Origin of the sequence: Xanthobacter variabilis, assembly GCF_043831965.2 — a bacterium.
Classification (GTDB): domain Bacteria; phylum Pseudomonadota; class Alphaproteobacteria; order Rhizobiales; family Xanthobacteraceae; genus Xanthobacter.
Map to the genome: position 1 here is coordinate 3,288,623 of NZ_CM195533.1, position 109,851 is coordinate 3,398,473.

Here is a 109,851-nt window from a genome sequence, read left to right on the forward strand (position 1 = left end):
GGTCACGGTGCCATGGGCGGCCTCGGCCTCCACGGTCTTGCCATCGGGGGTCATGAGCACGGAGGTCATGAGGCCGAGCGAGCCGAAGCCCTGGGCCACGATGTCAGACTGCACGTCGCCGTCATAGTTCTTGCAGGCCCACACATAGCCGCCGGACCACTTGAGGGCCGAGGCCACCATGTCGTCGATGAGGCGATGCTCATAGGTGAGGCCACGCTTGGTGAACTCTTCCTTGAACTCGGCGTCGTAGATCTCCTGGAAGATATCCTTGAAGCGGCCGTCATAGGCCTTCAGGATGGTGTTCTTCGTGGAGAGATAGACCGGATAGTTGCGCATCAGGCCGTAGTTCAGCGATGCGCGGGCGAAGTCACGGATCGACTCGTCCACGTTGTACATGGACATGGCGACGCCGGCGCCCGGGAACTTGTAGACTTCCTTCTCGATCTTCGTGCCGTCTTCACCCACGAAGGAGATGGTCAGCGTGCCCTTGCCCGGCACCTTGAAGTCGGTCGCGCGATACTGGTCGCCGAACGCATGGCGGCCCACCACGATGGGCTGGGTCCAGCCGGGCACGAGGCGCGGCACGTTCTTGCAGATGATCGGCTCGCGGAAGATCACGCCGCCGAGGATGTTGCGGATGGTGCCGTTGGGCGACTTCCACATTTCCTTCAGGTTGAATTCCTTCACCCGGGCTTCGTCCGGGGTGATGGTGGCGCACTTGACGCCCACGCCGTGCTTCTTGATAGCGTTGGCCGCGTCGATGGTCACCTGGTCGTTGGTGGCGTCGCGGTTCTCGACAGACAGGTCGTAATACTCGAGGTCGATGTCGAGATAGGGGTGGATCAGCTTGTCCTTGATGTACTGCCAGATGATCCGGGTCATCTCGTCGCCGTCGAGTTCGACGACCGGATTAGCCACCTTGATCTTCGCCATGTGGACGACCTTTCGGGGGTGCTCTGCGCGTGGATGGAATTCGTCTCAGAAGTCGCCTCGGGGTCCTGGGTCCGGGTCCTCGTCTCGCGTATTCGCGCGCGGTTCGGGCCCGCCTGCCCTTTGGCAATCCTCCCAGGGCGCCGCTATAGCACCGGCGTGCCACCTAGCGAAAGCGCCAATGCCCCCGCCTTTCGCATGAATTGCATGACAATGTGTACAAACTCGATGCAGCCGGCCGCCCATGAAAATAACGCCGGCGGAGAAAGATAATGCCAGGTTCCGGAACGGACAGTACCAAGCCCTGGATCGCCGGTGGACCGGTGGTGATCCTGGTTGAGCCCCAGCTCGGCGAGAATATCGGCTCGGCCGCGCGCGCCATGGGCAATTTCGGCCTCGCCCGGCTGCGTATCGTCAACCCCCGCGAAGGCTGGCCCAATGAGAAGTCGCGGGTGTTCAGCGCCGGGGCCGATCGCATTCTGGAGGCAGCCGAGGTTTTCCCCGACCTGCGTTCCGCCCTCGTGGGGGTTCGCTATGCGTTTGCCGCCACGGCGCGCGAGCGCGGCATGGCGAAGCCCGTGATGGGCGCCGACGCCGCGGCGCAGGAAACCGCCCAGCACCTTTCCGCCGGAGAGGACGTGGCGCTGGTGTTCGGCCGCGAGCGCACCGGGCTCTATACGGAGGAGGTATCGCTATGCGATGCCATTCTCACGCTGCCGGTCAACCCCGCCTTCGCCTCCCTCAACCTTGCCACCTGCGTCGCCGTCGCGAGCTATGAATGGTTCAAGGTCGCCAGCGCGGGCGCCCTGCCCTTCGCCGCGCCGGACAAGTCGCCGCTGGCGGATAAGCAGGACCTTTTCGCTTTCTTCGATCACCTGGAAGGCGCGCTGGAAGAGGCGGGCTTCTTCCGTTCGCCAGAAAAGCGCCCCTCCACCACCCGGAACATCCGCAACATCTTTCATCGCCTCGGCCTCACCCGGCAGGATCTGGCGACGCTGCACGGGGCCGTCACCTCGCTGGTGGAGGGCCGCGCTGGACGCGAGGCGCGCAAGGCCGCCCACGAAGCCGCCGCCGCCGAACGGCGCGCCGAAAAGGGCAAAACCGCACCCAGCCCGACGGACGATTGAGGGTCCACGTCCACCACGCGGCGTCATCCACAGGCGATCTCGGGCGGCACCGGCGCCCCCCGCCGCGGCGGCGGCGAACGCGACAAGCCAGCAATGGCAGCGGTTTGCGCAGAGCAAGAGCGGGCCTCCGTCCCGCTCCGTCCACAGGAAGAGGCCAACGGCATGGCTGCTATGACGTTTTTTTGGCAGCCTGCCCTTTCCTTCCCGACAGGGGGTTGCTACATACGCCTCACCGAACGACGACGCCGCTGGCGAACGACTTCGGACTTGACGCGGGGTGGAGCAGCCCGGTAGCTCGTCAGGCTCATAACCTGAAGGTCGCAGGTTCAAATCCTGCCCCCGCAACCAAAGACAAAACCCTCCGTGCGATATTCGCCGGAGGGTTTTGTCGTTTATGGCCGTGCAGCGCTGGGTCGCCTGCGCTGTCGCGACCTCTTCGCGGTGAATCGCAGGGATTCCCCCATCTCCGCCGGGGCCAGATCCGCCATCGGAGCCGATCGCCAAAAATCCAAGCTGCCGCCTCGCACCCCTTGGCGTGTCACCGAGACTGCGTCGGCTCTCCATGTGAATCACCCAGAGTGCAAAATGTTCGTTCCCTGAAACCGTGTGCCAACATTGGCCATGCGGCGGTCTTGGGGGCACGGCAGAGGACTGTCCGCCGTGCCCCACCACAAGACAGCCATTACCCAGCTGCGCCACCTGGGGCGTGACCATGCCGCGTGGGGCTAGGTCTGCTGTAGATCCAGCAGCTTTTTGAGGAGGCGGGAAAGCAGCTCCTGCTCTTCCAGCGTCAGCCCTGCGACAATGGCGTGCTGGTTGGCCACATGCGCATCAACAGCCGTTTCGATCAGCGCAAGCCCATCCGCCGTGAGCGCGACAAGAGTCCCGCGTCGATCGGCCGGGTTGGGCTTGCGGGCCACCAAGCCGGCTTTCTCCAGCCGATCGATCCGGTTCGTCATGCTTCCGGACGAGATCATGGCAGCCTCGTAGAGCTCCGTCGGCGTCAGGGCGTAAGGGGAGCCGCTGCGCCGCAAGGTGGCCAGAACGTCGAATTCCCCCGGCTGCAGGCCGAACTCGGCAAATGCCGGATTAAGCCGGTCCCGCGACACCACCAGCGCCGCCTCGGCCAAACGCCCCAACAGAATCATCGGCCCAGTATCCAGGTCAGGTCGCTCTCGCGCCCATTGCTCTGCCGCGACCACAGCTCGGTCCATTACGCCACCTATCTTGACGTCAAGATATTATATCTTTACGTCAAGATATATGCGAAGCGCCGCCTTGCGGCAAGCGAGGTGGAGGATGCGAGTCATGTCCATATTTTCAGGCCGCTATCTATTCACGGCCGCGATCCTCCTGGTGGGCATCAATCTACGTCCGACCATGGCGGCGATCGGCCCGCTGCTCGACATCATTCAACGGGACACCGGGCTTTCCGACACCACCGCCAGCCTTCTCACCACCGTGCCCGTCGCGCTCATGGGTGCCTGCCTTCTCGCCTCAAGCCGCCTGAGGGCCTTTGTGGGGGAACGGTCCGGCATTGCGTTGGGTCTCATTCTCATCCTCCTGAGCGACTTGGCTCGCTGGGGAGTGCCAAGCGCGGGGATGCTGCTGCTGACGGCGGTGTTCAGCGGCATCGGCATCGCGATCGTGCAGGCCCTCCTGCCGATCGTCATTCGGCATCGCGCCGGCGGCCGGGCGGCCGGGCTGATGGGGGTCTATTCAACGGCGATCATGGGCGGAGCCTTCCTTTCGGGGACGGCGAGTCCCTGGATCGCGCAAGCCTATGGCTGGCCCGCGGCGCTGGGCATCTGGGCCCTTCCCGCGCTGGTCGGCGGGCTCGTCTGGTGGAGCGCGACGAGCGCCCCTGACGTGGTTCCGCGCCCTGTCCGGCACCACGCCTTCGCCCGGGTGCCCCGGGCCTGGCGATTGCTGGCCTTCTTCGGGCTGGGGACCGGCGCCTATACGCTTGTGCTCGCCTGGCTCCCGCCGTTCTACACGGGCCTTGGCTGGTCGGAGCAAGCCGCCGGCATGATGCTGGGCATTGTCACCCTCGCCGAAGTGATCGCCGGCCTGGGGGTCTCCTTCTGGGTCAGTCGCTCCGTTGACCGTCGCCCCCCCATATTCACCGCGATCGCGGCCCTGTTTTTCGGCCTGCTGGGCTTTGCGACTTCCCCGCTGCTTGTCGCCTGGCCATCGGCGCTCCTCGCGGGGCTGGGCATCGGTGCGCTATTTCCGCTTGGGCTGATCGTGGCGATGGACCATGGCGAAGGGGCAAGCGACGCCGGCGCAATCGCGGCCTTTGTCCAGGGAGGCGGCTATATGGTTGCCGCCGTCCTTCCGCTGGTCGCCGGGCTCCTGCGCCAGAGCCTGTCAGACCTCACGCCCGCGTGGTGGCTGATGGCCGCCCTGTGCGTGGTTCTGTGGGCCCTCGCCGCCCGCTTTCGTCCGGGCGAGCACATCACATTCCCGAAGTGACTGGAAGGAGACTTCACGTGGCCTATTACGACGTCCGGGGTCGGAGCAACTATTTCATGGAATTCGGGGAAGGCCGGCCGATTCTACTGTTGCACGGCATCAGCAATTCAGGCCGCGCCTGGGGACCGCAGATCCCGGCGCTTGTGGCGGCCGGCTATCGGGTCATCGTGCCAGACCATGCCGGCCACGGCGCATCCGCCCCTCTCTCCAGTCCGTTCGGGGTTACAGACATCACCGACGACACGCAGCAGCTTCTCGCCCACCTCGGCATCGACAGCCTCGACGTGGTCGGCCTGTCCCTTGGTGGCATGGTGGCCCTGGAGCTGGCACTGCGTGAACCGTCCAGAATTCAGCGGCTGGTCATCGCCAACAGCTTCGACAAGACCGCGACTCCGGAATTCGCCGCCATGGCCGAAGGCTGGGCCACCGCCTTCGAGCAGCCGCATGGTCCGATCACGCGCTTTGAACAGAACTGGCTCGTTTCGGTGTCGGCGGCGTTCCGCGCCTCGGCCGAGGGCCTGCGCACCTATCAGGTGTGGCATGGCATCGCGGCGACATCCGACGGCGCATCCCTCGCGCAGGTGGCGCGCGGCATCACAACCTTCGACGTCTCCAACCGCCTCGGCGAGCTTGCGATGCCCACGCTGTTCATCGCCGGTGGCCTCGACAGGATGTCTCCAGCCGATTTGAGCCGCCGCATAGCGGAGCAAACCCCGCGCAGCACGCTCTCCATCATCGAGGGGGCCGCGCACATCTCAAACGCCGACTCCGCGGACGAATTCACCGCCGTTTTGCTGGAGTTCCTGCAACCTGCAGCATTCGACCTCACCGCGGACGCCTGACGCCCGCAGCGACAATCCACCGGCTTTGCGGGTCCGCCATCGAGTCGTGCACGGCCGGTGAAAGGCGTGGGTCCGGGCCAGGAACCCGGGCTCAGCCGTGCCGTCGTGGGGGAGCGGTCCGAATGCCAAATACGCCCCACGCACCAGCGGCAACCATGAGCGCGAGGCCGGCGAAGGTCAGCAGCGTGGGCGGATAGCCCAGAACATCACGCCATTCGGGAACAATCAGGGCGGCGGTGTTGAAGTCGGCGCCGCTGCTGCGACAGAGGCTCGATGCCGCCTCGCTCGCCACCATCTCCTGCTCGATCCGGCCGACCAGCACCCGCGCCTCGCCGCTCTCGCCCGGCATCTCCTGCATATGCACAAGCAATGCGCGGAGCGCGCCGAGATAGGCGTGGAGACAGGTATTGAAGGGATTATCCTCATCGGTGAGGCTGCCCGGCACCAGCCCCCAGAAGCAATAGGTGCGCTGCAGGGCGGCGAAGTTCGCCAGCCGGCGGAACGTGGGGTCGGTGCGCTGCTGGCTTCCGGCGAGGGCCCGGATGGCGCCCGCATGACGCGCCACCACCGCCATCTCGCCATGGGTGAGGCTTGGGATGACCAGACCGTTCGCGGCGAGCGTGCCCGCATCGACGGCGCGATGCGCGCTCGCCCCATCAGGCCCAAGGCCCATGCAGACCAGCAGCAGAACCGCGCACGCACGGACGACCCAGCGTCGCCCGCGCGCGCCCTGCCCCATCACATCGCGCCCATCAGCGGGCGGCATAGGCCGAAGCGATCCGCCGCTCAGGCCGCAGGCTCGCCAGATAGCGCTCCGCCACAAAGCCAAAGCCGAGGCCCAGCCCTGCCCATAGAATGGCCTGCATGCCCAGCGAAGCAATGCGGAAGTCCCACAGCAGCAGGGCGGGAAACTGCTCCGGCACCTCATTCACGCCCGGCAGGGCGAGGTCAATGAGCACCACCAGGGCGGCATAGACCGCAACGCCCAGCAGCGATGCATTCCAGGCCCCCAGTCGCCAGCTGCGCCGCGCAACCGCCACCGCGACGGCCACTGCCGCCAGCGACAGGGCCAGCATGGTGAAGAAGAGCTGGGTGCGCGCGACGATCGTTTCCGGGCTGCCCACCGCCGGTGGCGTGGGCGGAAACTTCAGCCCCGGCACCAGGACGAGCGCCACGAAGCCCACGGCGGCGAGCAGGGCGGACGCCCCGCGCGGGCCCAGCGGCGTGAGCCGGCCATAGGAGAAGGAAAAGGCGAGCGAAAACAAACCGCCAAGCGCCGCCCCGAAGGTGACCACGCCGGTAAACAGGCCCAATCCGGCCTGCACGTCGCGGCTCACCAGCTCAGGCTCGGGCGCCTCGCCCTTGGCCTGGCTCGCAGCCTCTTCCAAAGCGATGGCGTGATCCACCGCGGGCTCGCCGAAAACCCGCGCGAATCCAAACGCGAGCAACCCCGCCACGGCACCGACGATCATGCCGCGGAGCAAGAGATTTCCGACCATGATGCGCCTCAGTGACAGGGGAAGCCGAGCAGATGGCGTCCGTCATGGACGAATTCATGGACGTAGGAGCCCGAGATCAACGAGGTTGCCCCCTCCTCCGCACCCACGAAATAGATGGCAAGGAGCAGGATCAGGCCCGCGAATACGGCCCAAGGCAGAATCTCCGCCACCGGAATCGGCGCGGGCCGGGCTACAGGCTTCAGGATAATGTCAGACATGGTGCACTCCCGGGATGGCGCGTCCCACTGGGCGGATATGGTCGTTTGGGATTAGGCCTGACTTCCGGATCCCGAAGGATCGCGGTTACAGTGGCGCGACCGTGCCGGACTCACACCGGCTTCCAATCCCGCAAACGACGCGCCAAGCTAGGCTTCGCAGTTGACGGCTGTCAACCGATGGCTTCGCCTGCGATGCCCGTTTTCCGGCGGAGGGCCCCTCGCTGCATCGCCTGACCCTGCTTTGCCACGGCCCGAGCACACCCGCTGTGCCCATGGCCTTTCCCATCGACGAGCCGCTGGACGCGGCGGCGCTGCCCGCCCTTTCCGTGCTGCGCGAGGGCCTGGGCCGCGTGGACCGCTGCCTTACCAGCCCCCTGCTGCGCGCGCGGCAGACGGCGGCGGCATTGGCGCAGGACGTCACGGTGGAGCCGGCTCTGCGCGAGCTCGACCTTGGGCAGTGGCGGGGCCGCGCTTTGCGGGACATTCACGACCGCGAACCGGAGGCCGCCGCCCTCTGGCTTTCGGCGCCGGACGCCGTTCCCCACGGGGGAGAATCCCGCGCTCAGCTGCAAGCGCGCGTCGGCGCCTGGCTCAACGCCCAGATGGCGGGGCGCGGGCACACCCTGTGCGTGACCCATGCCGCCGTGATCCGCGCCGCCGTGCTCCACACCCTCGGCTCACCGCCGGACGCCTTCTGGCGGCTGGATATCGAGCCCCTCAGCCGAACCGCGCTGCGCTGCGATGGGCGCCGCTGGGCCCTGCGCGGCCTCAACGCGCCACCCTCATAAAGGCCGCGCTTACAAACGAAATCGGAGCCGTTTCGCGGCACGGCGAAATGCTCTAGCAGAGGCGCTCCCCGCATGCGGCCCGCGCAGGCGGGGCTGCGGCTTTTCAGAGACGAAACATGCGCGATCACGGCGGCGATATGGATCGGGCGCAAGCCCAATATGGCGCGGGCGACTGGCTGGACCTTTCAACGGGTATCAACCCCTGCCCCTATCCCGTGCCGGCGCTGCCGCCCCACGCCTGGGCCGCCCTGCCCGCCGCGAGCGAGATCGCCGCGCTGGAGGCGGTGGCGCAGGCGGCGTACCGCACACGGGCACATGTGGTCGCCCTTTCGGGAGCGCAGGCCGCCATTCAGCTGATGCCGCGCCTGCTGCCACCCGGCCGGGCGCGGGTGCTCGGCCCCACCTACAACGAGCACGCCGCCGCGCTCGACACCATGGGCTGGTCGGTCGAGACCACCCGCGACATGGCGGCCCTGCCCGGGGCCGATCTTGCCGTCGTGGTGAACCCTAACAATCCCGACGGCCGCCGTCTTACGCCCGAGGCGCTTTCCGCCCTGGCCGGGCAGGTTTCGCTGCTGGTGGTGGATGAGAGCTTCGGCGATGCCGAGCCCGCGCTCTCGCTGCTGCCTGCGCTTGGACTGCGGACGGACAACGTGGTCGTGCTGCGCTCCTTCGGCAAATTCTATGGCCTGGCGGGTGTCCGGCTGGGCTTCGCGGTCACGGGCTCAGCCCTGGCGGCGCGGCTGCGGGGGCTGGCCGGCCCCTGGGCGGTGAATGGCCCGGCCATCGCCATCGGGCGCGCGGCGCTGGCCGATGCCGACTGGCGCGCGGACACCATCCGCCGCCTTGTCGCCGATGCGCGGCGCCTGGATGAGCTCGCGGCAGCCTGCGGCTGGCGGCTGGTGGGCGGAACCGAGCTGTTTCGCACCTATGAGACGGGGGACGCGGCGAGGGTCCGGGACCGGCTCGCCCGCGACCATATCTGGTCCCGCGCCTTTCCGTGGTCGCAGGGCTGGCTGCGGCTGGGGCTGGCGGGCACGGCGGCCGGCTGGCAGCGTCTCGAAGCCACCCTATCGCGCCTCTGAAAGCAGGCCCTCGACATCCAGGTGCTGTTCCAGATGCTCCGCCAGGGCATCCAGCGTCTGCTCCACGGAGGCTTCATAGCCAAGCGTGGAGTGGGCGCCCAACTCCGCCAGCATGGCGGCACGAAAGCGGTCGTCGCGGAACATGCCGTGCAGGTAGCTGCCCGCCACCAGCCCATCGGTGCTGACAGCGCCTTCCGGCGCGCCATCGACGAAGGCGAAGGGGCGGGCGCGATCTGTGCCCTCGGTGCGGCCGATATGGATCTCGTAGCCGTGGAATGCGGCGCCCGACGCGGCGTGCACCGCAGCCACCTCGGTCAGGCGCTTGTCGGGTGTCATCGCCGTTTCCACGTCCAGCAGCCCCAGGCCACGATCACAGCCCCCGGGCCCCTCGATCCCGTGCGGATCGTCAACCGTCCGGCCCAGCATCTGGTAGCCGCCGCAAATGCCGAGCACGCGCCCGCCCCGGCGGCGATGGGCCATGAGATCCACGTCCCATCCCTGCTGCCGCAGGAAAGCGAGGTCGCCGCGCGTGGACTTGGTGCCGGGGATGATGACGAGATCCGCGTCGCCGGGAATGGGCCGGCCGGGGCCGAGCAGCGTCAGGCGCACGCCCGGTTCCTGCGCCAGGGGGTCGAGGTCGTCGAAATTGGCGATCCTCGAGAGCACCAGGCAGACCACATGCACGCCTTCGGCGCGGCGGGGCGCGGCAAGGTCCAGCGCATCCTCCGCCGGCAGCTTCCACCCTTCCGCGAACCACGGGCACACGCCGAAGCCGCGCCAGCCGGTGCGGGCGCCGATCAAGGCATAGCCATCGTCGAACAGGCTCGGATCCCCGCGAAACTTGTTGATGATGAAGCCCTTCACCAGCGCCGCATCCTCCAGGTCCATCACCGCCTGCGTGCCGACGATCTGGGCGATCACGCCGCCCCGGTCGATGTCCCCGGCGAGCACCACCGGCGTCCCGGCCGCGCGGGCAAAGCCCATATTGGCGATGTCGCCCTTGCGCAGGTTCACTTCCGCCGGGCTGCCCGCGCCTTCCACGATGACGAGATCATGGGCGGCCTTCAGGCGCCCGAAGCTCTCCAGCACGGTTTCCAGCAGCTGCGGCTTCAGCTTGAAATATTCCCGAGCGCGGGCGGTCGCGAGGCGCTTGCCCTGGACGATGATCTGCGCCCCCACGTCACTCTCGGGCTTCAGCAGAACCGGGTTCATGTCCGTATGGGGAAGAAGGCCGCAGGCGCGCGCCTGCAGGGCCTGGGCCCGGCCGATCTCGCCCCCGTCCGCGGTCACCGCCGCATTGTTGGACATGTTCTGCGGCTTGAAGGGCGCGACGCTCAAGCCGCGCCGTCGGGCGGCGCGGCACAGGCCGGCCACCAGAAGGGACTTGCCGACATTGCTGCCGGTGCCCTGGATCATCACCGAGCGGCCCATTCGCCCCTCACACCGGATGGAAAAGAAGCGACAGGATGTAGCCCTTCGGCAGCAACAGCCCCGGCGGAACGTCCAACCCCTGGGCCAGGAGTTCCGGCAGGAGATGGGTGTGCGGCCCCTCGGGCGAGCGACCATCGGGCGGCGGAATGGGCGCATCCACCTCCGCCCGCACGCACGGAGCCTCCACCACCCGCACCGGGCTATGCGCGAGCACCAGCGGGGCGATGCCGGCGAGCACCAGGGGCCAGGGCGCACCGCACCGGGCGGCGACCTCGCCAGCGATGTCCGGCCCGCAGCGGATGGAAAAGCGCGCCGCGCGGCGCGCGAGGCCGATATCGAAACGCGCCCCGCCGGCGTCACGCGCCAGCAGCGAATCCCCATCGGGACCCAGCGCCGTCAGCTCGGCCGGGCCCGCCGGCCCCACCCGCCCGGCGGGCACCGCGAAGGCGAGAAGAGGCGCGTTTGCGCCGCGCGGGATTTCGAAAGCGGTGAGGTAGGGGGGCGCCTGCAGCCGCAGGGCCGCGCGGGGAGTGCGCAGGGTCAGGCTCTCCCCGTCACGCGCGGCCTCATAGGGCTCGTCCGGATCGCGCAGCACTTCCGCCACCGCCCCAAAAACGCCGGCGACGAAGGCGCCCTGAGCAGACGCGAAACGGTGCTCCACCTGATCAAGAAGCGCGCTTCCGCGCCATGGCAGGCGCCGCAGGGCGAGCCCCATCGCGGCGGCGCGCGCTGGCAGCTCCGCCCAGATGCGCTGGCGGGTGGCCTCGTCCGTGCCGCCCCAAATGGCGATCTCGTCTCGCGTCCGCGCGCAGCCCCGGCACTGGCCGCTCGCCTCATCCATGGCGCAGGCGCCGATGCAGGGGCTGGCCGGACGGGGCTTGTCCACCGCCATGTTCATCAGAACTCGATCCCCATCTGTGCCTTCACCCCGCTGCGGAAGGGATGCTTCACCAGCGTCATTTCCGTCACCAGATCGGCAATTTCGATCAGCTCCGGCCGGGCGTTGCGGCCGGTGAGGCAGACGTGAGTCATCTCCGGCTTCCGGGTCAGAAGAAAATCCACAACCTCGGCGATGTCCAGGTATTCATAGCGCAGGGCAATGTTGATCTCATCCAGGAGCACAAACCGGATTTGCGGGTCGAGGATCTGCTCCATGGCAACGCGCCACCCCGCCTGGGCGGCGGCCACGTCCCGGTCGCGATCCTGGGTTTCCCACGTAAAGCCCTCTCCAGACACGAAAAAACGACATTCCGCGCCGAATCGCTCGCGCAGCAGCGTCTTTTCACCGGTCTCGCGATCACCCTTGATGAACTGCACCACCGCGCAGGGCATGCCATGGGCGATGCAGCGCAGGACCATGCCGAATCCGGAAGATGACTTGCCCTTCCCCGCGCCTGTGTGAACGATAACCAAGCCTTTTTCCTCGGTCTTGGATTTCATCAGCTCATCACGCGCGGCCTTGACGGCTTTCATCTTGGCGTTGTGGCGAGCGGCGCGGTCATCCATGCCCGGCTCCTTCGTGCTTGACAGGGTTGGGCGTTCGGGCACATTTCCCCCGAAGCTGGTGTCTGTGTAAACAGATGAAAAGGGAATGCGCCAAGCCAAAAGGGCTCCAAAGCCCCGGCCCAAGCGCAGCCGCCCCCGCGACCGTGACCGGAGAAGGTCACCCACCGCCACTGGTCCTTGGGACCGGGAAGGCCGGGTGACCACCAGAGGGCCGAGATAGGCCCTGTCTGATATCCGCAAGCCGGGAGACCTGCCAGCTCCAACCGACGAAGCCGGCGGGGTGCACCGGTGTCGGGAGGGTGCGTGCGCGCGCCCACCCGCCTCAAGCTCCCCGCTGCCATCGCCATAGGGGATGCAGGCGCAATGCCGGCTCCCTCTGGCTCGCAGATCTGGGACGCAAGCGCGCCATGGCCACTCTCGAAAAGCTGCCGGTCACCGTCATCACGGGCTTTCTCGGCTCCGGCAAGACAACGCTCATCAGCCATCTCATGCGCAATCCGGGCGGCCGGCGCCTCGCGGTGGTGGTCAACGAGTTCGGCGACGTGGGCGTGGATGGCGAGATCCTCAAGGGCTGCGCCATTCCCGAGTGCCCGGCGGAAAACATCATCGAGCTCGCCAATGGCTGCATCTGCTGCACCGTCGCCGATGAGTTCATTCCCACCATCGAGGCGCTGATGGCCCTCGAGCCGCGGCCAGATCACATCCTCATCGAAACCAGCGGCCTCGCGCTGCCCAAGCCGCTGGTGAAGGCCTTCGACTGGCCCGACATCCGCTCGCGCATCACCGTCGATGGCGTGATTGCGCTCGCCGACGCGGAGGCGGTGGCCGCCGGCCGGTTCGCGCCCGACGTGGCGGCGGTGGACCGCCAGCGGCAGGCTGACGCCAGCATCGACCACGAAACGCCGCTCAGCGAGGTGTTCGAGGATCAGATCTCCTGCGCCGACATCGTCCTGCTCACCAAGGCGGACCTTGCGGGCGCGGAGGGCGTGGCCAAGGCCAAGGCGATCATCCATGCGGAAGCCCCGCGCGCCCTGCCCATCATCGAGGTGGTGGAGGGGGCGGTGGATCCGCGCGTGATCCTGGGCCTGGGCGCCGCGGCGGAGGACGACCTTGCCGCCCGCCCCAGCCACCACGACACCGCCGCCGACCACGACCATGACGATTTCGACAGCGTCGTCATCGACATTCCCGAGCTGGCCGATCCCGCGGAGCTGGTCTCGCGCCTCGCGGAGCTGGCGGACCGGCAGAACATCCTGCGGGTGAAGGGCTACGCGGCGGTGGCCGGCAAGCCCATGCGCCTGCTGGTGCAGGCCGTGGGCGCGCGGGTGCGCCACCAGTATGACCGGCCCTGGGCACCGGACGAGCCCCGCGCCGGGCGGCTGGTGGTGATCGCCGAGCATGACGACATCGACGCGGGCGCCATCCGCAGCGTCCTGGTGCCGTCCGCACGTGCCGCCGAATAGGCCATGCACGTCGTTTTCCGCGAAAGCCGGGGTCTGGAAGAGACCGAGACGCCCACCGACCTCGGCCAGAGCCCGGCGGATCTGGTGGTGCTGTCCTTCTCGGACTCCGATCTCGGGGCCTTCGCGGCCGGCTGGCACCGCGATGGTGGGGGCGGCATGCCGACCCTGCGGCTCGCCAACATCGCGGCCCTGCGCCATCCCCTCTCCGTCGACACTTATGTGGAGCGCACGCTCAGCGGCGCGCGGGGCATCCTGATCCGCCTCATCGGCGGCCAACCCTATTGGCCCTACGGCCTGAGCCAGATCGAGGCTCTCGCGCGCGCGAAGGGCATCGCGCTCGCCGTCTTGCCGGCCGATGGGCGGCCGGACGCGCGGCTCGATGCCATGTCCACCGTGCCGCCCTCGACCCTGAAGCGGCTAGCGGAGCTGTGCGATGCCGGCGGCGCGGTGGCGGCCCAGGCCGCCCTGGCGCAGCTGGCGCTCGCTGCCGGGCTCTATGCTCCGCCCGTGCCCGGCAGCAAGACGGTGCCGGACTTCGGCACCTGGACGCCAGAGAAGGGTGTGGAGCGCGACGACAAGCCACCCGCTCCCGAGGACGGGCCAGCGCCCATGCCGCTGGTGGTCGTGGTGTTCTACCGCGCCTATCTGGTGGCGGACGATCTGGCACCCGTGGAAGCACTCTTCGCGGCCCTGCGCGCGCGCGGCTTCCATGTGCTGGGCCTGTTCGCCCCCTCTCTGAAGGCGGAGAGGACGGGGGCGTGGCTGGAAGCGCGGCTGGCGGCGCTGCGCCCTGTCGCCATCGTCAACGCCACTGCATTTTCGGGGCGTGGCGCGGAGCGAGCCTCCCCCCTGGACGCGGCCGGCGTGCCGGTGTTCCAGGTGGCGCTGGCAACCTCGACCCGTGAGGCCTGGGAAGAGGCCGAGCGCGGCCTTTCGCCGGCGGACCTTGCCATGCATGTGGTGCTGCCGGAGGTGGATGGGCGGATCTTCGCCGGGGTCGCCTCCTTCAAGGCACCGGCGGCGCGTGACGCTGATCTTCAGTTCTCCCGACAGATCCACGCCCCCCATCCCGAGCGCATCGCCGCCATCGCCGATCGGGTAGCCGCCTGGCATCGGCTGGCGACACGGCCGGCGGCGGAACGGCGGCTGGGGCTGATGCTCTCCACCTATCCGGGCCGCGATTGGAACATGGCCCATGCCGTGGGCCTGGACGCGCTCGCCTCGGCCGAGGCAATCCTGGCCGACCTGTCGGCGGCGGGATACGAGGCGGAGCCTCAATCTCCCCTCGCCGCGCAATTCCGCGAAGAGCGCCTCCAATGGCCGATGGGGCACTACAAGGCCGCCCTGGCGGGCCTGCCGGCGCCCCTTCGCGCCGACCTTGCCGCGGCATGGGGGGCGCCGGAGGACGACCCCGACGCGACGCCGGAGGCCTTCACCTTCGCTGCCGTGCGGCGCGGGCGGGTGGTGGTCGCGCTCCAGCCGGAGCGGGGCCTCAAGGCGCAGCGGGACGGCGAGTATCACGACCTCGCCCGGGTGCCGCGCCATGCTTATGTCGCCTTCTATCTCTGGCTCCGCAATGAGGTGGACGCCCTGGTGCATATCGGCGCGCATGGCACGCTGGAATGGCTGCCGGGCAAGGCGGTCGCGCTCTCGCATACCTGCTGGCCCGAGGCGCTGATCGGCGATCTCCCGGTCATCTACCCCTTCATCGTCAACGACCCCGGCGAGGCCGCCCAGGCCAAGCGGCGCATCGGCGCGGTGACATTGGGCCATATTCCGCCGCCCCTGAAGACGGGCGGCGCGCCGACCCATTTCGCTCATCTGGAAGCCCTGCTGGACGAATTCTCAAATGCCGACGGGCTCGACCCCAAGCGGCGCGCCCGCCTTATCCGCGACATCCGGGACGAAGCCCGGGCCCTGGGGGTGGAAAGCGATCTCGGCATCGACGCGAGCCTCAGCGCCCACGAGGCGGTGACGCGCATCGACCGCTTCGTGTGCGACATCAAGGAGAGCCAGTTCGGCGCCGGCCTTCATGTGTGGGGCCGGGCGCCCGCCATGTCCGGCGCCTTTGATGGCAGGGCCTCGGCGGCGGCGGAACGCCAGTCCCTGCTCGATGCCCTCGATGGCCGGCGGATCGAGCCGGGGCCGTCGGGCTCCCCCTATCGCGGCCGGTCCGATGTGCTGCCCACGGGGCGCAATCTCTTCACCACGGATCCGCGCGCGGTGCCGACCCGCGCCGCTTATGCCCAGGGCGTGCAGCTCGCCGAGGAACTGGTGCGCCGCCACCTTCAGGACGAGGGCGACTGGCCGCGCGCCCTCATCGTCGATCTGTGGGGCTCGGCCACCATGCGCACGGCGGGCGAGGAATTCGCCATGGCGCTCGCGCTCATTGGCGTGCGGCCGGTGTGGGATATGGGGTCGGAGCGGGTGTCCCGGGTCGAGATCCTGCCCATCGCCGAGCTGGAACGCCCGCGCATGGATGTGACGCTGCGCATTTCCGGCCTGTTCCGCGACGTCTTCCCCACCCTGTCCGCCATGTTCCAGCAGGCCGTGCGCGCCCTGGCCGAGCGCGACGAGGAGCGCGAATGGAACCCCTATGTGGGCCGCGCGGAACCCCGGGTCTACGGTCCCGCCCCCGGCGCGTTCGGCCTCGGCATGGGGGAGGCGATGGAGGATTATTCGCAGGACGGTCGCCTTGCCGCCGGTGCCGCCTGGCTGGCGGCCAGCGCCTTCGCCCATGACGGCGCGAGCGCGCGCCGTGACGAGGCAGGGCTGCGGGAGCGCGTGGCGGCGGCCGACGCCTTCGTGCATCTCCAGGACCTGCCCGAAACCGACCTGCTGCTGGCCGAGGACTATGCGCGCCACGAAGCCGGCTTTGCCGCCGCGCGCGACCATGCCGGCGGCAAGGCGGTGCTTTACCACCTGGACAATACCGACCCGGCCCGCCCCCGGGCCCGCGCGCTGGCGGAAGAAATCGCGCGGGTGGTGCGCGCCCGCGCCGGCAATCCCGCCTGGATCGAGGGCATGCGCCGCCACGGCTTTCGCGGTGCCGCCGAGATTGCTGTGACGCTGGAGAACATGGCCGCGTTCGCGCACTTGGCGAGCGTCGTTCCGGCCCATCTGTTCGACCTCTATTGGGATGCGACCCTTGGCAATGCCGATGTCGCCGCTTTCCTGCAGGAGGCCAATCCGGCGGCGCTCGCGGCCATGCGCGCGCGCTTCGCCGCCCTCCACGCGGCGGGGCTGTGGACCACGCGGCGCAACGCCATCGCCGCCGCACTGGATGATGGGCGATGAGCGCGCCGGCCATCAAGGGATGGTGCCCCGGCGCCCATCGCCCCATGATGTCCGGTGACGGGCTCGTGGTGCGCGTGCGCCCGCCACGGGGCGAGCTGACGCCGGAACAGGCCCGTGGCCTTGCCCATCTCGCCACTACCCACGGGCACGGCATGCTGGAACTGACCAACCGCGCCAATGTGCAGGTGCGCGGCGTCCTGCCCGCCGCCCATGCCGCGCTGCGCGACGGGCTGGCCGCCCTGGGCCTGCTCGATGCGGATGGCGACGCGGAGAGCCATCGCAACATCGTGGTCAACCCTTTCCGGCCGCAGGCCATCGACGATCCCGAGACCCATTGCGCCGAAGGGCTGGCGCTGGGGCTGGCGGCGCCTGAATTCCAGCCCCTGCCGTCCAAGTTCGGCTTCATCGTCGATGCCGGCCCGCAGCGGCGGCTCGCGGAGGTGAGCGCAGATGTCCGCATCGAGTCCTCGGCATCCGGGCTGATGGTCCGCCTGGACGGCTGCGCACATGGCCGCAGGGTCGCGGACGCAGAGGCCGCTGTGCGGCTGGCGCTGGAAGCCGCGAGCTGGTTCATTACCTCCGGAGGCATCGCCGCCGATGGACGGGGGCGCATGCGCCGGCACCTGGCCGGAGGCGCGCCGCTGCCCCCCATGCTCACCGGTGATGCCGCGCCCAATGGGGATGCGGCCCGGCCTTTGCCGGGGCTGTGCGCGGAGGGGCTCAACATCGCGGCTGCCTTCGGCCAGTTCCGGGCGCAGGACTTCTGCCGTCTTGCGGACAGTGGCACGCGCGTCCTGCGCATCACCCCATACCGGATGATCCATCTGGCCGACCTTCGCGATGCCCGCCCTTTCAATGGCGACCTCATCGCGACGCCGGATGATCCCTTGCTCGGCGTCATCGCCTGCACCGGGGCGCCGGGCTGCCCCCAGGCCAGCGTGGAGACGCGTGCGCTCGCCCGCCGTCTCGCGCCGCGCCTGCCCCGGGGTGTCACCCTCCACGTTTCCGGCTGCGCGAAGGGCTGCGCCCTGCCCGGCCCGGCCGACCTGACCCTGGTGGGCCGGGATGGCGCCTTCGACCTTGTCACCCACGCCGCCCCCTGGGACGCGCCCGCGCGCCGCGCGATCGCTCCGGACCAGGTGCTCGCGGTCATCAGCGGGTAAAAGATGCCCTACGAATACGAAACCGACGGCGCGGCCATCTATGCGCGCTCCTTCTCCATTATCCGCGCGGAGGCGGACCTCGCGCGCTTCGCCCCCGACGAAGAGCAGGTGGCCGTGCGCATGATCCACGCCGCCGGCATGGTCGGCCTGGAAGCGCACATCCGCTTTTCGCCCGGCATGGTGGCGGCCGCGCGCGCGGCGCTGGAAGCCGGCGCCCCCATTTTCTGCGACGCCCGCATGGTGAGCGAGGGCATCACCCGCAAGCGGCTGCCGGTGGACAATGCGGTGATCTGCACCCTGCATGAGCCGGAGGTCGCAGCCCTCGCGGCGCGGCTCAAGACCACCCGTTCGGCGGCGGCGCTGGAGCTGTGGCGGCCACGGCTGGAAGGCGCGGTGGTGGCCATCGGCAACGCGCCCACCGCGCTGTTCCACCTGCTGGAGATGCTGGAAATGCCGGACTGCCCCCGCCCGGCGGCCATCATCGGCTGCCCCGTCGGCTTCGTCGGCGCGCAGGAATCGAAGGCCGCCCTGTGGGCCTCGGCCGCCGCCCCCTGCATGATCGTGGACGGGCGGCTTGGCGGCAGCGCCATCACCGTCGCCGCCATCAACGCCATTGCGAGCCGCGCCGAATGAGCATGGGCACCATCTATGGCGTGGGCCTCGGGCCCGGCGATCCGGAACTGATGAGCGTGAAGGCCGACCGGCTGGTGCGCCGGGCGGCGCATGTGGCCTATTTCCGCAAGAGCGGCCTTGCCGGGCGCGCGCGCGGGATCGTCACCGGCCTGCTGCGCGCGGATGCCCGCGAGCACCCCATGGACTATCCGCTGACGACGGAAATTCCAGTTTCCGACCCCCGCTACAACGCCGCCCTCTCCGCCTTCTACGCCACATCGAGCGCGCATCTGCGGGCGCTGGCGGAAAGCGGGGAAGACGTGATGGTGCTGTGCGAGGGCGACCCCTTTTTCTACGGCTCGTTCATGCATCTCCACATTCGCCTGCGCGGCCATGTCCCGGTGGAGGTGGTGCCCGCCATCACCGGCATGTCCGCCGCCTGGACGGCCACCGGGGCGCCGGTGACCTGGGGCGACGATGCCTTGACCGTGCTCGCCGGCACCCTGCCGGAAGCCGAGCTCGCCCGCCGGATGGCGGAGGCCGAGGCGCTGGTGGTGATGAAAATCGGGCGCAATCTCGGCCGCGTGCGCCGGGCGCTCGAAAGCAGCGGCAAGGCAGATGCGGCCTTCCTGGTGGAATATGCCAGCATGGCGGAGGAGCGCGTCATTCCCCTGCACGAGGTGAAGGGGGAGGCCGCGCCCTACTTCTCCATCATTATCGTCCACGGCCAGGGACGGCGGCCATGAGTGAGGTGGCCATCGTGAGCGCGGGCTGGCTCGCCATCGCCGGGCTCGGCCCGGGAGATGATCTGCTTGTGACGCCAGAGGTGACGGCGGCGCTGGAGCAGGCGACGGACGTGGTCGGCTACATCCCCTATGTGCGGCGCGTGGCGCCGCGCGTGGGGCTGAACCTGCACGAGAGCGACAATCGGGTGGAGATCGACCGCGCGCGCCACGCCCTGGCCCTCGCCGCGCAAGGGCGGCGTGTGGTGGTGGTGTCTTCCGGCGATCCCGGCGTGTTCGCCATGGCCTCGGCGGTGTTCGAGGCGGTGGAGCAGGGCGACCCCGGCTGGCGTGAGCTGGACATCCGCGTGCTGCCGGGGGTCACCGCCATGCTGGCCGCCGCCGCCCGCGTGGGCGCCCCCCTGGGGCACGATTTCTGCGCCATCAACCTGTCGGACAATCTCAAGCCCTGGAGCCTGGTCGCCCGCCGCCTCGCGCTGGCGGCGGAGGCCGATTTCGCCATGGCGCTCTACAATCCCCGCTCCAGGGCCCGGCCGGACGGCTTTGCCCAGGTGCTCAATCTCCTGCGGGCCTCATGCGCGCCGGAGCGCGTGCTGATCTTCGCCCGCGCCGTCTCGACACCAGAGGAGGCGATCCGCGTCGTTCCCCTGTCCGAGGCGCGGCCGGAGATGGCGGACATGCGCACGGTGGTGCTGGTGGGCTCCTCGCACACGCGCATCATCGCGCGGGCGGGCCGCCCCATCGTCTACACGCCAAGGTCGGTGTCCGCATGAACGACCCAGTCGAGCACCGCCTCAACGCTCCCCACCTCATGCCGCGCCAGTCCCTGGGGCCGGTCGATCATGATCACCGGCAGCCCCAGCGTGCGCGCCGCGGCGATCTTGGCATAGGCGCCCGTGCCACCGGAATTCTTGGAGACCACCAGGCGAATTCCATGCGCCTCCATCAACGCGCGGTCCGCCTCCGCCGTGAACGGACCGCGATCCACGATCACGTGGTGATTGGGGAACGGCATGGGAGCCTTGGGCGGCTCCACCAGCCGCAGCAGGTAGAAATGCTGGAGGTTGGGGGTGAATTCCGCCAGATGCATGCGCCCCACCGCCAGCATCACCCGGCATGGCTCCCGGTCCAGCGCCGCGACCGCGCCGGCGATATCCGGCACGCGGATCCAGCGATCGCCCTCCACCGGCACCCACGGCGGGCGAGTCAGCGCCACCAGGGGCACGCCGAGGGCGGTGCAGGCAGCCACGGCATGGGCGCTCATCTGCGCGGCGAAGGGATGGGTGGCGTCGATCACATGGGTGATGCCATGCTCGCGCACATAGGCCTTGAGCCCCTCCACCCCGCCGAACCCGCCGACGCGCTGTGGCAAGGGCTGGGCCGGCAGGCGCTCCACCCGCCCCGCGAACGAAACGGTGCCCGACATCCCCGCCGCCACCACGGCGCGGGCAAGGGCCGCCGCCTCGGTGGTTCCGGCCAGGATCAGGAGGTTGGGACGCATGCCTGAGACTCCGTGGCTCACCATCATCGGGGTGGGCGAAGATGGACTGGAAGGCCTGCCCCCCGCAAGCCGCGCCGCGCTCGCCTCGGCCGAGGTGGTGATGGGCGCCGCACGCCACCTGTCGCTTGCGCCCGGCCTTGGGGCGGAGCGCGTGGTGTGGCCGGTGCCGTTCGCCGATGGGCTGCCCCTGCTGCGCGGCTTCAGCGGCCGCCGGGTGGCCGTGCTGGCATCCGGCGACCCGTTCTGGTTCGGCCTCGGCAGCGTGATTGCGCGAGAGTTCCGCCCCGGGGAATGGCGCGCGCTGCCCGCCCCTTCCACCTTTTCCCTGGCCGCGGCGCGGCTGGGCTGGCCCCTGGAGCGCACCTCCTGCCTCGGCCTCCATGCGGCGCCGCTAACGCGGCTGCGGCCGCACCTGGCGCCCGGCGAGCGGCTCATCGTGCTGTTGCGCGATGGCGCGGCGGTGGCGGGGCTTGCGGCCTATCTTTGCGAACAGGGCTTCGGCACCAGCCGGCTCTGGGTGATGGAGGCCCTGGGCGGCCCGCGCGAACGGGTGCGCGAAGCCCGTGCGGATGGCGCACTTCCCCCCGATTGCGCCCATCCGGTCTGCATCGCGATGGAGATCGATGGCGCCGGCCGTGCGCTGCCCCGCGCCTCGGGGCTCGACGATTCCTTTTTCGCGCATGACGGGCAGATCACCAAGCGGCCGGTACGCGCGCTCGCCCTCTCCGCCCTGGCACCCCGGCCGGGGGAGCTGCTGTGGGACATTGGCGGCGGCTCCGGCTCCATCGCCATCGAATGGCTTCTCAGCCACCCGGCGACGCAGGCGGTGAGCATCGAGGCGCATGCCGAGCGCGCGGCCCGCATCCGCGCCAATGCGGAGCAGCTGGGTGTGGACCGGTTGCAGGTGGTGCAGGGGGTCGCCCCCGAGGCGCTGGAGCCCCTGCCCTCGCCCCAGGCCGTGTTCATCGGTGGCGGCCTGTCTGAAGCGCTGCTCGACGTGCTGGAGCAGCGCCTTGCGCCCGGTACCCGGCTCGTCGCCCATGCGGTGACGCTGGAGTCCGAGGCCGTGCTGGCCGCGGCGCAGGCGCGGCGCGGAGGAACGCTGCTGCGCATCGAGCTGGCCTCCGCCGGCCCCCTCGGCGAGCGGCGCGGCTGGAAGAGCGCCTATCCGGTGGTGCAGTGGAGCGGCACCCTATGATCCCGCCGGTTCAGCCACCGCCCCGCAGGGCAAGCAAGGGAGCGCGCCCATGACGGTGCATTTCATCGGCGCCGGCCCTGGCGCTCCGGACCTGCTCACCTTGCGCGGGCGCGACCTCATCGCCGCCAGCCCGGTGTGCCTCTATGCGGGCTCGCTGGTGCCGGAAGCGGTGCTGGCGCACTGCCCGCCGGGCGCGCGGATCGTCAATACCGCGCCGCTCGACCTCGACGCCATCACCGCCGAGATGACCCGCGCCCACGAGGCCGGACAAGACGTGGCGCGGCTGCATTCGGGCGATCTCTCCGTGTGGTCTGCCATGGGTGAGCAGATCCGGCGGCTCGAGGCCCTGGGCATTCCCTATACGGTCACCCCCGGCGTGCCATCCTTCGCTGCTGCTGCGGCGGCGCTGGGTGCCGAGCTGACCCTGCCGGGCCTCGCCCAATCGGTGGTGCTCACCCGCACGCCGGGGCGTGCATCGGCCATGCCGGCGGGGGAGAGCCTCGCCGCTTTCGGCGCCACGGGAGCGACCCTCGCCATTCACCTGTCGATCCAGAACCTCGCCCAGGTGGCGGCGGAGCTTTCTCCCCATTACGGGGCCGACTGCCCGGTGGCGGTGGTGTACCGCGCGAGCTGGCCCGACCAGAAGATCGTGCGGGCCACCCTCGCCACCATCACGACGGCGGTGGGCGAAGGCATCTCCCGCACCGCGCTGATCCTGGTGGGGCCGGCGCTGGGGGCCTCGGGTTTCAAGGAAAGCCGCCTCTACGCCGCCGACTACGACCGCCGCTATCGGCCCCAATCCGCCGACAGCGCCTGGGCGCGCTGGACCCCCGACGATGAGTGAGGACGCCCGCGCCCTTCCGCCGGGCCTTCTCGTCTCCGCCCCCGCCTCGGGCACCGGCAAGACGACGGTGATGCTCGGCCTCCTTCGCGCCTTGGTGGAGGACGGCCTTGCGGTCCAGCCCTTCAAGTCGGGACCGGACTATATCGACCCCGCCTTTCACCGCGCCGCCAGCGGCCGGGCCTCGTTCAACCTGGACAGCTGGGCCATGGGGCCAGCGCTGTTCGGCACCATCGCGGCGCAGGCGCGCGGGGCCGACATCTGCCTCGCCGAGGGATCGATGGGGCTTTACGATGCCGTCGCCACGCGCGGGCTGCTCGGTTTCGGCTCCAGCGCCGAGACGGCCCGGGCCATGGGGTGGCCGGTCATCCTGGTGCTGGATGTGGGCGGGCAGGCGCAATCGGCGGCCGCGACCGCCCTGGGCTTTGCCCGCTATGCGCCCGACCTGCCCTTCGCGGGCGTGATCCTGAACCGGGTGGCGAGCCCGCGCCATGAGCGCCTGATCCGGCTGGGCATGGAGCAAGCGGGCCTGCCCGTGCTCGGCGCCCTGCCCCGGCGCGGCGACCTCGCTTTGCCCGAGCGGCACCTGGGCCTGATCCAGGCCACCGAGCACCCCGACCTCGAAGCCGCCATCGCCCGCTACGCGGCCTTCCTGCGCGCCCATATCGACCTTGCGGCCATCAAGTGCGCGGCACGGGGGACAGCGAACGCGAAGGAGGGCGCGCTGCCCCCGCCTCCGGCGCAGCGCATCGCGCTGGGCTGGGATCAGGCCTTCTCGTTCACCTATCCCCACCTGCTGGAGGGGTGGCGCGCCGCGGGGGCCGAAATCCTGCCCTTCTCGCCCCTGGCGGACGAGCCGCCCGACCCGTCAGCGGATCTGGTCTGGCTGCCCGGCGGCTATCCGGAGCTCCATGCGGGCCCGCTCTCCGAGGCGCGACGCTTCATGGACGGGCTGCGCCGCCACGCCCAGACGCGGCCCGTCCATGGCGAGTGCGGCGGCTACATGGTTCTCGGCACGGCGCTGGTGGATGCGGAGGGCGCGCGACACCCCATGGCGGGTCTGCTGGGGCTCGTCACCTCCTACCAGACGCGCAAGCTCCATCTGGGCTACCGCCGGGCGCAGCTTCTGGCGCCGCTGCCCGGCCACCAGCCCGGCACAGCGTTGCGCGGGCATGAGTTTCACTATTCCACCATCCTGGAACAGCCCGACCCTCCGCTGGCGACCGTGCAGGATGCCGATGGCGGGCCGGTGCCTGAAACCGGCTCGCGGCGCGGGCTGGTGAGCGGCACTTTCTTTCATCTGATCGCACAGGAGCATCCGTGAGCGGCTTCGTCAGCTTTGTCGGCTCGGGGCCTGGCGACCCTGAGCTTCTCACCGTCAAGGCGGTGGACCGCCTGAAGCGCGCGGACGCGGTGCTGTTCGACGACCTGTCGGCCGGCCCCATCCTCTCGCTCGCCCGGCCGGGAGCGGACCTGGTGGGCGTGGGCAAGCGCGCCGGCCGCCCCTCCCCGCGCCAGGACCATGTGAGCCGCCTGCTCGTCGATTATGCCCGCGCCGGGGGCCGGGTGGTGCGGCTGAAATCCGGGGACGGCGGACTGTTCGGCCGGCTGGAGGAAGAGCTGCTGGCAGTGCGCGCCGCCGGCATCGCCTATGAGATCGTGCCCGGCATTCCCTCGCCCTGCGCGGCGGCAGCGGCCTGCGGCATCCCGCTCACCCGGCGCCTGACCGCCCGGCGCGTGCAATTCGTAACCGGACATGACGTGGAGGGCCGCCTGCCCTCGGACATCGACCTTGCCGCCCTGGCCGACCCCAGGGCCTGCACCGTCGTCTTCATGGGCCAGCGCACCTTTCCCGCTTTGGCCGCGGCACTGATGGCGCGCGGCCTTCCGGCCGATACCCCCGCCCTCCTGGCCGAGGCGGTGGGCACGCCCGAACAGGCCCTGCACCGCCTCACCGTCGCCGCGCTCGCCGCGCGTCTCGCCGATGCGGTCAGCAGCCGGCCGGCGCTGATCGTTTACGGCCCGCTGGCCGAGCTGGGGGTGGGCTTTGACTGACCTCTGGCTCATCGGCATCGGCACCGGCAACCCGGCCCACGTCACCCTCGAGGCGCGCCAGGCCCTGTGCGATGCCGCCCTGATCCTTCTGCCCCGCAAGGGCCCGGACAAGGCCGACCTCGCCCATCTGCGCCATACCATCCTCAGCCATTGCGGCAGCACCGCGCCGGTCGCGGAATTCGACATGCCGGTGCGGGACGACACCCTGCCCTATCAGGAGCGGGTGCGGCGCTGGCATGACGAGATCGCCACCATCTGGAGCCGGACCATCGCCGCGGCACGCCCCCAGGGGACCATCGCGCTGATGGTCTGGGGCGACCCCGGGCTTTACGACAGCACCTTGCGCATCGCCGAGCGGCTCAAGCCGCGCCCGCGCATCCGGGTCGTGCCCGGCATCTCTGCCCTTCAGTCCCTCACCGCCGCCCACGCCATCCCGTTCAACACGGTGAACGGCCCCGTCACGGTCACCACCGGCCGCCGCCTGCGCGACCATGGCTGGCCCGACGGCTCCGACACCATCGTGGTGATGCTCGACGGCGAATGCAGCTTCCAGACCCTCGACCCGGGCGGCCTGCACATCTGGTGGGGCGCCTTCCTCGGCATGCCGGAGCAGGTACTGGAATCCGGGCCCCTCGCCGAAACCGCCCCCCGCATCATCTCCACCCGCGCCACAGCCCGCGCCCAGCACGGCTGGATCATGGACACCTATCTGCTGCGGCGAACGGGATAACGACCGCAAAAGCCGTCATGGCTTTCCCCCGTGCGCAAGTGCGAGTCGGTGGACAGCGCCCGCGCAGAAGCACCCCAAGCCGGCAGTGTGGGCGGAGTGCATGGCTCTAAAGCCGCGTTGAGTTCTACTGGTGCGTTGACTGCAACGCGATTTTGCGCGCGACGGTCGGGAAACCCTGAAATCGGGCCCAAAGCGCCACGTCCCACCTTACCCCTGGCACTTAGCTTCAGGAGGCGCGCTTTCCGGAACTTGTTGCTTTTATTGGTGAGCCCGTCGGGATTCGAACCCGAGACCCCATGATTAAAAGTCACGTGCTCTACCGGCTGAGCTACGGGCTCACTCCCGGCAGTGGTTAGGCCGGGAGTGCCTCGGGGTCAAGGCCGACGGGGCACGCGCGTTCATTCCTGCTTCGCAGCCTGTGAACATCGCCTCGTGCGTTGACCCCGCGCGTTCGCATGCGCACCATGGCGCCTTAGCGTTTCGGGGCCAGGGATCCGCATGCCGCTCAACAACAGCATCGCTGCGCGCGTTGAAGACATCGTTCAATGGCGCAGGCACCTTCATCGCCATCCGGAGCTCGAATACGACCTGCCGGAAACCAGCCGCTTCGTCGCCGAAAAGCTCCGCGCCTTCGGCTGCGACGAGGTGGTGACGGGAATCGGCGGCACTGGCTTGGTGGCGGTCATCCGGGGCCAGAACGCGGGGGCTCGCACCATCGGCCTGCGCGCCGACATGGACGCCTTGCCGGTGTGGGAGGAAACGGGCGCGGAGCACGCCTCGCTCACGCCCGGCCGCATGCATGCCTGCGGCCATGATGGCCACACCGCCATGCTGCTGGGCGCCGCCCGCCAGCTGGCGGAAACCCGCACCTTCAGCGGCACCGCCATCTTGATCTTCCAGCCCGCGGAGGAGGCCGGCGCCGGCGCCAAGGCGATGATTGACGACGGTCTGTTCCAGCGCTTTCCCGTGGATGAGGTCTACAGCCTCCATAATCTGCCCGGCCTGCCCGTTGGCACCTTCGCGGTGCGCGAGGGGCCGATCATGGCATCCGCTGATCGCATCGAGATCGAGGTGCTGGGCAGCGGCGCCCATGCGGCGCGGCCCCATGAGGGGGTGGATGTGGTGCTGACCGGCGCCGCCATCGTCACCGCGCTGCAGCAGGTCAGCGCCCGCAATGTGGACCCGCAGAAGTCGGCGGTGGTGTCCATCTGCGTGTTCCAGGCGGGCGAGGTCGACAATGTGCTGCCGCCCTCCGCCCGCCTCATCGGCACGGCGCGCACGCTGGCCCCCGATGTCCGCGCCCGCGTGAAGGAGAGGGTGCGCGCCATCGCCGAAGGTGTGGCGGCGGCTCATGGCGCCACGGTGCGGGTGAATTTCCCGGAGGGCTACCCCGTCACCCGCAACCACCCCGCCCAGGCCGCCTTCGCGGCCGAGGTGGCGCGCGAGGTGTGTGGCGCGCACGCCGTAAACGCCGCGGCCGAGCCCATCATGGCGGCGGAGGACTTCGCCTACATGCTGGAGGAGAAGCCCGGCGCGTACCTGTTCATCGGCAATGGCCCTTCCCAGGGCCTGCACCACCCGGCCTATGACTTTGCCGATGAGGCCATTGCCTATGGTTCCTCATTCTGGGTGCGGCTGGTGGAGCGCGCCCTGCCCGCGTCGCCCGCGGCGACCTGAGGCGAGCGAAGTCGGCAAGCGATAGGGAGCCGCTCGAAGTCTGAGAGACTTCTCAGTTGTCCGACCCAGCATTGTACCAGCAAAGGACAGAACTCCCTGCCTTGCGGAAATAACGCATGCGCCTGCGGTCGACTTGGCTTATCGTTAACGTCGCGGAGGTTCAGCAACGCAGGGAGGGTCCCATGTCCACATTGTCCGCGCGCGAGGTCATTCGCACGGCTGCGATTACCACCATGCTCTGCGCTATGGGGATCAGCTGGATTCTTCAGTAACTCTTGTGCGTCGCACTATTGGCGCCGCACAAAAATCCTCCGACCCTGACGGCGATGACCTACATTCAAGCCTGACGGCCCTGTCGCCAGGGGGCGTGCGTTTATCGGCGCAGCTCCGGCGGCCCCTCCCCTTCACCCTGCCCCAGTCTGATGGATCGATTCAGCGCCATCCGGCCTGCTGCCACGCTCGCGTCTGGCCATCGATTTGCATCATCGCCGCGCGCGGAGAGGCGCCAAACCAGCAGATCGCCCGGCATCGGGCTGAGAAGCAAGGCGAAGGATCTGACTATGGCAGACTACAAGGTGACTGTGGACCAACTTCCCACCGGGAAGTGGGCGTGTTTCCTCCATGTGGATGGTCATGACGAGCCCATCAACCTGGGCCGCGAGTTCAAGAACGACGAACAGGCGGAAAACTGGCTGAACGTCTCTGAATCCGTGACCGCGATCGAGATGATGCTGCGCAAGGTCAAGAAATAAGGCCCTTCGGGTGGGCCCAGCGCCCACCCACCTTACCGGCCCCAAGGCGGCCAGGGCCAGCGGATTGGCTCGGCGCGCGGCAGGGGCGCTCCGGCAGGATCGGCCGAAGGTCAGCGGCCGGTCCTTTGTCGGAAACCTCGGCCGCGACCGTGTTGGATGTCGGACACCGGACGCGCGGGCCGCGGCCCCTCAGTCCGCGATTTCCGCCTGGATGGTCAGGATATCGTAGGCAGGTGCCTCGGGCGGATTGGCGTATCCCGTCACCACCTCGCGCACGGTGCTGTTGGCGTCCGCAAACCGGCGCGGCAGGTTGCCGATGTCCCCGCCATAGACATGGATGACGATGGCGGAGACCTCTCTCGAGCCGTTGCCAATGGCCACAGGCTCGCGGCCGAGTGCGGTCTCGACGCTGCCTTGCAGGAGCCGCCGGACGGCCCCCTCCCGCCCCATGCGCGTCACCTCGCCCCGCAGCACACCGCTGATCTCCCACACCCCATCCTCAAGGCAGGGCCAGGCTTGGCCGGGGGCGAGCACGGAGGCTGCCACGCAAAAGCGCTCCATGCCGTCGCGATAGAGCTCGAAGAGGCGCGGCTGCGCGCCGGCGGTGGCGAACGGCGCGGGCAACCACGCGTCGTCCGCCACGAGCCGCGCCATCAGATCGCGCCCGATGAACAGGATCTCGCGCGGGCTGTCCGCCAGCTCCACCATGGATTGAATGTCCCAGATGAAGCGCCGCAACGCCTCCGGCACCCGCATGCTCATGGTGAAATCCCTTCAGTGGGCGTGGTTGTGGTGATCGGCATCGGCGGCTGGAGGATGAGCCACATGGACCGTGAGGAAATCGCCGGCCGCCAGCACCCCCTCGTCATCCATCACGTGGCCGATGCCGCGCCGGCGCATGCTCTTCACAGGAACACCAGCCGCCTTCAGCCGCTCCTTAGTGGCGCTCATGACCGCGAAGGGGAGCTGATCGTCATCCTCGCCGTGGATCATCAGCACCGGGGGCGCAGAGCGCACCCCGGTGGGGGCGCCCTTGGGCAGCGCGCCGGCGAAGCTCACCACGGCCGCGATGCGCTTTTGCCGCTGCAGCGCCGCGCACAAGGCCACCATCGCCCCCTGCGAGAAGCCGACCAGGGCCAGATGGCTGTCGGGCAGGCGCCGTGCCGCCAGGGCCTCGTCCAGAAAATCGTTCAGCAGCGCGGCCGCCCGCGAAACGGCCTCGGGCGATGCTTGCGCAAGATCGCCCGCCTCGAACCAGCTGCGCCCCACCCCGCCGGGCCCTGACAAAGGCGCTTCCAGCGCCAGAAAATCCGCCTTCGGCATGGTGGGCGCCCAGTTGAGCGCCTGCTGGATGATGGCCGCCCCCTCGCTGCCCTCCCCGTGCAGCAGCACCACGAGGAACGCCGGCTTGCCGCATGACAAGGCCGCGATCTTCGGGCCCTCGACGATCCCGCTCATGGTTCTCCCCGTGGCACGGCCAGTCCCCCGGCTTTATGGGGGACCCCAGGCAACATCCTTGCCAGCGCCGCCGCGCGCGCCTCACTGGGGACAGGGCACCATCTTGTAGACGGCGTCAGCGAACGCCTTGATGCCGGTATTGATGCGCAAGGGGGAGGTCCATGTCTGGTAGGTGACAATGCCCCGGGTGATGGAGATCACCTTGTAGTTCTCCGGCCCCTTTGTTTTGTAGCACTTGCCGGGCTGGATATCCTCTTCCTTCAAGGGCATTGCAGGGCTCCTTCCATTGGTGGCGAAGCCCTTGCAATGGGCGTGCCTGCGCGGCCGGGTGCGCCCAATTGGCACCGCCGGCCACGCGGCAACGTCATTCCGCCGGAGCCTCGACACCCAGGATCTTCTCCAGCACACCGGCGGGATCCGGATCCTTCATGAGGGCCGAGCCGACCAGCATGGCCTTCGCCCCAAGCGCCCCCAGCCGCGTGCGCTCATCGGCCGTGGAGAGGCCACCTTCCGCCACCAGGAAGGCCTTGTCGGCCGGCACCAGTGGCAGCAACGCCTCGCAGGTGCCCGGTTTCAGCTCGAAGGTGTGGAGGTCGCGATTGGTGACACAGATGAAATCCGCGCCCGAGGCCAGGGCCAATTCCACTTCCGCGGGCGTGTGCACCTGCACCAGCGCGTCGAGGGCGATGGCCGCCGCACGCTCGCGGAAGGCGCCCAGCTTGTCGCCCAGCAGGGCCGCCGACAGAATGACCGCGTCCGCCCCCGCAAGGCGCGCCTCAAGGATCTGGTAGACATCGAAAATAATGTCCTGCGCCATCACCGGCAGGCCGACCGCGCCGCGCACGGTGGCAAGGTCCGAAGCTGAGCCGCGAAAAGTCTGCCGCTCCACCGCCACTGAAAGGGCACCGGCGCCCACCGCCTCGAAGTCTTCGGCGAGGTCCTTGTACGGCACCATCATGCGGAAGCCGGGGTCGAACGGCGAACCACCTTTCAATTCGGCAATGACCACCGGCGCGCCGGTTTCCTTGAATTTCGCGGCCAGCGCACCCTGGAAACCCAGGGTGAGCGGCATTTCGCCAATCTTGCCCTGCATCTGCCCCAGGGAGCGACGGGCCTTGGCCTTGGTGAGCTGATCCTTGCGCTGGAGGATAAAGGGCTTCAGGCGGCTGTTTTCCGGCAATGGCATGGATGAAACGTCCAGACAAAGGGAGGGTGGCGAGCCCCCGATGAAATGCTGCGCCGCGAGGAAGCGTCACAGATTTGCTGACGTTTGGCCACTCGCGCGCGCCGCCTGTTTTGCCCCAGAAGCCTTTTCAGCTCCGCCGGGACGGGGCATCATAGCCCTGTTTTCTTTGCATATTGGCGAGATTTTTCGAATGTTTACGCGCATCTGCAAGGCCGAGACCGTCCCCGAGGGCGGCATGCGGCTCGTCATCGCCGACAGCCAGCTCATCGTCCTCGCCTGGCCGGAGGACGGCGAGCTGAGGGCTTTTCAGGGCGTTTGCCCGCACAGCAACACGCCCCTTTCCGATGCGGAATTCGACGGGCGAGTGCTGACCTGCCCGCTGCACAATTGGACCTGGGACCTGAATTCCGGCGCGCCCGTCGACCCGCAGGAGAGTGCCCTGGCCGAATATCCGGTGAAGGTCGAGGACGGCATCGTCTACATCGATACCGAGGGGGTTTCGCCCCTGTTCGCCGCCCGCTGAGGCGCCCGCGCCTCGAGTTTGGGAGTAGCTGACGTGACTGAAGAGATCGCCGTTATCGTCGGGGCCGGCAAGGGCCTCAGCGCCGCTCTGGCACGCCGCCTGAAGCGCGAGGGCTTCAGGCTCGCTCTGGTGGCGCGCAACGTGGAGAAGCTCGCGCCCCTGGTGGAGGAGACGGACGCTCTCGCCATCGCTGGCGACGTCCAGAACGCCCAGGCCGTGGAGGCGGCCTTCGCCGCCGTGGATCGCAGCCTGGGCACGCCGAGCCTCGTCGTCTTCAACGCCGCTCAGCGCTATCGCGGGGCCATCGAGGAGCTCGATCCCGGCGACGTGCTCGATGCCTATGCGGTCGGTGCCTTCGGTGGCTTCCTCACGGCGCAGGCGGCGGCGCGGCGCATGCTGGCGAGCGGCTCCGGCTCCATCTTCTTCACCGGGGCCACGGCGAGCATCAAGGGGATGCCCCATTCCATTCCGTTCGCCATGCAGAAATTCGCGCTGCGTGGGCTCGCCCAGAGCCTGGCGCGGGAACTCGGTCCCCGGAACATACACGTGGCCCACTTCATCATCGATGGCGGCATCTCGTCGTCCTGGGCCACACCGGGCGAGCCCGGCCCCGCCGACAAGTGGCTGGCGCCCGAAGCCATCGCCGAAACCTACCTCGCCATCCACCGCCAGCATCGCTCCGCCTGGAGCTTCGAGGTGGACCTGCGCCCCTGGGTGGAGAAGTTCTGAGCTTCCGCCGAAAACGCCCCAAGGCGCCGCCGCAACCGGCGGCGCAGGAGGCGAGGAGCCTTCGGGCCCCGGATCCGGCGCCTGGGGCCGCGCGATCGTGCGGGGCCGGATCTCTTGCTATTTCACGATGAGCAGGAGCAATTGCTGGCCGGGCACTGAATCAAGCTCGGCCGCCGTCAGCTTGCCGTCCTTGTTGGCGTCAGCCGCGTTGAAGCGGGAGCGCACCAGGAGCAGCCACTCGTCCAGCTCCAGCGTCTGGTCCGCATCCTTATTTATGAGCGCCCAGTCTTCCGGCGTCAGGCGGCCCTTCGTCTCCGGGGCTTCCAGCGTGGTGTCGCCGTCTTTGTTGAGGGCGTTGAACATCTGCGTGCCGAGGTCGATCACCTCGACGATCTCCAAGGTGTCGTCGCCGTCCTTGTTGACCTTGGCGAGGGCATCCTTGCCCGACATGGCGGCGCAGGCCGAACCCGCCAGCGCAATCGCCATGATTGCGCCGAGCACCGCCCCAATACCCTGCTTCAGATTCGACATCACGTGTCTCCTTCCCGGAGTTTCCACCCGATGCGAAGTCTAGTCCCTTACGGAAGGGATGTCGCGGGGACGCCGCGACATCCTTGATGGCTTATGCCTTGTGCCTCACTGGGCCGCCTGGGCGGTGACCTCCAGGGGATCGAGGGCGACGTCCTGGGTCGCCGGCTCCAGCCCCAGAACGTGGCGGATGCGCTGGAGCATGGAGAGGGTCCGCGGGTCCATCTCATCCAGCGGGCCGGGCACGAACTGCACCACCTCGGCTGCCTTGAGCCGCTCTTCCGGAGTGCGCAGCAGCTCGGGCAGGGCCTCGATGGCGGCCTCGCGGGCATATTCCACGATCAGGCTCTGTTCGTGGATGATCTCCGCCTTGCGGGCCACCGGCAGCGAGTGGAACGGCTCGTCCTTCGTGAGCACCTTGGCGGAGCGCTCCAGGCGATCGCGACGCACATTGCCACGGGCATCGGCGAGCAGGATCAGCATGCGGATCACGGCTTCCACGAAGGTGCCGGAGTTCACATGCAGCAGCGCCGAACGCACTTCCGGCAGGCCCACCAGCTCTTCCTTGGTCTTGCGGGTCCGCTCGAAGTTATAGTTGCGGCCGAACCAGCGCATGTAAGGCGTGGCATAAATGGAATAGAAGGTCACTTCGTACCAGGCGTCGCGAATATCGCGGATCACGTCGATGGTCTGCTCGAACGCATCGGCGATCAGCCGTTCCGCCAGCACGAAGGGATTGTCCTTCTCCACCGGCTTGCGGCTCTCATTCACCACCTTGGTGATGGCTTCGAGCGGCAGCATGGCCGGATTGCGCGAGGACGCGACCGCGCGCTGAACCCGCAGCGGATGCAGCATGCGGCCGATCTCGGCGCTGGCGCGGGTCACGGAGGCCTGAACCAGCGGGCGCATGAACACGTCATAGAGCTCGCCCTGGAGCTCGGAGATGTGCTGCACGGCGGCGAACGGCACCTCGTCCTCGCGCCCGTCGGCGTAGCCGGGCAGCTCGCTCATCTTGCGCTCGGCGAACGACACCGTGAACTGGGCGTCCTGGCCCTCGCCCTGAATGTCGTCGATGGTCATCTCGTAGAGGCCGGGCTGAAGCGCCTCGATGGTCTTCAGCACGGAGGACATCTGCGCATGCTCGCGCTTGGCGATGGACGCCGAGACGAAGATGCCGAGATGGCCGACCTTGTCATGCACCATGTAGACGATGCGCTGACCGCGAATGCGGATCTCCGTCTCGTCCGCATAGGTGTCCATGATCCAGTTGATGGCCTGCTTCACCGGCGTGATGTTGTCGCCGTGGCTGGCGAACACAATGATCGGCGAGCGGATCTGCTTCACGTCCAGCACGCGGCCGTGCTCGAGGCGCGCCTCGTTGCGGGCCAGCTTGTTGCCCACGAAGAGCTGGCGCACGATCCAGCTGATTTCGGGCTCGTTGAGCAGGAAGAAGCCGCTCCACCAGCGTTCGAACTCCAGGAAGCGCCCGCGCTCGGTGTCCACCTTCTCGAACAGGTCGTAATATTTGCGGAACCAGGTCCGGCTGGGGTTCAGCATCTCGAAGTTCAGAACCAGCCACGCGCCGTCGAAGACGCCGTCGCCATAATCGGACCAGAACATGGGCTGGATCTGCCCGCCCAGCAGGCCGGCATTGTAGCGCATGGGGTTGGCACCCACGTCGCCGGACCAGGTCTCCACCGGCGCCCCGTTCAGAACCAGCGGGCCGGTAATGTCCGGATTGGCGGCACCGAGGATGAGGGTGGCCCAGCCGCCCTGGCAGTTGCCGATCACCACCGGCTTCGGCGCGTCGGGGTGCTGCTCCTGCACATAGCGCACGAAGGTGGCCTCGGCGCGCGAGACGTCGGCCAGCGTCTGGCCGGGCTCGGGATTGCGGCTGAAGCTGACGAAGTAGACCGGATGGCCGCCCTTCAGCGCCACGCCCACCTGGCTGTCGGACTTGAAGCCGCCGATGCCGGCGCCGTGTCCCGCGCGCGGATCGATGATCACATAGGGGCGCTTCCAGGGATAAACCTCGACCCCGGCGGGCGGCGTGATCTTCAGCAGCGCATAGTTGCACGGCCGCGGCAGGGTGCGGCCATCCATGGCCACTTCATAGTCGTAGATGAGCACCGGCGGGCAGCCGGCGGCTTCGTGCTCAAAGAAATTGTCGCCGCGCTGGCGCAGCGTGTCCATGGTGAGGACCATGCGCTGGGTGCGGTCGATGGCGTAGGCCTGCGCTTCCTTCACCCGATCGGAGAGCGAACGGCCGGTGCTGGTCACGGTGCCCACCAGAGCGGTGAGCTCGTTGAAGGTCTCCCGCAGGCGCTCGCCATGGGTGGCCGAGATGTTCATGAAGTGCCGGCCGGCAGCCTTCGAGGTGAGCTGGCTCATGGTGGAGAGCTCGGAGAGCTGGGCGGTCATGGCCAGCGCGCGCTGGCGCGCGGTCCAGGCGTTCCCGTCCGTCACCTTGGCGAAGAACGGGTTCGTGAACTTCGAGGCTGAAAGCTGAGCGTTCAAGCGGTCCTCCCCGCCGCATGGGCGGCGTGTTCCGGTTCGGCCGTTCTCCAGCCGGGGCCGCCGGAGAATACTGCACCGCACAATACTAGACACGGCCTGTTGCATAAAGATGGCAGTCGCGCTGTACCACCCCGCGCCTCGCGCAATGGTTGACGACATGTCGACGCCCGCGGCCCGCCGTGCGATAGGAATGGGAAACCTGAGGGAGGCGCCAGATGAACGACACCGTTTCCGCACGGCAAATCAAGGCCGCGCGCGCCATTCTCGGCTGGCGGCGCCAGGATCTGGCCTCCCGCGCCGGCATGAGCCCGGCCACCGTAAAAGTCGTGGAAACCGACGAGGACGCCCTGCCCGCCCTCGCCCCCACCCGCGCGCGGCTTGTGAAGGCGCTGGAGGCTGCGGGTATCAGCTTCCTGCTGGGCAGCGCGCCGGGCGTTCAGCTCATTCCGGCCGAAGAGGGCCTGCGGGCCGAGGACCTCAACGCCTCCAACGACGACTGACCGCGCGAGGCCCAGCGACGGTATAAGCGCCGCCAAAAGCGGGTGCCCTGCAGTCACGCCTGTGCTTTGCTGCGGCTCCATCACATCGGACGGACCCATGATTCTCCACAAAATCGCGGCGCGGCACTACATCGTGGTCGCCATCATCCTCATCGTGGCGGTGCTGGCCTATCTGGGCAGCTGGTCCTGAGCCTTCAGGCCTCGCCCACGCGGATCAAGGCGAAGCCGTCATAGCCCTTGGCCCCCACCGTCTGAATGGCGGTGGCGGTCAGCCTTCCGTCCGCCGCCACGTCATCCAGCAGGCGGCGCACGCCCTGGACCGCGGCGTCCGCGCTACCCTCCTGAACGACGGCGCCGTTGCGCACCACATTGTCGCAGATGATGATGCTGCCCGGCCGCGTCAGGCGCAGGGACCAGTGCAGATAGTCCGCATTACTGGGCTTGTCGGCGTCGATGAAGACGAGATCGAAAGGCCCCACCCCTTCAGCCTCCAGCTTCGGCAGGGTTTCCAAGGCGGGGGCGACGCGCAGGTCGATCTTGTCCGCAAGCCCCGCGCGCCTGAAATTGGCGGCGGCCACCTCCGCGTGGTGGGGCATGGCCTCCAGCGTCACCAGCTGTCCGTCGGCCGGCAGGGCGCGGGCGAGGAAGATGGTGCTGTAGCCGCCGAGGGTCCCGATTTCGAGAATGCGCCGCGCCCCCATCATCTGCGCGAACAGGTGCAGCATCTGGCCCTGGGTGGCGGAAACCGCGATGGCCGGCAGGCCGGCGGCCTCGCTCGCCTCCAGGGCCTGCCGCAGCACCGGATCATGGGGCAGCAGGCGATCCGCGAAATAGTCGTCCACTGCGCTCCACACGGCTGCATCCTGCCCGCTCATGGCCCGTCCTCCCGGCTTCAGTTTTCGTCGCTCTCACGCGCGGCGCGGATGGAAAGCACCGCATAGACCAGCACCAGCCCCAGCTCCACCAGGGTGAACAGCAGCAGCGGCGTCATGCCCGAGGGGGCCCAGGCGGCGAGCACCGCCTGCGTCAGGGTGGCGATCAGCCACAGCACGATGGCCCAGCCGGCGCGCAGCCACAGCCCCACTCCGGCGATGGGATCCACGATGGCCGCCCAGATCACGGCCCCCTGCGCCGCCATGGGTAGCTGCTCGAACCAGGAGGGCGTGCCCTCACCGACACCGACGATGACCACCCAGTGAATGACGCCCTCGACCAGCAGGAACACGGCCACCGCGCGCAGGAAGAGGAACAGCCGCCTCCGCCAGGGCGAAAGGCTCTCCAGATGCGCGCGGGCGCTGGCGTCGATGGGATCGTAATGGCTCATGCGCCGGGTGCCAGCAGCTCGAGTTCGTCGGGAATCGGGTCGAAATGCGCGGCGATGGCGGCCGGGTCGACCTGCGCGAGGGTTTCCGGCTTCCAACGCGGGGCATAGTCCCGGTCCACCAGCACGGCGCGCACGCCTTCATAGAAATCGTGGCCCGCGGCCACCCGCGTCACAACCCGGAACTCCGCCTGGAGACATTCGCCGAGATCCAGCGCGGGACCGCGCCGCATCTGCTCCATGGCGATGGACAGGCTGGTGGGCGACTTCGTGCGCATGTCCCTGGCGGTGGCCGCCGCGAAATCCGCGAACGGCCCGCCGGCCGCGCCCGCCACCTCCAGCGCAGCAAGGATCGCCTCGAGACTGCCGCGGGAGAACAGGTCGGCGATGATCTCGGCCCGGTCGGCGAAGGCGCTGGGGGCGGGCGCCGTCGTGTGGGCGGCAATGGCGGCGTCTACATCGCCGCCGGCGCACAGCGCCTCCTCCAGCGCCGGGAAGGCGGCGGAGGGGGCGAATGCGGTGGCCAGGCCGCAGGCACAGGCCTCGGGCGCGCGGATTCGCGTGCCCGTCAGCGCCAGGAACACACCGAACGCGCCGGGCAGGCGTGGCAGAACGTGGGTGCCGCCCACATCCGGAAACAGGCCGATATTCACCTCCGGCATGGCGAACAGATACCGCTCGCCCGCCACCCGGTGCGGGCCGTGGGCCGAGAGGCCGAAGCCGCCGCCCATGCAGATGCCGTCGATGAGCGACACGTAAGGCTTTGGAAAAGTGCCGATATAGTGGTTCAGCACATATTCCTCGCGCCAGAAATCCAGCGCCTCGGCGGTGTGGGCGGCCCGGCCGAGATCATAGAGCGTGCGCACGTCGCCGCCCGCGCAGAAGGCCTTCTCGCCCGTGGCCTTGATGATGACCCGGGTCACGGCCGGATCGTTCGCCCATTCGCGCAGCCGCGGCAGAATCTCGCGCACCATGGCAAGGTTGAGGGCGTTGAGCGCTTTTGGCCGATTGAGCGTGATGACCCCGGCCTCTCCCTTCCGCTCCAGGATGACTTCGGGTTCCGGCCGGATCTCCATGCGCGCCTCTCTGAGCAGCCGCCCGTTTGGATCGGGTAGCGTTATAGGGGTTTGGGAGGGTTAGACGCGGCGGCGGCCAGCGTCAACGGCGCGCGGGAGGCCGCCGCGCGCTCGTGAGACATCGGGCCGCGCCCCCCGTCTCGCCGCCCGGCGGCACGGCCGCTATAATACGAACGGCTCATGAACTTCACTCATGGGCCTCTGGTCCAGCCTGCGCGGCTTGCGCGAACCCACCCGGCACCGGTCGAAGACCGGCGGTGGATGGGATCGCCGCCGTTCCGCGGGCACCGACCGCCGAGGCGCTCCCCGCGCCGCAGCCAGACAAGAGTTGATCCATGGCCCCCACTTCGTCCCGCATCCATCCGGTTTCGGAACCCGCCCGCACGTCGCGGCTCGATCTGGTCCAGCGCCCCCGCCGCAACCGCAAGAGCGATTGGGCCCGTCGGCTGGTGCGTGAGTCGGCCCTCTCCGTCGACGACCTGATCTGGCCGATCTTCGTGATGGAGGGCAAAGCCACCCGCGCGCCCATCGCCTCCATGCCCGGCGTGGAGCGGCTGACGGTGGACGAGGCGGTGCGCGCCGCCGAGCGCGCGGCGAAGCTGAAGATCCCCGCCCTGGCGCTGTTTCCCTACATTGATCCCACCCTGCGGGATCCCGAGGGCAGCGAGGCGCTGAACGAGAACAATCTCGTGTGCCAGACCCTGCGCGCCATCAAGGCGGAGGTTCCCGAGATCGGCCTCATCACCGACGTGGCCCTCGACCCCTTCACCAGCCATGGCCATGACGGGCTTCTGGATGACGGGCGCATCCTCAATGACGAGACGGTGGACATCCTGGTGCGCCAGGCGCTGGTGCAGGCGGAAGCGGGCGCCGACGTGATCGCCCCCTCCGACATGATGGACGGCCGCGTGGGCGCCATCCGCGCCGGGCTTGACGAGGCCGGCTTCACCGATGTGCAGATCATGTCCTATGCGGCAAAGTATGCCTCGGCCTTCTACGGTCCGTTCCGCGACGCCATCGGCACCGCCAAGACCCTTTCCGGCGACAAGCGCACCTACCAGATGGACCCCGGCAATGGCCTGGAGGCCCTGCGCGAGGCGGCGCTGGACGTGGAGGAGGGCGCCGACATGCTGATGGTGAAGCCCGGCCTGCCCTATCTCGACATCGTGTGGCGGCTGAAGGAGGCCTTCGGCCTGCCCACCTTCGCCTATCAGGTGTCCGGCGAATACGCGATGATCGAAGGCGCCATCCGCAACGGCTGGGTGGATGGCGACCGCATCGTGCTGGAAGCGCTCATGGCCTTCAAGCGCGCCGGCGCGGACGGCATCCTCACCTATTTCGCCCCGCGCGTCGCCGAACGCCTCGCCGCCGGCTGAAGACACCGGTGGCCGCGCCCTTTCGCGATGGGCTGAGGCGCCATGGCGAGCCCCCTTACCGCGTCGCCGTGCTCCATGGTGGGCCCGGCGCCGCCGGTGAGGTCGCTCCTGTGGCGCACGCGCTGGCGGCGCGGGGCTATGGCGTGCTCGAGCCGGCTCAGAGCGCGCGGTCGGTCTCGGGCCAGGTCCGCGAACTGAAGGAGGTCCTGGAGCGGCACGGCAGCCCTCCGCTTGCCGTCATCGGCTGGTCCTGGGGGGCATGGCTCGCCTGCCTGCTGGCCGCCGATTCACCCACCCTCGTGTCCCGTGTGATCCTGGTGGGAAGCGGCCCGTTCACGCCCGAATACGCCGCCACCATTCTCCCCACGCGCCTGTCCCGCCTCACCGCGGCGGATGCCCGGTTCCTGAAGACCTGCCTTGAGAACAACGACATGGGCGGCCCTGCCAGCCAGGCCCGCATCATGGCGCTTCTCGCCGCCTGTGATACCTGGCGGGCGATCCCGCAGGCCGAGGCCGAAGCCGACTTCGACCCGGCCATCTATGAAAGCGTGTGGCCGCAGGCTGCCGAGCTTCGCCGATCAGGCGAATTGCTGCGGCTCACCGGTACCATCCGCTGCCCCATCGTCGCGATCCACGGCGATTACGATCCGCATCCGGCGGCGGGTGTGGAGCAGCCGCTGCGCGCCGTCGCGCGGGACTTCCGGTTCGTGCCGCTGCCACGGTGCGGCCACCGGCCGTGGGTGGAGCAGGAGGCGCGCGACATTTTCTACCGCGAGCTGGAGCGGGCCCTCACCGGCTGAAGTGGCCAGATCGCGGCAACTCCCATAATCTGACGCCCCAAGTGGCGGGAAGGAACGCTCATGCCCCAGTCTACGTCCCCGTCCCTCGCGCAGCCGGCCTCTCAGCCCGTCATGGCCGATCTGCCCGTGACCCTTGCCGACGTGGAAGCCGCCCGCCCGCTGCTCGCCGGTGCCGTTCTGCACACCCCGACCCTGCGCGCCCCCCGGCTCTCCGCCCTCACCGGCGCCGATGTGTGGGTGAAATACGAGAACTTTCAGGTCACCGCCTCCTTCAAGGAGCGCGGCGCGCTGGTGAAGCTCTCCCGCCTGTCGGCGGAGGAGGCGGCGCGGGGCGTCATCGCCATGTCGGCGGGCAATCACGCCCAGGCGGTGGCCTATCACGGGGCGCGCCTCGGCATCGCCACCACCATCGTGATGCCCGAAACCACCCCCCAGGTGAAGGTGAGCGCCACCGAGGCGTTCGGCGCCCATGTGGTGCTGTTCGGGGACACCGTGGCCGATGCCCAGGCGGAGGCCGAGCGCATCGCGCAGATGGAGGGGCGCGTCTTCGTCCACCCCTATGACGACCGCGACGTGATCGCCGGCCAGGGCTCCATCGCCCTGGAGATGATGGAGGACGGGCCCGCCTTCGACGCGGTGGTGGTTCCCATCGGCGGCGGCGGCATGATGGCGGGCATGGCGCTGGCGTTCGCCGGCCGCGCGCCGCAAACCGAGATCGTGGGCGTCGAGGCGGCCCTTTACCCCGCCATGTGGAGCGCCCTGACGGGGGTGGCGCGGCCCTGCGGCGGGCCCACGCTGGCCGAGGGCATCGCCGTGCGCAATGTGGGAGCGCTCACCTCGCAGATCATCCGCCGGCTGGTGCCCAATATCGTGTTGGTGGATGAAACCGCGCTGGAACGGGCGGTGAACGCCTTCCTGATGCACCAGAAGACCCTGGCGGAAGGCGCCGGCGCCGCCGGCCTGGCTGCCCTTCTCACCGAGCCGGAGCGCTTCCGGGGCAAGACCGTGGGGCTGGTGCTGTGCGGCGGCAATATCGACCCGCGCATGATCGCCGGCATCCTCATGCGCGAATTGGAGCGGGAAAGCCGCATCGTCTCCTTCCGCCTCACCATTCTGGATCGGCCGGGCATGCTCGGCATCATCTCCACGCTGCTCGGCAAGCTCGGGGCCAATATCCTCGAGGTGCACCACCGGCGCACCTTCCTGGACGTGCCGGCCAAGGGCACCCGGCTCGATTTGACCGTGGAGACCCGCGACCAGGCCCATGCCGAGCTGATCCAGAAGGCGCTGGAGGCGGAGGGCCTGCCGGTGCAGCGCCTGGGGGCCGGCGGCGCCGAGTGGTGAAGCCGCCTTCCCTTGCGCCGGGGGGCGATGCCCCCCACGTTCAAGGGTCATGACGCTCCGCCCCAAGCAAGCTCCGCCTCAAGCAAGCTCCGCCCCATGAGGGACACCAGATGACCAATACCGGCGATGCCTACCGCGATCCGTACCAAGGCGCGGCCGACGGGGTGAAGCCCCATGCCTTCGACCCGGTGACCCAGCCGGAATATTTCGAGGGCGTGCTCTCCCGCCGGCTCATCGCTTTCTGCGTGGATGTGGTGATGATTCTCGGCCCCATCGTCGGGCTCGCCATCTTCATCTTCGTGTTCGGCATCGTGACGCTGAGCCTGGGGTGGATGCTGTTTCCCCTGCTCGGCCCGGCATTCGTCATCTGGGCCATCGCCTACAACGCGATCACCCTGGGCTCGCCGGCCTCGGCGACCCTGGGCATGCGGCTGATGGATATCGAAATGCGGACCTGGTACGGCGCGCCCTGCTACTCGCTGCTGGGCGCGGTGCACGCGGTGCTGTTCTGGGTGTCGCTAAGCGCGCTCACGCCGCTGATCCTGGTGGTCGCCCTGTTCAACGACCGGCGCCGCCTGCTGCACGATTTCGCGGCCGGAACGGTGGTGGTGAACTCGGCCGCCCGCGCCAGCATGTTGCGGCGCTCCCAATGAAAATCCCGTTGCGGACCATTTCGCCTTTGACGTGCTGTCGCGCTCCAGCGATCCTGTAGTCTCCTGAGGATCAAGGACCGTGAGCGAGCACCCCCGTGATACGCCGCAATTCTATCTGACGGCGCCCGCCCCCTGCCCCTATCTGCCCGACCGGGAAGAGCGGAAGGTGTTCACGCACCTTGTGGGCGAGCGGGCGGCCACGCTCAACGACGTGCTCACCCAGGGCGGCTTCCGCCGCAGCCAGTCCATCGCCTACCGGCCTGCCTGCGAGGGGTGCCGGGCCTGCGTCTCCGTCCGCATCTGCGTCGACGATTTCGTTGAAACCAAGAGCCTGCGCCGGGTGCGTGCCGCCAATGCGGACCTTATCGGGGCGGTGCGGTCACCCTCTCCCACATCCGAGCAATACAGCCTTTTCCGCGCTTATGTGACCACCCGCCACGGCGATGGCGGCATGGCGGACATGAGCGTGCTCGACTACGCGATGATGGTGGAGGATACCCACGTCGACACCCGTCTCATCGAATATCGCAACCGCAATGTGGATTCGCGATTCCTGGGGCGCGGCACCGGAGACCTGATCGCGGTGGCGCTGACGGACATCCTCTCCGACGGGCTGTCCATGGTCTATTCCTTCTACAACCCGCAGGTGCCGCACCGCTCTCTCGGCACCTTCCTCATCCTCGACCACGTCGCGCGCGCCAGGGACATGGGCCTGCCTTACGTTTATCTGGGCTATTGGGTGCAGGGGTCGCACAAGATGGACTACAAGCGCCGGTTCCTGCCCCAGGAGCGCCTTTCGCCCCACGGCTGGGAGCGGGTGGACAAATAGGAGCGGAAGAGGACCCGGATGAGTTCCTTCTTCAACGTATTCGTCGCGGTCTATGCCGCGCTCTTTCCCATCGTCAATCCCCTCGGCAGCGCGCCCATTTTCCTCACCCTGGTTCAGCGCTGTTCCCCCGGCACGCGGGAGCTGGTGGCCCGCAAGGTCGCCCTGTTCGGCTTCCTGCTGCTGGTGGCCACCATGGTCGTGGGAGCAAAGGTTCTGCTCTTCTTCGGCGTGACGCTGCCGGTGCTGCGGGTGGCCGGCGGCCTGGTGGTGGCCTCCGTGGGCTGGCAGATGCTGCACTCGGACGACAAGCCCGCCAACAAGACCGATGGTAACACCCTCGACGACAGCGAGGCGCTGGACCAGGCCTTCTACCCCCTTACCCTGCCATTGACCGTCGGGCCGGGCGCCATCGCCACCACCATCGCCCTTTCCGCTGGTCCCGCCGCCATCGCGGCCAACGACCTTACGGACATCATGAGCGAGATCCTCGGCGCCCTGGCCGGGCTCTTCGCTATCTCCCTCACGGTCTATTTTTGCTTCCGCGAGGCGCCCACTATCGAGCGGGTTCTGGGGCACACGGGAACCAGCGTGCTGATTCGCCTGTTCGCATTCATCCTGCTTGCCATCGGCCTGCAGATCGTCTGGCTCGGCCTGCACGAGCTCATCAACGACATGCGCGCCATGCCGGCCTGAGTCGCGGCCATTCAGCGGACATGAAAAAGGGGGCCGCGAGGCCCCCTCATTCTTCCAGCGCCACCCACCGGCGCGCCCCTCCCGGAGGACGGGCGCGGGACGGGTCTCAGGACAGGGCCTTCAGCGCGGCCTTGCCGGCATAGCGCGCGGTGTCGCCCAGCTCCTGCTCGATGCGCAGCAGCTGGTTGTACTTGGCGGTGCGGTCCGCGCGGGCCAGCGAGCCGGTCTTGATCTGCCCGCAATTGGTGGCGACGGCCAGATCCGCGATGGTGGAATCCTCGGTCTCGCCGGAGCGGTGGGACATCACGGCGCGATAGGCATTGGTGTGCGCCAGCTCCACGGTGTCCAGCGTCTCGGTCAGCGAACCGATCTGGTTCACCTTCACCAGGATGGCATTGCCCACGCCCTGCTTGATGCCGCGCGACAGGCGCTCCACGTTGGTGACGAACAGGTCATCGCCCACCAGCTGGCACTTGGAGCCGATGGCGTCGGTGAGCAGCTTCCAGCCGGCCCAGTCATCCTCGGCCATGCCGTCCTCGATGGTGACGATGGGATAGCTGCCGACGAGCTCAGCCAGGTACTTCACCTGGGCTTCCACATCGCGCACCTTGCCCTCGCCCGCATAATTGTAGGCGCCGTCCTTGAAGAACTCGGTGGAGGCGCAGTCGAGGCCGAGATAGACGTCCTCACCCGGCTTGAAACCGGCGGTCTCAATGGCCTTGAGCACGAAATCCAAAGCCGCCTCGGCGGAAGCCAGGTTGGGGGCGAAGCCGCCCTCGTCGCCCACATTGGTGTTGTGGCCGGCGTCCTTCAGGCCCTTCTTCAGGGTGTGGAAGATCTCCGAGCCCCAGCGCAGGCCTTCGGAGAAGGATTCGGCGCCGGCCGGCAGGATCATGAATTCCTGGAAGTCGATGGGATTGTCCGCATGGGCGCCGCCATTGACGATGTTCATCATGGGCACCGGCAGGGTGCGGGCGTTCACGCCGCCCACATAGCGGTAGAGCGGCAGGTTGTTGGCCAGCGCGCCGGCCTTGGCCACCGCCAGCGACACGCCCAGAATGGCGTTGGCGCCCAGGCGGGCCTTGTTGGGGGTGCCGTCCAGGGCGATGAGGGTGGCGTCGATGTGCGCCTGATCCTCCACCTCGAAGCCGCCGATGGCATCATAAATCTCGCCATTGACCGCATCCACGGCGCGCAGGACGCCCTTGCCCAGGTAGCGCTCCTTGTCGCCGTCGCGCAGCTCCACGGCCTCATGGGCACCGGTGGAGGCCCCCGACGGCACTGCGGCGCGGCCGATGGAGCCGTCTTCCAGCACCACATCCACTTCGACCGTCGGATTGCCTCGGCTGTCCAGAATTTCGCGGCCGATGATGTCGACGATGGCGGTCATGAACGGTCCTTCCCTCATCTCGTGCGTGCGCCGGATGCCGGAAGGCGGCCCTGCCACCCCCACGTGAGCGTCCACGTGTCCGATCCGTCGCTGATCCCTCGCCCGTGGCATCTTCCGCTAGGTGCGGACCACGCGCCCCCGGGCGGGCCGCTTCTAGAGCATTTTTCATGCTCTTTGAATCGCGAAAACGCACCGCTGCCGCGCTTCCCCCTGCGGAGCGCGCAAAAGAAATGCGCGCCGGCCCGGCGCGGCGCCCGCCAAGGCGCTTGCGCATTCTTCGAGGCAATGGATAAGTGCTAGCTACAGATGCGGTTTTCGCGCCGGCGCGGCGCTCTGCGGGGGACGGACCGGTGACGCAGGACCAGACCGAAGATACCGTGAGTGGTGTGGATGACACATCTCAACTTTATGCAGACGGGCACCCTTATGACGAGGTGCGCTATCTCGAAGCAAAAATCATCCTGCAGGGGCTGCGCTTCACATCCGTCCAAAGTTTCTTCGACTTCGCCAAGATCGTGGCAAAGGTTGCCAAGCACCAGGGTATAGACTTCGATCCGCGCCCTGCCCGGGGACTTCGCCCGCAAATTCGCGAGGTGCTGTTCCTCGATACCCACGATTTCCGTCTCTACAATAACTCCTTCATCCTGCGCCGACGCGTCACCTACGAGGATGGCTTTCCCGTGGGCGACCCGGAAATCGTCTTCAAATACCGCCATCCAGACCGCGACAAGGCAGCCGCGCTGGATGTGCGGCCGCAGATCCAGGGCAGTTACCGCATCAAGTTCAAGGAAGAGACGCTGCCGCTCCGCAATCGGCTGGGTGGCGTGCGCTCCCTATTCTCGCACAATGTCGAGTTTCCCTTTCATCCTCGGGGGATCGGCGATCCGCTGAGTCCGGACACGCTGGCGCGGGTCTTTCCCGCCTTGCTACCGGTACTGGAAGACTGCGGCGAGCATGTGCAGCTGGTGAACCACACCGCAGTGGAAGAAGTGCTGCAACAGCTCGGCACGTTGGATTTCGGACGAGGCATGATCGCCCCCTGCAATGTCTCGGTGTGGCGCACACGCGGTGAGCAGCGGCAGCTGGTCGGCGAGTTCGCCTATCAGGTCCATTACGCCCATCAGAGCGACATGAGCCCGAAGGCCCTCCAGCGCAGCGATGCCTTCTTCCGCGCCCTGCAGGATGAGGCACGGGACTGGGTGCTGCTCGGCACCACCAAGACCGCCGCGGTCTACCGCCTGCAGGGCAATCCCCCGCAAAACCATGAATGAGCAGCCTGCGCCGCGGCCCGAAACGTTGCAGGTGAGCCTGCGCGAGATTTTCGTGGGCTTCCTCATCATCGGCGCCACCAGCTTCGGCGGCGGCGTCGTGGCCTATCTGCGTACCGGCCTGGTGGGGCGCCGCAAATGGATCGCCGACGAAACCTTCGTCGAACTCCTGTCCATCTGCCAGACCCTGCCGGGGCTCAACGCCTCCAACATGGCGATTTTGGTGGGAGACCGACTGCGCGGCACTGCCGGCGCGGCGGCGGCGCTGGTCGGCATCTGCCTGCCGGGCGGCCTGCTGATGTCAGTCGCGGCCGGCGCCTATGCGGCCTCGCAGCACTCCGAGGTGGGCATGCAGGCCGTGCTGCACGGGGTTTCGGCGGCGGCGGTGGGCCTCGTCTTCTCCGTCACCGTCCAGCTCGGCCGCAAGACGCTGGCGCGCTGGGCGGACTTCATCCTGGTGGCGCTGACCGTCATCGGCGTGAACGTGCTGCACCTCTCGGTCCTGCTGGTGCTGGTGCTGGCCGGCGCCGTCGCCATCTACTGGTACCGCCCCAGCCAGCTGGCGGCGGAAAAGATGCAAAGCGAGAAGACGCAGGAGCAGACAGGGTCATGAGCCAGCTTCCAGCCCTGATCGGCGTCTTTGCCTACCTCTCATTGCTCACGGTGGGCGGCGGCATGGCCGCGTTCCCGGAAATGAAGACCCTGGTGGTGGACACCTTCCACTGGATGACGGTGCCGCAGCTCGTCCACATTTACAGCGTGGGCCAGGTATCGCCCGGCCCGAACATGATGATGATCGCCGGCGTCGGCCAGTGGGTCGCGGGCCCGGTGGGCGCGCTGGCGGTGGTCGTGGCCTTCTTCCTTCCCACCGGCCTGTTCACCCTGTGGGTTGGTCGGTTGTGGAACCGGCTGGACCATTGGCCCTGGCGCGCCTCCATTCAGCGGGGTCTTGCGCCGGTTTCCATCGGCCTGCTCCTGGCCGGCTCCATCAGTATCGCCCGCAGCACCGTGACCGGGTGGGAAGGAGCCATGATCGCGCTGGGCGTGTTCGGCATCCTGCTGGCGACGCGGATGAACCCCATTCCCCTCATCGCCGCCTCCGGCGCCATCGGCTATTTCCTTTTCCGCTGAGGCGGCCGCCCGATGCGGTTGACCTTGGAGGCCGCCCGCGCAAACTGCGGCCCGCACCGGCCCAAAGCGCCCTGAGCCACGGCCGGTGCCGCGTGCCAGGACAAGGACCCACGACCCATGACCGACCGACCGCTACAGCTCGGCGCACATACGGACCTGCCCCCCTCGCCCGAGGCGGCGGTGCTCGACCGGGTGCCGAACCCCCATGCGGATACCGACTACGTGGCCCGCTTCACCTGCCCGGAGTTCACATCCCTGTGTCCGGTAACGGGGCAGCCGGACTTCGCCCACCTGGTCATCGACTATGTGCCGGACCAGTTTCTGCTCGAATCCAAGTCGCTGAAGCTGTACCTCGCCAGCTTCCGCAATCACGGCGCGTTCCACGAGGACTGCACGGTGTCCATCGGCAAGCGCGTGGCGAACCTTCTCTCGCCGCGCTTCCTGCGTATTGCCGGCTACTGGTACCCCCGCGGCGGTATTCCGATCGATGTTTTCTGGCAGACGGGAACCCTTCCCGCCGGAGCGTGGTTACCCGACACGGGGGTGGCATCCTATCGCGGACGCGGCTGAGTGCGGCGCAGGCGAGCAGCCTGTCTCACGCACAGGCCTCTCGCCCTCCGCGCAAAGGACGCTGCCAGGACACGCTGCCGCAGGAGGAATTGTGCATGCCGAAGCTCATCGTCACCAATGGCGACGCGGCTGTAGAGCGGCTCCAGGCGGCGCATATCGCCGGTCATCTCCTGCCGTGGCAGGACATGCTGCACGATGGCCCGGTGCCCAGCAGCGCCCTGCTGGACGAGGTTTCCGACACCCGCGCGGACTTCCTGTCCGCCGCCCTCGGCCTGCCTTTGGACAGCGTGCGCGCCGACTTCGCCCACCGTGATGCACAGCTCGATGTGCATTCCGCCTACACCGAGGTGGAGCTGTGGTTCGAGCACGACCTCTATGACCAGCTCCAGCTCATCCAGCTGCTGCATTATTTCTCCCATGAGCCGGAGCGCATGGGCCTCTTTCTGGTGCAGGCGAATCACTACATCGGGGTGATGGAGCCGGCCGAGCTGCAGGCGATGCAGCATCGCCGAATGCCGGTCACCGCCCTTCAGATCGAAACCGCGCGCGAGGCCTGGGACGCCTTCACCGCCCCAACCCCGACCGCGCTCGCCACCTTCGCGGCGAAGCCCCATGAGGCGTTGCCCTATCTGGTGTCCGCCTTGCGGCGGCTGCTGGCCGAGCTGCCGGCGCCACGCTCCGGCCTGTCCCTCACCGAGCAGCGGATTCTGGAAGAATTGGCTGACGGACCGCGCAAGGTCGCGCACCTGTTCGCCGCCGTTCATTCCATGGATGAGGCCCAGTTTCTGGCGGACCTGCCCTTCTTCCTGCGCCTCGATGGGCTGGCCTTCGCCCACGAGCCGCTGATCTCCGGCCTTCCGTTCCAGACCAGCGAGTGCGGCGCCCTCGCCTTTGCGCCGGGAGACGGCAGCCCGGCGGAGCGCAGCTACCGCGCCTATGCCTCCGCCGAGATCAGCTTGACCAAGGCGGGCGTGGCCGCCCTGAAGGGCCGCTTCGACCATGCGTGCGAAAACACGGTCGAGCGGGCCATGGGCGGCTTCCAGGTGATGCCCGGCGCCATGTGGCGCTATGACCGCGCGCGCGGCGAGCTCCTGGCTCCCAACTAGCTGGCCCCCAACCAGACCGCTTCAGTTCTTCATGGACGCGCGGAGGCACGCGGCCTCGCGCTTTCCCGCGCGTCCGTCACGCGAACCGGTTTCCACTTCGCCCGGGAAACGCTCCGGTGTGACCGCAGTGACAGGCCAAGGCGCCGCCGGGCCGCTCAGTGCGTGACCAGCTTCAGCCCCACGATCCCCAGCGCCACGAGGCCGATCGAGACCAGCCGTAGGATGTCGGCCGTTTCCGCGTAGAACATAATGCCCACAAGGGCCGTGCCGACCGTTCCGATGCCGGCCCACACCGCGTATGCGGTGCCCAGGGGGATGCCCCGCAGTGCCAGAGACAGCAGAAGCAGGCTCAGTGCGATCGCGCCGATGGTAAGAACACTCGGCCAAAACCGCGTGAAGCCTTCAGAATATTTGATGCCGACGGCCCAGGCGATTTCAGTGAAACCGGCCGCGAGCAGATACACCCATGCCATTGGGGAACACCAGGGAAGCGGGGTCGTCCCCGCCGCACGAGGGAGAACAGCGCGGCCGTCCGCGCTCGGCGGGGACCGCCTGTCCCCGCCCTTCTCCTTTACCCGATCGCGCCTTCACGACCAGAGGCCCAGCTGCAAAAAAATGCCGCACTATGCGCTTTTGTCGTCGGTGACCTCGAACACCAGCGTAGCACCCGCGGCGGACCGTGGCGGCACCACCACCACACCGGCAATGGATTCCTCCACCATGCGCCGCGCCGCGAGCGAGCGCCGCAGCTCTTCCGCGCCGGTCGTCGCGAATCGAACCGCAGCCACGCGCAGGCCCGGCCCCTTCGGCGCGGGCACGCCATAGCGCTCGGTGAACAGCGGCCGGCTCATCACGTCGATCTGCCCGCGCGGCGTCTGCGCCACGTACCAATCGTCCCGCGCGCGCAGGAGGGGCACATCGGTCAGAGTGTTCACGAAGGCTTGGTGCTCCACCGGCGTGTCGGCCACCAGCACCACCCCGCTCACCCCTGACACCATGTTTGAATGGCGCTGCAGGTCGACCGACCAGAAGTTCTCCGGGTGCGTCTGGGTGCAGGTGAAAGCCGCGAAATCCGGAGAGGCGGGCTCCTGCGCGAATGCGAGCCCGAAGCCGACATCCACCTCCTGCCCATCCGGCCGGCGCGCCTTCCGGGAGAACTCCACCGGCTCGAAGCCACCGAAGCCAGCCTGATCGAACAGGGCCTGCTCAGCGGCGGCATTAGTGCCTTCCAGGACCATCATGGACAAGCCTTCGCCACAGGTGGAAAGGAAGTTGGCATTGAAGGCGCCGAACGAGAAGTGACCGGGCTCGGCCGCCGGAATCTTGGCGGCATCGGTGATCTGCAACAGCTCGATGAAAAATCCAGGGGTCTGGACGATGCGGTTTTCAGTGCCCCACGGGTGCGCATTGCGCGACCCCACCGTGAAGCCCAGCAGGTCGTAGGTTTCGCCTGCTGCGTCGAGGTCACGGACGAGGTGAACCACGTGATCGAGGCCGCGTCGCATGGCATCTCCTTTGTTTCAAGGGTGTCCGGCCGGGGCGAAGCGCAGCGGAAGACCGGACTTTGAACGCAGTTTTGAATGCGTCGGGCCAAGGCCCTCGGCGGCCGCCAATATCATTCGCCCACGCACGCTTGGCATGCGTTGCCGGCACGGCCGGGAGACGGAAGGATCACGCAGAATGTAGATCCGCGGCGCAAAAGCGCCCCGCTCCTGCGGCGAGCTTAGCCGCAGGATGCCATGTTTGCGAATTGAAAATGTGGCGCGCAGCCGCAATGACGGCACCCTGATGCCACAATCAATGGCCCACGAAGCACGCGCCAGCCGCCCAAAACCCAAGCTCTGGAACGCGTCTCAGGCAGCTGCCGATCACACAAGCCGGCTCTGCTCCATCGCCGCGCCAATGAAGGACGCGAACAACGGGTGCGGTTCGAACGGGCGGGACTTCAACTCCGGATGGAATTGTACGCCGACAAACCACCGGTGATTCTGATGCTCGACAATCTCGGGCAGCAGCCCATCCGGAGACATGCCGGAGAATTTGAGCCCGTGCTGCTCGAGCCGTTCGCGATACGCGGTGTTCACCTCGTAGCGATGGCGATGGCGCTCGAAGATGTCGCTCTTGCCATAGATCGCCTCGGCCTTGCTGCCCGGCGCCAGATGGGCCGGATAGGCGCCAAGCCGCATGGTGCCGCCCAGATCGCCGGCCGCGCTACGGCGCTGCAGCTCATTGCCCTGCAGCCACTCGGTAAGCAGGCCCACCACCGGTTCAGACGTCGGGCCGAATTCGGTGGAATTGGCCTTCTCAATTCCCGCGAGATTGCGCGCAGCCTCGATCACCGCCATCTGCATGCCGAAGCAGATGCCGAGATAGGGCACCTGGCGTTCGCGCGCGAACTGAGCCGCGCGAATCTTGCCCTCAGCGCCGCGCTGGCCGAAGCCGCCGGGGACGAGAATGCCGTTCACATGCTCCAGGAAGGGCGTGGGATCCTCGCGCTCAAACGTCTCGCTCTCGATCCAGTCCAGGTTCACCTTGACCTGATGGGCGATGCCGCCATGGGCCAGCGCCTCGATCAGCGACTTATAGGCGTCCTTCAGCCCGGTGTACTTGCCGACGATGGCGATGGTCACTTCGCCCTCGGGGTTGCGCACGCGCTTCTCGATGTCAGTCCAGCGCTTGAGATTGGGCGCCGGCGCCGGCTCGATGTTGAAGGCCGCGAGCACTTCCTTGTCGAGGCCCTCGGCGTGATAGGCCGACGGGACCGCATAGATGTTGTCGGCGTCGCGCGCCTCGATCACCGCGCTCTCGCGCACATTGCAGAACAGCGAAAGCTTGCGGCGCTCCTCGCGCGGGATCTCGCGATCCGTGCGGCACAGCAGGATGTCCGGCTGAATGCCGATCGAACGCAGCTCCTTCACCGAATGTTGCGTGGGCTTGGTCTTCACCTCGCCGGCAGATGGGATGTAGGGCAGCAGCGTGAGATGAATGAAGATGGCATGGCCGCGGGGCAGCTCGTTCTTGAGCTGGCGGGTGGCCTCGAAAAAGGGCAGGCCCTCGATGTCGCCGACCGTGCCGCCGATCTCGACCAGCACGAAGTCAAAGCCCTCATTGCCCTCCAGGACGAAGTCTTTGATGGCGTTGGTGACGTGGGGAATGACCTGGATGGTGGCGCCCAGATAGTCGCCCCGGCGCTCCTTGGTCAGGATGTCCTGATAGATGCGGCCGGTGGTGATGTTGTCCTGCCTGCAGGCCGGGCGCCCGGTGAACCGTTCGTAATGACCAAGGTCGAGATCCGTCTCCGCGCCATCGTCGGTGACGAACACCTCACCGTGCTGGTACGGGCTCATGGTGCCCGGATCGACGTTGAGATAGGGGTCGAGCTTGCGCAGACGAACCGTGTAGCCGCGCGCCTGAAGCAGCGCGCCCAGGGCAGCGGAGGCGAGGCCCTTGCCCAGGGAAGACACGACGCCGCCGGTGATGAAGATATAGCGCGCCATGGGCCTTGACCTTACCTCGTGCAAACGCGATTCGGCGAGGGCGAAGCCGCATCCGGCCTCGCCTCGCCCGTGGAGAAGGAACGGCGCCGCGAAATGATCGCGGCGACACACTCACTGTGACTGCGGAACCTGCGGACCCGAAGGAGCCGTGGGGGCAGGCGTAGCCGGAGCTTCCTGCGCACCGCTACCCTGCGGGCGAATCTGATCAAGGATCGTCGCGCCACCGCTCTGCGGCGCGGCAGGCGCGCCCTGGCTCTGGCCAGCGGGCGCCAGGATGGAGCCGGGAGAACGCCCCCAGCCAGCCACGATGGTCAGCGCCAGCGACGTGATGAAGAACAGCACGGCCAGAATGGCAGTCGCGCGGGTCAGCACATTGGCAGTGCCGCGGGCGGTGAAAAAGCCACCGCCGCCGCCACCGCCGCCACCAATGCCGAGCCCGCCCCCCTCGGAGCGCTGGATCAGCACCACGCCGATAAGCGCAAGCACCACCAACAGGTGAATGACGATCAAAACCGTTTGCATGGAATCCATCATCTTCGCGCCGCAGCCGGAGGGCCGGGCACGCCAGTTGCGGGTCATCTACACGAAGCCGCCGCCGGATGGAAGGCCCGCCGGACACCCTATCGTGAGCTCCCCGCCTCACCGCGCACGCACACAGGCACCGCAAAATGCGCGGAACTGGCTAATTTTCACGCTGTGGAGCGGACTGGAGCTGTGGTAACGTGAGGCCATCAGAATCCCCACCGCCTTCCTATGCGGTCGACATGATGTCGGCACCGGTTTCCGAGCCCGCGCGCACATGATGAGCCTTGCGGGCTCCACGCCTCCGAGGAGGGGCGCATGGTGACGCTTGTTGACAGCTCCCTGAATCTTTTGTCCTCGCGCCCTGCGACGCAGGACCTGGGCTTGGCGGTAAATGGCGCCACCGCTGGAGCGGATGGGGGCCAGGCCGGCCAGATCGGCGCCGCCACCAGCCCTGCCTGGCTCCGCGGAACCAGCGTCGCGACCGACGCCTGGATCTCCAGCACCCATGCGACCGACACCGAATCGGACGTCAAAGGTGTGGGCGAATCGAAGCCGGCCGCCGATCTCGGCACCGCAACGGCCGCCTCCAGCATGCGCTCGAAAAAGCTCTCCATCGCCAGCGAGGACATGCTGATCGACGCGATCATCACCTTCAACCAGACCCTGCAGAAGCTCCCAGCCCTGCAGCAGCAGCTCCAGGGATTCCAGGCCAGCCTGGGCGCGGCGACCGACGATCGGATGGTCACCTATCTCAATCAGATGATCGCCTCGACCATCAGCGCCATCAGCCAGGCCAACGCCGTGGTGGCCAACGGCCCGGGCGCGATTGAGGATGGGCTGGCGGAAATCAAGCGCTCGCGCGGGGTGACCGGCACCATTTACACGCGCAACCCCGACGGCTCATTCAGCTTCGGCCAGTTCTCCATCCATGTGCGGGTTCCCAACGGAGCCAAGATGGTGAGCTGGAGCCACGACGGCAGCGGAACCGCAGTGAAGAACGTCTACGGCGAAAACGGCACTCAGAGCACCGAGGTGAAGCTGGCCTGACGCCCGCGGGCCCCGCTTCACCCCACTGCCAGCATCAACGCGGCGGCAGCAGCGATGAGCCACACGGCGCCTCCAATCTCCCTCCAGCGACCGGCGATGGCCTTCACGCCCACATAGGTGATGAAGCCCAGCCCGATGCCGGTGGCGATGGAGAAGGTGAAGACGATGCCCAGCGCGGTTACGGCCGCGGGCAGCGCCTCCGTCGCATCCTCCCACCGGATGTCCCGAACCTCGCCGAGCATGGAGCACGCCACATAGAGCAGCGCCGGTGCGGTGGCGAAGGCCGGCACCGCCAGCGCCAGCGGCGAGAACAGCAGGCAGAGCAGGAACAGCCCCGCCACCACCACGGCCGCGAGGCCCGTTCGCCCGCCGGCGGCGATGCCGGACGCGCTTTCAATGTAGGACACGGTCGGCGACGTACCGAGCAGGCTGCTCACCAGCGCTCCGCCAGAATCGGCCAGCAGCACTTGGCGCAGGCGCGGCACCGTGCCGTCGGCGCGCATCAGGCCGGCGCGATGCAGGGTCGCGATGAGGGTGCCCATGTTGTCCAGCAGGTCCACCAGGAAGAAGGCGAACACGACCGAGGCGATGCCCACACTCAGTGCGCCCGCCACATCGAGCTGAAGCAAAGTGGGCAGGAGCGAGGGCGGCGGCGCCACTACGCCCGTGAACGTCACCAGACCCAGGGGAACGCCCGCCAGGGTCACAGCCCCGATGGCGATCAGAATCGCCCCCGGCACCCGCCGCGCCGCAAGACCCGCCATCAGAACGAACCCGACACAGGCGAGCAGGGTGGACGCGGTGCCAAGCGACCCCAGCGCCAAAAGCGTGGCTGGCTTCGCCACCACCACCCCCATGCCGTGCAGCCCCAGCAGGCCGAGGAACAGGCCGATACCGGCCCCAATGCCCAGCTTAAGAGAGAGCGGAATGGAATTCACCAGCCACTCGCGCAGGCGCAACACGCTCACCAGCAGGAACAGGCATCCGGAAAGGAACACCGCCCCGAGCGCCGTCTGCCAGGGCACGCCCATGGCCCCCACCACGGTGAAGGCGAAATAGGCATTGATGCCCATGCCGGGCGCGAGAGCGATGGGGTAGTTGGCCACCAGCCCCATGGCGAGGCTGCCGAGCGCCGCGGCAAGGCACGTGGCCACGAAAGCCGCGCCCTGGTCGATGCCCGCGGCGGCCAGAATCTGCGGATTCACCACAATGATGTAGCTCATGGTGAGGAAGGTGGTGACCCCCGCCCCCACCTCCACAGGCACGGAAGTTCCGTTTTCCCCGAGCCTGAAAATGCGATCCAGCACGGCGCCCATGGCGGTCCTCCCCCTGTGGAGAAAGCTAAGCCATTTTACCGCCCGAACGATACCGCCTCACGCGGGCAAAACGCTCAGGCGCCCGACCTGACACCGCCGCGCGCGAGCCATAGCCGGCGGCACCGTCACTCGATCTTTTCGTCGGGATAGACGCCGAAGAGCTGGGACTGCTGCACATAGCCGTCGAAGCCCTCGCCCGTCAGCCGGCAGAACTTGCCATCGCATTTCTTCACATTGCCCAGCACGCCGGGCTCCAGGCGGGCCACCACCCGGGCGTCCGCATTGGGCTCGGCGCGCAGAACCACGGTCTCGTTCTTCAGCCAGGGTGCCACCAGCGCGGTGCGGCGCAGGGAGAGCATGGAGTGATAGACCCACCCCTCCGCGCCATCGGCATCGCGGATGCGCCGCCAGGTCTCGAACTCAGCCGTCACCTCCACCGGCAGGCCGGAGCGGGAGAACACCCAGGCCACGTCCTGGTCCTTGTTCGGCCCGTTGCGCACATTCACCTTGTCCGCCTTGAGCGAGACGAAGCGCGGCACCGGCAGGCCCGAGGTTCCGTCCTCGGCGGCGACGGCCATTCCCGCCCCGGCCAGGGTCACCACGGCGGCCAGAGCGAGGGCCGTCAGGTTCCGCAGGGGGCTTTTTGGGGGAAGAGCTCGCGCCATCGACAGCATCGGCTGGTCCTTTCGCACTCAAGATTTTCGGGCAGAGGCAGTGCGCCCCCGGCGGGACATCGTCAAGCGGATGGGCTGCCGGACGCCTTGTGTTTCCCCGCCTGTCTGATAGACGGGACGAGAAGAGTTAAGAAATGGGGAATGGGAAGTGCCCATCGTGCGCCGCAAACCGCTTGTCGTCGTCACGCGCAAGCTGCCCGAATCGGTCGAGACGCGCATGCGCGAGCTCTTCGATGCTCGCCTGAACGTGGACGACACGCCCATGGATCAGGCCGCCCTCATCGAGGCGGTGAAAACCGCTGACGTGTTGGTCCCCACGGTGACCGACCGTATCGATTCCGCCCTGCTCTCGCAGGCAGGGGAGAACCTGCGTCTCATTGCCTCGTTCTCCAACGGCGTCGACCACATCGACGTGGCGAGCGCGCTCAACCGCGGCATCACCGTCACCAACACGCCCGGCGTCCTCACCGAGGACACGGCGGACATGACCATGGCGCTCATCCTCGCCGTGCCGCGCCGCCTCGCCGAGGGCGCGCAGGTCATGATCTCCGAGAAGGACGAGTGGCCCGGCTGGTCGCCCACCTGGATGCTCGGCCGGCGCATTTGGGGCAAGCGCCTCGGCATCATCGGCATGGGCCGCATCGGCCAGGCGGTGGCGCGGCGCGCCAAGGCCTTCGGCCTGCAGATCCACTACCATAACCGCCACCGGCTGCCTTCCGGCATCGAGGAAATGCTCGACGCCACCTATTGGGACAGCCTGGACCAGATGCTGGCGCGCATGGACATCATCTCCGTGAACTGCCCGCACACCCCGGCCACCTATCACCTGCTTTCGGCCCGCCGCCTGAAGCTCTTGAAGAACGACGCCTATGTGGTGAACACTGCCCGTGGCGAAGTGATCGACGAGAACGCCCTCACCCGCCTGCTGGAGGCTGGGGAACTCGGCGGCGCCGGCCTCGACGTGTTCGAGCAGGAGCCGGCGGTCAACCCCAAGCTGGTGCGCCTCGCCCGCCAGGGCAAGGTGGTGCTGCTGCCACACCTCGGTTCGGCCACCCTCGAGGGCCGCATCGACATGGGCGAGAAGGTCATCGTCAACATCAAGACCTTCATGGATGGCCACCGTCCGCCGGATCGCGTGCTGCCCGCCATGCTGTGAGGCACAATTCGCGGATTGATCGAACGGCCGGGCTCGTCCCGGCCGTTTCGCTTTGTCACCATCGAGAACCGAGGTGGCGGCAGGCCACATGCGGCGCACACCGCCCTTCCCTTGGCGCCGCGCGCGTCGTAGTCTTTCCCGCGCAACCGCCGTGTGGCCACCGGGTCGCGGGGCGATGGGACGATCGATGATCCTGATGCCTATCCATTTCGAAGACCGCCGCGGCCGCCTCGCGCCGCGCGCAACCGGCGCCGCCCAGGCGTCCGACCGATGGTGCGAAGCGCGCTGATTTGCTGAGCCGCCTTCGCTTGACCCCATCCGTCCGGACCGCTTTAACCGGCCGAAAATCGCCGAGACAATCGGGCCGGGACCCGCCAGGGAGCCGTTATGACCGCCGTTACGCTGATCGATAACTACGACAGCTTCACCTACAATCTCGTGCATTATCTGGGTGAGCTCGGCGCCACCGTCACCGTCCATCGCAACGATGCGGTTTCCATCGCCGACGTGCTGGCCGAAAAGCCGGAGGCCATCGTGCTTTCCCCCGGCCCCTGCACCCCCACCGAAGCCGGCATCTGCTGCGACCTGATCGCGGCGGCGGGGGCGGATGTGCCCATGTTCGGCGTTTGCCTCGGTCACCAGGCCATCGGCCAGGTGTTCGGCGGCGATGTGGTGCGCGCGCCCACCCCCATGCACGGCAAGCTTTCTGAGATCCTGCACGAGGGCAAGAGTGTGTTCCGGGGCCTCAACCACTCCTTCCAGGCCACGCGCTATCACTCGCTGATCGTGAAGCGCGAGACCCTGCCGGACACGCTGGAGATCACCGCCCACACGGCGGATGGCCTCATCATGGGCCTCGCCCACAAGACCCGGCCCATCCACGGCGTGCAGTTCCACCCCGAGAGCATCGCCTCGGAGAACGGCCACGCGCTCCTGCGCAATTTCCTGGAGATCGCGACCGCCTTCAACGCGGCCAAAGGCTGAGGACGAAAGATGACGGACGAGTTCAAGCCGCTGCTCGGCAAGGTCGCCACCGGCGCCAGCCTCACGCGCGACGAAGCGGCCATCGTGTTCGACAAGATGATGTCGGGCGAGGCCACCCCCTCCCAGATGGGCGCGCTGCTCATGGGCCTGCGCGTGCGCGGCGAGACGGTGGACGAGATCGCCGGCGCCGTCTCCGTCATGCGCTCCAAGATGCTGCCCGTCACCGCCCCGGCCGATGCGGTGGACGTGGTGGGCACGGGCGGCGACGCCTCGGGCTCCTACAACATCTCCACCTGCGCGTCGTTCATCGTGGCGGGTGCCGGTGCGCCCGTGGCCAAGCACGGCAATCGCGCGCTCTCCTCCAAGTCCGGCGCCGCCGATGTGCTGGCCGCCCTTGGCGTGCGCATCGACCTGACGCCGGCCGGCATCTCCCGCTGCCTTTCGGAGGCGGGCATCGGCTTCATGTTCGCGCCCTCCCACCATCCGGCCATGAAGCATGTGGGCCCCACCCGTGTGGAGATGGGCACCCGCACCATCTTCAACCTCATCGGCCCGCTCTCCAATCCGGCGGGCGTGACGCGGCAGATGGTGGGCGTGTTCGCCAAGTCCTGGATCGTGCCGCTGGCCGAGGTGCTGAAGACCCTGGGCTCGGAGCGCGCGTTTGTGGTCCATGGCTCGGACGGGCTGGATGAGATCACCATTTCGGGCACCACCGACATCGCCGTTCTGGAGAACGGCAAGATCCACACCTTCCAGGTGACGCCGGAGGATGTGGGGCTGAGCCGCGCGCCGGCCGAAGCCCTGAAGGGCGGCGATGCCAAGGTGAACGCCGCTGCGCTCACCGCTGTGCTGGACGGCGCCCGCAACGCCTATCGTGACGTCTCCCTCTTCAATGCCGCCGCCACCTTGGTGGTCGCCGGCCGCGCCAAGGACCTGCGCGAGGGCGTGGAGATGGCCACCGCCAGCCTCGATTCCGGCGCCGCGAAGGCCAAACTCGAGAAGCTCGTGGCGGTTTCCGCAGCAGCGGCGGAGGCGGCGTGATGAGCAACATCCTCACCCGCATCGAGGCCTATAAGCGCGAAGAAATCGCCGCCGCCAAGAAGGCGCACCCGCTGGCGGAGATTGAAGCGGCGGCCAAGGCCGCACCGCGCGTGCGCCCGTTCGCGGAGGCCCTTGCCCGCAATATCGCGGACGGGCATACCGCCCTTATCGCCGAGATCAAGAAGGCCAGCCCCTCCAAAGGCCTGATCCGGCCGGACTTTGATCCGCCGAGCCTGGCGCGGGCCTATCAGCGCGGCGGTGCCACCTGCCTTTCCGTGCTCACCGACACCCCCTCCTTCCAGGGTGCGCCGGATTATCTGAAGGCGGCGCGCGCGGTGGTGAACCTGCCGGTGCTGCGCAAGGACTTCATGTACGACACCTATCAAGTGGCGGAAGCCCGCGCCTGGGGGGCGGACTGCATCCTCATCATCATGGCGGGGGTGGACGACGCGCTGGCGGGCGACCTTGCCGCTGCGGCGGTCGCCTATGGCATGGACGCGATCTTCGAGGTGCATGACGACGCTGAGCTCGACCGCGCCTTGGCCCTGCCCAGCCGCCTCATCGGCATCAACAATCGCGACCTGCGCACCTTCGAGACCACCCTGGCCACCTGCGAACGGCTCGCCCCACGCGTGCCAAAGGACCGGCTGGTGATCGGCGAGAGCGGCATTTTCACCGCCGCCGATGTGGCACGGCTGGGACAGGTGGGGATCCATTCCATCCTGGTGGGCGAAAGCCTCATGCGCCAGGAGGATGTCGCGAGCGCGACTTCCCTCCTGCTTGCGTCCTGACCTTGCCCTATACGTCACTTTCGTCCTTAATGTGCGCACCGGCCCGCTGAAGAGGCCGGCGCATAGGGAGAATTGTGATGAAAGTGGCCCTTCTCGGCGCCCTTGCGGGTGCGGCTTGGCTTGTGGCGGGTCCCGCGCTGGCGGCGGACCCGACCGGCCTGTGGCAGACGCCCACCCGCGGCGGCCAGGTGGAAATCTCCAAGTGTGGCGCCAGCCTCTGCGGGCGCCTGGTCTCCTCCGAGGGCCTGAAGGCCGATCCGGGGCTGAAGGACGTCCATAATTCCGATGCCAAGCTGCGTGACCGCCCGCTGAAGGGGCTCACCATTCTCAGCGGCTTCAGCGGCGGGCCGAACGAGTGGAGCGGCGGCAGCATCTACAATGCCGATGACGGCAAGACCTATTCGGCTTCCATCACCCTCGACGGGGCCGACAAGCTGAAGCTGAAGGGCTGCGTCATCGTCCCCCTCTGCAAGACCCAGACCTGGACCCGTCTGCGCTGATCCCGCCGGCGGAGCGACACCAGAGACCAGAGCACTTCCGCAATTCCCTGAAAGGCGGAAGTGCTCTATCCAATTGACTTAGAACACTTTCCGCAAGCACACCGCGCCACTCTCCACCCCATTGCGCTCCGCCGCTGCCGGAGCCGGGAACAGCCTGGAGGTGGACACGCCCGGCTGCTGGCTCCATCTTGCCCCCGACCCGCAGCGATTCCGGAGGCCAGCGTCCCCATGGCGCGCCTGACTCATCTCGACGACCAGGGCGCCGCACGGATGGTGGACGTCTCCGAAAAGGCGATCACCGCGCGCGAAGCCGTGGCCCAGGGCCAGGTGGTCATGGCGCCTGAAACGCTGGAGATGATTCTTTCCGGCAATGCCAAGAAGGGCGACGTGCTTGGCGTGGCGCGCATCGCAGGAATCATGGCGTCCAAGCGCACCCATGAGCTGATTCCGCTCTGCCACCCGCTCATGCTCTCCAAGGTGGAAGTGGAGATTGCCCCAGACAGCGCCCTCCCCGGCCTCGTCGTCACCGCGCGGGTGAAGACCTCCGGCCAGACCGGCGTGGAGATGGAGGCGCTCACCGCCGTCTCGGTGGCGTGCCTCACCATTTACGACATGGCCAAGGCCGTGGATCGCGGCATGCGCATCGAAGGCGTCAGCCTCAAGGAAAAGTCCGGCGGGCGCAGTGGCCTGTGGCGCGCGGAAGCCTCATAGCCGGCGAGACAAGGAAGGAACGCGACCATGGCGCTGATGAGCGTCGAGGAGGCCCTCAGCCGCGTGACCCACTCGGTCACGCCCCTGGGCATCGAAGAGGTCCCGGTGGAACAGGCTGCGGGCCGGGTGCTGGCCGCGGACCTCATCGCGCGCCGCTCCCAGCCGCCGGCCGACATGTCGGCCATGGATGGCTACGCCGTGCGCGCCGCCGACATCTCCATCACGCCCGCGACCCTCACCGTCATCGGCGAATCCGCCGCCGGCCGCCCGTTTGTCGGCGGCATGGGCCCCGGGCAGGCGGTGCGCATCTTCACCGGCGCCGTGATGCCGGAGGGCGCCGATACAGTGGTGATTCAGGAGAACACCAGCCGCGACGGCGATCTTGTCACCACCACGGCGGCAACCGCCGCCCTGCGCAATGTCCGCAAGCTTGGCTGCGATTTCCTGCAAGGCGCGCCTGGGCTGCGCGCCGGTCGCCGCCTCACCAGCCGCGACATCATGCTGGCCGCGGCCATGGACCATGCCACCATCCCGGTGGCCCGCCGGCCCCGCGTCGCCATCATCCAGACCGGCGACGAGCTGGTGCTGCCCGGCCGCGGTACGGGGGCGGAGGGTGAAATCGTGGTGTCCAACGCGTTTGGCCTCGCAGCCCTCGCCAGCCGCGCCGGAGCCGTGGTGACAGACCTTGGGCTGGTGGGCGACGAACTCGCCGACATCCGCGCCGTGGTCGCCCGTGCCCTCAATGGGGATTTTGATCTTGTGGTGTCGTCTGGCGGTGCCTCGGTTGGCGATCATGACCTGATGGCACCCGCCCTGCGCGCCGAGGGCGTGGACCTCTATGTGCACAAGATCGCGCTGCGCCCGGGCAAGCCGCTGATGTTCGGCACCCGCGGCGCCGTGCGGTGCCTGGGCCTGCCCGGCAACCCCGTCTCCTCTCATGTGTGCGCGCTGTTGTTCCTCGAGCCGCTGGTGCGGGCCATGCAGGGCGATGCCGCCGCTGTTGTGCGCACCGCCCCTGCCCGGCTCGCCGTCGCCGTGCCCTCCAATGATCAGCGGCGAGATTTCATGCGCGCCCATATGGAGCATGACGTCGACGGCTCGGTGCGGGTCACGCCCGCCGCGTCCCAGGACAGCGCCATGCTGAGCGTGCTCGCGGCGGCCGATTGCCTGCTGGTGCGCCCGCCGTTCGCCCCCGCTGCCAAGGCCGGCGACCCCTGCGAAATCATCCCATTCCACGATTGATGCCATGGCCACGGGCAATCTGAGCTTCGAGATCGAAAAGGCCGCGCGGCGCGTGACCTATTACGTGCAAGGCCTGCTCCGCGACCTTGCTCCCCACGCCCTGCACGCCCCGCAGCTCGCCGCCGCGCGCCGCATGGCGCAGGCCCATGGCGCGGATGCGGACCTTGTGTTCCGCGTCAACTACTACAACAAACTTGCGGCCGGCGTGCCGCACCCCATCACCCTCATGCCGCGCCCCCACGTGCGGTCGGGCAGCCGCTATTATTACGACCTGATGGAGGCCCTGCACGCCTTTTCGGCGCCGCTCCGCCCCCGCTATCAGTTCGGTGACGTCATCGCCGTTCCCGACCAGCCCACCATTCTGAAGAGCCGCCCCATTGCCGGCGACAACCAGAATTCGGTCCTGTTGAAGCTCGACCGATTCCGCCACTACCAGCTGTACCGCGACCGCCTCTCCTTCGACGAGAAGCGTCCCATGGCGGTCTGGCGCGGCGGCGGCAATCTCCCGTGGCGCCAACGTCTCATCGCCCGCCACGCCACCAATCCCCGCTGCGACATCGGCTCCGTCTCCGCATCTCCCGGCGGCCCGCCACCGAAGCCCTATCTCTCGCCATTCCAACAGCTCGGCTACAAGTACATCCTCTCCATCGAGGGGAATGATGTGGCCACGAACCTGAAATGGATCATGGCGTCGAACTCCCTCTGTTTCATGCCTCCGCCGCGATATGAAACCTGGTTCATGGAAGGCACGCTGAAGCCCGGCATCCATTATGTCGAGCTCCAAGCCGATTATGACGACCTGGATGAGAAAATAGATTATTTCAATCGACATCCGGATGAAGCGCGCACGATCATTGCCAATGCACAGGCCTATGTTCGGCAATTCTTCAATCCGAGGCGTGAGCGGCTCATCGCACTTCTCGTTCTGCAGAAATATTTCGAGCGCACTGGGCAAGCCGAGCCCTGGCCGCAGTCGGCTTCGCTCTTCACGTGAAGAAAGATCGCGCCAAAGAGATCTTCACCCTTGCGGAACACAAAAGGAACAGATAGAAGCTGTTCATGATTTGTTTCGCATATTTGCGACACCATCGCGCGCTTGCCGCCCCTGCCGAACTGTCCGGCAGGGCCGCACCGCTGGTGGTCGGCGGCACCGGGAACGGGGGGTGAGATGCTGACGCGCAAGCAATACGACCTGCTTCGCTTCATCCATGAGCGGCTTAAGGAAACCGGCGTGCCGCCGTCCTTCGATGAAATGAAGGAGGCGCTGGACCTGCGCTCCAAGTCGGGCATCCATCGCCTCATCACCGCGCTGGAAGAACGCGGTTTCATCCGGCGCCTGCCCAATCGCGCCCGCGCCCTGGAGGTGGTTCGCCTGCCGGACAGCGTGGCGCCCGGCCTCACGACGCAACGGGGCGCGGGACGCGGCTTCTCTCCCTCGGTCATCGAGGGCAGCCTCGGCAAGGTCCGCCCTGTTGCCGAGGATGAGGGGGAAAGCGGACAGACCGTCGCGGTGCCCGTCATGGGCCGCATCGCGGCCGGCACGCCCATATCGGCCATTCAGAGCCGCAGCGCCACATTGAACGTTCCGCCCGAAATGCTGGGCCAGGGCGAGCATTTCGCGCTCGAAGTGCGCGGCGACAGCATGATCGAAGCGGGCATTCTCGACGGTGACACCGTGCTGATCCGCAAATGCGACAGCGCCGAAACCGGCGACATCATCGTGGCGCTGGTGGACGAAGAGGAAGCAACGCTCAAGCGGCTCCGGAAAAAGGGCGCCTCCATCGCGCTGGAGGCAGCCAATCCAGCCTATGAAACCCGCATCTTCGGCCCGGACCGGGTGCGCATCCAGGGTCGGCTTGTCGGCTTGATGCGGCGCTACTGAGGGCGGGGCGCGGTCTCACTCCGTCGCGGCGTCATCCTCGGCCTCGTTGGCGGCTTCGGTCTTGCCGGACGGGGCGGGCGGAAGCGGGGGCAGCCAAGGCCGGCGAATGGAAGGGTCGCGCGTGGGCTGTTCACGCAGGCCCGCTTCGTCTCGGAAGAAGGCCAGCGTACCGGTGCGGTCGAGATCCGTCGGCGTCACGACACGGGCGGGACATCCCGCAGGCGGTGTGTCTCGGGTCACGACGATGCGGGCGTTGAGGCAATCGGCAGCGAGCCCCTCCGCGCGGCGCGAAATCGCGATCGTGCCGCCGCCTGGCAGAGGGGCGGCACAACCCATCGGGTCGCAGGCAAAGCCATTGTCGAGTTCAGGCGAGCGCGCCGTGCGGCGGTCGCCCTCGCGGGCCAACCATTGCTCCACCAGGATGCGCTGGCCCTTGGCCCCCACCACGGAAAGTCGGCCGTCGCCTCCACGCACCGCCACGGTCGTCGCATTGGGGGCGATCAGTACATCCGGCGGCTTTAGGGGGCCTGAGGCGGCGAGGGCGAAGGCGAAGGCCGGGACGGCGATGAGGCTCGGTAGCCCGCGCAGCAGGCAGGTGGACAGGAGGGCGAGGCTGAACCACAGCAGAGCTGCGGTGTTCACCGTGTCGATTCGAGCATCCGCGCCCGGCAACCCGGCGACGTAATCCGACACCGCCAGCATGATCTCGATGCCGGTGCCCATGACGGGCCAGGCCAGCCCGTCCCAGCCAAAGGGCATCAGCAGCACGCCGATAAGGCCGAACGGCATGACCAGCAGCGAGACGGCGGGCATGGCGGCGAGATTGGCCAGCAACCCGTAGGGGGCGAATCTCTGGAAGTGATAGGCGGCGAACGGGCCGCTGGCGGAGCCGGCCACCAAGGCGGTGACCACGATCCCCGCAAGGAAGACCACCGGCATCATGCCGATTCGCGCCAACAGTCCTTCCGGGCGGGGCAGCGCCCGCAGAGGTTGCAGCCTCTCATATGCGGCTACCAGGGCCAATGTAGCCGCAAACGACATTTGCGGCCCAGGATCGAGCGCCGCCTCGGGCGTCAGGCCGATCACGACGACGGCGGCAACGGCAATGGTCCGGAGGGTCAGCGCCCTCCGCCCCATGATCACCCCCGCGAGCACAAGTGCCGTCATCACGAAGGAACGCTGGGCGGGAACATCATTGCCGGAAAGGATGAGGTAGAAGGCGCTGCCGGCAAGCGCGAGCAGCGCCGCCATGGCCTTGATGGGCCAGCCCAGCGCCAGCGCCGGCACCAGGGCCAGGCCGCCCCGCGCCAGGGCGAACAGGGTGCCCGCGACCAGCGCCATATGCAGCCCGGATATAGAGAGGATGTGCGTCAGGCCCGATACGCGCATGCCCTCCTCCACCTCCTTCGGAATCGCGGAACGATCGCCAGCCACGAGCGCAACCGCGATCTCCCCCGGCACACCGTGGAGCACGGCGCGGATGCGCGCCCCGAGTGCTGCACGCACGCCATCGACCAGCACAGCGATCCGCACCGAAAGGGGAGGCTCCGTCGCCGCGAGAACAACCTTTGGGCGACCAAGTCCAAAACCGACGGCATCGATGCCCTTGAACCAGAGCGCGCGCCCGAAATCGTGTGATCCGGGCATTGCGGGTCCAAGCGGTGGAAGCAGGCGCGCGAGCTGGGTGATGTGGGCTCCCACCGGCGGCGCCATGCCCGGCCGGAGCGAAAGCCGCACCAGCCGGGGAGATCCCTCGACGCCGGAAATTGCCCCGCCGTCCAGCCGCAGCAGAATACGATCACTCCCCACACGCCGCTCGAGGCTTTCCACATAGCCTGAAAGGCGCACCGGGAAAGCGGGCGCCTTCGCCACCACCTCATGCCAAACCAGGGCTGTGCGCACGCAGCCGGCGGAGAAGCCAGCCGAGAGGGCCAGCAGGCCCGCGAACACACGCACCATCACGGCATTGTGCCGTCCCGCGAAAAGCGCCCCCGCCAAGGCCGCGGTCAGAAGCAGGGCGGCGATCAGGGAAGGCTCGTTGGGAGCCGCAAAATAAACCAGCACCCCGGCGGCGAACGCCACCGGCAACCACAAGGCGAGACGGCCGGATTCCGCTTCCGCGGCCAGATCCGCCCCCAGGCGCCGGAGCAGCCCGGCCCACAGCAGATCGAAGCGAACAGTACCCGACCGCGCGCCGGCGGCGATGGCAACGGCGCGCGCAGCCGATCGCGCCGGCGCCATGCGCCCGCAACCGTGCCCGCTCTCACCCTGCCCGCCCCCCATGTCACCCCGCCCCGTGTCGCGACCATGTTTCTTGTGCGATGCGCCTATGCTACACGGGCGCCTCGCGCGCGCCACGGCGGACTCATCGGGTGCCGGCGGCGCGCCCTGCCCGTTTCCGTCGCCTTCGCTTCGCGGGGCGCCCGGCCGTCGAGTTCCCCATGTCCGAGATCGTCACCCGCTTCGCCCCCTCGCCCACCGGCTTCCTGCATATTGGCGGCGCCCGAACGGCGCTGTTCAACTGGCTCTACGCCAAGGCGAAGGGCGGCAAGATGCTTCTGCGCATCGAGGACACCGACCGCCAAAGGTCCACCAAGGAGGCCATCGACGCCATCCTGGAAGGCCTGTCCTGGATCGGCATCGACTGGGATGGCGAGCCCATCTACCAGTTCGCCCGCGCCGAGCGGCATCGCGCCGCGGTGGAGGAGATGCTGGCCAAGGGCAATGCGTATCGCTGCTATGCGAGCGCCGAAGAGCTCGAAGAGATGCGCGAGCTCGCCCGCAAGGAGGGACGCCCGCCGCGCTATGACGGCCGCTGGCGCGATCGCGACCCCTCCGAGGCACCCGCGGGCCGCGCGCCGGTCATCCGCCTGAAGGCCCCGCGCGAGGGTGAGACGGTGATCGAGGACATGGTGCAGGGCACCGTGACCTTCCCCAACAAGGACCTCGACGACCTCATCCTGCTGCGCTCCGACGGCACGCCCACTTACATGCTCGCCGTGGTGGTGGACGACCATGACATGGGCGTCACCCACATCATCCGTGGCGACGACCACCTGACCAATGCCGCGCGCCAGACGCAGATTTATCGCGCCCTGGGCTGGGACGTGCCGCGCATGGCGCACATTCCCCTCATCCATGGCCCGGACGGGGCCAAGCTCTCCAAGCGCCACGGGGCGCTGGGCGTGGATGCCTATCGCGACATGGGCTATCTGCCCGCCGCCCTGCGCAATTATCTGGTGCGCCTGGGCTGGAGCCATGGCGACCAGGAAGTGTTTTCCACCGAGGAAATGGTCAGCTATTTCGACCTGGACAAAGTGGGCCGCTCCGCCGCCCGCTTCGACTTCCAGAAGTTGGAGAACCTGAACGGCCAGTATATGCGCGCCGCCTCCGACGCCGAGCTGATGGCCGCCGTGGACGCGCTGGTGCCCCACCTGCCCGACGCCGCGCATCGCCTTGCCCGCATGACGCCGGAGCGGCGCGCCCAGCTCACCGCCGCCATGCCGGGCCTGAAGGAGCGCGCCAAGACGGTGGTCGAGCTGCTGGACAATGCCGAGTTCATCTTCGAAACCCGGCCCCTGCCGCTGGACGAGAAGGCCAAGACCCTGCTTTCCGATGCCGGCCGTGAGCACCTGGGCAAGCTCGTGCCGCTGCTGGAAGCCGCCGAATGGACCGCCGCCGCCACCGAGGCCGCCGTGCGCGCCTATGCGGAGCAGGCCAGCGTGAAGCTGGGCGCGGTGGCGCAGCCTCTGCGCGCCGCGCTCACCGGCAAGTCCACCTCCCCGCCCATCTTCGACGTGCTGATGGTCCTCGGCCGCGAGGAGAGCCTTGCGCGGCTGAAGGACCAGGCCAAGTGAGCGAAACAGGGGATCCAGCGCCCGAGCAGACGCCCGTGGAGCTGGACCTCATGGGTTTGAAGTGTCCGCTGCCAGCCCTGCGCACCCGCAAGGCGCTGGCGGCCCTGCCCGTTGGGGTGCGGCTGGTGGTGACCTGCACCGACCCCCTGGCCGTGATCGACATTCCGCATGCGGCCCATGAGACGGGGGCGATGCTGGAGAGCCGGACGGTGGAAGATGGTCGCCTCACATTCACCTTGCGAAAGGTGCGCCTGACCTGAAGCCCCCGGCCTTTTGTGGGCAACATCACCGGCAGCGTCCCGCGCGGCGTTGCGCACCGGTGTGAGCTATGATGCAGTGCAGTCTCGGATGAGCCCGGGCCCGGGGGACCTGTTCCCGCCGGCCCGCGCCAGGGGGGATCGATGAAGCTTCCGCGTCAGTTCTTCAAGCCGCTCGCCATCGGCGCGCCCGCGCCCTATCGCGAACTGCCGGTGCGTCTGGAGCGCATGATTCACTTCGTGCCGCCGCATCTGGAGAAGATGCGCGCCAAGGTGCCGGACATCGCCAAGCAGGTCGACGTGGTGCTGGGCAACCTTGAGGACGCCATTCCCAGCGACGCCAAGGAAGCCGCCCGCAAGGGCTTCATCGAGATGGCCCAGGCCACCGATTTCGGCAGCACGGGCCTGTGGACCCGCATCAACTGCCTCAACAGCCCCTGGGTGCTGGACGATATCACCGAGATCGTCGCCGCCATCGGCAATAAGCTCGACGTGATCATGCTGCCCAAGGTGGAAGGCGCCTGGGACATCCATTATCTCGACCAGCTCCTGGCGCAGCTGGAAGCCCGCCATGGCGTGCAGAAGCCCATTCTCATCCACGCCATTCTGGAGACTGCCGAAGGCGTGAAGAATGTGGAGGAGATCGCCGCCGCCTCCCCGCGCATGCATGGCATGAGCCTGGGCCCGGCGGATCTGGCGGCCTCGCGCGCCATGAAGACCACCCGCGTGGGCGGCGGCCACCCCGATTACAAGGTGCTGGCGGACCCGGACGGCGACAAGCCGCGCATCGGCTTCCAGCAGGACCTCTGGCACTACACCATCGCCAAGATGGTGGACGCCTGCGCTGCCAACGGCATCAAGCCCTTCTATGGCCCGTTCGGCGACTTCGCCGATCTCGCGGCCTGCGAGAGCCAGTTCCGCAATGCCTTCCTGCAGGGCTGCGTGGGCGCCTGGTCGCTGCACCCCACCCAGATCGACATCGCCAAGCGCGTATTCTCTCCCGATCCGGGCGAGGTGGCCTTCGCCCTCAAGATCGTGGAAGCCATGCCCGACGGCTCGGGCGCCGTGATGATTGACGGCAAGATGCAGGACGACGCCACCTGGAAGCAGGCCAAGGTCATCGTGGACCTTGCGAAGATCGTCGCAGCCAAGGATCCGGAAATGGGCAAGGTCTACGGCCTGTGACATAATCCGGCAAAGTATGAGGAGGCGGACGATGGGCACACAGGAAAAGACGCGCGCTCTCTCCGCCGTTGGCACTGTGGAGATGGTGGGGGCCATGCCCCCACCCGTGGAGGTCACGGCGGACGTCGAGGCCCCGCAGATGCGGATGGCGAAGTTCCGGATCGGCGAGGTGGTGCGCCACAAGCACTTCCCCTTCCGGGGCGTGGTGTTCGACGTGGACCCCGTGTTCGACAATACCGAGGAGTGGTGGCTGTCGATTCCGGAAGACATCCGGCCCGATAAGAACCAGCCCTTCTACCACCTGTTCGCGGAAAACGCGGACAGCGAGTATGTGGCCTATGTCTCCGAGCAGAATCTGGAGCCGGACACCTCTGATGAGCCCCTGCGCCATCCCCGGGTGAACGAGATGCTGCTGGAAGACGGCGATGGCGGCTGGCGGGTGCTTCCGCGCCTTGTGAACTGAGCAGCGGCAAGGCCCCGAGGTCCCGCCCCGGGGCCATGCGGCCGCCCAAGTGGGCTCGGCTCTGGGGCGCGGCGGCGCGGTTCCTGCGCGAATGGATGCGCCTTGGACGAAGACCGCGCGTGCGTGCAATGCAATAAAGCGCTGTCCCGTGTCGCTGAGATGGGGAAATGCAGCCGATTTCCGCGTTTTGACTTCGGCCGAGGATCAATGCCGAGAAGCCGGCTGCGCGCGCGTCCCGCCCCTATTCTCCCCTCATGCACAGATCGCGGCGCCATATACGACCTGCGTCGATGTCCTCCCGTCGAGCTCCGCAAGGGCGCAGCAAGGCAATGCGCCCCGTGGATGCCCACCGGCGCCGTGAGCTGACCGCCGGGCAGGCCCCGTTGTCGCTTCACCACACCTGCCCAGGCCCGCACCCGAGTGCCATTTCATCCTGATGCCGCCAGGGGCGGGTCGGTTGACACCATCACCCGGCAGCGTTGGCACCGGAGGCCCTCCGCACCAAAACAAAACGGCACGCCCTTGCGAGCGTGCCGTCCGTCATTCCCCACATCAGGCGCCACCGGGAAGCCCGCACCGCGCGGCCGTGCGCCGCATCGGTTCTGGGATCAACCCGGGATCACCCTCAGATCATTTGCAGCCAGATCACTTGCCGCTCGTGCCAGCCTTCTCGAGCTCCTGCCCCTTCTTCAGAAGAGCGGCCTTGTTCTGCTCTTCCTGGGCCTGGGCCTTGGCGCGGGCCTCTTCGAGGCGCTTGCGCTCCTGCTCCATGGCCACCTTGGCGTCCACGCCGGGGCTGTCATAGGTCTTGCCGAAATCGGCGTTGGAAATGGGCAGGCTGAGGGTGCGACCCACGCCGTTCACCATCTGAAGATAGACCGCATTGGCCTTCTTCAGCTTGGCGATGAAGCTCGCGTCCACCTCAACGTCGCCGATGCAGGTGGCGCCGCCGCCCTGGATGGGATTGCAGATGACGAAGGGAATCGACACCGGCTCCTTGTCGAGGGTGATGCGCATGCCGGGCTGCAGGCGCATGCCCAGCGGCACGGACACGTTGAGCCGCTTCTTCGCCTCGTCCTTCATCTCGACGATGTCGATCTTGGCGATGGCCTGGCTCTCAACGCCCAGGATCTGGGTGAGCACGCAGACCTGCTTCTTGTTCTCCGGATTCTCCTGGCAGATCTTCTGCCACGGCGAAGCCGAGAACTTCACCTCCGGTTCGGCGCCGCCCTGAGTGCCGCCCTGGGCGGGCTTGCCCTGCTGGGCCTGCGCGGCGGGCTTCGCGGGCTGCGCCTGAGAGAAGGCCGGGCCCGCAAGCGCCACAGTGAACAGCGTTGCGGCGACACCCGCCGAGAGCCGCGCGATGGAATGGGTCTTGGTCATTGGGGCCTTTCCTGTGGTCCTGCCGGTCGTTCACCTTCGCGCACGACGGCTGGCCCGCACCTGCATCATGACCCGGGCTGTCTCCGGACCAATTGAGGCAAGATGGTGGCGGGCCGCGAACTGTGCCTGCCTGGGTCGACTTTGCGTGCTACCTTGCCGACGAATGAGGCCAATACACGACCAATATCGAAAAGAACAAGCCGCATCGACGCGGAACGCCGCAAGAGAAGGAACCATGGGGCGCAAATCCACGCGGATCAAGGGTATCGGGCTGTTCGCCCTGCTGCTCCTCGCCCTCTGCTCGCCCTTCCGGGACGGCGCCCGAGCCGAAGAGAATCAGCCCGCGGCAGCCGCCCTCGCCGCGCCAGCCATTGCCATGCGCGGCCTGCCCGATCTCGCGGCAGGCTTCGCCTCCCTGCCCTATGCGAATCCCGAGGCCCCCAAGGGCGGGCGGCTCACGCTCTCCCAGCTGGGCACGTTCGACAGCCTCAATCCCTTCATCGTGAAGGGATCCGCCCCCGGTTTCGTCCGCAATTACGTGGTCGAGCCGCTGATGGCGCGCTCGTTCGACGAGCCCTTCACCCTTTACCCCCTGCTGGCGCAGTCGGTCACCACTGATGCCGAACGCAGCTTCGTGGAGTTCACCCTCGACCCACGCGCGCGCTTTTCCAATGGCGCGCCGGTCACGGCGGACGACGTGCTGTTCTCGTTCGCGCTCCTGCGCGACATGGGGCGGCCGAACCATCGGCTGTATTATGGAAAGGTGGCCAAGGCCGAAGCGCGCAACATCCACACCGTGCGCTTCACCTTCACCGAGCCGGACCGTGAACTGGCCCTGATCATGGGCCTCATGCCGGTGCTCGCGCGCGGCAGTGTCGACCCCACCCGCTTTGAGGAAACCAGCCTCGCGCCACTGATCGGCTCCGGTCCCTACACCATCGGGCCCGTGGAAGCGGGAGCCGCGGTGACGCTGGTGCGCGATCCGCGCTACTGGGGGCGTGACCTGCCGTTCAATCGTGGCCTCTACAATTTCGATGAGCTCCGCTTCGTTTATTTCCGCGATGCCAATTCCGAGTTCGAGGCCTTCAAGAAAGGCCTGATCGACGCCCGTTTCGAGAGCGACCCCACCCGCTGGGAGACCGGATACGACTTCCCCGCGGTCCGCGCCGGAGAGGTGGTGAAGGAGGTCATCCCCACCGGCACGCCCAAGCCCTATTCAGCGCTGGTGTTCAACACCCGGCGGCCCCTGTTCGCCGAAATCCGCGTGCGCCGCGCTCTCATCGAGCTGTTTGATTTTGAATGGCTCGACCGCAATTTCTATCACGGCCTTTACCAGCGCACGGCGAGCTTCTTCCAAGGCTCCGAACTGTCCGCCCTCGGCCACGGTGCCGATGCGCGAGAGCGTGAGATTCTCGCCCCCTATCCGGATGCCGTGGTGCCGAACGTGCTCGCCGGCACCTATCGCCCACCGGTCTCCGACGGCACGGGCCGTGATCGCGAGCGCCTGCGCGCCGCGCTCGCCCTGCTGGGCGAAGCGGGATGGCACCTCAAGCAGGGCGCCCTGGTGAATGGGGAGGGCACGCCGTTCGCCTTCGAGATCATGGTGGCGACGCGGGACCAGGAGCGGCTTGCGCTCGCCTATGCCGCCCAGCTCAAGCGGGCCGGCATCGCGGCGCGGGTGCGGTTCGTGGATGCGGTGCAGTTCGATGCCCGTCGCAATGCCTATGACTTCGACATGGTTCCCTTCATCTGGGGCCAATCCCTGTCCCCCGGCAACGAGCAGGCCTTCTATTTCGGCTCCGCCGCCGCCGACACGCCCGGCACGCGCAATTATATGGGCGCGAAGAATCCCGCTGTGGACGCCGCCATCGCCGCCCTCCTCGCGGCCAACGACGAAGGGGACTACATCTCGGCCGCGCGCGCCCTCGATCGAGCCCTGATCTCCGGCGCCTATGGCGTGCCGCTGTTCCATACCCCGGGCCAATGGCTGGCGCGCTGGACGCGCATCGCCCGACCGGAGCGGGCCTCCCTTTATGGCACCCTGCCCGAGACGTGGTGGCGCGCGCAGAATCATTGACAGCACACCCTGCGCGCGTACCATCACACCACCTTCGGGGCATAGATCAGCCGTAATCACGGGCCAGTTTCACACACGTTTTCGCGAGACGGCTGCGGCCGACATTGCTAGGGCCTTTCCTTGGGGCATCATCGGGAATCGAAGGACGTCGCCGCGCATCAGGCGGCGACCGGCCATCCCTATCGGGATCGGCCCGTCGAGGAGGGAGTGATGGCCGACCCCCGGCGTTCGCACGAAGATACAGTCTTCGAGCGAACCGCAGCGTCGTCACAAGCCACGTCGCCACCGCGTCGCGCCACGCCCGACCAGGGGGTGCGCCCACGCATAGGCCGCGGGCCGCGGCGCACCAGGCGCAAAACCGTCGCGCGCATCGACGCAGGGGTGGCTCTGCGCTCCGCTGCCATTTCGGCGGCAGTGGCGGTGTTCGTGCTCGGCGGCTTTTTTGCGCTGCAAAGTCTCGGAATCTGGCGTGACCACGAGGCCGCGCTCGGGCGGGAAAAGCTGATGGATCCGCCATCCAGCGTGGCTGCCGGTGGGCTGGTGCCGACGACTGCTCCGGCGCCGACAGAAAGCAGCCTGGAGGTCCGCCGCTCCGCGTCGCTCCTCGGCAAAGAGCCAGCGGCCGAGCCACCCGCGAACACCGCGCCATCGGCAGCGGCTGCGGAGACTGCGCCCGAACCCAAGCCCGGCCAACCCACTGCCGCGGATTTCGAACGCCCCGCCTTTCTGGAGCCTCTGGAAGCGGACGAAGAGCCTAACGAAGCTGGCGGTGCCGCAGCGGCTGCGTCGCGTGCGGCCGGTTCCGCGCCCTCCTCCAGCGACAATGGCCGCGAGGGGCGCATCAACACGCCCATCAATCTGCGCAACGCCCCGCAGCGGGGCGCCACTGTGCTCGCGACCCTGGCCGCCGGCACCAAGGTCACAATCTACGGATGCAAGTCCTGGTGCGAGGTAGCGGCCGACGGCAAGCGGGGCTATGTATATCGGCGTGCGGTGGATCAATGATCCGCACCGGATCGCCACGAGCGCGGGCACGTCTTCGATACCAAGATGCCCAAAGGTCATGTGGCATTCGAAACGACGAACAGGAAAGGATCTGCCATGAAGAAGAGCATTGTTGCGGGAGCAGCACTTCTGGCTCTGGCACTGGCTTCCGGCGCTGCCTCGGCGCAGGGCGTCGTGAAGGGGGCCGAGCAGGGCGCCGATAAGGGCGCGGCGGCCGGCGACAAGGCGGCGGGTCCGGTCGGCGGCGCCGTGGGTGGCACCGTGGGTGCCGTGGGCGGCGCGGTCGGCGGTGGCGTCGTGGGCGGCGTCAAGGGCGCCGGCCAGGGCGCCGAGAAGGGCGCGCAGGCCGGCGAGAAGGCCGCGGGCCCTGTGGGCGCCGTCGTGGGCGGCACGGTGGGCGCTGTCGGCGGCACCGTCGGCGGCATTCTGGGCGTCGACGGCAAGAAGTGAGCCCCACAGGCTCGGGCCCGATCAAGGCCTCGTCCCTGAAGTGACATGCACCGGCTGTTCCGGAAGGGAGCAGCCGGTGTTTTCATAGCTGCACAGTGTCCGGAAAGGTGTCTCGCCGCCATTGCCCAAGGCGGCGCCGAGTGCATCGCCCCCCGCGCGTTGCGGGCCGCATGGGGCGCGGGCCCTTCGCCACGGCTCAGGTGTTTGCCAAGTCCAATGGGGCACCGAGCGCTCCGCCTGCCCCCCGACCGAGCGCGCAACCTAAAGCATGAGCGCGCAACCCAAGTCTTTTCCCATTTTCTGAAACGGGAAAAGACTTGGGCCTATTGAGCCGGAGCGTTTTCTCAACGCAAACCGGAAACCGCTTCGCACAAAAGGGCCTTAGAGCCCCTTCTTCTGGGCCAGGGCCGCCAGCTTCTTGAGCACTGTCAGCGTGCCCTTCAGCCGCGCTTCCGGATTCGCCCAATCGCGCAGGAACACCACCTTGAAGTCCGGCCGCACCTTGGCCTGCGAGCCTTCCTGGGCGATGAGCTTTACCAGCCCTGACGGATCGGCGAACTCGTTGCCACGGAAGCCCAGCACCACGCCCTTGGGGCCGGCATCCACTTTCTCCACATTGGCCGCGCGCGCCAGCGCCTTGATCTTCGCGAGCTGGAGCAGGTGACCCACCTCCTCCGGCGCCGGGCCGAAGCGATCGGTAAGCTCGGCGCCGAAGCCGTCGATCTCCTGATCTTCCTGAAGGTCGGCGAGCCGGCGATACAAGGCCAGCCGCACATGCAGGTCCGCCACATAATCCTCGGGGATGAGGACCGGCGTGCCGATGGTGATGTTGGGCGACCACTTGTCGTCCACATAATCGGTGATGCCCGCCTTGATGTGCGCGATCGCCTCGTGAAGCATCTCCTGGTAGAGCTCGTAACCCACTTCCTTGATGTGGCCGGACTGCTCGTCGCCCAAAAGATTGCCGGCGCCGCGGATGTCCAGATCGTGGCTCGCCAGCTGGAAGCCCGCACCCAAAGTCTCCAGAGATTGCAGCACCTTGAGCCGCCGCTCCGCCTGATGAGTGATGGCCTGGGCCGCCGGCACGGTGAAGATGGCATAAGCCCGTGCCTTGGCCCGGCCGACCCGCCCGCGCAGCTGGTAAAGCTGGGCAAGGCCGAACATGTCGGCCCGGTGCACGATCAGCGTGTTGGCATTAGGCACGTCGAGGCCGGATTCCACGATGGTGGTGGACAGAAGAACGTCATACTGGCCATCGTAAAAGGCCGTCATGATGTCCTCGAGCGCACCGGCGGACATTTGCCCATGGGCCACCGCCACCTTCACTTCCGGCACAGAGGCGGAAAGGAACTCCTGCACCTCCGCCAGATTTTCAATGCGCGGCACCACATAGAAGCTCTGGCCGCCGCGATAGCGCTCGCGCAGCAGCGCCTCGCGCACGATCAGGGGATCGAAGGGCGTCACGAAAGTGCGCACCGCCAGGCGGTCCACCGGCGGGGTGGCGATGATGGAGAGCTCGCGCACCCCGGTCATGGCCAGCTGCAGCGTGCGCGGAATGGGCGTGGCGGTGAGGGTGAGCACATGCACCTCGGCGCGCAGCTGCTTCAGCCGCTCCTTGTGGGCCACGCCGAAATGCTGCTCCTCGTCCACGATGACAAGGCCCAGGTCCTTGAACTGGATGGCCTTGCCCAGCAGCGCATGGGTACCCACCACGATGTCGATGGTACCCTCCGCGAGCCCCTTCTTCACGGCGGTGAGCGCCTTGCCTGTCACCATGCGCGAGGCCTGGGCGATGTTCACCGGCAGGCCCTTGAAGCGCTCGGAGAAGGTCTTGAAATGCTGGCGCGCCAGCAGGGTCGTGGGCACCACCACAGCCACCTGCTTGCCGGAGAGCGCCGCCACGAAGGCCGCCCGTAGCGCCACCTCGGTCTTGCCGAAGCCCACATCGCCGCACACCAGCCGGTCCATGGGATGGCCGGAGCCGAGGTCGTCGACCACGGCCTCGATGGCGGCTTCCTGGTCGTCCGTCTCCTCGTAGGGGAAGCGGGCGCGGAACTCGTCGTAAAGGCCGGTGGCGACGGTGAGCTTGGGCGCCTCGCCGAGCTGGCGCTGGGCCGCGATCTTGATGAGCGCGGACGCCATCTCGCGGATGCGCTTCTTCATCCGCGCCTTGCGCGCCTGCCAGGCGCCGCCACCCAGCTTGTCGAGCTGGGCCTCGGTCTCCTCCGAGCCGTAGCGGCTCAGCAGCTCCAGGTTTTCCACCGGCAGGAACAGCTTGTCGCCGCCGGCATAGTGGATTTCCAGGCAGTCATGGGGCTCGCCCATGGCCTCGATGGTCTTCAGGCCGATGAAGCGGCCGATGCCGTGGTCGACATGCACCACGAGATCGCCAGCAGTGAGCGCCGTCAGCTCGGAAATCACGTCCTGCGGCTTGCGCGCCTTGCGCTTGGGGCGCACCAGCCGATCGCCGAGAATGTCCTGCTCGCCGATGAGGGCGAAATCCGGGGTCTCGAAGCCGGCTTCCACGCCGTAGACTGCCAGCGCCGCCTGAGTCTTGGGGAAAGCCGAGATGCTCTCGAAGCGGGAGATGGCGGCGGCGCCGGTCAGGCCATGGTCCGCCAGAACCGTGCCCAGGCGCTCGCGCGAGCCTTCCGACCAGCCGGCCAGGATGACCTTCTTGTCCTTCTGCAGCTCGCGCACATAGGCCACGGCGGCATCGAAGACATTGCCGTCCGGGTCCGCCCGTTCGGCGGCGAAGGAGCGGCCCTTCACGCCACCCACGTCGATCACCTCGCCCGCCTTGCCTTCCGGAAAGGCGAACGGCGACAGGCTAGCGACCCGCGCGGCACCGATGCGCGCGGTCCATTCCGGTCCGGTCAGATAGAGCCGGTTGGTGGGCAGCGGATTGTAGATGGGCCCGCCCGCCGGGTGCTCCAGCGCTTCCTTGCGGGCGGCATAATAGTCGCCGATCTGGGCGATGCGCTCGCCGGCCGCTTCCTCGATCAGCGGATCGAGCACCAGCGGGCTTTCCGAAACATAGTCGAACAGGGTGTCCATGCGCTCGTGAAAGAGCGGCAGCCAATGCTCCATGCCCGCATGGCGCCGCCCCTCGCTCACCGCCTCATAGAGCGTATCGCCCTTCTGCGCGGCGCCGAACTCGGCCACATAGGCCATGCGGAAGCGCTTCATGGTCGATGTGGTGAGCTGGAACTCGGCCATGGGCACCAGATCCAGCGAGCGCAGCTGCCCGGTGGTGCGCTGGGTTTCCGGGTCGAAGGCGCGGATGCTTTCCAGCGTGTCGCCGAAGAAGTCGAGCCGGATGGGCGCGTCGAGGCCCGGCGGGAACAGATCGATAAGGCCGCCGCGCACCGCATATTCGCCGGTGTCGCGCACCGTGGGGGTGCGCAGGAAGCCGTTCTGCTCGGCCCATTGGGTCACGCCATCGAGCGCGATGGCGTTGCCTGGGGCGGCCGAGAGGGACTGCGCCGCCACCAGCGCCTTCGCGGGCACGCGCTGCACCGTGGCGTTCACGGTGGTGAGCAGCACGCTCGCCTTGCCGCCCTTCACCCGCGCGAGGCGGGCCAGCGTTGCCATGCGGCGGGCGGAAATGCTCGCATTGGGCGAGGCGCGGTCATAGGGCAGGCAATCCCAGGACGGGAAGCTGTGGACCTCGACTTCCGGAGCGAAGAAGGCCAGCCCCCGCTCCAGCGCCGCCATGCGCTGGCCGTCGCGACAGACCACCACGAGGCTGGGCCACGGCGCGTTCTTCTCGGCCGCGACCGACCGGGCGAGGTCTCCCACCACCAGGCCCTCCATGCCCTCCGCAACGCGGGAAAGGGTCAGGGGCCGGCCTTGCACCAGCGCTTCGGCGAGCGGGCGGGGACGCTTCACTTTCAAAGACTCCGAGGAAGGGGACGCGAGCAGGAAAGTCGGGAGCGGGGCCTATTCCGGCACGCCCCGGCCCTCATCGTGGAAGGCCTTCATGCGGGTGAACAGGGGCGTGTCATATTCCCCCGGCACCGGCTTCGTCTCGGAGATCCAGGAAAAAATGTCATGGTCCTGGGCATCGATGAGATTCTCGAACGCGTCGAGCTCGGCATCGGAGAGATTTCCGATCTCCGCATCCGCGAACTTGCCCATGATGAGGTCCATCTCCCGCATGCCGCGATGCCAGGCGCGATAGAGGAGGCGTCGGCGGCGCGGATCGAGATCGGCGCTGGAGCGCTGGGTGCCCGACATGAGATGACCTTTCGGCAGTGAACGGCACGAACGGCCGCACCCGAAAAGGAAGCGTCCGCAGATTTCCACGCCGCCGCTTATAGAGGCAATGGCCCAGCATTGGCCAGCCTTCCGCGCGGTCCCGTTCAGGCCCGGCGCATTTGCCCCACGCGCGCCGTCTCCCCCCGCCGCAAAGCCCTAGCGGCCCTCCCCCTCGTGCGAGGAGGTGAGGAGCACGGCGCCCGGGCCACATGTGGCGAGGGTGTCATCGGGATTGCGGAGCGGGCAATCGTCCAGGGACAGGCAGCCGCAGCCGATGCAGCCCTCCAGGTGGTCGCGCAGCTCGGTCAAGCCGTCGATCCGGGCCTGAAGCGCGGCCTTCCAGTTGGCGGCCATGGCCCGCACATCCGCCACGCTGGGGTTTTTGCCCGGTGGGATGGGGCGCAGCAGCGCCGCGATCTCCGTCAGCGACACGCCGAGCCGTTGGGCCACGCGAATGATGGCAACGCGCCGCAGAATATCGCGCGAATACCGGCGCTGGTTGCCGCCGCTGCGCTGCGAGGCGATCAGCCCCTTCGCCTCATAAAAATGCAGGGTGGAGATGTTCACCCCGCTGCGCCGCGCCACCTCGCCCACCGAAAGCAGGATGGGCGCCCTTGCCGCACCGACCATGCGCGTGCCCGCCTTGACCTCAACTATGGTTGAGGTTTTATACGAGGTGTCGGCTTGCACGCGCAAGCTCTCCGGGCCACCTGGCCACGGGGTTCCAGCAGCAGCCGACGCCACGGTCCATTTTGCCCGCGGGCGCGCCTGTCGCACTTCGGAGCGGATTTGTGATGGACCATTTTCCCGCCATTGCCCTCGTCAGCGGCGCCAATCGTGGCATCGGCCTGGCCATCGCCACCGGCCTTGCAAAGGCCGGCATCCTCGTGCTGATGGGCGCGCGTGATCTTGCCCGCGGTGAAACCGCCGCCGCCGCGCTCACCGCCCAAGGCCTGAAGGCGCGCGCAGTGCAGCTGGACACCACGGACGAAGCCAGCGTCGCCGCCCTTGCCCGCCTGATTGAGCAGGATTACGGGCGCCTCGACAGTCTCATCAACAATGCGGGCATCGCGCTGGATTTCGCGCCGGATCTCACGGTGACCGAGCGCATGGAGCGCACCCTTGCGGTCAACGTGGTCGGCACCGTGCGGCTGACGGAAGCCATGGTGCCACTGCTGACCCGCTCCGGACGGGGGCGGATCGTCAATGTGTCGTCGGAGCTGGCGTCGTTCGGCCTGCGGGCGCGGGCGGACTGGCCTTATGCAGAATTCGCCTTGCCCACCTATGCCGCCTCCAAAGCCGCCGTCAATGCGCTGACGGTGAGCTATGCCAGGCAGCTCGCGGCGGCGGGTATCAAGGTCAATTCCATCTGCCCCGGCTACACCGCCACCGAGGCTACCAATTTCGCGGGGGACCGCACGCCCGAGCAGGCCGCCGTCATCGCCATCCGCTTCGCGCAGCTGGACGATGAGGGACCGACCGGCGAGTTCGTCAACGAAGCGGGCGAGCTGCCCTGGTAGGCGCTACCCTTACTTGCCCTCGAACAGCAGGGCGAGCCGCGTCATCAGCGGCTCGTCCGTCATGTCGAGGCGCAGCGGGGTGACGGAGATGCGCCCCTCATCCAGGGCACGCAGATCGGAGCCGGGAGCCGTCTCGAAGATGCGGCGCTCGAAGGCGATCCAATAATAGGGGTTGTTGCGCCCGTCGCGGCGCGGCTCGATCCGCATGAGCTTCTGGTCCCGCCGGCCCTGGGCGGTGGCGGCGACGCCTGTGATCTCCTCCGGCGCGCGGTCGGGAAAATTCACGTTCATGACGATGCCGGCCGGAATCCCCTCCTCCAGCAGCGCGCGGATAATGCGCGGGCCGTGGGTCTCGGCGGTGAGATAATTGGGGTTCTCGCGGCTCTTGATGCCGAAGGCCTGGGACAAGGCGATGGAGGGAATGCCCAGGATGGTGCCCTCGATGGCGCCCGCCACGGTACCGGAATAGCTCACATCCTCCGCGATATTCTGGCCCCGGTTGATGCCGGACAGCACCAGATCCGGCGGCTGGTCGGCCAGGATGTGGCGCACCGCCATGATGACGCAATCGGTGGGCGTGCCCTTCACGGCGAAGCGGCGCTCGTCGATCTGCCGCAGGCGCAGCGGGTCCGAAAGGGACAGCGAATGAGCGACGCCCGATTGGTCGAACTCAGGCGCCACCACCCACACGTCGTCGGAGAAGGTGCGCGCGATGCGGGCGCAGGCATCGAGGCCGGAGGCGTGAATGCCGTCGTCGTTGGTCACCAGAATACGCATGTGTCTCCCGCCTTCTCGCCGCGCCCGAAAGAAAGGCGGCGCCCCCTGACGCCGCCTGCCCGCTCGCTCTACTTCAGCTTCTCGATGGTCTTGAGCCCGCCCATATAAGGAGCCAGGGCATCGGGCACCGCCACGGCGCCATTCTCCTGCTGGTAGGTTTCCAGCACTGCCACCAGAGCACGGCCCACGGCCACGCCCGAGCCGTTCAGCGTGTGCACGAAACGCGGCGCGGCCTTGCCGTCCTTGCCCTCGGCGGGGCGATAGCGGGCATTCATGCGCCGCGCCTGAAAGTCGCCGCACACCGAGCACGAGGAAATCTCGCGGAACGCCCCCTGCCCCGGCAGCCACACCTCGATGTCGTAGGTCTTCTGCGCCCCAAAGCCCATGTCGCCGGTGCACAGGGTCACCACGCGATAATGCAGGTCCAGCTTCTTCAGCACCGCCTCGGCGCAGGCCAGCATGCGCTCGTGCTCCTCGCCCGATTTCTCGGGCGTGGTGACGGAAACCAGCTCCACCTTGTTGAACTGGTGCTGGCGGATCATGCCGCGCGTGTCGCGCCCCGCCGCACCTGCCTCGGCCCGGAAGCAGGGGGTGAGCGCCGTCATGCGCAAAGGCAGCTCTTCCTCGGAAAGAATGCTTTCACGCACCAGATTGGTCAGCGGCACCTCGGCAGTGGGCACCAGCCACAGGCGGTTGGCCACCTGCACCTTGCGGATATGGGCCGCCAGGTCCACCCGATCGAGCGCGCTCGGCACATCGAGACCGGAGGCGAGCAGCCCCGTAATCTCCTGCGCGGCAATGTTCTGCGCCTCGGTAAGGGCGGCGGAGAACTCCACGGCGCGGGTGGTGGAGAACTGGTCATCCTCGAACTTCGGCAGCTGGGCGGTGCCGTACATGGCCTCGTCCCGCACCAGAATGGGCGGGTTCACTTCCATGTAGCCGTGCTCGCCGGTGTGGGTGTCGAGGAAGAACTGGCCGAGCGCCCGCTCCATCCGCGCCAGCGGCCCCTTGTTCACCACGAAGCGCGCGCCGGAAATCTTCGCGGCGGTCTCGAAGTCCATCTGGCCGAGACCCTCGCCAACCTCGAAATGCTGCTTGGTCTCGAAGGCGTAGCCGCGCGGGGTGCCGTGGCGGTGGCGCTCCACATTGTCGTGCTCGTCCTTGCCCACGGGCACGTCCGGCAAGGGCACGTTGGGAATGGCGGCGAGCTCGGCTTCGAGCTCCTGCTCAACCGACTTCACCTCGGCCTCGAGCGCCGGCACGTCTTCCTTGATCTTGGCGACCTCGGCCATCAGCGCCTGGGCGCGGGCCTCGTCCTTCTGCGCCTTGGCCTGGCCAATCTCCTTGGAGGCGGCGTTGCGCCGCGCCAGCAGGCCTTCCAGGCTGGTGAGCGCGGTGCGGCGCTGCTCATCGAGGCCGATGACCTTCTTCACCAGGAGATCGGCGACCAAGCGCGCCTCCGCGGCCTCGCCGCCGCGCCGGGCGAGGGCGTCCACCAGGCCCTCGGGCTGTTCGCGGATCCACTTGATATCGTGCATGTGCCGGCCTCTTTGCTCGCCGCATAGGGCCGGCCTTGGGCGGCCCGCATGGGCCGCGCCACCGTCCCCGTCCAAATCGCGATGGTCTGGAAGACGCTTCGCCGCGCTCAGCCCGCGGAGATGTCGGCCGCCTCGCGCGCCGCCTCTTCCGCCGCCCGCCGCTTTTCGACGACGCCCACCAGATAGACGGACACCTCGTAGAGAAGCAGCGTCGGCAGGGCAAGGGAGAGCTGGCTGATGACGTCCGGCGGCGTGAGCACCGCGGCAGCGATGAACACGCCGACGATGGCGTAGCGGCGCGTTTTCCGCAGCATGTCCTGCGTCACAACGCCGATGCGGCCTAGCAGTGTCAGCACCACCGGGAGCTGGAAGCAGATGCCGAAGGCCAGGATCAGCGTGGTGATGAGCGACAGATATTCCGACACGCGCGGCAGCAGCGAAATTTCCGCGTGCCCGTCGCCGCCGGCCTGCTGCATGTTCAGGAAGTAGGTCATCGCCAGCGGCATGGCGATGAAATAGACGAAGGCCGCGCCAATGAGAAAACAGATCGGCGTGGCGATGAGATAAGGGCGGAAGGCCGCCTTCTCATGCTTGTAGAGGCCCGGCGCCACGAACATGTAGAGCTGCGCCGCCACCACGGGAAACGACAGGAACGCCGCCCCGAACATGCCCAGCTTGATCTGCGTGAACAGGAATTCCTGCGGGGCCGTATAGATGAGCTTGATGCCCGGCGCGAAGCCCGAGGCAAACTCATAAGGCCACAAGAGCAGGTTGTAGATCTGCTTGGCGAAGGTGAAGCACAGGAAAAACGCCACCAGAAAGGCGACCAGCGACTTGATGAGGCGCGCGCGCAGCTCGATCAGGTGATCGATCAGCGGGGCCTTCGATGCGTCGATATCGTCCTCGTCGCTCATTGCTGACTCGTGCTGGGCGCTGGGGTCTGGGCGGGCGACGGCGCGGGCACCGGCGAGGATTCGACCGGGAAGACAGGCGGCGGCAGCGGCTCATCCGATGGCGGGGGAATCAGCGCCTCCACCGGCGCCTCGGGCGCGGCCGGCGCGGGGCCTGGCGCGCCAGTGGCAATCTCCGCCGCGGCCTTGGGCTTGGCTGCGCCCTCCACCGTGGCCCGAATCTCCTCGCGAATCGACTTTAGCGGGTCGAACGCCTCCCCGGCGCCGACGCTCGTCATGGACGAGCGGGCGGTGTCGGTGATGTCGGTGATTTCCTTGCGCATATCGGCGATATCCGCCTCGCGCAGGGCTTCCTGGAACTGCCCCTGGAACTCGCCGGCCATGCGGCGCAGCTTCGTCACGGTGCGGCCCACGGTGCGCAGCACCGAAGGCAGCTCCTTGGGGCCGATGACGATCAGCGCCACGATGCCGATCAGCATCAGCTCGGACCAGCCGATATCGAACATAAGGGCCTCACGCCGGCGGCCACGCGGCCGCCTTTCTCAACGCAAAAGGGGAACGGACCGTCAGACGGCCTTCTTCTCGCCCTCGGTGGCGGCGCTGGTGGTCTGGCTCGGCAACGGGCGCGGGGGCTCGGATGCGGCCGGCTTCGCGGGCTCGTCGTCCTCGGCCATGCCCTTCTTGAAGGACTTGATGCCCTTCGCCACGTCACCCATCAGGTCGGAGATCTTGCCCCGGCCGAACAACAGGAGCACCACGGCCAGCACCACGATCCAGTGCCAGATGCTCATCGAACCCATTCCGGTCATCCTCCGAAAGGTCTCAGGACCCCCATACCGCAGCATTGGGGTATTCGGAATCTGACACTAGGCCCCAGGCGCGGCGAAAACAAGGACGCCCGCCATGTCCACAGGCCCCGTGGTGACGGCGCGCCCCGATCAGCCCTCGTCGTCACCGGGCGGTGGCGAAAGCGTGAAATCGAGGGGCTCCGGCTCCAGCGGCTCCTCGTCCTCCCGCAGGGTGATGTCATCGGACGGCAGGGGAATCGCGAATCCAGCAGGAATGCGCCCATCCAGCAGCCCGGCGCCTTTCAGCTCGTCCATGCCCGGCAGGTCGGAAACCGCATCGAGGCCAAACTGCACCAGGAAGGCGCTGGTGGTGCCGTAGGTGACCGGCCGGCCGGGGGCCTTGCGGCGGCCGCGCAGGCGGATCCACCCCGTTTCGAGCAGCACGTCCAGCGTGCCCTTGGAGGTGGAGACGCCGCGGATCTCCTCGATTTCCGCCCGCGTCACCGGCTGGTGATAGGCGATGATGGCGAGCACCTCCACAGCCGCGCGGGAAAGCCTGCGCTGCTCGGGCACAAGGTCCGCCAGGGCCGGCGCAAGATCGGGCGCGGTGCGCAGCATCCAGCCGCCGGCCACCTTCACCACGTTCACCCCCCGCCGCGCATAGTCGGCCGCCAGCGCATCGGTCAGGGCGCCGATGTCCGCGCCTTCAGACAGATGCGGGCGCATCGCGCGCGCGTCTACGGGCGCCGAGGAGGTGAACAGCAACGCCTCCACCACCCGCAGGTCGCGCACGAACGTGGCGGCGCGCTCGTCATCGGGGCGCACGTCGAACAGATCGATGCGCGGCGCCGGCTTCTTCATGTGTTCTCTCCCGCCCCGCGTGCCCGCGCGCGCAGCCACAAGGGCGCGAATGGAGCCTCCTGGCGGATGTCGACAAGCCCCTCGCGCACCATCTCCAGCGTTGCAGAGAAGCTGGAGGCCAGCGCCGTCGCCCGCTGGTCGGGCCGGGTGAGATACTCTACCAGAAATTGGTCGAGCCGCATCCAGTCGGTCAGCAGATCGCGGCCCAGCAACCGCTCCAGCCGCTCACGCGCCTCCGCCAGGGACCACACCGCGCGCAGCTTCAGGGTGACGGTGGACAGAGCCTGTGTCTGCCGCTGGCGCGCATAGGCGGAAAGCAGGTCGTAGAGGGTCGCGGTGTAGGCCACCGGGCGCTGCGGCAGGCTCGCGGGGTCCGGGCGGGCGCGGGCGAAGACCTCCCGCTCCATCTGCGGGCGCGCCATGAGCTGCTCGGCCGCCTTGCGAATGCGCTCCAGGTGGCGCAAGCGCCGGGCGAACGCCTCCGCCAGCTCCTCCGCGCTCGGGCCCTCTTCCTGCGGCGGAGCGGGCAGAAGCAGCCGCGACTTGAGATAAGCAAGCCACGCCGCCATCACCAGATAGTCGGCCGCCAGCTCCAGCCGCCCGCGCCGCGCTTCCTCAATGAAGGTGAGATACTGGTTGGCCAGGGCCAGGATCGAGATGCGGGTGAGGTCCACCTTCTGCGTGCGCGCAAGAGCCAGCAGCAGGTCGAGCGGCCCCTCGAACCCGTCGAGATCCACCACGAAGGCTTCTTCCCCGCTCTCCGGGCGCTCGTCGCCAAGCTCGGGGAAGTCGCCGCCGGCCATGGTCAGGCCGTGGCGCCCAGCCGGTGCGCCACCTCGGCCCGCAGGGCCGCCGCGTCCACCTGCCCGGCCGGCTGGCGCACAACCAAAGCGCGCGCGGCACGCTCGGCGGCAAGCCCCTCCAGCAGCGGCGCGGCGCCGGCCACCTGCTCCATCTCCTCCATCTTGCCATTGCAGTGCAGGAGAAGGTCACAGCCCGCCGCGAGAGCGGAACGGCTGCGGCTCTCCAGCGTGCCCGCCAGGGCGCCCATGGACAGGTCGTCGCTCATGAGCGCGCCCGCAAAGCCAATGCTGCCGCGAATGATGTCTCGCATCACCACCTGGGAGGTGGTCGCCGGGTGTTCCGCGTCGATGTCCAGGTAGACCACATGTGCCGTCATCCCGAGCGGAATGTCCGCCAGGGCGCGGAAGGCGGCAAAGTCGGTCGCCTCCAGCTCGGCCCGGGGCGCGCGGACCACCGGCAGCTTCTCGTGGCTGTCGGCCGGGGCGCGGCCATGGCCGGGAATGTGCTTCACCACAGGCAGCACGCCCCCTTCCAGCAGCCCTTCCGCCGCCGCGCGGGCCAGCGCGGCCACGGCGACCGGCTCGGTTCCATAAGCGCGGTTGCCGATGATGCCGTGCCCGTCCGGATGGCGAAGGTCCGCCACCGGCAGGCAGTCCACATCGATGCCGAGAGCGGTAAGATCGGCCGCGATGGCGCGCGAGTTCAGCCGCGCCGCCGCCAGCGCGGAGGCGGGATCGGTGAGGTAAAGGTTGCCGAACGCCTCGGCCGGCGGGTCGTCGTGCCAAAGGGGCGGGCGCAGGCGCTGCACGCGGCCGCCCTCCTGGTCGATCAGCACCGGCGCCGCCCAGCCGACCGCATCGCGCAGCTCGCTCACCAGGGTGCGCACCTGGTCCGGGCTTTCCACATTGCGCGCGAACAGGATGAAGCCCCACGGCGCGGTGGCGGCGAAGAAGCGCCGCTCCTCAGCCGTGATGCGGAGGCCGGAGCAACCGGCGATGAAGGCCCGTGACGACATGATCTGCCCCTATAAGCGCTCCCGCGTCGCGTCAAGGCGGTGCGGCGCCCAAATAAAAACGGCCGGGACAAGCCCGGCCGAAGGCGGTTCTGTTGCGGACCGGCTCAGAGCCCGGCCACGTATCGCGACGGATCGACAGCGGTCGAACCCTTGCGGATCTCGAAGTGGAGCTGCGGGCTCTGCACGCCGCCGCTTTGGCCAGCCTTGGCGATGATCTGCCCGCGCCGCACGGTGTCGCCGCGCTTCACGTCCAGCTCGCTGGCATGAGCATAGGCGGTGACATAGCCGTCGGAGTGCTTGATCAGCACCAGATTGCCGTAGCCCTTCAGCTCGTTGCCGGCATAGGCCACGACACCGTCTTCCGCGGCGCGCACGGCAGTGCCCTCGGGCACGGCGAAGTTCACGCCATCATTGCGGGCGCCACCGGGCTTCGGCCCGAAGGAGGAGATCACGCGACCGCGAACGGGCGCGCGGAACTGCGGACCGCCGCCCGCGGTGCGCGGCGCATCATCCGCATCGGCAACGGCGGACACCTTGGCGGCCGTCTCCACCTTGGGAGACGCCGCCGGAGACGGGGCCGCGGCAGCCGTCTTCAGGGGCTCCGGCGCAGGAGAAGCCACCACGACCGGAGTGGGCTTGGCGGACGTGGGCGGCACCGGGGCCGGCTTGGCAGCCGCGACGGTGGGCGCAGGGGCGGGAGCAGGCGCGGGCATGGTTCCCAGCGTGCCCGAGCCGCGCGGCGCGGCGGCTGCCGGGGCCTGCGCCACGGTCGCCCCATGGCCACCCGGAGGAATGACAAGGGTCTGGCCGGTGCGCACGGTGTTGCCGGGCGCGATGCCGTTGGCGGCACCAAGGGCGGCCGGCGTCACATTATAAAGACGCGCGACCGAATTGAGGGTTTCGCCCCCCTGCACCGTGTGGGTGCCGCCGGCGACGCGCGGGGCCACCGGCGCCGAGGGAGGCGTGTAGCCGGGCGCCACATAGCTGCCGGAGGCCAACGAGCCGCCCTGGCCACCATAATTCGGTGCGCCATAAAGCGGCTGGCCAGCGCCGGACGAGGCATAGGAATTGGGGCCGCCGGTGGGCGGCGGAGGCAGCGCGGACGAATCGACACGCCCAGTGGGCGCGCTTCGCACCGACCCCGTCACATCCGGCGCGGGGGCCGCGGACTGGGTGTTGCCAAAGCCGAAATCGGGAATACCGGCAAACCGGGACGTATCGGAGCTGCAGGCGGCCACTGTCCCGGACATGAGCCCGATCACGGCCAGTCGCGCGACGACGCTGCGCCCCTTGGTCTCGCTGAAATTACGCATGTGACCGTACTCGCACGCAACAGAACTGTGGCCCATTAGAGGTCGCAGGCGTAAATGCCGGCTTAAGCCAACGCAGGGTCAGCGCCTGCACACACACTTTCCGCACGCCGTTGCAGAATCGACACAGTCCGTGAGCGGGGCCTTGACCCGCGACCCAAATCGGGTTCCCACAGTGGCGGATGTTTCGGGCGCGGCCATGGCGGCTTGGCCCGACAAGGGAAAAGCATCGCTGATGGCTTTGAAGCCGCTCGCCGAAGACATCGTGACCGCCCTGCGCTTCTATTCGCGCCTGCCGCTGCCGGAATGGGGGGAAGCCCCCCACGCCGCCCCTAATCTGGACCGCCTGGCCTATGCGATTCCGCTGGCGGGCGCGGTGCTGGGGGCGCTGGGCGGGCTGGTGCTGCTGGCAGCCAGCGGGCTGCACCTCTCGCCCTTCCTGTCCGCTGCGCTGGCGGTGACGACGCTCGTGCTCATCACCGGCGCGCTGCAGGAGGATGCCCTTGCCGACACAGCCGACGGGTTCGGCGGCGGGCGCGATCGCGAGAGGCGCCTCGCCATCATGCGCGACAGCCGCGTGGGCTCGTTCGGCGCGACGGCGCTGGTGCTGGCGCTGCTGCTGCGGGTCGGCATCCTCGAAGCCCTCATCGCCCGCGCGGACCCGGGGCGCGCCGCGCTGGCCCTCCTCGCGGCGGCTGCGGCCTCCCGCGCCACCGGCATATTGATGCTGCGCGCTTTGCCCTCCGCGCGGGCGGACGGCGCCTCCGCATCGGTCGGGCAGCCAGCGCCGCGCGCCGCCGTTTCATGCGCCCTGGTCGCCGCCCTGGTTGTGGTGCTGGTGCTGGTGCCGTGCTTCGGCGTCACCACGGCCTTCGCCGGCCTGCTGGCGCCGCTCGCCGTGCTGGCGGTGATGGGCCTCCTCTCGGCCCGCCTGCTGGGCGGGCAGACGGGCGACGTTGCGGGGGCCACCCAGCAGATCAGCGAGATTGTCTTCCTGCTGGCCGTGCTTATCTTTGCGTGAAGCTGAGGTCACCTTCGTGTCGCACCCCTCCTCGTCCGCGCCCATGGCCACGCCTTGCGTGAAGCGCTGCGCGGTGCACCCCACGCACCGCCTGTGCACCGGCTGCGGGCGCAGCCTGCAGGAGATCACCGGGTGGGCCTCCATGTCCGCGAGCGAGCGGCAACGCATCATGTCGGAGCTCGCCGGCCGGCTGGCGCGCGCTGCCGCCCCTGCGGGCTGCTGAGGGCCGGGGGCGACGAAATGGGCTATCGCGGCGATCGCATGCTTTGGGTTCTGCTCATCATCCTGCTGATTGGGCTGGTGGTGCTGGTGGCCCACCACGACCAGGGCGAGGTGGCGGGGCTGAGCCTCGACAAGTTCGGCGCGCTGGTGGCGCTCGGCTCCATCGGCATCTGGATCGGCTCCGGGCTGCTCTCCCGCTTCCAGGGCCGCTTCACCGATGCGGTGCTGGCAGCGGTGTTCTGGCTGCTGCTGGCGGTGCTGCTGGGCGGCGTCTACATCTACCGCCTGCCGCTTCAGGCCTTCGGCGACCGCTTCATGTCCCAGCTGGTGCCCGGCCGGGCGCTGACGGTTTCCGGCGGCGGAGACGTGACGGTGGAGATCGAGCGCGGGGCCGACGGCGACTTTTCGGTGTGGAGCACGGTGAACGGGGCCTCCGTTCACATGCTGGTGGACACCGGCGCCTCGTCCGTGGTGCTGACACAGGAGGACGCCCGCGCCGCCGGCCTGCCCCTGGACTTCATCACCTATGACGTGCCGGTGGACACCGCCAATGGCCGGGTGAAGGCCGCCGCCGTGCAGATCGACAACATCATCGTCGGCGGCATCGTCGAACGGCGGGTGCGAGCCCTGATCTCGCCCCCCGGCGCGCTGCGCAACTCGCTGCTGGGCATGAGCTTCCTCTCGCGCCTGGAAGCGTTCGAGTTCCGGGGCAACCGCCTCATCATGCGCGGCGCCCGCGCGCCCTGATCGCGATCAGATCATCTCCAGCTCGACCTTGCCGGCCGGCGGGGGGAAATCCCGGTCGATCTCCGTGAGATCACCGGCATCGAGCACGATTTCGAGGGCGCGCGCATTGGCCTCCACATGGGCGATGCGAGTCGCCTTGGGAATGGCGATCACGTCCGGCCGGCGCATCACCCACGCCAGCGCCACCTGGAACGCATCCACCCCATGCTTGCGCGCGACGCGCCCCAGCGCCCCCTCACGCGGCAGGCGCCCCTGCTCGATGGGGCTATAGGCCATCACCGGAATGCCGGCCGCCGACAGATAAGGGAAAAGGTCGAACTCCGGTCCGCGCCGGCTGGCATTGTAGAGCACCTGGTTGGCGGCGCAGGCCCCGCCCCCGGCGGCCTTCAGCTCCTCCATGTCCGCGACGTCGAAATTGCTGACGCCCCAATGGCGGATCTTGCCGGCCTGCTGCAGCGTCTCGAAGCCGGCAATGGTTTCACGGAGCGGATGCTCGCCGCGCCAGTGCAGAAGATAAAGGTCGATGCGGTCCGTCCCCATGCGCCGCAGGCTGCGCTCACAGGCGGCCACCACACCGGCGCGGCTCGCATTATGGGGATAGACCTTACTGACGAGGAAAACGCCATCCCGCCGCCCGGCGATGGCCTCGCCCACCACCTCTTCCGCGCCGCCCTCACCATACATCTCGGCGGTGTCGATGAGATCGATCCCGAGATCGAGCCCGGCGCGCAGGGCCGCGACCTCCGCCGCGCGCTGCTCCGCCCGCTCCCCCATGTACCAGGTGCCCTGCCCCAGCGCGGAAACCGTCTCTCCGCCGGGAAGTTGAACCGTCTTGCGCATCTGCCGTCCTCGCCGGGTCGCGAACCATGGCTCCACTGATAGAGCATTGCGGCGATTCCCGAAAAGCACTGCGCCATCGCCGACCGCCCCCCGCCAACGCGCCGCCTAGGGGCCTTCCCCTTTGATGAGACCCTCCAACATGTTCTGGAAAAGCGCCGCCGCGGGCTGCCGATCAGCCTGGGGGGCCCGAAGGCTAAGGGCCTTCAGCCCATCCACCACGGCGACGGCGACGGTGGCCGCCTGTTCCACATCGAGATCGGCACGCACATCGCCGCGCTTCTGCCCCGTCCGCAAGACGTCGGCGATGATGGCGCGCAGGCTGCGGCTGTGCGCCTGAATGATCTCCCCCATGGCCGGATTGCGCGTGCTTTCCGCCAGCATCTCGAAAACAAGTTCCGTTCCGGAATTGGGGCCACTCGGCGCCAGTCGTCCAATCTCGACCACCAGCGCCGCGGCAACATTCCCTTCCAGCGCGGACAAGCCCTCGAACCGTTCGCGCGTCCGGGAGAGCCAGGCCTCGGACAGCGTGGCGATGATCGCGTCCTTGCTCTGGAAGTAATGATAGAGGTGGCCAGGACTGATGCCCGCCTCCTTGCAGATATCCGAGATCGACGCGCCCTTGAGGCCACTGCGCTCGAAACAGCGGTTCGCCGCCGCCAGGATCTCCTGCCGCTTCTCCTCGTGCCGGATGGGGTCGAGCTTACGCATGGGGGTCCTTGAAATTTATTAGAGCGATCGCTCTATCCATATTGACGACGAAGGGAGCCTGCTCGCATTTAAATAGAGCGAGCATTCTAACAATGGAGCTCCCCGATGAAAACCCATCGTCTGGGGCGAAACGGTCCCGAGCTTCCGGCGCTTGGTCTGGGCTGCATGGGCATGTCGCCGCTGCGCCCCCAGCCGGGCCGGCATGACGCAGCACAGGATGGCGAGAGCATCGCCACCATCCAGGCAGCTCTTGATGCAGGCCTGCGGCTGATCAACACCGGCGACTTCTATGGCATGGGCCATAATGAACTCTTGGTGCGGGAGGCCCTGCGCGACCAGCCACTGGGCTCGGACATCAGCCCCCGCGCGGTCAAGAACTTCTGCTCCTACTCGCTGGATCGCCTGGATACCGAGGTTATCGATCTCTACCAGCCCGGCCGCGTCCCAACCTCGGTTCCGATCGAGGATACGATGGGGGCCATCGCGGAGCTGATCCAGGAGGGCAAGGTCCGCCATCTGGGCCTGTCCGAGGTCACCGGCGACCAGCTGCGCCGCGCCCACGCGCTTCATCCCGTGACGGCGGTGAAGCTTGAGTATTCGCTGGCCGGCCGCGCCATCGAGGATGACCTGCTGCCGGTGGCGCGCCAACTCGGCGTCGGCATCGTCGCCTGCAGCGTCGCCGCGCAAGGTCTTCTGGCGGGTGGCATCAATGGGGCCCCTCGCCGCGGACGATCCGCGCAACTGGACGCCGTGGCTGCAGGGCGAAGCGCTGACCGGAAACCCGAAGGTGGTCGCGCGGTTCACCGCGTTCGCGCTGGCGAAAGGCTGGACCCCGACGCAGCTCGCCGCCTGGGTCCTGGCGCAGGGGAAAGACATCGTCGCGCTGGTGGACATGAGCCGGCGTGGCCGCATCGCCGAGAATCTGTCGGCCATGGATATCGACCTGTCGGCGGAGGATCTTGCCGCGCTCGACAGCATGTTCGCGCCCGGCGCCATCGCGGGTGGCCGCGACGCCCCGCAGATCCTTCAGATGTGGCGATCTTGACCAGAAGCCAGGGAGACATTGCATGACCAGCCGCCGATCGGGCTTCACTGCCGCCGACGTTCCGGATCAGTCGGGCAAGTGCTTCGTGGTCACCGGGGCCAATACCGGCCTGGGCTTCGAAGCCTCCCGCGTGCTCGCCGCCCGCGGCGCGCGCATCATTCTCGCCTGCCGCGACGAAGCCAAGGCGAACGCGGCCATCGGCAGGATCGCAGCGGAGGCACCCGGCGCCGATCTTCGTCACCTCCTTTATGATCAGGGGGATATCGACAGCATTCGTCGCGCCGCCGCGGAACTGGTGCGCGAGCCGCGCATCGACGCGCTGGTGAACAATGCCGGCGTGATGGTGCCGCCGCTGATGCGCACGAAACAGGGTTTCGAGCTTCAGTTCGGTGTCAATCACCTCGGGGCCTTTGCGTTCACCGCTCTGCTGCTGCCCAAGCTCGCGCAGACGCCGGGGGCACGGGTCGTGGTCACCGGCAGCGTCGCCCACACCTGGGGCCGGATCGACTGGGACGATCTCAATGCCCACAAGGGTTACAGGAGATGGCCGCGTTACAGCATGAGCAAGCTGGCCAACCTGCTGTTCCTGTTCGAACTCGACCGGCGCCTGCGCGCCGCCGGTTCGCCGGTGACGGCGGTGGGCTGCCATCCGGGCTTCGCCGCCACCGACCTCGGCCGCCACATGCCCGGCATCGGTCTCCTGTGGCCAATCTTCAGCCCCTTCTCGAATTCTGCCGCCATGGGTGCCTGGCCAACCCTGCAGGCCGCCACCGGCGAAATCCGTGCCGGTGCGTATTACGGCCCGCTGGGGTTCCGTGAGATCAGGGGAAGATCCGGCATGGCGCGGCGGGCGCCACAGGCCACCGATGCAGTATCCGCGTGCCGGTTGTGGAACGCCTCGATTGCCATGACGGGCATCGATCCCGGCCTCCCGCCCGCGTGAGCAGCATCACCACCGCACGATGCCGGCGCAAATCCCAATGGCCTTCGCGCCGGGGCTGCCCCCCGCGAGGGCCGTCGTTCCAAGCATCCCGCACGAATTCGCGGCGCGAGAGCGTGTTGCGCACCAGATGGCAACGCCTGGCGATGGGACAGAGGCTGGATTTGAGCGCCCCGCATGGATGCGGATTCTTTGCGCGGGGCGACGACACGCATGTGCGCAGCACGGAACAGGCCTGGTCGTCTTAGCGGGCCGCCCAGAGGTCAGAGCGAATTTCTTCCGCCACCTCGAAGAGTGCCGCCACGCTCCTCCGCCGACGGTACGGGAGAAGGCAGAAGACGTCCTCGTGATGGACGTCGGCGAGCTCGGCCACCTGCAAGCGCACGAGGCCCTCTTGGCGGTTGGTCGCAAGGTCGAACATGAAACCGACGCCGATGCCCTGCGTCACCGCCTCAATCAAGGCTTCCCGGGTGCCGAGCGTCACCACCGGGTCGGCAGCGAGCTTCGCGCGTGACAGCGCCGCTTCCAGCTTGCGCTGGGTGAGCGAGGGCGGCGGCCGGAAGATGACAGGGTGTGCGACGACCTCGGCAAGCGGCAGAGGTTGCGGTCGCCGTGCCAGTGGATGATCGGACGCGACGATTGCGACGACCCGTTGCGACGCGAAGGAGACGGCGACAACGTCATCGTCCTTGGGCGCCTCGGTTGCGATGGCCACATCGCAGCGCCGCTCACGAATGGCTGCGGTCACCTCGCCCCAATTGCCGAAACTCGTGGTGATGCGCACCCCGGGGAAGCGGCGGTGATATTCGGCGATCAGCGCCATCGCCGGATTGGGCGCCCCCACCGCAATGGACAATTCGCCGCTTTTCAGCGCCCGCGATGCGCCGAGAAGGCTCGCCGCCACATCGGCGATGGTGTCGAGCCCATCGGTCTCGGCATAAAGGCTGCGGGCGAGCGCGGTTGGGCGCATGCCTGATCCCGTGCGTTCAAAAAGCAGAACGTCGTGGGCGCGTTCGAGGGCACGGATCTGGGCCGTCACCGCCGGCTGAGTCAGGCCAAGACGGTGGGCCGCTCGGGAAATCGATCCGTCCTTGAAAACGGCATTGAAGGCCCGCAGCTGGGCCCAGCTCGGCAGCTCGCTCGACATGGTTCGATCTCCCCAATTTTCGGGGGCCCATAAATCACTTTTATATCATGTCATCGTGACTGCAAATCAATCTTCTATGCCCCTGGCGACGGAAGGACGCCACATGGCACGTATCGAGATTGACGGCATCGAGAAAAGGTTCGGGCGAACGCCCGTTTTGCGGGGCATCGACCTCGACGTGAAAGCGGGCGAATTCCTGTCCCTGGTCGGTCCATCGGGCTGCGGCAAGTCCACCCTGCTGCGGATCATCGCCGGCCTGACGCGCGAGGATCGCGGCACCATCCGGCTCGCGGGCGCAAGCGTGGACCAGCTGCCGGCACGCGACCGCGACTTCGCCATGGTGTTCCAGAACTACGCGCTCTATCCGCATCTGACGGTCGCCGAGAACATCGCCGTGCCGCTCGTCATGCGCCGGCTGACCGCGGCGCAGCGGCTGCCCTTCGTCGGCCGCCATCTTGCGGGAAGCCGTGCCGCCCGGGCCGCGATCGAGGCCGACGTGACGCGGGTGGCGGAGACGCTGGGCATCACCAAACTGGCCCACCGCCGGCCGGGCGAACTCTCCGGCGGCCAGCGCCAGCGCGTCGCCCTCGGCCGCGCCATGGTGCGGCGGCCGAAGGCTTTTCTGATGGACGAGCCGCTTTCCAATCTCGACGCCAAGCTGCGCGTCGAGATGCGCGCCGAGATCGCGTCGCTCCACCACCGGCTTGAGACCACCTTCGTCTACGTCACCCATGATCAGGCCGAGGCCATGACCATGTCCGACCGGATCGCGGTGATGATGGATGGAGCAATCCTCCAGATCGGCACGCCGGATGAGGTCTATGCCGACCCGGATACGCTCAGCGTCGCCGAGTTCGTCGGCTCGCCGAAGATCAACGTGATCGCCGCCGACGCGGACCTCGCCACGGCACTCGGCCTCGATATCGGGCGTGTTCCCGATCCGCAGGGGCTGCGCCTTGCCTTCCGCGCGGAGGCGGTGGAGCTCGTCGAGGCCGCCGGCGCCCAGCTCTCCGGTTCGATCGTCCACCTCGAGAATTTCGGCAGCGACCTGATGGTCCATGTAGCGACGGCGACCGCTACCGCGCCGCTCCTGGTGCGCCGCGATCCGCACGATCCGCGCCCGCGCATCGGCGAGACCTGGGGGCTCTCGATCCGCCCCGACCGGCTGCTCGCCTTCGACAAGGCCGGGCGGCGGCTGCGCTCTGTGGTGGGGGGAAGGGCATGACCGAGATGTCACGCTCCGCTGCCCTTCCCCGTCAGCCGGTCGAGACCGAGCGCGTGCGCCGTCCGCACGAAGAGCGCGCCGCATGGGGGCTCGTCGCGCCGGCGGCGATGCTCATCATCCTCATCCTGGCGCTGCCCATGGCCGCCGTGGTGGCGCTCTCCCTCACCGATTATCAGCTGGGCGCGGAAGCCTGGCGTTTCGTCGGTGCCGCCAACTATGCCGATCTCGCCGCCGATCCGGTGTTCTGGCGATCGATCGTGAACACCGTGGTCTATGTGGTCGAGGTGGTCGCCGGATCAACCGCCCTGGGCCTCGCCACGGCGCTGATGCTGCAAGGCAGCGGCATTCTCGCGCCCGTCTGGCGGACGGTGTTTTTCCTGCCCGTCATGGCCTCGCTGATCGCCATGGCCATCGTCTGGGAATTCATGCTCCATCCCACCTTCGGCCTCGTGAATGGGATGCTCGGCCTAGTCGGGATCGCCCCGGTCAACTGGCTGCAGAACAGCGCGACCGCGCTTCCCGCCCTCGCCGTCATCGGTATCTGGCAGCAGTTCGGCTTCGCGATGGTGCTGTTCCTGGCCGGCCTCTCGGGCATTCCCCAGGCGCTTTACGACGCCGCCGAGATGGACGGCGCGCCCTCCGCCTGGTCGCGCTTCCGGCTCGTCACCTGGCCGCTGCTCGCGCCGGTGACGCTGTTCGTCGTGGTCATCTCGACCATCCGCTCGTTCCAGGTCTTCGACACCGTGCATGCGCTGACCAAGGGCGGCCCCAACAAGGCGACCGAGGTGCTGCTCTACACCATGTACGCGGAGGGCTTCGAATTCTTCCGCACCGGCCGGGCCGCGGCGATCGCCGTTCTCTTCGTCGCCGCCATGCTGGTGCTGACGCTGACCAAGGTGGTTGTGGTCGAGAAGAGGATTCATCTGAAGTGAGCCGGCTTCCAAAGCTCCCCCGCGGCCTGTCGGTCGCCTCCGTGCTGCGGAACGCGGCGCTTATCGCCCTCGCGGCCGTCACGCTCGCGCCCTTCGTGTGGATGGTCGCCACCTCGCTGAAGGCTCCCGACGAGATCCTGACGCGCGACTTCCACCTCTGGCCGCACCGCTTCTGGGCCGCCGAGAACTATGCCAGCGCCTTCGCCGCGGTGCCCCTCGGGCGCTATCTCCTCAATGGCGTGGTCGTCACCGCGACGATCCTGGCGCTCCAATTGCTGATCGCCGTCCCGGCGGCCTTCGCTCTTTCCAAATCGGAGTTCCGGGGCCGGCGTCTGCTCTTCGGCGCGGTGCTGTTCGGGCTGCTCGTTCCCTACCACGCCATCGCGGTGCCGCTGTTCGTGGGCCTCCACGCCCTTGGGCTGCTCGATACCTATGCCGCCCTGGTGACGCCCTTCGCGATCTCCGTCTTCGGCATCTTCCTGATGCGCCAGTTCTTTCAGGGCATTCCGGGTGAGCTTGTGGATGCGGCGCGGATGGACGGCATGTCGGAACTCGCGATCGTTTGGCGGGTGATGGTTCCGGCAGCGGGACCGGCGATTTCGGCCTTCGCCATCTTTTCGGTGGTGGCCCATTGGAACGACTATTTCTGGCCGCTCGTCGCGGTGTCCTCCGACACGCTCTTCACGCCGCCGCTCGGCGTCGTCGCTTTCCGCAACGACGATGCGGGGACCAGCTACGGCCCCCTCATGGCGGCCGCGACCGTAATCGTGCTGCCGCTCGTCGCCGCCTTTCTCCTCGCCCAGCGCCGCTTCCTCGAAGGCATTGCCTTCGCCGGGTTCAAGTGACGCGCCTTCCCTCCACATCCGCCACAGGGCGCCGGTCCATGCGCTCGCAACACGAGACCCCTTCGATGCACGCGAAACTCTCGCTTTCCGTTCTCACGCTCGGGCTGACGCTCGCCGGTGGCCCGGTCCTCGCCCAGTCGCCGACCGAGATCGTCGTCCAATATCCCTATGGGGACGTCTTCAACGAGACCCATCGGCGCATCGCCGAGGCGTTCGCCGCCGAGCATCCCGACATCGAGGTCACCTTCCGTGCCCCCTACAAGGACTATGAGGACGCCACCCAGCGCATCCTGCGCGAGGCGATGACGGGCACGGGGCCGGACGTCACCTTCCAGGCCTTGAACCGGGTGCGTGCGCTGGCCGACAAGAAGGTGGCCGTGCCGCTCGACGACTTTGTCGCCGCCGAGAAGAACTTCGATGCCGAGGGCTTCCACCAGGCCATGTTCGATGCCGGCTCCATCGGCGGCAAGATCTATGGCGTGCCTTTCGCGGTGTCGCTGCCCATCGCCTATTTCAATCTGGATCTGGTGAAGCTCGCCGGAGGCGATCCCGCCGCGCTGCCGACCACCTGGGATGGCGTCATCAGCCTCGCCGCCAAGATCGAGGGGGGGAAGCCCGGCATTCACGGCATGGTCGCCGAATGGCCCATTTCCGGCAACTGGCTGTTCCAGGCGCTGGTTTTCGACAATGGCGGCACCATGATGAATGGCGATGAAACGCGCGTCGCGTTCGACGGCGAGGCCGGTCGCAAGGCCATCGGCACGCTGGCCCGCATGGTGACCGAGACCAAGACGCCGAACATTTCCGGCAACGATATGCGCACCGCCTTCGCCGCCGGCCAGGTTGGCGTGCTCCTCACCACCACCGCTTATGTGAACACGCTGACCAAGCAGATCGGCGACCGCTTCACCATGAAGACGTCGCCCTTTCCGGGGCTGGTGCCCGGTGTCTCCCGCCTCCCCGCCGGCGGCAACGTCATGATGATCACCGCGACCGATCCCGCCAAGCGCAAGGCGGCCTGGGAGCTCGTCAAGTTCTGGACCGGCGCCCAGGGCGGCGCGATCATGGTCGAAAACACCGGCTACATGGCGCCCAACAAGAAGGCCGCCGACCGTCTGGCCGACTTCTATGCGCGCAACCCGAACCAGTTCACCGCCGTCGCCCAGCTTCCCTACCTCACCAACTGGTACGCCTTCCCCGGCGCCAATGGCCTGAAGATCACCGACGTGATCAAGGACCGGCTGCAGTCGGTGATGGATGGCAGCCGCACCAGCGAGGCAGACGCGGTCCTCACCGACATGGCGAGCGACGTCCAGGCCCTCCTGCCGGCAAAGAACTGACGCCGCATCTCCCCCGGCAACCACCGCCGGGGGAGCTTTGACCTCTCGCCCGGGTTCCTTTCATGATCAAGATCGTCCATCTCAGCGACGCCCACATCGTCGCGGCGCCCCACCGCCTCTATGGCCTCGACCCGCGAGAGCGTCTCGCGCGCACGATCGCCGACATCCAGGCGCGCCATGACGACGCCGACCTTTATGTGGCCACCGGCGATCTCGCCCATTGGGGTGAGGGGGATGCCTACGCCACCTTCGCGGCCGAGTGGGCGCGCGCCGGCCTGCCGGTCGTCTGCCTGATCGGCAACCACGATGACCGCGAGACCTTCAAACGCTCCTTTCCCGGTGCGATGGGCGATGAAAACGGCTTCGTTCAGGGGCATCGGCGGATCGGTGATCTCACCTGCCTCTTCCTCGACACGGTGACACCGGGCCGTCACATCGGAAGCTTCTGCGAAACGCGTCAGGCGTGGCTCGCCGGCGCCCTTGAGGCCACCGTCGGCGATGTCGCGGTCTTCATGCACCATCCGCCGCTTTCCGTCGGGGTGGCGCCCATGGACGCCATCGCGCTGGCCGATGCCGATGCGCTCGCCGCCGTCCTGGAGCCACACCGCGCGCGCATCCGTCACCTGTTTTTCGGGCACCTGCACCGGCCGATCTCGGGCTCATGGCGCGGCTGGTCGTTCTCCGGAACCCGCGGGCTCAACCATCAATTGGCGCTCGACGGGCATTTGCGGATCGACGGGCGGGCGGCCTCGGACGACATCGTGGGCAGCCGTGAACCGCCGGGCTATGCGGTTATCCTCATCGACGATCAATCGCTCGTCGTCCATTTCGTTGACGTGACCGACGAGGATGCCCGGTTCTCACTCATTGCCGAAGAGACCGTGGGCCGCTCCTACGCGCTCGGCACGAGCGCCGAATGAACCGGGCCCCCTCATTCTCCCAGCCCTCAACGCTTGAACAGGCCCGCGCGCGGATCGCCACTGCCCGCGTCGTGCTTTGCGATGTGGACGGCTGCCTGGTCGAGAGCGAGGCCCCCTGCCCGGGCGCGATCGATTTCGTCGCCCGGATGGGCGAGCGGCTGCGTCTTGTCACCAACAATTCGACGGACGTCGCTGTCACCCTCTCCGCGCGGCTGGCGGCGATCGGCCTGGACGTGCCGGCGGAACGCTGCTTCCTTGCCGGAGAGCTGGCGACCGAGCACGTGGCGCGGCACTATTCCGGCGCCCGCGTGATGATCCTCGCCACCGCCGCCATCCGCGCGGAGGCAGCGCGCCGCGGGCTTGAGGTAGCGAGCGTGCAGCCGGACGTGGTGCTGCTGTGCAACGATCCCGCCTTCGATGCCGGACATCTCCAGCGCGTCGTCGATGCCGCGCATCACGGCGTGCCGATCATCGTCGCGAACCCCGATCGCTGGCGCCCCGATCGCTCCGGCCGCCCCCTGATCGAGACGGGAGCCTTTCTGGCGGCCCTGCGCGCGGCAGTCCCGCATGCCGCGGTCACGGTCGTCGGGAAGCCTGAACCGACCATCTTCCACGCCGCCCTTGCCGGCATCGACCCGCGTGACGCCGTGATGATCGGCGACAACCACGAAACCGATCTCGTGGGCGCCGAAGCGATCGGGACGATGGGGATCCAGATCGGACGCGGCGGCCACGCGGTCGCCGCCGATCTGAACGCTCTGCGATAAGGGCGGAAGCACGCCTTCTCTCCGCGACCAAACGGATGCGCCAGCCCGCGGCCCGCAAACCGGTCCCCCGACCGCTGGATCAATGGGTCGGCGGCGCCCGGGGCACTGAGCGGTCACGGGGTGAGGGGCAATCTCCCCAGTCCCAGCGCCGGCGGTGCGGCGGGCGGAAGCGCGGCCGCGCTCGCATCGGGCCAAACGGTGACCACGCTGCCGTCCGCCCGCACAAACAGGGCGACAAGGCCGAGGCGCCGGGCCAGCGCGGGGCCGTGCTCCGCGCCCGTCACCAGAAGGGCTGTGGCCCATGCGTCGGCGGCCATGCAGGTTTCGGCCAGCACGGTGACGGCGGCGAGGTCCGCGTCAAGCGGCACCCCGCGGCGCGGGTCCATGGTGTGGGAGGCGGTCCGCTCCCCCACCCGCGCCCGATGACGATAGCCACCCGAGGTGGCCACGGCCGCGCCCGAGAGCTCCAGGATGCCGAGGATCTCGCGTGCGCCGGCATCAGGCTTCTCCTGGGCGACCGTCCAGGGGCGGCCATCGGGCTTGCGCCCCTCAGCGCGCATCTCGCCATCAATGCCCACCAGCCAGGAGGAGAGGCCCGCCGCGCCCATCACCCGCGCCAGCTCGTCCACCCCGAAGCCCTTGGCGATACCCGAGAGGTCGAGCCGCAGCGGGCCGAGACGCCGGGCCCGGCCGCCAAGGGGATCGAGCTGGAGCGTCTTGGGCGCCGCAAAGGCGGGGCGGCCTTCGCACGCGGCGATCCGGAGCGGATCGGGGGTGCGGGCGCCGCCGCCGAAGCCCCAAGCCCGCACCAGATCGCCCACGCCAATGTCGAACGCCCCCTCCGACAGGCGGCCAATCTCCAAGGCGGTGGCGAGCACCGCCATGAGCGCCTTGGGGACGGGCATCCACTGGCCAACGGGCGCGGCGTTGAGGCGTTCGAGGTCGGAATCGGCGCGCCAGGTGGACATTTGCTGCTCCACACGGTCCACCGCCGCCTGCAGGTCGCGCTCGAGCGCTCCGGCATCGAAGCCTTCCGCGGCCCAGAAGACGCAGGACCAGCGCGAGCCCATGGCGGGACCGTTCAGGGCATGGCGGCGCAAGGGGATGGGAGCCGTTTCAGTAGACATCTTCCACATACCGTCCATGGGTCTTGAGGGTGGCGAGGTCGAGGCCGAGCGGATGCACGATGGGATCGAGCGCCCGGCGCACCGCTTCAGCCATGTCGCGCCCGCCGCAAACCAGGATCTGGGCACCCTGGCGGATCAGCTCCCGCAGGCGCGGCGCATCGGCGGCAATGCGGTCCTGCACATAGGCGCTCCCGGCCGGAGCGCGCGAGAAGGCGGTGGAAAGCGAGGTGAGGCGCTTTTCCGCCAGATGCCGGGCCAGCTCGTGCTCATAGAGGAAATCGGAAGACGGGCTACGGCCGCCCCAATACAGGTGCACCGGCCGCCCCGGCGCATTGGCCCGCACGAAGCCAGCAAGGGGCCCGATGCCCGCTCCGGCGCCGATGAGGATGAGCGGCATGCGCCCTTCGGCGGGGTGGAAGGTGGGGTTGGTGCGGATGAAGGCATCAACCTCGTCGCCCGCCTTGAGCCCATGGAGGAAGCTGGAGCACAGCCCCCCTTCGCGCAGCCGCACACAGATCTCCGCCATGCCGTCCCGGGTGGAGGACGCCAGCGAATAGAAGCGCGGCATGGCGCTGCCCGGCGGCACGATGGCCAGAAGATCCCCCGCTTCGAACTCCGGCAGGGGGGACGCGTGCCCCCTGCTCTGAGGCATGCGGAAGCGCAGGATGGCCACGGGAGCCCCGACCGCCGCCCCGTAATCCTCCCGCTCCACCAGCGTCAAGACCTGGGTCTTCGGTGTCTCGGCGATGTGCGTGAGGGTCAGCTCGTGGCCGAGCGCCGCGCCGAGGTCCTGCCCCCATTGGGCGAACTCCTGGGCCGAACGCCGATCGATGCGCTTCATGGGCATAAGCAGTGGCCAGCCCTTGGCCTGCAGCGCGCCCGCCACATCCTCCGCAAAGCCACAGAAACGCGGGAAGCTGCGATCGCCGAAGCCGAGCACGGCGACGGGCACCTTGCCCTCAAGCCCCGAGAGACGGGAGAGGAAGGCAGCAGCGGACGCGGGCGCCGCGCCGTCGCCATGGGTGGCGGCAAGGATCAGCATGCGCTCAGCCTTCAGGTGCTCCGGCCCGATTTCACTCATGGCGGCGGTGTGGACATGGTGGCCGGCGGCCGTGAGGGCCTTGTGGAGCGTTCCGGCGAAGCCCCAGGTGGAATTGGCTTCACTGCCCACCAGGATCACCGTGTCGGCCGCGCGCACGGGAACATTGGCCACGATGCGCGGCCTGGCCGCGCGCCTGCGCACCCACATAACGATGCCGGTGCCGCTCAGCACAGGAACTGCAAGGGCCGAAAGGCCGAGAAGCAGCCCCAGCAGCCAGGCCCCGCCGCGCCCCGTATGGAGCATGCGGAAAACGCCATCGAGGCGTTCCAGCGCGGAAGCGGGGGTGAAGGCGAGCTGGTCGCCCGTCGCCGGATCGATCACGGCCTCGCCCGCAGCGGTGCGCAGCACATAAGTGCCGGTGGCATCTCCCGCAGCGGGGAATGTCAGCTCGCGAAGCTCCGAAAGCTTGGTGCCTCTGAGCGCCGAAAGGCTGCCCACGGGGGCCGGTGCGCCGCCGCTGGCGGTGACCTCAGCCACGGGCGCCTGCGGCTGCGGAATGAGGCCAAACGTTCCCGCGGACATCCAAAGGCCCGTCAGGGAAGAAACGATGAGGCCCACAGTCGCGAGGCGGCCCAATTCGCCATGCCAGCGCTGGGCTGGTGTGCCCCGGATGGGCCGCAGCAGCGCCCGCGCCCCGCCAAGCCGGCGAGCGAGCAGGACAAGGCCCGACACGCTCAGCGCCAGCATGGCGAAGGCACCGGCACCGGCCGCCACCCGCCCCGCGTCGCCCATGAGGAAGGCGCGGTGCAGATTGGTGATGAAGCGCGTGGTTTCCGACACCTGATAGGGCCCGAGCCCCGCCCCGGTGGCCGGGTCCAGCCGCTCGACGCCGCGCGCGTCCGCGTCCTCGAAGGCCACGGTGAAGGTGCCATCCGCCCGCATGCGGATGGTATCGACAGACTGATGGCGCGCCGCCACGGCCTCCGCGAGGGCGGCCACGCTCATATTCCCGGGGATGGCGGGCGCCGCCATCCGGTCCATGGCCGGCTGGACGGAGAGCACGACGCCCGTGATGGCGATGAAGGACAGGCCGAGCGCTAGCACAACGCCCGGCAGCCCATGAAGACGGCGTAGCATTGAAAGTCTTCCCAGAAGATCAGAAAGTGACGCTGAAGGACTTCACATAGCCCTTGCCGGCAACAGGCTTGCCGGACGCGGCGGCCTCAAGGGGCACCACCACCTCGGAAGGATTGTCCATCCCGTCTTCCACGGCGGTGTCCACATGCACCTTGAAGCCCGCGTCGATCATGGCATCCGCGAGGTCGAGGCTGATCTTCAGCGTTTTCCCGGAGCCGATGCTGGCGCCGGTGATGCCGTCGATCTCCGTGGCCCGCCCGCCGGAGGCGCGCTGCCAGTCGGAGAGATGGCGATAGTATTTCGCCTTGTCGCCCGCCATCCAGAGCGTGCCCTTATAGGCCCCGGCAGCATCGGTAACGTAGAGCACCACATAGGCACCGTTGCCGCCATAATTCTTCAGCGTGGTCTCGAACGTGACCTGCCTGGCCTCGGCGAGCACCGGCGTCACGAGCGCGGCGGTGGCCGCCAGCGCGGGAAGAGCGAATTTCATCGGGAATTTCCTTGACGATGGGACGAACAGCCGAAGGCTCACTGCACCTCGACCTTGGGCCGGGCCTTGCCCTGGAACAGGCCATTGTCGGGCACCGGCGCGTTCGGATCGCTCGGGCCGCTCTGCGGCAGGGCGCTGCGACCGCGGTGGCCGTCGTCATCCTCATCGTCGTCGTCATCGTCGTGATGGCGGCGCTTGGACGAGGCATCGTCGCGATCCTTGCGGTGGTCGCTTTCAGCGAGGCGCTGCCAATGGCTGCCATCGCGGTCCCCGTGCTCGAAACGGCTCTCGGAATGGCGGGCGAAATGGTCAGCCCCAGCGGCGGCGAGGGCCACGCCCACGCCGGCGGTGGACAAAAGGATGGCTGCGCCGATCAGCGTGCGCGTCTTCATTGGGGGGCTCCCGGTTCGTTTTGACCGGCCCACGTTCCCGCACCCACCTGACGGCGACCTGAACCCAAGGCGGATCGGCGTTCAGCTTGGTGTCAGGTTCGCGCCAGCCCGCGTGAATGGCACCCATCGGCACCACTGCGACGGTCCCGAGGGTCGCTCCCGCATCCACCTCCTGGATTCGCAAGGCGAACAGCCCCAAGCGGCTCTGAGGCACGAACTGGGGTGACCGTAGTCCACCTGAGGACATCCAGGTGGACCCTCGTTCTGGCAAATTCACGACGACCAGAACACGAAGCGCCCGTTTCGACGTCCAATGACCCGGGGCCGTAGCGGCAATCTGGCAAGTTAGCGAGTCGTACAGCCGCTGATCCAGCTCAGGTACGCAACCCCAAACCCCGGGATCACCCCAGGGAGCGCCCCGCCGAGACTGGGCTCCTTTTTATTTTCAAAGAGATATGGCGGAAGGGGTGGGATTCGAACCCACGGTGGGCTTGCACCCACGGCGGTTTTCAAGACCGCTGCCTTAAACCACTCGGCCACCCTTCCTGCGCCGCGGTAAGCAGTCGGGCTCTTAGCAAATGCGTGGCGTATCCGTCGAGGCCTCGCCTCCGCGCACCCCCACTTTTGCCGTCTCGGGAGTGCCGGCGGCTCAGCTCGCGCCTTCGATCAGCCACGATCTGTTTACCATTCCGTCGCGCCCGCCCCATTTTCGCCGCCTTTCGTGTTCTTCTTTGCCCAGCGTGCGGGGTGTTCGACTGCGCCGCGCGAAGGTACTTGCCTCAGGCCTCTAGCTTTGTGGCATAGTGCGAAACGGCATGGCGATAACCGGGGGCAAGCCGCGGATGAGCAAAAGGCGCGCGTCGAACGATCTGGCGAATGCAGCGGGCGGCCAGCCCATGGCACCCGTCGCAGCCTCTTCGTGGCGTGGCTTCATGTTGCTTATCGGTGGCGCCTTGGTCGGCCTTTCGCTGGCAGGTTGCAGCGCGGTTGAAACGGCAAACAACCGACTGGACCCTACTTACGGCGTGGAGGTCAGCCCCAGGGTTGTCGCCGACGGGCAGCCTGTTCCCAAGGGCGGCGGCTCCTACAAGGTAGGCAAGCCCTACCAAGTGGCCGGAAAGACCTATTATCCGGCAGAAGATCCTGATTATGTCGCGGAAGGCACAGCGTCTTGGTACGGGCGGGATTTCCACGGCCGCAAGACCGCTAATGGCGAAGTCTTCGATATGGCTTCGATTTCCGTCGCGCATCGCACCCTGCCGATGCCGTCCTATGTCCGCGTCACGAATCTTGCCAATAAGCGCTCCATCATCGCCCGAGTGAACAATCGCGGTCCCTACGTGAAGGGGCGCCTGGTCGATGTTTCCTACCACACCGCCGAACTCCTGGGCTTCGCCAAATACGGCGTGGCGAAGGTGCGGGTGGAATATGTGGGGCGCGCCCCGCTCGACGGTTCCGACGACACCAAGCTTGCCATGACACTGCGCCAGGATGGCGGCCCCGCCCAGGCCCCGGCTGATTCTGGCATCATGGTTGCCTCGGCTAAGCCGTTTGTTCCGAATATTCCTGAGGCTGTGCCCACCACAGCGTCGGAAGCCCCGCTGCCGCTCAGCCGGCCCTATGACCTTGGGGCGGATGACCAGGTGCAAGTGGCCGCGGCCGAAGAGGAAGCGGCGCCGGTGCCCGCGCGGGCGGCCGCGACAAAGAACACGACGAACTCCAAGGGCGCGGCCGCCAAGCCGAACGGCTCCACCAAGGTGGCCGACGCGAAGGCCTCGTCGCACTCGGGCGCCGACAAGTCTGCGGCCGCGAAGCCCGCTCCGGCCCGCGCCGGCTCTGGAGCGATGTCGCCGTCGGCCGTCGCGGCCACGGTGCCGCAGCCGCGTGCGGTGAATGTCGCTTCCAACGGGTGGTCGACCGGGCCGGCTGCAGTCAGCGGGCTGGGATTTGCCGGCGTTTCGGCGTCTGGCAACTAAGCTCTTCTTCCCGGCTCCAGTCACGACAAGCAGGGCTCATCGGAACGACGCATCCGGCGAGGGTCCTATCTGTTCGCCTTACCCTACATTGACAAAGGTGAAGGCTGCGCGCGGATAGCGCGGGCCGTTGATTGAGCGGCTTTCGCAGATGGCCGCGCGCAAAGGTCCCGGCAAAAGGGAGAGGCCTCTCCTCTCAACGCCGAGGAACCGAGACAGCCACCCTTCGAATCACGGTGCCCATCTCGACCCGCGGAACCGTGAGACGTGCCGACGCGCCTGCCCCTCGAAACACCTGCTCATCGCGGCGGCCGCTGCGTGCCACGGCGCGGCCGCAGAGCCGGTGCGGGAAGGAAGCCCGCCAAAGCCATGATCGGGAGCACCTCCCCAATTCCGTGAAGTGGCGAAATGTTCTAGACAGCTGCGGTGATGGGGTTGCCGGCGGGGTCCCTGGCCGCATGCCACAAGCCAGCCATGCGCCGGGCGCCGCCTCCAACCGGGATCATGCGCCACCAACGTGTGATAAGGACGACGCGATCATTCCCGAAGACATCGCATTTCCCGAGACATCGCACTGGACGCTGTCATCCTCCCGCCCATCTCCGTGCTCATGAGTTCGTCCCGCGCCGCTGGTGTCGCGGCAGTCTCTCTGTGGCCATCGTTGATAGAGCCCACCCCATGCGCTTTCTGATCACCGGCACGGCCGGCTTCATCGGCTTTCACCTCGCCAGACGGCTGCTGGGAGAAGGGCATCGGGTCGTCGGCTTTGACGGCATGACCCCCTATTATGATGTGCGACTGAAGGAAGCCCGGCACGCCATTCTCGCCCGCTTCGAGGCGTTTCAGCCCGTGCTGGGCCAGTTGGAGGATGCCGAGGCCCTCGCCGCCGCGGCGGAACTCGCACAGCCGGAGGTGATCATTCACCTCGCGGCCCAGGCGGGCGTCCGCTACAGCCTTGAAAATCCCAAGGCGTATGTGGATTCCAACCTGCTCGGCACCTGGAATGTGCTGGAGGTGGCGAAGCGCTGGCAGGTGCAGCACCTTTTGAGCGCATCCAGCAGTTCCGTGTACGGCGCCAGCCAGAAAGTGCCGTTCGAGGAAGCCGACAAGGTGGACGAGCCGCTAACGCTTTATGCCGCCACCAAAAAGGCCGGCGAGCTGATGGCGCACAGCTATGCCCATCTGTGGAAGATGCCCATCACCGCCTTTCGCTTCTTCACGGTCTATGGCCCCTGGGGGCGGCCGGACATGGCGCTGTTCAAGTTCGTCTCCGCCATTCTGAAGGGGCAGCCCATAGAGATCTATGGGCAGGGCCAGATGCGGCGGGATTTCACCTATGTGGACGACCTCATCGAAGCCGTTGTGCGCCTCATCCCCATCGCCCCTGGTGAGCACAACAGGGTCACCGCGCCGGGCGTGAGCGATTCCCTTTCCCATCAGGGGCCCTATCGGGTGGTGAATATCGGCGGAGGCCAGCCGGTGGGGCTGCTTCCCTTCATCGACACCATCGAGGCGGCCGTGGGCATCCCCGCCATTCGCAAGATGCTGCCCATGCAGAAAGGTGATGTGCCACAGACCTACGCCTCGCCGGAGCTGCTTCGCGCCCTGACACAGCATGTGCCCGCCACCAGCGTCGACCAGGGCGTGAAGTCGTTCGTTGCGTGGTACCGGGACTATTACGGCGTTTGAACGCCGTAGCCGGGCATGGAGCCGGGGGTTCTTCGCCCCCTTTCGGCAGGGCCTGAAATGTGCCAGGAAGCCCCGGCTACCGGTGGCCGCCGCGCGGACACCCTGAGGGAAACCTGAAGCTCGCGGAACAGCGCCGATGGGGGACACGCTCGCCCACCGCCCCGCGCGCGCCAAGGGGGCGATGGCATGAAGGATCCGTTCGCCCTCGAGCTGAAGGGATTGGTGGCCCGCCATCTCCATTTCGCCGGCCCCTGGCCGTTCGTTACCTTCCGAAGCTATGTGCTGGCGGGGCGCCACATTATCTGGAAGGCGCGCCAGCACCGGAAGGGCTTAGTGCGCCGCGCCCGCGCGCTCGAAACGGCTTCCGTCCCCCTCTGGCAGACCCAGGGCTATAACTGGGCCACCGGCCTCATCTTTGCCATCGGCTCGTTCCTGTTCATGCTGGGAAGCGCACTGGCGCTCATCCCCGAGGGGCCGTGGCAACCTTCGGCGCTGCTTGTGAACATCGTTTTCTTCGCCGGGTCCCTGCCCTTCACCACCGCCG

The 109,851-nt window shown here is 67.9% G+C and carries 110 protein-coding genes, 3 tRNA genes, 1 pseudogene and 2 riboswitches (2 of these 116 only partly in view); of the genes and pseudogenes, 66 read left to right on the forward strand and 48 right to left on the reverse strand.

Going from position 1 to position 109,851, the window contains the following annotated elements; translation table 11 throughout:
* Positions 1–933: the 5' portion of an NADP-dependent isocitrate dehydrogenase gene (locus tag V5F26_RS14335; RefSeq protein ID WP_234050404.1), read on the reverse strand. The gene continues 279 nt to the left of window position 1, outside the view; the window shows 933 of its 1,212 coding nt (coding positions 1–933); it begins with the start codon at positions 931–933; its stop codon lies beyond the left edge, outside the window.
* A gap of 269 nt (positions 934–1,202) precedes the next feature.
* Here V5F26_RS14335 and V5F26_RS14340 point away from each other — a divergent pair, with 269 nt between their 5' ends.
* Both V5F26_RS14340 and V5F26_RS14345 read left to right on the forward strand, forming a co-directional pair.
* Entirely contained in the window at positions 1,203–2,057 is an 855-nt protein-coding gene (locus tag V5F26_RS14340) for an RNA methyltransferase (RefSeq protein WP_394056839.1), read from the forward strand.
* Positions 2,058–2,328: 271 nt separating this feature from the next.
* Positions 2,329–2,405: transfer RNA gene (locus V5F26_RS14345), tRNA-Met, on the forward strand.
* 377 nt (positions 2,406–2,782) lie between these two features.
* Here the strand turns inward: V5F26_RS14345 and V5F26_RS14350 are convergent.
* Positions 2,783–3,271: a MarR family winged helix-turn-helix transcriptional regulator gene (locus V5F26_RS14350; protein ID WP_234050406.1), complete on the reverse strand. Its 489-nt coding sequence runs from the start codon at positions 3,269–3,271 to the stop codon at positions 2,783–2,785.
* Positions 3,272–3,365: 94 nt separating this feature from the next.
* Here V5F26_RS14350 and V5F26_RS14355 point away from each other — a divergent pair, with 94 nt between their 5' ends.
* Together V5F26_RS14355 and V5F26_RS14360 are read left to right on the forward strand one after the other, a co-directional pair.
* Entirely contained in the window at positions 3,366–4,532 is a 1,167-nt protein-coding gene (locus V5F26_RS14355) for an MFS transporter (protein WP_394946251.1), read from the forward strand.
* A 17-nt stretch (positions 4,533–4,549) separates the two neighbouring features.
* Positions 4,550–5,374 carry an alpha/beta fold hydrolase gene (locus V5F26_RS14360; RefSeq protein ID WP_394946252.1) on the forward strand — a complete coding sequence of 275 codons (825 nt, stop codon included), beginning with the start codon at positions 4,550–4,552 and terminating at the stop codon, positions 5,372–5,374.
* 91 nt (positions 5,375–5,465) lie between these two features.
* On the opposite strand, the gene V5F26_RS14365 is transcribed toward V5F26_RS14360, so the two are convergent.
* The 3 genes from V5F26_RS14365 to V5F26_RS14375 are packed head-to-tail and all read right to left on the reverse strand — an operon-like array spanning position 5,466 to position 7,091.
* Positions 5,466–6,140 carry a hypothetical protein gene (locus V5F26_RS14365; RefSeq protein ID WP_394946253.1) on the reverse strand — a complete coding sequence of 225 codons (675 nt, stop codon included), beginning with the start codon at positions 6,138–6,140 and terminating at the stop codon, positions 5,466–5,468.
* On the reverse strand, positions 6,127–6,873 hold the full coding sequence (locus tag V5F26_RS14370) for a CbtA family protein (protein WP_394056833.1): 747 nt from the start codon (positions 6,871–6,873) through the stop codon (positions 6,127–6,129). Before V5F26_RS14370 ends, V5F26_RS14365 begins: the two co-directional genes overlap by 14 nt.
* 8 nt (positions 6,874–6,881) lie before the next feature.
* A complete protein-coding gene (locus tag V5F26_RS14375; protein ID WP_394946254.1) occupies positions 6,882–7,091 on the reverse strand; it encodes a CbtB domain-containing protein in 210 nt (69 codons plus the stop codon).
* 1 nt (position 7,092) lies between these two features.
* Positions 7,093–7,243, reverse strand: a riboswitch (adenosylcobalamin (AdoCbl) riboswitch).
* Between the two features lie 84 nt (positions 7,244–7,327).
* On the opposite strand from V5F26_RS14375, the gene V5F26_RS14380 reads away from it, so the two are divergent.
* Complete coding sequence (locus V5F26_RS14380) at positions 7,328–7,879, forward strand: histidine phosphatase family protein (RefSeq protein WP_509210559.1); 552 nt, start codon at positions 7,328–7,330, stop codon at positions 7,877–7,879.
* Positions 7,880–7,995: 116 nt separating this feature from the next.
* Positions 7,996–8,964, forward strand: a complete 969-nt coding sequence (gene cobD, locus V5F26_RS14385; protein WP_394056830.1) for a threonine-phosphate decarboxylase CobD — start codon at positions 7,996–7,998, stop codon at positions 8,962–8,964.
* Here cobD and V5F26_RS14390 read toward each other — a convergent pair.
* Genes V5F26_RS14390 through cobO form a run of 3 tightly spaced genes read right to left on the reverse strand, consistent with a single transcriptional unit; the run spans position 8,950 to position 11,901 of the window.
* Complete coding sequence (locus V5F26_RS14390; protein WP_394946256.1) at positions 8,950–10,395, reverse strand: cobyric acid synthase; 1,446 nt, start codon at positions 10,393–10,395, stop codon at positions 8,950–8,952. The two genes, cobD and V5F26_RS14390, sit on opposite strands and share 15 nt — an antisense overlap.
* Positions 10,396–10,402: 7 nt before the next feature.
* Positions 10,403–11,293, reverse strand: a complete 891-nt coding sequence (locus tag V5F26_RS14395) for a DUF1289 domain-containing protein (protein WP_394946257.1) — start codon at positions 11,291–11,293, stop codon at positions 10,403–10,405.
* Positions 11,293–11,901 (reverse strand): cob(I)yrinic acid a,c-diamide adenosyltransferase, encoded by a 609-nt coding sequence (cobO, locus tag V5F26_RS14400; protein ID WP_394946258.1) that lies wholly within the window; start codon positions 11,899–11,901, stop codon positions 11,293–11,295. Before cobO ends, V5F26_RS14395 begins: the two co-directional genes overlap by 1 nt.
* A 39-nt stretch (positions 11,902–11,940) precedes the next feature.
* Positions 11,941–12,173, forward strand: a riboswitch (cobalamin riboswitch).
* Positions 12,174–12,308: 135 nt separating this feature from the next.
* On the opposite strand from cobO, the gene cobW reads away from it, so the two are divergent.
* From cobW to cobJ, 6 genes are read left to right on the forward strand one after another with little or no spacing between them, the layout of a single operon-like run.
* Positions 12,309–13,364: a cobalamin biosynthesis protein CobW gene (gene cobW / locus V5F26_RS14405; protein WP_394946259.1), complete on the forward strand. Its 1,056-nt coding sequence runs from the start codon at positions 12,309–12,311 to the stop codon at positions 13,362–13,364.
* Positions 13,365–13,367: 3 nt separating this feature from the next.
* Positions 13,368–16,661 (forward strand): cobaltochelatase subunit CobN, encoded by a 3,294-nt coding sequence (gene cobN / locus V5F26_RS14410; RefSeq protein ID WP_394946260.1) that lies wholly within the window; start codon positions 13,368–13,370, stop codon positions 16,659–16,661.
* Entirely contained in the window at positions 16,658–17,824 is a 1,167-nt protein-coding gene (gene cobG, locus V5F26_RS14415) for a precorrin-3B synthase (RefSeq protein WP_394946261.1), read from the forward strand. The genes cobN and cobG overlap by 4 nt, the downstream gene beginning before the upstream one ends.
* A 3-nt stretch (positions 17,825–17,827) precedes the next feature.
* Positions 17,828–18,457, forward strand: a complete 630-nt coding sequence (locus tag V5F26_RS14420) for a precorrin-8X methylmutase (RefSeq protein WP_394946262.1) — start codon at positions 17,828–17,830, stop codon at positions 18,455–18,457.
* 2 nt (positions 18,458–18,459) lie between these two features.
* Entirely contained in the window at positions 18,460–19,182 is a 723-nt protein-coding gene (locus V5F26_RS14425; protein ID WP_394946481.1) for a precorrin-2 C(20)-methyltransferase, read from the forward strand.
* Entirely contained in the window at positions 19,179–19,952 is a 774-nt protein-coding gene (cobJ, locus tag V5F26_RS14430) for a precorrin-3B C(17)-methyltransferase (RefSeq protein ID WP_394946263.1), read from the forward strand. Before V5F26_RS14425 ends, cobJ begins: the two co-directional genes overlap by 4 nt.
* Here cobJ and V5F26_RS14435 read toward each other — a convergent pair.
* Entirely contained in the window at positions 19,925–20,680 is a 756-nt protein-coding gene (locus tag V5F26_RS14435) for a cobalt-precorrin-6A reductase (protein WP_394946264.1), read from the reverse strand. The two genes, cobJ and V5F26_RS14435, sit on opposite strands and share 28 nt — an antisense overlap.
* Between V5F26_RS14435 and cbiE the strand changes: the two genes are divergently transcribed.
* The 5 genes from cbiE to cobF are packed head-to-tail and all read left to right on the forward strand — an operon-like array spanning position 20,679 to position 25,504.
* Complete coding sequence (gene cbiE / locus V5F26_RS14440) at positions 20,679–21,878, forward strand: precorrin-6y C5,15-methyltransferase (decarboxylating) subunit CbiE (protein ID WP_394946265.1); 1,200 nt, start codon at positions 20,679–20,681, stop codon at positions 21,876–21,878. The genes V5F26_RS14435 and cbiE overlap by 2 nt on opposite strands.
* Positions 21,879–21,927: 49 nt before the next feature.
* Positions 21,928–22,722, forward strand: coding sequence for a precorrin-4 C(11)-methyltransferase (gene cobM, locus V5F26_RS14445; protein WP_394056814.1), 795 nt, complete (start codon positions 21,928–21,930; stop codon positions 22,720–22,722).
* Positions 22,715–24,043: a cobyrinic acid a,c-diamide synthase CobB gene (locus V5F26_RS14450; protein ID WP_394946266.1), complete on the forward strand. Its 1,329-nt coding sequence runs from the start codon at positions 22,715–22,717 to the stop codon at positions 24,041–24,043. The genes cobM and V5F26_RS14450 overlap by 8 nt, the downstream gene beginning before the upstream one ends.
* Positions 24,040–24,774, forward strand: a complete 735-nt coding sequence (cobA, locus tag V5F26_RS14455; protein ID WP_394946268.1) for a uroporphyrinogen-III C-methyltransferase — start codon at positions 24,040–24,042, stop codon at positions 24,772–24,774. Before V5F26_RS14450 ends, cobA begins: the two co-directional genes overlap by 4 nt.
* Positions 24,767–25,504: a precorrin-6A synthase (deacetylating) gene (cobF, locus tag V5F26_RS14460; protein WP_394946269.1), complete on the forward strand. Its 738-nt coding sequence runs from the start codon at positions 24,767–24,769 to the stop codon at positions 25,502–25,504. Before cobA ends, cobF begins: the two co-directional genes overlap by 8 nt.
* A 262-nt stretch (positions 25,505–25,766) precedes the next feature.
* Here the strand turns inward: cobF and V5F26_RS14465 are convergent.
* Positions 25,767–25,842: transfer RNA gene (locus V5F26_RS14465), tRNA-Lys, on the reverse strand.
* 160 nt (positions 25,843–26,002) lie between these two features.
* On the opposite strand from V5F26_RS14465, the gene V5F26_RS14470 reads away from it, so the two are divergent.
* Positions 26,003–27,181, forward strand: coding sequence for a M20 aminoacylase family protein (locus tag V5F26_RS14470; RefSeq protein WP_394946270.1), 1,179 nt, complete (start codon positions 26,003–26,005; stop codon positions 27,179–27,181).
* A gap of 560 nt (positions 27,182–27,741) precedes the next feature.
* Positions 27,742–27,933: a hypothetical protein gene (locus V5F26_RS14475; protein ID WP_234050439.1), complete on the forward strand. Its 192-nt coding sequence runs from the start codon at positions 27,742–27,744 to the stop codon at positions 27,931–27,933.
* 189 nt (positions 27,934–28,122) lie between these two features.
* Here the strand turns inward: V5F26_RS14475 and V5F26_RS14480 are convergent, their stop codons facing one another.
* The 4 genes from V5F26_RS14480 to V5F26_RS14495 form a co-directional block, all read right to left on the reverse strand.
* On the reverse strand, positions 28,123–28,695 hold the full coding sequence (locus V5F26_RS14480; protein ID WP_394946271.1) for a cysteine dioxygenase family protein: 573 nt from the start codon (positions 28,693–28,695) through the stop codon (positions 28,123–28,125).
* 12 nt (positions 28,696–28,707) lie between these two features.
* Positions 28,708–29,391, reverse strand: a complete 684-nt coding sequence (locus V5F26_RS14485) for an alpha/beta hydrolase (protein ID WP_394946272.1) — start codon at positions 29,389–29,391, stop codon at positions 28,708–28,710.
* A gap of 81 nt (positions 29,392–29,472) precedes the next feature.
* Complete coding sequence (locus tag V5F26_RS14490) at positions 29,473–29,661, reverse strand: hypothetical protein (protein ID WP_234050442.1); 189 nt, start codon at positions 29,659–29,661, stop codon at positions 29,473–29,475.
* Positions 29,662–29,755: 94 nt separating this feature from the next.
* Positions 29,756–30,577: an indole-3-glycerol phosphate synthase TrpC gene (locus tag V5F26_RS14495; RefSeq protein ID WP_394946273.1), complete on the reverse strand. Its 822-nt coding sequence runs from the start codon at positions 30,575–30,577 to the stop codon at positions 29,756–29,758.
* A 190-nt stretch (positions 30,578–30,767) separates the two neighbouring features.
* Here V5F26_RS14495 and V5F26_RS14500 point away from each other — a divergent pair, with 190 nt between their 5' ends.
* Positions 30,768–31,100 carry a monooxygenase system ferredoxin subunit gene (locus tag V5F26_RS14500; protein WP_394056801.1) on the forward strand — a complete coding sequence of 111 codons (333 nt, stop codon included), beginning with the start codon at positions 30,768–30,770 and terminating at the stop codon, positions 31,098–31,100.
* 33 nt (positions 31,101–31,133) lie between these two features.
* Positions 31,134–31,829, forward strand: a complete 696-nt coding sequence (locus V5F26_RS14505; RefSeq protein ID WP_234050445.1) for an SDR family NAD(P)-dependent oxidoreductase — start codon at positions 31,134–31,136, stop codon at positions 31,827–31,829.
* A 117-nt stretch (positions 31,830–31,946) separates the two neighbouring features.
* Here the strand turns inward: V5F26_RS14505 and V5F26_RS14510 are convergent, their stop codons facing one another.
* Both V5F26_RS14510 and V5F26_RS14515 read right to left on the reverse strand, forming a co-directional pair.
* Positions 31,947–32,360 carry a hypothetical protein gene (locus V5F26_RS14510; protein ID WP_394946274.1) on the reverse strand — a complete coding sequence of 138 codons (414 nt, stop codon included), beginning with the start codon at positions 32,358–32,360 and terminating at the stop codon, positions 31,947–31,949.
* 105 nt (positions 32,361–32,465) lie between these two features.
* Complete coding sequence (locus V5F26_RS14515; RefSeq protein WP_370640609.1) at positions 32,466–34,874, reverse strand: DUF3141 domain-containing protein; 2,409 nt, start codon at positions 34,872–34,874, stop codon at positions 32,466–32,468.
* A 215-nt stretch (positions 34,875–35,089) separates the two neighbouring features.
* Between V5F26_RS14515 and V5F26_RS14520 the strand changes: the two genes are divergently transcribed.
* Positions 35,090–35,374, forward strand: coding sequence for a helix-turn-helix domain-containing protein (locus tag V5F26_RS14520; RefSeq protein ID WP_394056797.1), 285 nt, complete (start codon positions 35,090–35,092; stop codon positions 35,372–35,374).
* Positions 35,375–35,568: 194 nt separating this feature from the next.
* Here the strand turns inward: V5F26_RS14520 and V5F26_RS14525 are convergent, their stop codons facing one another.
* From V5F26_RS14525 to V5F26_RS14535, 3 genes are read right to left on the reverse strand one after another with little or no spacing between them, the layout of a single operon-like run.
* Positions 35,569–36,249, reverse strand: a complete 681-nt coding sequence (locus V5F26_RS14525; protein ID WP_394946275.1) for an O-methyltransferase — start codon at positions 36,247–36,249, stop codon at positions 35,569–35,571.
* 17 nt (positions 36,250–36,266) lie between these two features.
* On the reverse strand, positions 36,267–36,698 hold the full coding sequence (locus tag V5F26_RS14530) for a DUF6163 family protein (RefSeq protein WP_234050449.1): 432 nt from the start codon (positions 36,696–36,698) through the stop codon (positions 36,267–36,269).
* A complete protein-coding gene (locus V5F26_RS14535; RefSeq protein ID WP_394946276.1) occupies positions 36,695–37,771 on the reverse strand; it encodes an enoyl-CoA hydratase/isomerase family protein in 1,077 nt (358 codons plus the stop codon). Before V5F26_RS14535 ends, V5F26_RS14530 begins: the two co-directional genes overlap by 4 nt.
* 335 nt (positions 37,772–38,106) lie before the next feature.
* On the opposite strand from V5F26_RS14535, the gene hemB reads away from it, so the two are divergent.
* From hemB to V5F26_RS14565, 6 genes are all read left to right on the forward strand, one after another.
* Positions 38,107–39,147: a porphobilinogen synthase gene (hemB, locus tag V5F26_RS14540; protein ID WP_234050451.1), complete on the forward strand. Its 1,041-nt coding sequence runs from the start codon at positions 38,107–38,109 to the stop codon at positions 39,145–39,147.
* 110 nt (positions 39,148–39,257) lie between these two features.
* Positions 39,258–39,947, forward strand: a complete 690-nt coding sequence (locus tag V5F26_RS14545) for an alpha/beta fold hydrolase (RefSeq protein ID WP_394946277.1) — start codon at positions 39,258–39,260, stop codon at positions 39,945–39,947.
* Positions 39,948–40,007: 60 nt separating this feature from the next.
* Positions 40,008–41,291: a threonine ammonia-lyase gene (locus V5F26_RS14550; RefSeq protein ID WP_394056789.1), complete on the forward strand. Its 1,284-nt coding sequence runs from the start codon at positions 40,008–40,010 to the stop codon at positions 41,289–41,291.
* 110 nt (positions 41,292–41,401) lie between these two features.
* Complete coding sequence (locus tag V5F26_RS14555; protein WP_394946278.1) at positions 41,402–41,944, forward strand: RDD family protein; 543 nt, start codon at positions 41,402–41,404, stop codon at positions 41,942–41,944.
* Positions 41,945–42,023: 79 nt separating this feature from the next.
* The gene (locus tag V5F26_RS14560; RefSeq protein WP_370640610.1) at positions 42,024–42,773 is read left to right on the forward strand and encodes an arginyltransferase; all 750 of its coding nucleotides are present in this window, start codon (positions 42,024–42,026) and stop codon (positions 42,771–42,773) included.
* 18 nt (positions 42,774–42,791) lie between these two features.
* Positions 42,792–43,466 (forward strand): MarC family protein, encoded by a 675-nt coding sequence (locus tag V5F26_RS14565; RefSeq protein WP_234050455.1) that lies wholly within the window; start codon positions 42,792–42,794, stop codon positions 43,464–43,466.
* 106 nt (positions 43,467–43,572) lie between these two features.
* Here V5F26_RS14565 and eno read toward each other — a convergent pair whose 3' ends face one another.
* The gene (eno, locus tag V5F26_RS14570) at positions 43,573–44,856 is read right to left on the reverse strand and encodes a phosphopyruvate hydratase (protein WP_394946279.1); all 1,284 of its coding nucleotides are present in this window, start codon (positions 44,854–44,856) and stop codon (positions 43,573–43,575) included.
* Between the two features lie 350 nt (positions 44,857–45,206).
* Between eno and V5F26_RS14575 the strand changes: the two genes are divergently transcribed.
* The 5 genes from V5F26_RS14575 to V5F26_RS14595 all read left to right on the forward strand — a co-directional run bounded on the left by V5F26_RS14575 (position 45,207) and on the right by V5F26_RS14595 (position 48,931).
* On the forward strand, positions 45,207–46,127 hold the full coding sequence (locus V5F26_RS14575; RefSeq protein ID WP_234050457.1) for a hypothetical protein: 921 nt from the start codon (positions 45,207–45,209) through the stop codon (positions 46,125–46,127).
* A complete protein-coding gene (locus tag V5F26_RS14580; protein WP_394056783.1) occupies positions 46,120–46,737 on the forward strand; it encodes a chromate transporter in 618 nt (205 codons plus the stop codon). Before V5F26_RS14575 ends, V5F26_RS14580 begins: the two co-directional genes overlap by 8 nt.
* Positions 46,734–47,255, forward strand: a complete 522-nt coding sequence (locus tag V5F26_RS14585; protein ID WP_394056781.1) for a chromate transporter — start codon at positions 46,734–46,736, stop codon at positions 47,253–47,255. The genes V5F26_RS14580 and V5F26_RS14585 overlap by 4 nt, the downstream gene beginning before the upstream one ends.
* 117 nt (positions 47,256–47,372) lie before the next feature.
* Entirely contained in the window at positions 47,373–47,825 is a 453-nt protein-coding gene (gene queF, locus V5F26_RS14590) for a preQ(1) synthase (protein WP_394056780.1), read from the forward strand.
* A gap of 95 nt (positions 47,826–47,920) precedes the next feature.
* Positions 47,921–48,931 (forward strand): hypothetical protein, encoded by a 1,011-nt coding sequence (locus V5F26_RS14595; protein WP_394056778.1) that lies wholly within the window; start codon positions 47,921–47,923, stop codon positions 48,929–48,931.
* Positions 48,932–49,086: 155 nt separating this feature from the next.
* On the opposite strand, the gene V5F26_RS14600 is transcribed toward V5F26_RS14595, so the two are convergent.
* From V5F26_RS14600 to secG, 4 genes are all read right to left on the reverse strand, one after another.
* Positions 49,087–49,404: a DMT family transporter gene (locus V5F26_RS14600; protein ID WP_394946281.1), complete on the reverse strand. Its 318-nt coding sequence runs from the start codon at positions 49,402–49,404 to the stop codon at positions 49,087–49,089.
* Between the two features lie 150 nt (positions 49,405–49,554).
* A complete protein-coding gene (locus V5F26_RS14605; protein ID WP_394946282.1) occupies positions 49,555–50,436 on the reverse strand; it encodes a VOC family protein in 882 nt (293 codons plus the stop codon).
* Positions 50,437–50,799: 363 nt separating this feature from the next.
* Positions 50,800–52,428 carry a CTP synthase gene (pyrG, locus tag V5F26_RS14610; RefSeq protein ID WP_234050464.1) on the reverse strand — a complete coding sequence of 543 codons (1,629 nt, stop codon included), beginning with the start codon at positions 52,426–52,428 and terminating at the stop codon, positions 50,800–50,802.
* Between the two features lie 111 nt (positions 52,429–52,539).
* Positions 52,540–52,950 carry a preprotein translocase subunit SecG gene (gene secG, locus V5F26_RS14615; protein ID WP_394056880.1) on the reverse strand — a complete coding sequence of 137 codons (411 nt, stop codon included), beginning with the start codon at positions 52,948–52,950 and terminating at the stop codon, positions 52,540–52,542.
* A 318-nt stretch (positions 52,951–53,268) separates the two neighbouring features.
* Here secG and V5F26_RS14620 point away from each other — a divergent pair, with 318 nt between their 5' ends.
* The gene (locus V5F26_RS14620) at positions 53,269–54,000 is read left to right on the forward strand and encodes a hypothetical protein (protein WP_234050466.1); all 732 of its coding nucleotides are present in this window, start codon (positions 53,269–53,271) and stop codon (positions 53,998–54,000) included.
* A 17-nt stretch (positions 54,001–54,017) separates the two neighbouring features.
* Here V5F26_RS14620 and V5F26_RS14625 read toward each other — a convergent pair whose 3' ends face one another.
* Entirely contained in the window at positions 54,018–55,316 is a 1,299-nt protein-coding gene (locus V5F26_RS14625; RefSeq protein ID WP_394946283.1) for an NCS2 family permease, read from the reverse strand.
* Positions 55,317–55,441: 125 nt separating this feature from the next.
* On the reverse strand, positions 55,442–55,981 hold the full coding sequence (locus V5F26_RS14630; protein WP_394056773.1) for an SH3 domain-containing protein: 540 nt from the start codon (positions 55,979–55,981) through the stop codon (positions 55,442–55,444).
* 163 nt (positions 55,982–56,144) lie between these two features.
* Between V5F26_RS14630 and V5F26_RS14635 the strand changes: the two genes are divergently transcribed.
* From V5F26_RS14635 to lexA, 9 genes are all read left to right on the forward strand, one after another.
* Positions 56,145–57,146 (forward strand): 2-hydroxyacid dehydrogenase, encoded by a 1,002-nt coding sequence (locus tag V5F26_RS14635; RefSeq protein ID WP_234050818.1) that lies wholly within the window; start codon positions 56,145–56,147, stop codon positions 57,144–57,146.
* A gap of 387 nt (positions 57,147–57,533) precedes the next feature.
* Positions 57,534–58,130, forward strand: a complete 597-nt coding sequence (locus V5F26_RS14640; RefSeq protein ID WP_394056771.1) for an anthranilate synthase component II — start codon at positions 57,534–57,536, stop codon at positions 58,128–58,130.
* A 9-nt stretch (positions 58,131–58,139) separates the two neighbouring features.
* Complete coding sequence (gene trpD, locus V5F26_RS14645; protein ID WP_394056770.1) at positions 58,140–59,171, forward strand: anthranilate phosphoribosyltransferase; 1,032 nt, start codon at positions 58,140–58,142, stop codon at positions 59,169–59,171.
* On the forward strand, positions 59,171–59,962 hold the full coding sequence (trpC, locus tag V5F26_RS14650) for an indole-3-glycerol phosphate synthase TrpC (RefSeq protein ID WP_234050471.1): 792 nt from the start codon (positions 59,171–59,173) through the stop codon (positions 59,960–59,962). The genes trpD and trpC overlap by 1 nt, the downstream gene beginning before the upstream one ends.
* A 77-nt stretch (positions 59,963–60,039) precedes the next feature.
* Positions 60,040–60,462 (forward strand): DUF2147 domain-containing protein, encoded by a 423-nt coding sequence (locus tag V5F26_RS14655; protein ID WP_394056768.1) that lies wholly within the window; start codon positions 60,040–60,042, stop codon positions 60,460–60,462.
* Between the two features lie 228 nt (positions 60,463–60,690).
* Complete coding sequence (moaC, locus tag V5F26_RS14660; protein WP_394946284.1) at positions 60,691–61,173, forward strand: cyclic pyranopterin monophosphate synthase MoaC; 483 nt, start codon at positions 60,691–60,693, stop codon at positions 61,171–61,173.
* Positions 61,174–61,200: 27 nt separating this feature from the next.
* Positions 61,201–62,415, forward strand: coding sequence for a molybdopterin molybdotransferase MoeA (locus V5F26_RS14665; RefSeq protein WP_394946285.1), 1,215 nt, complete (start codon positions 61,201–61,203; stop codon positions 62,413–62,415).
* 4 nt (positions 62,416–62,419) lie between these two features.
* Positions 62,420–63,409 carry a glycosyl transferase family 90 gene (locus tag V5F26_RS14670; RefSeq protein ID WP_394946286.1) on the forward strand — a complete coding sequence of 330 codons (990 nt, stop codon included), beginning with the start codon at positions 62,420–62,422 and terminating at the stop codon, positions 63,407–63,409.
* A 174-nt stretch (positions 63,410–63,583) separates the two neighbouring features.
* A complete protein-coding gene (gene lexA / locus V5F26_RS14675) occupies positions 63,584–64,297 on the forward strand; it encodes a transcriptional repressor LexA (RefSeq protein WP_394946287.1) in 714 nt (237 codons plus the stop codon).
* A 15-nt stretch (positions 64,298–64,312) separates the two neighbouring features.
* Here lexA and V5F26_RS14680 read toward each other — a convergent pair whose 3' ends face one another.
* Positions 64,313–66,538: a ComEC/Rec2 family competence protein gene (locus V5F26_RS14680; protein ID WP_394946289.1), complete on the reverse strand. Its 2,226-nt coding sequence runs from the start codon at positions 66,536–66,538 to the stop codon at positions 64,313–64,315.
* A gap of 200 nt (positions 66,539–66,738) precedes the next feature.
* Between V5F26_RS14680 and gltX the strand changes: the two genes are divergently transcribed.
* From gltX to hspQ, 4 genes are all read left to right on the forward strand, one after another.
* Positions 66,739–68,154: a glutamate--tRNA ligase gene (gene gltX, locus V5F26_RS14685; RefSeq protein WP_234050478.1), complete on the forward strand. Its 1,416-nt coding sequence runs from the start codon at positions 66,739–66,741 to the stop codon at positions 68,152–68,154.
* A gap of 50 nt (positions 68,155–68,204) precedes the next feature.
* The gene (locus V5F26_RS14690; protein WP_394946482.1) at positions 68,205–68,414 is read left to right on the forward strand and encodes a sulfurtransferase TusA family protein; all 210 of its coding nucleotides are present in this window, start codon (positions 68,205–68,207) and stop codon (positions 68,412–68,414) included.
* A gap of 141 nt (positions 68,415–68,555) precedes the next feature.
* On the forward strand, positions 68,556–69,596 hold the full coding sequence (locus V5F26_RS14695) for an HpcH/HpaI aldolase/citrate lyase family protein (protein ID WP_234050479.1): 1,041 nt from the start codon (positions 68,556–68,558) through the stop codon (positions 69,594–69,596).
* Between the two features lie 139 nt (positions 69,597–69,735).
* Positions 69,736–70,059: a heat shock protein HspQ gene (hspQ, locus tag V5F26_RS14700; protein WP_234050820.1), complete on the forward strand. Its 324-nt coding sequence runs from the start codon at positions 69,736–69,738 to the stop codon at positions 70,057–70,059.
* Between the two features lie 645 nt (positions 70,060–70,704).
* Here the strand turns inward: hspQ and V5F26_RS14705 are convergent.
* Positions 70,705–71,442, reverse strand: a complete 738-nt coding sequence (locus tag V5F26_RS14705; RefSeq protein ID WP_394056760.1) for an invasion associated locus B family protein — start codon at positions 71,440–71,442, stop codon at positions 70,705–70,707.
* Between the two features lie 235 nt (positions 71,443–71,677).
* On the opposite strand from V5F26_RS14705, the gene V5F26_RS14710 reads away from it, so the two are divergent.
* From V5F26_RS14710 to V5F26_RS14720, 3 genes are all read left to right on the forward strand, one after another.
* A complete protein-coding gene (locus V5F26_RS14710) occupies positions 71,678–73,519 on the forward strand; it encodes an extracellular solute-binding protein (protein WP_394946290.1) in 1,842 nt (613 codons plus the stop codon).
* Positions 73,520–73,729: 210 nt separating this feature from the next.
* Positions 73,730–74,524: an SH3 domain-containing protein gene (locus V5F26_RS14715; protein WP_394946291.1), complete on the forward strand. Its 795-nt coding sequence runs from the start codon at positions 73,730–73,732 to the stop codon at positions 74,522–74,524.
* A gap of 96 nt (positions 74,525–74,620) precedes the next feature.
* Positions 74,621–74,974: a hypothetical protein gene (locus V5F26_RS14720; protein ID WP_234050842.1), complete on the forward strand. Its 354-nt coding sequence runs from the start codon at positions 74,621–74,623 to the stop codon at positions 74,972–74,974.
* Between the two features lie 381 nt (positions 74,975–75,355).
* On the opposite strand, the gene mfd is transcribed toward V5F26_RS14720, so the two are convergent.
* From mfd to soxR, 3 genes are all read right to left on the reverse strand, one after another.
* Complete coding sequence (gene mfd / locus V5F26_RS14725; protein ID WP_394946292.1) at positions 75,356–78,865, reverse strand: transcription-repair coupling factor; 3,510 nt, start codon at positions 78,863–78,865, stop codon at positions 75,356–75,358.
* A gap of 51 nt (positions 78,866–78,916) precedes the next feature.
* Positions 78,917–79,213 (reverse strand): FAD assembly factor SdhE, encoded by a 297-nt coding sequence (locus tag V5F26_RS14730; protein WP_234050483.1) that lies wholly within the window; start codon positions 79,211–79,213, stop codon positions 78,917–78,919.
* Positions 79,214–79,390: 177 nt separating this feature from the next.
* A complete protein-coding gene (gene soxR, locus V5F26_RS14735) occupies positions 79,391–79,864 on the reverse strand; it encodes a redox-sensitive transcriptional activator SoxR (protein ID WP_394946293.1) in 474 nt (157 codons plus the stop codon).
* Positions 79,865–80,028: 164 nt separating this feature from the next.
* On the opposite strand from soxR, the gene V5F26_RS14740 reads away from it, so the two are divergent.
* Positions 80,029–80,754, forward strand: a complete 726-nt coding sequence (locus V5F26_RS14740) for an SDR family oxidoreductase (protein ID WP_394946294.1) — start codon at positions 80,029–80,031, stop codon at positions 80,752–80,754.
* Positions 80,755–80,763: 9 nt separating this feature from the next.
* Here the strand turns inward: V5F26_RS14740 and surE are convergent, their stop codons facing one another.
* The 9 genes from surE to V5F26_RS14785 all read right to left on the reverse strand — a co-directional run bounded on the left by surE (position 80,764) and on the right by V5F26_RS14785 (position 88,761).
* Positions 80,764–81,531, reverse strand: a complete 768-nt coding sequence (surE, locus tag V5F26_RS14745) for a 5'/3'-nucleotidase SurE (RefSeq protein ID WP_234050486.1) — start codon at positions 81,529–81,531, stop codon at positions 80,764–80,766.
* A gap of 68 nt (positions 81,532–81,599) precedes the next feature.
* Positions 81,600–83,069 (reverse strand): serine--tRNA ligase, encoded by a 1,470-nt coding sequence (gene serS, locus V5F26_RS14750; protein WP_394946295.1) that lies wholly within the window; start codon positions 83,067–83,069, stop codon positions 81,600–81,602.
* A 107-nt stretch (positions 83,070–83,176) separates the two neighbouring features.
* Complete coding sequence (tatC, locus tag V5F26_RS14755; protein WP_394056750.1) at positions 83,177–83,983, reverse strand: twin-arginine translocase subunit TatC; 807 nt, start codon at positions 83,981–83,983, stop codon at positions 83,177–83,179.
* Positions 83,980–84,486 carry a Sec-independent protein translocase protein TatB gene (tatB, locus tag V5F26_RS14760; protein ID WP_394946296.1) on the reverse strand — a complete coding sequence of 169 codons (507 nt, stop codon included), beginning with the start codon at positions 84,484–84,486 and terminating at the stop codon, positions 83,980–83,982. The genes tatC and tatB overlap by 4 nt, the downstream gene beginning before the upstream one ends.
* Before the next feature lie 60 nt (positions 84,487–84,546).
* Positions 84,547–84,780, reverse strand: a complete 234-nt coding sequence (locus tag V5F26_RS14765; RefSeq protein WP_234050490.1) for a twin-arginine translocase TatA/TatE family subunit — start codon at positions 84,778–84,780, stop codon at positions 84,547–84,549.
* A gap of 138 nt (positions 84,781–84,918) precedes the next feature.
* On the reverse strand, positions 84,919–85,629 hold the full coding sequence (gene scpB / locus V5F26_RS14770; protein ID WP_234050491.1) for an SMC-Scp complex subunit ScpB: 711 nt from the start codon (positions 85,627–85,629) through the stop codon (positions 84,919–84,921).
* Positions 85,626–86,432 (reverse strand): segregation and condensation protein A, encoded by an 807-nt coding sequence (locus tag V5F26_RS14775; protein WP_394946297.1) that lies wholly within the window; start codon positions 86,430–86,432, stop codon positions 85,626–85,628. Before V5F26_RS14775 ends, scpB begins: the two co-directional genes overlap by 4 nt.
* A gap of 2 nt (positions 86,433–86,434) precedes the next feature.
* A complete protein-coding gene (gene nagZ, locus V5F26_RS14780) occupies positions 86,435–87,448 on the reverse strand; it encodes a beta-N-acetylhexosaminidase (RefSeq protein ID WP_394946298.1) in 1,014 nt (337 codons plus the stop codon).
* A 104-nt stretch (positions 87,449–87,552) separates the two neighbouring features.
* The gene (locus V5F26_RS14785) at positions 87,553–88,761 is read right to left on the reverse strand and encodes a peptidoglycan DD-metalloendopeptidase family protein (protein WP_394946299.1); all 1,209 of its coding nucleotides are present in this window, start codon (positions 88,759–88,761) and stop codon (positions 87,553–87,555) included.
* Positions 88,762–88,993: 232 nt separating this feature from the next.
* On the opposite strand from V5F26_RS14785, the gene cobS reads away from it, so the two are divergent.
* The 3 genes from cobS to V5F26_RS14800 are packed head-to-tail and all read left to right on the forward strand — an operon-like array spanning position 88,994 to position 90,748.
* Complete coding sequence (gene cobS / locus V5F26_RS14790) at positions 88,994–89,779, forward strand: adenosylcobinamide-GDP ribazoletransferase (RefSeq protein ID WP_394056741.1); 786 nt, start codon at positions 88,994–88,996, stop codon at positions 89,777–89,779.
* Positions 89,780–89,795: 16 nt separating this feature from the next.
* Positions 89,796–90,002, forward strand: coding sequence for a DUF1289 domain-containing protein (locus V5F26_RS14795; RefSeq protein ID WP_509210512.1), 207 nt, complete (start codon positions 89,796–89,798; stop codon positions 90,000–90,002).
* A gap of 38 nt (positions 90,003–90,040) precedes the next feature.
* Complete coding sequence (locus V5F26_RS14800) at positions 90,041–90,748, forward strand: retropepsin-like aspartic protease family protein (protein WP_234050496.1); 708 nt, start codon at positions 90,041–90,043, stop codon at positions 90,746–90,748.
* A gap of 6 nt (positions 90,749–90,754) precedes the next feature.
* Here the strand turns inward: V5F26_RS14800 and V5F26_RS14805 are convergent, their stop codons facing one another.
* Positions 90,755–91,588 (reverse strand): aldo/keto reductase, encoded by an 834-nt coding sequence (locus tag V5F26_RS14805; RefSeq protein ID WP_394946301.1) that lies wholly within the window; start codon positions 91,586–91,588, stop codon positions 90,755–90,757.
* 105 nt (positions 91,589–91,693) lie between these two features.
* Complete coding sequence (locus V5F26_RS14810; RefSeq protein ID WP_394056735.1) at positions 91,694–92,296, reverse strand: TetR/AcrR family transcriptional regulator; 603 nt, start codon at positions 92,294–92,296, stop codon at positions 91,694–91,696.
* Positions 92,297–92,467: 171 nt separating this feature from the next.
* Between V5F26_RS14810 and V5F26_RS14815 the strand changes: the two are divergent.
* The 3 genes and pseudogenes from V5F26_RS14815 to V5F26_RS14825 form a co-directional block, all read left to right on the forward strand.
* Positions 92,468–92,950 (forward strand): annotated as a pseudogene (locus V5F26_RS14815) (aldo/keto reductase); the annotation flags it as partial.
* Positions 92,951–93,005: 55 nt separating this feature from the next.
* Complete coding sequence (locus V5F26_RS14820) at positions 93,006–93,341, forward strand: aldo/keto reductase (protein WP_394946302.1); 336 nt, start codon at positions 93,006–93,008, stop codon at positions 93,339–93,341.
* 22 nt (positions 93,342–93,363) lie between these two features.
* Complete coding sequence (locus V5F26_RS14825; protein WP_394946303.1) at positions 93,364–94,284, forward strand: oxidoreductase; 921 nt, start codon at positions 93,364–93,366, stop codon at positions 94,282–94,284.
* Positions 94,285–94,525: 241 nt separating this feature from the next.
* Here the strand turns inward: V5F26_RS14825 and V5F26_RS14830 are convergent, their stop codons facing one another.
* Positions 94,526–95,428 carry a LysR family transcriptional regulator gene (locus V5F26_RS14830; protein ID WP_394056730.1) on the reverse strand — a complete coding sequence of 301 codons (903 nt, stop codon included), beginning with the start codon at positions 95,426–95,428 and terminating at the stop codon, positions 94,526–94,528.
* On the opposite strand from V5F26_RS14830, the gene V5F26_RS14835 reads away from it, so the two are divergent.
* The 6 genes from V5F26_RS14835 (at position 95,373) to V5F26_RS14860 (ending at position 101,457) form a co-directional block, all read left to right on the forward strand.
* The gene (locus V5F26_RS14835; RefSeq protein WP_509210513.1) at positions 95,373–96,653 is read left to right on the forward strand and encodes an ATP-binding cassette domain-containing protein; all 1,281 of its coding nucleotides are present in this window, start codon (positions 95,373–95,375) and stop codon (positions 96,651–96,653) included. The two genes, V5F26_RS14830 and V5F26_RS14835, sit on opposite strands and share 56 nt — an antisense overlap.
* Positions 96,650–97,585, forward strand: a complete 936-nt coding sequence (locus tag V5F26_RS14840; RefSeq protein WP_394946305.1) for a carbohydrate ABC transporter permease — start codon at positions 96,650–96,652, stop codon at positions 97,583–97,585. The genes V5F26_RS14835 and V5F26_RS14840 overlap by 4 nt, the downstream gene beginning before the upstream one ends.
* The gene (locus V5F26_RS14845; protein ID WP_234050503.1) at positions 97,582–98,430 is read left to right on the forward strand and encodes a carbohydrate ABC transporter permease; all 849 of its coding nucleotides are present in this window, start codon (positions 97,582–97,584) and stop codon (positions 98,428–98,430) included. The genes V5F26_RS14840 and V5F26_RS14845 overlap by 4 nt, the downstream gene beginning before the upstream one ends.
* Before the next feature lie 65 nt (positions 98,431–98,495).
* Positions 98,496–99,770: an ABC transporter substrate-binding protein gene (locus V5F26_RS14850; protein ID WP_394946306.1), complete on the forward strand. Its 1,275-nt coding sequence runs from the start codon at positions 98,496–98,498 to the stop codon at positions 99,768–99,770.
* A gap of 62 nt (positions 99,771–99,832) precedes the next feature.
* Positions 99,833–100,690, forward strand: coding sequence for a metallophosphoesterase (locus V5F26_RS14855; protein WP_394946307.1), 858 nt, complete (start codon positions 99,833–99,835; stop codon positions 100,688–100,690).
* Positions 100,687–101,457, forward strand: coding sequence for an HAD-IIA family hydrolase (locus V5F26_RS14860; protein WP_394946308.1), 771 nt, complete (start codon positions 100,687–100,689; stop codon positions 101,455–101,457). The genes V5F26_RS14855 and V5F26_RS14860 overlap by 4 nt, the downstream gene beginning before the upstream one ends.
* Before the next feature lie 113 nt (positions 101,458–101,570).
* Here the strand turns inward: V5F26_RS14860 and V5F26_RS14865 are convergent, their stop codons facing one another.
* The 5 genes from V5F26_RS14865 to V5F26_RS14885 form a co-directional block, all read right to left on the reverse strand.
* Positions 101,571–102,593, reverse strand: coding sequence for an FAD:protein FMN transferase (locus V5F26_RS14865; protein WP_394946310.1), 1,023 nt, complete (start codon positions 102,591–102,593; stop codon positions 101,571–101,573).
* Positions 102,574–104,763 (reverse strand): PepSY domain-containing protein, encoded by a 2,190-nt coding sequence (locus V5F26_RS14870; RefSeq protein WP_394946311.1) that lies wholly within the window; start codon positions 104,761–104,763, stop codon positions 102,574–102,576. The genes V5F26_RS14865 and V5F26_RS14870 overlap by 20 nt, the downstream gene beginning before the upstream one ends.
* Before the next feature lie 19 nt (positions 104,764–104,782).
* A complete protein-coding gene (locus tag V5F26_RS14875) occupies positions 104,783–105,253 on the reverse strand; it encodes a DUF2271 domain-containing protein (RefSeq protein ID WP_394056717.1) in 471 nt (156 codons plus the stop codon).
* A gap of 38 nt (positions 105,254–105,291) precedes the next feature.
* Complete coding sequence (locus V5F26_RS14880; protein ID WP_394056715.1) at positions 105,292–105,645, reverse strand: hypothetical protein; 354 nt, start codon at positions 105,643–105,645, stop codon at positions 105,292–105,294.
* A 456-nt stretch (positions 105,646–106,101) separates the two neighbouring features.
* Positions 106,102–106,191, reverse strand: a tRNA-Ser gene (locus tag V5F26_RS14885).
* Positions 106,192–106,460: 269 nt separating this feature from the next.
* On the opposite strand from V5F26_RS14885, the gene V5F26_RS14890 reads away from it, so the two are divergent.
* The 3 genes from V5F26_RS14890 to V5F26_RS14900 form a co-directional block, all read left to right on the forward strand.
* Positions 106,461–107,621 (forward strand): septal ring lytic transglycosylase RlpA family protein, encoded by a 1,161-nt coding sequence (locus V5F26_RS14890; protein ID WP_394946313.1) that lies wholly within the window; start codon positions 106,461–106,463, stop codon positions 107,619–107,621.
* A gap of 675 nt (positions 107,622–108,296) precedes the next feature.
* Entirely contained in the window at positions 108,297–109,307 is a 1,011-nt protein-coding gene (locus tag V5F26_RS14895; RefSeq protein WP_394056670.1) for an NAD-dependent epimerase/dehydratase family protein, read from the forward strand.
* 186 nt (positions 109,308–109,493) lie between these two features.
* A protein-coding gene (locus V5F26_RS14900) for a hypothetical protein (RefSeq protein WP_394056668.1) crosses the window boundary here: on the forward strand, positions 109,494–109,851 show its start. 515 nt of this gene lie beyond the right edge of the window; 358 of the gene's 873 nt are visible here — the first part of the coding sequence; it begins with the start codon at positions 109,494–109,496; its stop codon lies beyond the right edge, outside the window.

Bases quoted from the DNA above. Each gene is read 5' to 3' on its own strand.
- V5F26_RS14340 (WP_394056839.1), top strand. From the start codon at position 1,203: ATGCCAGGTTCCGGAACGGACAGTACCAAGCCCTGGATCGCCGGTGGA.
- V5F26_RS14350 (WP_234050406.1), bottom strand. From the start codon at position 3,271: ATGGACCGAGCTGTGGTCGCGGCAGAGCAATGGGCGCGAGAGCGACCT.
- V5F26_RS14355 (WP_394946251.1), top strand. From the start codon at position 3,366: ATGTCCATATTTTCAGGCCGCTATCTATTCACGGCCGCGATCCTCCTG.
- V5F26_RS14365 (WP_394946253.1), bottom strand. From the start codon at position 6,140: ATGCCGCCCGCTGATGGGCGCGATGTGATGGGGCAGGGCGCGCGCGGG.
- V5F26_RS14370 (WP_394056833.1), bottom strand. From the start codon at position 6,873: ATGGTCGGAAATCTCTTGCTCCGCGGCATGATCGTCGGTGCCGTGGCG.
- V5F26_RS14375 (WP_394946254.1), bottom strand. From the start codon at position 7,091: ATGTCTGACATTATCCTGAAGCCTGTAGCCCGGCCCGCGCCGATTCCG.
- cobD (WP_394056830.1), top strand. From the start codon at position 7,996: ATGCGCGATCACGGCGGCGATATGGATCGGGCGCAAGCCCAATATGGC.
- V5F26_RS14390 (WP_394946256.1), bottom strand. From the start codon at position 10,395: ATGGGCCGCTCGGTGATGATCCAGGGCACCGGCAGCAATGTCGGCAAG.
- V5F26_RS14395 (WP_394946257.1), bottom strand. From the start codon at position 11,293: ATGAACATGGCGGTGGACAAGCCCCGTCCGGCCAGCCCCTGCATCGGC.
- cobO (WP_394946258.1), bottom strand. From the start codon at position 11,901: ATGGATGACCGCGCCGCTCGCCACAACGCCAAGATGAAAGCCGTCAAG.
- cobW (WP_394946259.1), top strand. From the start codon at position 12,309: ATGGCCACTCTCGAAAAGCTGCCGGTCACCGTCATCACGGGCTTTCTC.
- cobN (WP_394946260.1), top strand. From the start codon at position 13,368: ATGCACGTCGTTTTCCGCGAAAGCCGGGGTCTGGAAGAGACCGAGACG.
- cobG (WP_394946261.1), top strand. From the start codon at position 16,658: ATGAGCGCGCCGGCCATCAAGGGATGGTGCCCCGGCGCCCATCGCCCC.
- V5F26_RS14420 (WP_394946262.1), top strand. From the start codon at position 17,828: ATGCCCTACGAATACGAAACCGACGGCGCGGCCATCTATGCGCGCTCC.
- V5F26_RS14425 (WP_394946481.1), top strand. From the start codon at position 18,460: ATGGGCACCATCTATGGCGTGGGCCTCGGGCCCGGCGATCCGGAACTG.
- cobJ (WP_394946263.1), top strand. From the start codon at position 19,179: ATGAGTGAGGTGGCCATCGTGAGCGCGGGCTGGCTCGCCATCGCCGGG.
- cbiE (WP_394946265.1), top strand. From the start codon at position 20,679: ATGCCTGAGACTCCGTGGCTCACCATCATCGGGGTGGGCGAAGATGGA.
- V5F26_RS14435 (WP_394946264.1), bottom strand. From the start codon at position 20,680: ATGCGTCCCAACCTCCTGATCCTGGCCGGAACCACCGAGGCGGCGGCC.
- cobM (WP_394056814.1), top strand. From the start codon at position 21,928: ATGACGGTGCATTTCATCGGCGCCGGCCCTGGCGCTCCGGACCTGCTC.
- V5F26_RS14450 (WP_394946266.1), top strand. From the start codon at position 22,715: ATGAGTGAGGACGCCCGCGCCCTTCCGCCGGGCCTTCTCGTCTCCGCC.
- V5F26_RS14470 (WP_394946270.1), top strand. From the start codon at position 26,003: ATGCCGCTCAACAACAGCATCGCTGCGCGCGTTGAAGACATCGTTCAA.
- V5F26_RS14475 (WP_234050439.1), top strand. From the start codon at position 27,742: ATGGCAGACTACAAGGTGACTGTGGACCAACTTCCCACCGGGAAGTGG.
- V5F26_RS14480 (WP_394946271.1), bottom strand. From the start codon at position 28,695: ATGAGCATGCGGGTGCCGGAGGCGTTGCGGCGCTTCATCTGGGACATT.
- V5F26_RS14485 (WP_394946272.1), bottom strand. From the start codon at position 29,391: ATGAGCGGGATCGTCGAGGGCCCGAAGATCGCGGCCTTGTCATGCGGC.
- V5F26_RS14490 (WP_234050442.1), bottom strand. From the start codon at position 29,661: ATGCCCTTGAAGGAAGAGGATATCCAGCCCGGCAAGTGCTACAAAACA.
- V5F26_RS14495 (WP_394946273.1), bottom strand. From the start codon at position 30,577: ATGCCATTGCCGGAAAACAGCCGCCTGAAGCCCTTTATCCTCCAGCGC.
- V5F26_RS14500 (WP_394056801.1), top strand. From the start codon at position 30,768: ATGTTTACGCGCATCTGCAAGGCCGAGACCGTCCCCGAGGGCGGCATG.
- V5F26_RS14510 (WP_394946274.1), bottom strand. From the start codon at position 32,360: ATGTCGAATCTGAAGCAGGGTATTGGGGCGGTGCTCGGCGCAATCATG.
- V5F26_RS14520 (WP_394056797.1), top strand. From the start codon at position 35,090: ATGAACGACACCGTTTCCGCACGGCAAATCAAGGCCGCGCGCGCCATT.
- V5F26_RS14525 (WP_394946275.1), bottom strand. From the start codon at position 36,249: ATGAGCGGGCAGGATGCAGCCGTGTGGAGCGCAGTGGACGACTATTTC.
- V5F26_RS14530 (WP_234050449.1), bottom strand. From the start codon at position 36,698: ATGAGCCATTACGATCCCATCGACGCCAGCGCCCGCGCGCATCTGGAG.
- V5F26_RS14535 (WP_394946276.1), bottom strand. From the start codon at position 37,771: ATGGAGATCCGGCCGGAACCCGAAGTCATCCTGGAGCGGAAGGGAGAG.
- hemB (WP_234050451.1), top strand. From the start codon at position 38,107: ATGGCCCCCACTTCGTCCCGCATCCATCCGGTTTCGGAACCCGCCCGC.
- V5F26_RS14550 (WP_394056789.1), top strand. From the start codon at position 40,008: ATGCCCCAGTCTACGTCCCCGTCCCTCGCGCAGCCGGCCTCTCAGCCC.
- V5F26_RS14555 (WP_394946278.1), top strand. From the start codon at position 41,402: ATGACCAATACCGGCGATGCCTACCGCGATCCGTACCAAGGCGCGGCC.
- V5F26_RS14565 (WP_234050455.1), top strand. From the start codon at position 42,792: ATGAGTTCCTTCTTCAACGTATTCGTCGCGGTCTATGCCGCGCTCTTT.
- eno (WP_394946279.1), bottom strand. From the start codon at position 44,856: ATGACCGCCATCGTCGACATCATCGGCCGCGAAATTCTGGACAGCCGA.
- V5F26_RS14580 (WP_394056783.1), top strand. From the start codon at position 46,120: ATGAATGAGCAGCCTGCGCCGCGGCCCGAAACGTTGCAGGTGAGCCTG.
- V5F26_RS14585 (WP_394056781.1), top strand. From the start codon at position 46,734: ATGAGCCAGCTTCCAGCCCTGATCGGCGTCTTTGCCTACCTCTCATTG.
- queF (WP_394056780.1), top strand. From the start codon at position 47,373: ATGACCGACCGACCGCTACAGCTCGGCGCACATACGGACCTGCCCCCC.
- V5F26_RS14595 (WP_394056778.1), top strand. From the start codon at position 47,921: ATGCCGAAGCTCATCGTCACCAATGGCGACGCGGCTGTAGAGCGGCTC.
- V5F26_RS14600 (WP_394946281.1), bottom strand. From the start codon at position 49,404: ATGGCATGGGTGTATCTGCTCGCGGCCGGTTTCACTGAAATCGCCTGG.
- V5F26_RS14605 (WP_394946282.1), bottom strand. From the start codon at position 50,436: ATGCGACGCGGCCTCGATCACGTGGTTCACCTCGTCCGTGACCTCGAC.
- pyrG (WP_234050464.1), bottom strand. From the start codon at position 52,428: ATGGCGCGCTATATCTTCATCACCGGCGGCGTCGTGTCTTCCCTGGGC.
- secG (WP_394056880.1), bottom strand. From the start codon at position 52,950: ATGCAAACGGTTTTGATCGTCATTCACCTGTTGGTGGTGCTTGCGCTT.
- V5F26_RS14620 (WP_234050466.1), top strand. From the start codon at position 53,269: ATGGTGACGCTTGTTGACAGCTCCCTGAATCTTTTGTCCTCGCGCCCT.
- V5F26_RS14625 (WP_394946283.1), bottom strand. From the start codon at position 55,316: ATGGGCGCCGTGCTGGATCGCATTTTCAGGCTCGGGGAAAACGGAACT.
- V5F26_RS14630 (WP_394056773.1), bottom strand. From the start codon at position 55,981: ATGGCGCGAGCTCTTCCCCCAAAAAGCCCCCTGCGGAACCTGACGGCC.
- V5F26_RS14640 (WP_394056771.1), top strand. From the start codon at position 57,534: ATGACCGCCGTTACGCTGATCGATAACTACGACAGCTTCACCTACAAT.
- trpD (WP_394056770.1), top strand. From the start codon at position 58,140: ATGACGGACGAGTTCAAGCCGCTGCTCGGCAAGGTCGCCACCGGCGCC.
- trpC (WP_234050471.1), top strand. From the start codon at position 59,171: ATGAGCAACATCCTCACCCGCATCGAGGCCTATAAGCGCGAAGAAATC.
- V5F26_RS14655 (WP_394056768.1), top strand. From the start codon at position 60,040: ATGAAAGTGGCCCTTCTCGGCGCCCTTGCGGGTGCGGCTTGGCTTGTG.
- moaC (WP_394946284.1), top strand. From the start codon at position 60,691: ATGGCGCGCCTGACTCATCTCGACGACCAGGGCGCCGCACGGATGGTG.
- V5F26_RS14665 (WP_394946285.1), top strand. From the start codon at position 61,201: ATGGCGCTGATGAGCGTCGAGGAGGCCCTCAGCCGCGTGACCCACTCG.
- V5F26_RS14670 (WP_394946286.1), top strand. From the start codon at position 62,420: ATGGCCACGGGCAATCTGAGCTTCGAGATCGAAAAGGCCGCGCGGCGC.
- lexA (WP_394946287.1), top strand. From the start codon at position 63,584: ATGCTGACGCGCAAGCAATACGACCTGCTTCGCTTCATCCATGAGCGG.
- V5F26_RS14680 (WP_394946289.1), bottom strand. From the start codon at position 66,538: ATGGCGCCGGCGCGATCGGCTGCGCGCGCCGTTGCCATCGCCGCCGGC.
- gltX (WP_234050478.1), top strand. From the start codon at position 66,739: ATGTCCGAGATCGTCACCCGCTTCGCCCCCTCGCCCACCGGCTTCCTG.
- V5F26_RS14690 (WP_394946482.1), top strand. From the start codon at position 68,205: ATGGGTTTGAAGTGTCCGCTGCCAGCCCTGCGCACCCGCAAGGCGCTG.
- V5F26_RS14695 (WP_234050479.1), top strand. From the start codon at position 68,556: ATGAAGCTTCCGCGTCAGTTCTTCAAGCCGCTCGCCATCGGCGCGCCC.
- hspQ (WP_234050820.1), top strand. From the start codon at position 69,736: ATGCGGATGGCGAAGTTCCGGATCGGCGAGGTGGTGCGCCACAAGCAC.
- V5F26_RS14705 (WP_394056760.1), bottom strand. From the start codon at position 71,442: ATGACCAAGACCCATTCCATCGCGCGGCTCTCGGCGGGTGTCGCCGCA.
- V5F26_RS14710 (WP_394946290.1), top strand. From the start codon at position 71,678: ATGGGGCGCAAATCCACGCGGATCAAGGGTATCGGGCTGTTCGCCCTG.
- V5F26_RS14715 (WP_394946291.1), top strand. From the start codon at position 73,730: ATGGCCGACCCCCGGCGTTCGCACGAAGATACAGTCTTCGAGCGAACC.
- V5F26_RS14720 (WP_234050842.1), top strand. From the start codon at position 74,621: ATGAAGAAGAGCATTGTTGCGGGAGCAGCACTTCTGGCTCTGGCACTG.
- V5F26_RS14730 (WP_234050483.1), bottom strand. From the start codon at position 79,213: ATGTCGGGCACCCAGCGCTCCAGCGCCGATCTCGATCCGCGCCGCCGA.
- soxR (WP_394946293.1), bottom strand. From the start codon at position 79,864: ATGGTCGGTGCGGCAAGGGCGCCCATCCTGCTTTCGGTGGGCGAGGTG.
- V5F26_RS14740 (WP_394946294.1), top strand. From the start codon at position 80,029: ATGGACCATTTTCCCGCCATTGCCCTCGTCAGCGGCGCCAATCGTGGC.
- surE (WP_234050486.1), bottom strand. From the start codon at position 81,531: ATGCGTATTCTGGTGACCAACGACGACGGCATTCACGCCTCCGGCCTC.
- serS (WP_394946295.1), bottom strand. From the start codon at position 83,069: ATGCACGATATCAAGTGGATCCGCGAACAGCCCGAGGGCCTGGTGGAC.
- tatC (WP_394056750.1), bottom strand. From the start codon at position 83,983: ATGAGCGACGAGGACGATATCGACGCATCGAAGGCCCCGCTGATCGAT.
- tatB (WP_394946296.1), bottom strand. From the start codon at position 84,486: ATGTTCGATATCGGCTGGTCCGAGCTGATGCTGATCGGCATCGTGGCG.
- V5F26_RS14765 (WP_234050490.1), bottom strand. From the start codon at position 84,780: ATGGGTTCGATGAGCATCTGGCACTGGATCGTGGTGCTGGCCGTGGTG.
- scpB (WP_234050491.1), bottom strand. From the start codon at position 85,629: ATGAAGAAGCCGGCGCCGCGCATCGATCTGTTCGACGTGCGCCCCGAT.
- V5F26_RS14775 (WP_394946297.1), bottom strand. From the start codon at position 86,432: ATGGCCGGCGGCGACTTCCCCGAGCTTGGCGACGAGCGCCCGGAGAGC.
- nagZ (WP_394946298.1), bottom strand. From the start codon at position 87,448: ATGTCGTCACGGGCCTTCATCGCCGGTTGCTCCGGCCTCCGCATCACG.
- V5F26_RS14785 (WP_394946299.1), bottom strand. From the start codon at position 88,761: ATGCGTAATTTCAGCGAGACCAAGGGGCGCAGCGTCGTCGCGCGACTG.
- cobS (WP_394056741.1), top strand. From the start codon at position 88,994: ATGGCTTTGAAGCCGCTCGCCGAAGACATCGTGACCGCCCTGCGCTTC.
- V5F26_RS14800 (WP_234050496.1), top strand. From the start codon at position 90,041: ATGCTTTGGGTTCTGCTCATCATCCTGCTGATTGGGCTGGTGGTGCTG.
- V5F26_RS14805 (WP_394946301.1), bottom strand. From the start codon at position 91,588: ATGCGCAAGACGGTTCAACTTCCCGGCGGAGAGACGGTTTCCGCGCTG.
- V5F26_RS14810 (WP_394056735.1), bottom strand. From the start codon at position 92,296: ATGCGTAAGCTCGACCCCATCCGGCACGAGGAGAAGCGGCAGGAGATC.
- V5F26_RS14820 (WP_394946302.1), top strand. From the start codon at position 93,006: ATGGGGCCCCTCGCCGCGGACGATCCGCGCAACTGGACGCCGTGGCTG.
- V5F26_RS14825 (WP_394946303.1), top strand. From the start codon at position 93,364: ATGACCAGCCGCCGATCGGGCTTCACTGCCGCCGACGTTCCGGATCAG.
- V5F26_RS14830 (WP_394056730.1), bottom strand. From the start codon at position 95,428: ATGTCGAGCGAGCTGCCGAGCTGGGCCCAGCTGCGGGCCTTCAATGCC.
- V5F26_RS14840 (WP_394946305.1), top strand. From the start codon at position 96,650: ATGACCGAGATGTCACGCTCCGCTGCCCTTCCCCGTCAGCCGGTCGAG.
- V5F26_RS14850 (WP_394946306.1), top strand. From the start codon at position 98,496: ATGCACGCGAAACTCTCGCTTTCCGTTCTCACGCTCGGGCTGACGCTC.
- V5F26_RS14855 (WP_394946307.1), top strand. From the start codon at position 99,833: ATGATCAAGATCGTCCATCTCAGCGACGCCCACATCGTCGCGGCGCCC.
- V5F26_RS14860 (WP_394946308.1), top strand. From the start codon at position 100,687: ATGAACCGGGCCCCCTCATTCTCCCAGCCCTCAACGCTTGAACAGGCC.
- V5F26_RS14865 (WP_394946310.1), bottom strand. From the start codon at position 102,593: ATGTGGAAGATGTCTACTGAAACGGCTCCCATCCCCTTGCGCCGCCAT.
- V5F26_RS14870 (WP_394946311.1), bottom strand. From the start codon at position 104,763: ATGCTACGCCGTCTTCATGGGCTGCCGGGCGTTGTGCTAGCGCTCGGC.
- V5F26_RS14875 (WP_394056717.1), bottom strand. From the start codon at position 105,253: ATGAAATTCGCTCTTCCCGCGCTGGCGGCCACCGCCGCGCTCGTGACG.
- V5F26_RS14880 (WP_394056715.1), bottom strand. From the start codon at position 105,645: ATGAAGACGCGCACGCTGATCGGCGCAGCCATCCTTTTGTCCACCGCC.
- V5F26_RS14890 (WP_394946313.1), top strand. From the start codon at position 106,461: ATGGCGATAACCGGGGGCAAGCCGCGGATGAGCAAAAGGCGCGCGTCG.
- V5F26_RS14895 (WP_394056670.1), top strand. From the start codon at position 108,297: ATGCGCTTTCTGATCACCGGCACGGCCGGCTTCATCGGCTTTCACCTC.